This window comes from Aquiflexum gelatinilyticum (assembly GCF_024741135.1).
Classification (GTDB): Bacteria; Bacteroidota; Bacteroidia; order Cytophagales; family Cyclobacteriaceae; genus Cognataquiflexum; species Cognataquiflexum gelatinilyticum.
Genome location: NZ_JANSUY010000002.1, coordinates 115344 through 230686 on the forward strand (window position 1 = coordinate 115344; position 115343 = coordinate 230686).

Sequence of the window (115343 nt, forward strand, 5' to 3'; positions counted from 1 at the left end):
AGCACTCTCCGCTTTCGGCTATATTTTTGATCGCAGAGTTGACAGGTGGGTATGAACTTTTGATTCCGTTGATGCTTGTTTCCTCCATTTCTTTTGTCACTACCACCTACTTTGACAAGGATTCACTTTACAAAAAGCAACTGATCGCAAAAGGTACCTTTCTTCCTTCCACCAAGGATGAGGAGGTACTGGAACTCATGGACATTAAAAAAATAATGGAAAATGATCTGTTGCCTGTTTCGCCGGAAGCAAGTCTTGGTGACCTATGCGAATTGGTAAAACTTTCGAGAAGAAACATTTTTCCAGTAGTGAATGAGTACGGCGACCTGAATGGAATAGTGACTTTGGATGATATCAGGGAGCTTATGTTTGACTCAGAAAGTCAGAAAACGCTGAAGGTCAAGCAACTGATGCATTCTCCCCCTGAAGTGATAAACAGTAACGAAAATATGCAAAATGTAATGGATAAGTTCGAAAAATCAGGAGCCTGGAACCTCCCTGTTACAGACTCGGGCAAATACATCGGATTTATCTCCAAAGCAAGAATTTTTCATGCCTATAGAAAGAAATTGATCCGCCAAAATCAAGAATGATCGGGATTACTTTCGCTATTTTTTTACCTGATTATCAACCCCAAAAAAATACAATGATTTTGTAAATTTCTCATTTACAGTGAATTATCCACAAAATCATGTAAAAGTGAAAGGAGTTAATTCATTGATTTTCAATGGGTTATACTAGTTTTTTCGAGTATTGTGGAAAAGTATTCGAAAATGTGGATAAAAAAGCCTTGCATTTTCAGATATGTCTTTACATGCTGATTTCGAAGTTTTTGAAGATTTTACTGTAGAATTGGCGGTGACTTTTCCGATGAATCCGGCTATCCCAAAACTGAAATTATCAAAAAATATTGCCAACACTTGTCAACAAAAAAGTTATGACAAAATACTAAAAATTCATTTTGAAATTTTCTGTTTGGATAATCAAGAAATTTATAAAAAATATACAAATTTAACATGCTGAATACAATTCTTAATGTAGAATTGGAATGACATTCAAAGTAAAAATTTTTGCAGAAGGCAATAAACCAAAAAGGCAAAAAAATAGCTGCTCCTTTCGAAGCAGCTATTTCTTTTATACAGCTTTCGCTTTGTCCATTTGGTAAAGGATATCTTCGTAATCCAATTTATCCCAATTTTGGGAAATCAATGGGCTTGACATGACCTTGTCCATGATTTTTTCCTGTAGCTTCCCTTGAGCATATGCCTCTGAGTAGGGCATATTGGAAAAAGTCACCATGGTGTAGAGCGGAATCCAATCCTTAGGATACAGGCTATGCAGTTTGGCTTCGATTTTTTTTCTGATCAGGAATTTCGGATCAGACACCTCATTTCTCATTTCCTCGAAATTTTCCATCGCAAGCTGACAAATCGCATCAGTGTCCTTTTTTCTCTTTTTCTGGAATTTGGCAAATACCAACTCCCATGCATTGGTCCCGAACTTTTCCACCAACTCATCCAAAATGAAGCAATCCTCAAATCCACAATTCATCCCTTGACCATAAAAAGGAACCATGGCATGGGAAGCGTCCCCGATCAAAAGAGCGCTTTTGAGCATCCAAGGATAGCATTCAATGTTGATGAGGGCGGAAGTAGGGTTTTTGAAATATTCTTCTTTCAGATTAGGCATAATCTTATACGCATCATCAAAGTAGGTTTCAAAAATGCTTGTCACATCTTTTTCATCCCTGATATTTTCAAAACAGACACGCTCGCCGTCAAAAGGCAAAAATAGTGTACAGGTAAATGATTTATTGGGATTTGGAAGGGCTATCAGCATAAAACTGCCTCTAGGCCAAATATGGAGGGCGTTGGGATCCATCGCAAATTCACCATCCTCCGTGGGAGGAATGCTGAGTTCCTTGTAGCCGTGGGTGATATATTCTTGTTTGTAATTGAAGCGGACTTGCTTCAGCATAGCATTTCGGAGGGCCGAATATGCGCCATCTGAACCGATGATTACATTGGAAAAGATTTTTTCTTGACTTCCATTTGCATCAGTTATGGTCAATTCATTGGTCCTCAAATCCACATCCTCCACCTTATGTCCAAAAAACATATTGACTCCAAGTTTTTCGGCTTCGTCTACCAGCAATTGATTGAATCTGCCACGGGAAATAGAATAAATGGCTTGCCCCTCTTTTCCATAGGGAATGAAACTGGTTTTTCCGTGTTCATCATGGATCTTGCGTCCATACATGGGGATAGTCAAAGTCAACACCTTTTCCTTTAAGCCTGCTTTTTCAAGGGCATTCCATCCCCTGTCGCTCAGTGCCATATTGATGGATCTGCCTTCTTCTTGGTATTGACCTTTACGGTTGTCGGGTCTTTTCTCGTAAACGTTTACGTCAAGACCTCTTTTTTTCATATATATGCTCAACAATGATCCGATAAGTCCGGAACCAAGGATGCTGATTTCATTTTTTTTCATGGTTTGAGAGTAACTGATTGCCCGATCAGGCAAATTTGTGAAGGGATTGTTCCAGGATTTTTGCAAATTGATAAACATCCATGAAACTGTTATATAACGGTGTGGGTGCGATTCTGATTACGTTTGGATGTCTCCAGTCCCCTACTATTGCATTTTGGTAAAGCTCATCAAAGACAGCTTTTCCGCCTTTTTTGACTAGCAAAGATAATTGACAGCCTCTTTCGTTGGTATTTTTAGGGGTAATTATTTCAATAACGCCCCGTTCCCCGTTTATTTCTTGGAGTAAAAACTCCAAATAACCTGTCAAAAGTTCACTTTTTTGCCTCAGTCTATCCATGCCTGCTTCCTGAAAGATATCCAAGGATGCCTGATGTGCAGCCAAAGCGATTACATTAGAATTGGCCAATTGCCATCCGTCTGCACCAAACATCGGCTTAAAACCTTTTTCCATCTTAAACCGCTCTCCCTCATCATGTCCCCACCAACCAGCAAATCTCGGTAAGTCGGGACTTTCGGCATGGCGCTCATGTACAAAAATACCCGAGATGTTGCCGGGTCCTGAATTCATGTATTTGTAGCTGCACCAAGTAGCGAAATCCACTCCCCAATCATGCAATTGAAGAGGAACATTTCCAGCTGCATGGGCAAGGTCAAAACCCACTTTTGCTCCTGCTACATGTCCCGCGGCAGTGATCGCCTCCATGTCAAACACTTGCCCGGTATAATATTGCAAACCTCCCATCATGACCAAGGCAAGTTGGCTCTGATTTTCTGAAATGGTTTTAAGAATGTCTTCAGTCCTCAGCGTATATTCCCCCTCCCTTGGCTTCAATTCGATAATTGTCTGATCGGGATCCAAGTCATGAAACTTTACCTGAGTCTCGAGCATGTACATGTCTGAGGGGAAGGCACCTGCTTCAGTAATGATCTTAAAGCGATCTTTGGTGGGCTGGTAAAAGGACACCATCAAAAAATGAAGGTTAGAACTTAGGTTATTCATTGCCACCACCTCATGTTCATGGGCGCCGACTATTTCGGCCAAAGCCGGTTTGGATTTTTTGCGGACATGATACCATGCGTCTTCTCCATGAAAATGTCCGTCAACTGCCAGATTGGCCCAGTTATCCAACTCCTTTTGGATGTATTCTTTTGTAGTTTTGGGTTGTAGCCCAAGGGAATTGCCACAAAAATAAATCGCTTCCTTCCCATCTACCTTGGGAAAATAGAACCTTTCCCGGAATCCTTTCATAGGATCCTGTTCATCCATATTTCTGGCAAAATCTTCTGAAAATCGGTAGTCTGTATTTTTCATTTTTAGTAATGGAAAGAAGGGTGTTGGCAAAGACTAAACCACCATCAAGGCAATAGGTTTGTCTCCATCATCAAAATTACCATGTTTCTGTTTTGAAAAAAACCGATTTGATTTCGGCGGTTGTTTCTGAATCTGTATTTTGCACAAAAATAGATATCCCATGTCCAAAGAAATCATCTTCTCAAGTGATGCCCCTGCGCCTATCGGGCCCTATAGCCAAGCTGTTAAAACCGGAAATACGCTTTATCTGTCAGGTCAGATTGCCTTGGATCCTGTCACCGGTGAGTTGATCAATGAAAATATTACCGAAGAAACCCACGCCGTCATGAAAAATATGGATGCTGTGCTGAGAGCTGGAGGTTTTACCTTTGCCGATGTGGTCAAGTGTACCATCTTCATAAGGGATATGGGTCAGTTTGCGACAATCAATGAAGCATACGGGCAGTATTTCAAAACCAATCCGCCTGCAAGGGAAACCGTCGAAGTCAGCAAACTTCCGAAGAATGTCAATGTGGAAATTTCCTGTATTGCAGTAAAATAGAAAATCAGAGTTCTACAGGCATCAATCGGTACCTTACTTTAAAGCGGAGTCCGGCGCAATAACTTTTTTGGTAAGCTAGAGTTAAAATCCAATGAATCCATTTCCAAACCATAGCGAAGTGCTCGTATCTGCATTGTCCAAAAAGGAAGTGGAACAGCGGCTAGAAAAGGTAACCCTGGATGTCAACTTTTTGGATTATGAAGAAAGGCTTCAAAAAGGATTTCAATTCAACGGAAAAGTGGAAAAAGAATCATTCAGACTTTCCTTGGTAGTCAATAAGCCAGATAGTTTTTTACCATTGATTTTGGGCAAAATCGAGGCTACACCAAAAGGATGCATCTTGTTTCTCCAATACCGCCTTTTTCCGAGTTCAGCATTTTTTCTTGGATTTTGGACTGTGGTTACCTTGACATTGGCAGTGTTTTTTGGCTTTGTTACACAAAAACCAATCTATGCAGGATTGAGTATCCTGGCCTGTATAGGGAATTATTACTTTGCCTGGATTTATTTCAAAAGGAAAATCAAGCTCTCCAAGGGAATTTTCCATGAAATCCTCAATCTCAAAGTGATGGATTAATTCCCCTATCCTTATGTATTATTCGGATCAGGTAGTAATTTAGCGCATCAAAAGAATAACCAAATAACTCAAAATATGAGCATCAGGATAGAAAAAGATACCATGGGACCTGTTGAGGTTCCTGCTGACAAATATTGGGGAGCGCAGACCCAAAGGTCTATCAACAATTTTAAAATTGGCGGCGAAAAAAACAGGATGCCTATCGAAATCATCAGGGCATTTGCCATCCTCAAAAAATCGGCTGCCATCGCCAATGCCGAGCTCGGAGTATTGACTCAGGACAAAGCAGATATCATTGCCAAGGTCTGCGATGAGATATTGACAGGGCAGCATGATGATCAGTTTCCTCTTGTGATCTGGCAGACGGGATCTGGGACACAATCCAACATGAATGCCAACGAAGTCATTGCCTACAGGGCTCATGTACTTTTGGGAGGTTCATTGGAAGATGCCAAAAAGAAAATTCACCCCAACGATGATGTGAACAAATCACAGTCTTCGAACGATACTTTCCCCACCGCCATGCACATTGCGGCCTACAAGATGGTAGTGGAAACCACCATTCCTGGCGTGGAATTACTCAGAAATACACTGAAGTCCAAATCAGAGGAATTTATGGGTGTGGTAAAGATCGGAAGAACACACTTCATGGATGCCACGCCGCTTACTTTGGGACAGGAGTTTTCGGGCTATGTCGCCCAACTTGAACATGGCCTCAAAGCCTTGAGAAATACCTTGTCACACCTTTCAGAACTTGCCCTTGGTGGAACTGCAGTCGGTACCGGATTGAATACCCCTGCAGGGTATTCTGAATTGGTGGCTGCCAAAATCGCCCAATTCTCCGGTCAGCCTTTGGTCACTGCACCTAACAAATTTGAAGCGCTTGCAGCGCACGACGGTATTGTAGAATCCCACGGCGCCTTGAAGCAATTGGCAGTAAGTCTGATGAAAATCGCCAATGACATCCGGATGCTTTCTTCAGGACCAAGATCCGGTATCGGTGAAATCCTGATCCCTGAAAATGAACCGGGTTCTTCCATTATGCCCGGCAAGGTCAATCCTACCCAAGTGGAGGCCATGACGATGGTTGCCGCACAGGTTATGGGCAACGACGTTGCTATTTCCATCGGCGGATCAAACGGACATTTTGAATTGAATGTATTCAAACCGATGATGATTGCCAACTTCCTCCAATCAGCCCGTTTGATAGGAGATGCATGCGTTTCCTTCAATGACAACTGCGCCATTGGTATCGAGCCAAATACAGCATTTATCAAGAGACATCTGGAAAATTCCCTGATGTTGGTTACAGCATTAAATCCTTATATTGGCTATGAAAATGCTGCTGCTATTGCCAAGAAAGCGCACAAAGAAGGCACGAGCCTGCGAGAAGCTGCTTTGTCATTGGGTCTATTGACAAACGAACAGTTTGACGAATGGGTGAAGCCGGAAGACATGATCGGCAGTCTTAAATAAACACAACAATTTTACCCCATATGAAAAAATCGAACCTTTTGATGACTACAGCGGCCACCTTGCTCCTGTTTTCCACCACCCCTACATTTGCTGAAAACAAAAGCAAGAAAGAACCCAAAGTTTTGACTGCCGAAGAGCAAGTAAAACTCGAGGAAATCGAAGCCCGGGTTCTTGAAATCCGCGATATGGAATTATCCAATCTTGAAAAAGCTGAAAAAGCTGAAATCAAAGCGGAACTGAAAAGCTTGGAAAAAGAAGCCAGAGCCCTCCGAGGTACTGGTCTTTACATTTCCACAGGGGCTTTGATTATTATTATTATCCTTTTGATTATCCTTCTTTAAGACAATCAGCACTTCAGGTTCAAAGCAGAGAGATAATCAAAGCTTTTTTGGAGGGCATTTACATGGTCAGGAGTCAGGTCTTTTTCTAACAGAAAATGCTTGGCTCCTGATTTTTTTGCTTCGCAAAGAATACCGGACAAGTCCAAAACACCATCGCCTGCATCAGCCAGGTACGGGAACAATCCCATCCATTCACCCATATTCCCACCATCTCCAGTAAAAGTCTTTTTCTCACGCATGTCTTTGACATGGAGCAAAGGAAACCTTTTTGGATTTTCCTTGAGGTATTTGATGGGGTCAATGCCTGCCGCGGTAAACCAAAAAACATCCATCTGCATTTTGACCAAATCAGCATCTGTGTTGTCAAGTATCATCTGGAAAGGAACCACGCCATCTACGGCTTTGTGGCCATAGCCATGGTTATGATAGAAGAAAGTCAAGCCGTTTTTCTTGGCAGATTCACCGACCTGATTGAAGATCTCAGCGGTTTTTTTGTAGTCTTCGAGGCTTTTCCTCATGTCATCCGGAATCATGGCGATGCCCACATATTTGTGCCCGACCACGTGCGCTGCTTCAGCAACACCTTCCATGTTGTTTCTCAAAGTCGGTAAATCCACATGGATGCTTGGGGCAGAAAGTCCATACCTGTTTAAAATTTCCTTGACCTCTTTTGGCGTTTTTCCAAAATACCCGCTTCCGGAAAAACCCAAGGCATTGGCCGCCATTTTCCAACCTTGTTTGGTGGCTTCATCCGAAAATGTATACGGCCCAAAAAACTCCAATTCTTTGTATCCGATTTCGGAGATAACTTTAAGCGTTCCTTCAAAATCTGCGGAAAGGGCTTTGGGAACAGTAAACAAGGCAACGCCCAATGACTTGATTTTTTGGATGTCATCAGCAAGAGACAAATGAGGGATTACACTACCTGCAGCTACTGCCATGGCACTTTTTTGGATAAAATTTCTTCTGTTCATAGGTTTAAGGTTATTGAAATAAAGATTCGAAATCGAATTTCAGCAAAATATCGGGAATCAATTTTAACACCAACAATTTTGGGTTGGATATTCTTGATATTTGGCTTTTCATTATAATTAAAGCCAATCAACCACGGATTTAGCTATCGAGCGTTTGTATATATTTCTTCACCTTGACGGAACGGATAAATACAACAATCAGTAATACCATCCAGATGATTTGATTGAAACCGATTTGGAACACAGTTCTTTTGTTCCATCCCAAATCAGGGATAAAGGCAACCAAAACCCAAACCAGAAGTGCCAGATGTCCGATGATCCCGACCAAAATCAAATACTGCCAACTGATCGGATAAAAGGCACTCATAAAAATCAGAAATCCCAAGATCATCCCGAAAATCCCGAAGACGTTGGTATTGGAATCAGCGAGGTAATCTGGATTCATCGAAAGCCATTTCAAAAAGTCTTCTCCAAAATATCGGAAGAAAGTCGACCAAGCAAAGGTGTACATCCCTGTAAGCAATAACAGGCCGCGCAGGGGCATTGGAAAACTTGGTGTAATGCTGTTTTTGTCCATAATCTAAATTGCCTATATTCCTTGAAAATAACATTTACCCATACGAATAGGTTTTTTCCAAAACGTAAATCTACATGAACAGAATCATAAATAGGAACCAGATAGGTTTAATTGTCGGAGGAATAGTTCTTTTGTCCGCCGGATTTGTCGGCGGCAAAATGATGGCTGACATCACTTCCGAAAACATTGCCAACGCAGAGGTCCTGATCGGTTTGGAATTTTCACCGGCCGAGAGGGACAGCATGAACCGCAACCTGACCAATTACAGGACAAGTTATGAGACCATGCGCATGCAGCCCATCACAAATTCAGTTGCTCCAGCCATTGGTTTCAACCCCCTTCCCCATGGTTTTGTACCAAACCAGATTCAGGAAGAAAGTGATTGGGGATTACCTGTCAATGTCAGTCTACCCAAAAAAGAAGCTGACATCGCCTACCTTTCTGTTGCTGAACTTTCTTCTTTGATCAAAAGCAAAAAGCTGAGCTCGGAAAGGTTGACAAAAATCTACCTCGACAGGATCAAATTTTATTCAGATACCCTTCAGTGCCTTATTACCTTGATGGAAACTGAGGCCATGCAAAAAGCCAAAGCCATGGATACTGAGCTTGCAAAAGGAATCTACCGCGGTCCGTTGCATGGAATTCCTTATGGTATCAAGGATTTGTTGGCAGTAAAAGGTACCAAAACCACATGGGGCGCCATGCCTTACAAAGATCAAACGATCGATGAAACAGCCACAGTAGTAGAAAAACTCAATGAAGCAGGCGCAGTCTTGGTGGGAAAATTTACCTTGGGTGCATTGGCCATGGGAGATGTTTGGTACGGAGGGGTGACCAAAAATCCTTGGAACATGAAGCAAGGTTCCAGCGGTTCCTCGGCAGGTTCAGCATCCGCGGTGAGTGCGGGATTGGTTCCTTTTGCCATCGGAACAGAAACACTCGGAAGCATTGTCTCGCCATCCACAAGAAACGGCGTGACCGGATTGAGACCTACATATGGCCGGGTAAGCAAACATGGTGCGATGGCACTCAGCTGGAGCATGGACAAAATCGGCCCAATTTCCAGGTCGGCTTTGGATAACGGGATTGTCCTTTCTGTCATTAATGGATTTGACCCCAAAGACAAAAGCACTATCGCCGCTGCATTTCAATACAACTCCAAAAATTCCATCAAAGACCTCAAAATCGGATATTTTGCTCCTTTTTTCGAAGGGACAAGAGCCAACATAGACAAGGATAAAAAAGTATTGGAAGACCTGAGGACGATGGGATTGGAACTCCATCCTGTCGAACTCAAAACTTCTGTCGATCCAAGCAGTATGCTGATTTCCCTTTATGTGGAAGGTGCAGCGGCTTTTGATGATTTGACAAGATTGAATCTTGATGACCAAATGGTCGCCCAACACCGCAATGCTTGGCCAAATCTCTTCCGTGCAGCACGTTTCATCCCGGCAGTCGAATACATCCAAGCCAACCGGTATCGCAGCATTTTGATCGAAGAGATGCACGCCTTGTTTCAGGAATATGATGTGATAGTCACTCCTTCCTTTGCAGGAAACCAGCTTCAGATCACCAACCTGACTGGACATCCGGCCCTTTGTATGCCAAACGGTTTTGCTGAAAACGGGAGTCCGACTTCCATTACTTTTCTTGCCAATCTTTTTGACGAAGAAAAACTGATCATGCTGGGCAAAGCTTATCAGGAAAAAACCGATTGGCAGAAAAAGAGACCTGCCTTTTTTGATAAATAATATTCCATCCAACCCCAATGGAAAGAAATACTTACGATGTGGCGGTAATTGGTCTGGGAGCATTGGGTTCATCGACCCTGTGGCAACTTAGCAAATCAGGAAAAAAAATTCTTGGCATCGACCAATTCTCCCCTCCACATACCATGGGTTCTTCCCACGGGGAAACCAGGATTACCAGACTTGCGGTCGGCGAAGGAATGGATTTTGTGCCCATTGTCAAGAGGTCCCATGAAATCTGGAAAGAACTTGAGTCCCAAACAGGGTCTACCATCATGACGACAACAGGCGGTTTGCTTTTTGACTCTGGAATCCAAAGTTGGGCGAAGCATGGCTCGGAAGGGTTTTTCGAAAGGACAGTGAAATTCGCACAAGAGGGAAACATACCCTATGAGGTTTTTGATGCCCAAGAACTCGGAAACCGATATTCTGAATTCAATTTAGAAGAAAGCGGCAAAGTCTATTACGAGCCGAGTGCAGGATTTCTCCGGCCCGAGCTGGCGATTTCGACCCAACTCCAACTTGCGGGACAAAACGGCGCAGTCATCAAAACCCACACAAAAGTATTGAGTATTTCTCCTTTGCCAGGTGGGGGTGTGCGAATCCAAACCAACCAAGGGACATTCGAAGCGGCTCAGGCTGTGATCAGCGCCGGTCCTTGGGTCAAGGATTTCCTGCCTTCCTTTGTCAAGACTCAATTCAAAATCTGCAGACAGATCTTGCATTGGATTCCCAAAAAAGGAAAAGCATTTGAACTGGGAAAAACCCCCATTTTCATGTGGGGCTATGATTCGGGTCCGGAAGATTTTATCTATGGTTTTCCTTCTTTGGATGGCGCTACGATCAAAGTCGCCTCGGAATCCTTTGTAGAAAGAAACCATCCCGACACGATTTTGAGGGATGTTTCAGAAGCAGAATGTGAGGATTTTATCCAAAATAAAATCGCCAACCGATTTAACCACATCGAAAAAAAAGTAGTCCAATCCAAAGTCTGCATTTATACAGTCACCTCTGATTCCTATTTTGTGGTGGATGAATTGCCTGATTTCCCGGAAGTTTTGGTGGCTTCAGCCTGCAGCGGTCATGGGTTCAAACACTCCGCCGGACTTGGAGAAGGCATTGCTGATAAAATCCTTGGGAAAAAGCCTAGGTTTGATTTGGAGGTTTTTGGTTTCCGGGATTATTAACTTAGGAGCATATATTTGTATGCTAATCTGGTCTTATCCATCATTTCAATTGTAAACAGATATTAATTGATATTGGATATTGATTGATATTGTTTTGGTCACAAGCCCCTTCATTTGCTTTGAGCGCCATGGTTTCCCTAGTTTATTTTGATTGTTCTTCATCTCGCATTCTTCTTTATCCAGTTATCCAAAACTGACGTAACTGAATACTTGACTCCTTTAAATCGGTCCGGAGGTGCGGTGTCCAAAGCTTTTCGGACTTCGAGGATCGCAGGATAAAAATCCATACCCTGTCCCGCAAGTTGCCCGTCAACCACACGGAGTAACCTTTCAACCCCAAAATGATCAAAAGACCATTCCTGAAGGTTGTTTGAATCGGGTATTGCCGAACGGATATCAGCGGCCATCTGCAGGATACTGAGTCGGACCGGCTCGGTAAACAAAGCCGGATGGTCCACCATGTTGCCATCCAAAAAATCATAGGCATAATGGTAATTGTACTCAGACACCAGAATCCCGATCAATTCACTTTCCCAATCAGGCCTTGATTTGATTTTTTCAACTGCCGCCTCCCTGACTTCAGCTTCGTGAAACCTCCCAGTGAGCGGCAAAATCCCAAGGATACTTTGGGTAGAATCCAAACCTTCAATTTCCCTCATGTAAGTTTCATATTGTTCTTTGTCCTGTGTCTGGATTTGCGAAATTATTTCTTTTTGCTGCTTACTTTGGTAGACAAGCCAATCAACCAACAGACCAACCGTAAAGACAAGACTAAACAAAAATCCTATGGAGAAAAAGATCCTTACCGGTGCAAAAATTGGCTCTTTTCCCAAAAAAAGCACCAGAAACGATGGAATGAAAATCAACAAAGGAAACCAAATCAGGGAATTCATATTGGCCAGCCAAGGGGAAAAACTCACTGCCTCGGTGATATTGTCCCATTTTAGTGCGGCTGAAAAAAACACGGTAATTACAAATGCGATGCAAAGTATTACTGCCAAAAAATTTCTCCAAAATGGATCCGGAGTCAGCATACCAAAGACCCCAAGTCTGGACAAGTAGAAAAACAATCCAATGCTCCCTAAGGAAATCCCTAAACCGAAAAACGACAAACCCAATCCATATCCCATGGCATTGTCACCTCCCATATTCGGCTTTGGATAATTCAAATACAACAGGCATAGGTAGAATACCAAAGTCAGAACAAAAGAAAATTTACCCATAGTATTTTTGGTTTGAAGCTATTTTTTGAGAAGAAATTAAATTACATACAAAACAGGTTCAACATCAAGTGAGTAACGTCAGATGACAGATTTCATAATTACCTGAAAATGACATCTATCATGATTTAGTAAAATTTTAATCACCTGACTTTAGGCTATTTTTCGCTCAGAAATGAATAATTTAGGGTTGTGGAAATCAGGTAAAATTTAATCAAAAAATATAAAATTCTAAATAAAGAAAGAAATAGGCTTTTTGAATTGAGTGCCTGTATTTTTACAACAAAAAAAACTACGATTAACTTCTAAACCCAAATTTTAACTTTAAAAAAACAATCTGCTAAAATCAAGAAACTATGCTGACACAAATCAAAACTGAATTAAAGGACTGGGTGGATTCAATGACGGGCCACTTTGGTCCGGATCATGTCCATTGGTGTGATGGTTCCGAACAAGAGTATGATATACTTTGTCAAAAAATGGTGGATAAAGGAACCTTCATCAAACTCAATCCGGAGAAGAGACCGAATAGTTTTGCATGTTTTTCGGACCCAAGCGATGTGGCTAGGGTCGAAGACAAAACTTTTATCTGCAGCAGAAGAAAAGAAGATGCCGGACCGACCAACAATTGGATGAATCCGACTGAAATGAAGGAAATTTTGAACGGGCTTACTGCCGGAAGCATGAAAGGCAGGACAATGTATGTCATTCCTTTTTGCATGGGTCCTGTGGGTTCGCACCTTTCCAGATACGGTGTTCAGATTACAGACAGCGAATACGTGGTCGTCAACATGAGAATCATGACCAGAATGGGAGCACCTATCCTGAAGTACATTGACGAGCATTTTGTCAAATGTATCCATACGCTTGGTGCCCCTTTGGAGCCGGGTGCCAAGGACGTCAAGTGGCCCTGCAATCCTACTGTCAAATACATATCCCATTTTCCTGAAGAAAGACTCATCATTTCATATGGAAGCGGTTATGGCGGAAATGCCCTTTTGGGTAAGAAATGCTTTGCACTCAGAATCGCTTCCACCATGGGAAGAGAAGAAGGATGGCTCGCTGAGCACATGCTGATTCTTGGCGTGGAAAGTCCCCAAAAGGAAAAAAGCTATATCGCGGCCGCGTTTCCAAGTGCCTGCGGTAAGACCAACTTTGCCATGATGATCCCTCCAAAAGAAATGGAAGGGTGGCGCATCACCACCATCGGCGATGACATTGCATGGATTCACAAAGGAGAAAACGGAAGATTACACGCCATCAATCCCGAAGCAGGATACTTTGGCGTGGCTCCCGGCACCAACTACAAGACCAACCCCAATGCAATGGAAAGCATCCGGGCAAACACAATTTTTACCAATGTCGCCATCACTGCTGACGGGGATGTATGGTGGGAAGGCATGACCAAAGAGATGCCGGAAGGTCTCACTGACTGGCACGGCAAACCTTATGACAAAGCAAGCGGAAAACCTGCAGCACATCCCAATTCAAGATTTACCGCTCCTGCAAACCAAAATCCTGCAATAGATCCTGAATGGAACAATGCCGAAGGTGTGCCGATCACAGCATTCGTTTTTGGAGGAAGAAGAAGCACAACGGTGCCATTGGTATACCAAGCTTTCAACTGGAATTTTGGTGTCTATATGGCCGCGACAATGGGTTCAGAGACTACTGCGGCAGCTTTTGGAGAAGTAGGAAAAGTCAGGAGGGATCCATTTGCGATGTTGCCATTTATGGGTTACCACATGGGGGATTATTTCAACCATTGGCTTCAGTTTGGCAGGGACTTGCAAAACGCTCCAAGAATCTTTGGTGTCAACTGGTTTAGAAAAGACGAGGAAGGCAACTTCATCTGGCCAGGATTTGGTGACAACATGCGTGTGCTCAAGTGGATTATCGGCCGATGCAAAGGAAGGATTTCTGCTGTCGAATGTCCGATTGGCTGGAGACCAAGATATAAGGACATGGACTGGGAAGGCATGCATGATTTCAGCAAAGAGGAATTTGACAAGATCATGATGATCGAGCCGGAGCCTTGGAAGACTGAATTGCTTGGCCACAGTGAACTGTTCGAAAAAGCCTATGACAAAGTCCCGAAAGAGTTTTTCTTTATGAGGGAGTTGTTGCTTTCGGCCTTGTGGAGATCACCGGATAAAGTAGACCTAGCGTCTGAAAGAGGAGACCACTAGTTTCTTCCATATCCTAACCAAAGATCCCTGTAAGTTTAAACTTGCAGGGATTTTTTTTTCAAGGAAAAATTTCCACCAATTTGTTAAAAGGTTTCTATGCGTGGATGTTAAACCAATTGTCTATTTTCATAGCCACTTTTTTTCTTGACAAAAAAAGTTGCCAAAAAAGTCAAGACGGCGAAATCCTATCCGCGCACAAGGCCAAGGCCGGCCCGGTTCGCCGTCATTCCTCACCGCCTTTACAAATAACATTCAGTTTAAATTTTAAAGATTCGAAAAAAAATTGCTCTAAAAAAGTATTGGACTTAAGGAGCTACATAATCTTTAAAATAAGGAAAGAACATCCTCCTCCAATCCTTACTTCCCCCAAAAATACCTATTCCCATATTGGATAAATGTCGGCCAATTTGGGACGACAGTATGGCCGCCGCTGTGCTGTCTGAAGGCGATTTCTCCTTTTAGAAGACCTGTTTCCTGTGGAGGAAAAACATTCGTTCCTAGATCATTTTTTCCCAAAAGCCGATACACCGGTCCGGCATACACTCCCGCCAAAAACATTCCCTTTGCATCGATCCATTGTCCTTCGACTTCGGGCGAACCCACACTAATGAATACCGGCCTCGGCGCACAGAGCGCAATGAGTTGGTGGGCATCGACGGGAAGGTCATTAGGGCTGAGCGGTCCTGCATATTTGATAAAATTGGGTGCAAACCAATGGTATTCCGCAGAGGAAGCAAGGTTTTCTACCTGTTCTCCAAAAACGCGGCGAAGAATTTTAGCACCACCCGCACCTGAGGAACCGATAAAGCCGATTGCAAAACGCTCATCATAAGCCATGGCTACTATTGCTGCTTTGCCATACCGGGACAAGCCTTCGATTACGACACGCTTTTCATCTACTTTTTTGTCAGTTTCAAAATAGTCAATGGCCCGACTTGCTCCCCAAGCCCAAGCCCGAAGTGCACCCCAATCATCTGCTTTTCTAGGTTCGCCTTTGTTGACCAAGCCGATGATGCCGCCTCTCAGTCCGGCACCGTGGTCAGCCTGATAGCTAGTCGGTATGAGAATGGCATATCCCCAACCATTATCCAGAATCTGTTCTTGCCAAGGCTTACCGTCCTGAGGAGGTCGACGGAAATTGGCAGGAAAATTCCAACCGAATTCCAAAACCAAAGGAACCTTCCCATTCCCATTGGCAGGTGTGGTAATGGTCATTTCCAAGGTGACCTCTATCGAAGGATACGATGAATTGTCCACAATGCCGAGCAACTCACGGACTTTGACTGGTGTGTTGCCGATGAGGCTGTCCTTTTCAGATTTTACTTTCCATGTCACCGCAGGCACATTTTCGGGAATCCGACCGTAGATTTCTCTGTCAAAAGCTTCTTTGATTTCAAGCCTACGTGATTCCCACTGTTCCGGAGTATTGACTTTGGAACCATTATCGAAGACCAAAGGATCGGGAAGCGAGGTGTAGGCTGTCGCTTTAGATTCGTCAGCATTTGCGGCATTTGGCGCTTCCGGATTGCCGGATGGTCCGGGACGGAGGGACTTGATGCCAAGCATGTCCATCATCAACTGATGGTCCTCCCGACTCAGTTTGGCAATGCTGTCCCTTGCCTGTTGTGACATCTGCGAAAAAGAAGGAACTGAAATCAGGATCAAAAACAGAAAAAGAAGCGGAAGGGAATGTCTCATTTTTGGGTATTTATTATAAAATTTAAGCATGTCATCCTGCTTATTCAAGGGATGTTTGAAGAATGGTTGAATATGTTCCTTCGGGGGAGAGATGAATCAAAAATAAGCCTTTGCTGTAGATAGGACCTTGGTCATCTACCGCAAAGCAATATTCCATGCAATCACTCAGCGCTTCTAACTTGCCAACAGAATGATTGCACTTCCCAAAAAAATGGGTTAGTTTGGGTAATCAATTTGTCTATCAATCTTTTTCATATCCGGTTAAAGCTTTGTTTTCAAAGAAGAGACAACATTGATAGAATTACTCTTTTTCGAATTCTGTTAGGGCATTCGGAAAGCCTCCTATTAAAACCACAAAATTATTCCAGCTCATGTACAAAAAACTTTTATTCCTCTCGATGGCTTTGATTATGATTGTATCTCAATCTAAGTCCCAAAGCATTTCTCCCGAAAACAGCCCTCCCCAAACAATTATCAAACAACTAAAAAACGACAAAGGCGCACCCTACGAACTCGCAATAACACTTCCTTCAGCTTACCAACCTGAGAAAGAATACAAAATCCTCTATTACCTTGATGCTTATTGGCTTCAGGATATGGTCAGAGGATGCTATCGCCTTAAAGCCATGTCGAGCGAAATGGAGGAGGTGATTTTGGTGGGAATATTATCAGTAGGAAATGAAAAAGACTGGCACAAACAGCGGAATATGGATTACACGCCTTCCGTTTATGACTTAAGCTGGTTGAAATTAAAAATTGAGTTTGGCGGTATGTTCTTAGATGAAACCAACACAGGTGGTGCCGAGCATTTTATGCAGTTTCTGAAAAACCAAATTATCCCGACAATAGAAAAAGAATACAAAGTAGATGCTAAGACTAGGGGTATTTTGGGCCATTCATTCGGAGGCTTATTGGCTTTTTACTCTTTTGTGAATTACAATGATTTATTTGCCAATTACATCCTGCTTGCTCCAGCTATATGGTGGAATGATTCGGAAATATTTCAGGACAAAGCCTCCCTTCTGAGTCAAAAAGAAGCGAAGATGTTCATCGCAATGGGCACAGGAGAAATCAATATGTTGAAGATTCCTTTGGGAAAACTTACAGAAGAGTTGAAATCCAAAGACAACGAAAAATTAGTAATGACATACAAGCAATATGAAAACGCCACCCACAATTCTGTTCTTCCCCAAGGGATTTATGATGGTATCGAACTTTTGTACAGCAAATCCAAATGAATCGGAAAGGCACGATCTCCCACTCAAGTATCCGAATCAGACCATGTATTTAAATTTGAATAAAAATGCTTAAAAAGATATTTTTCCCATTGATGTCCATCTTCTTGGCTTATAATACCTATAAGCTTTTTATGGTATTCAGTTCCGTGTCCCAAGAAGAGTTTTCATTTTTGTTAAGCTTTATTTTGGCCATATTGCTCAACCTCTTCGTTACAGGAATCTTCGCATTTACAGGCTTTGCCTATCCAAGCAGCAGGTTGATGCCTGAATCCTACTACGTGGTCAAAAATCCAAAAGCGATCACCAAAGCCTATCGTTATTTGGGAGTCAAATACTTCAGGTCATTTTTAATGTTGATCCATTGGGGCAAAGAAAAGAACCGGAAAAAATACTTTAACGGCACCAAATCAGGCATCAAAGATTTTGACTTTCAGACCCGGCAATCGGAATTCGGACATTTAGCGGCATTTGTTGTGATTTCTCTTGCATGCATTTGGCTCCTGCCGATGGGTCATGTACGGATAGCTTGGCTGACAATGGCATTGAATATTCCTTTCAATCTTTATCCCGTCATTTTGCAGCGGATACATCGGGTGCAGATCCAAAGGTTGACAAAGTATATCAGCTACTGACCAAGGAATTTTTGAAACTTTTATAAACCGGTTTTTAACACAAATTTAAAAATCAGAATCCTGATGAATACTTTCCGTAGGCACTGAATTACTCTTTTTCCCCTGTGGAATGTACTGAGGAAACCAAAAATCTCGATAAAATCCCCCGATTCTAAAACCATACAGATGGCATAAGTCTATTTTCCTTTAAAACTTTTTTGGACAAAGGAAAATAACCGATTACCTAAACCTTTGCCTTTGTATAAAGGCTAAATGTGGGATATACATAACATGTTGTTTTATATCCGCAATGCTTACCGCTTCAATGATGGCCACCTTTAGGATTGCAATTATTCTTTTATTACGTAAACCACAATCATATGGAAAATTTAAAAAGCTGCATTGATGCTTGTTTGGCATGTCTGGTGACCTGCGAAAAATGCATCACCGACTGTATCAAAGAAAGCAATCTGGATTGCATTTCAATATGCCGAGACTGTGCTGACATCTGCGCATTGTGTGCAAGGTTTGATGCAAGGGGTTCTGCTTACGGATCTGGTCTCCACGCTTTGTGTGCAGAAATCTGCAGGGCCTGTGCTGCGGAATGTGAAAAACATGCCGCTCACCATGATAGTTGTAAAGTATGTGCAGAAGCCTGTAAAAAGTGTGCAGAGATCTGTGAACAAATGGACTCTGTGAAAGCCTGATTTCAATTAAGCCGGAAAAGGGAGGACTATTGATGCTCTCTTTTTTTTGGTTTGAAAACTTCGAAATAAGGAGGCCAACCATTCTCCTCAAGACAATTTTTTTGAGCAAATTACACAAAAAATGCCAATCCTAGCCTAACAGTTTGAGCTGGGGCGACACATCATCATCAAAGCTTTCTTTTAGGTCTACTGCCATTTTTAATTTCTCCAATTCAGTTTTTGTAATGGAGGTAGGCTTACGAGACAGATAAGGAAGAGATTCTTATCCGATTAATTTATAGACAAACCAACATGACTATTCAAACAACCAATCCTTTTACAAACAAGACAGTAAAGTCATTCAAAGAAATGACAGAGACGGCAGTGGAAGGAAAAGTAGCCAAAGCCCAAGAAGCTTTTACCCACTGGAAAGAAACCACTTACCAGCACCGGGCGGATTTGTTACACAAAGTTGCCACCCTCATGCGGGTCAAAAAATCAGAGCTTGCTCAAACCATCACCCTGGAAATGGGAAAAATCTTGTCACAGGCCGAAGGTGAAATCGACCTGAGTGCTGATATTTTTGATTATTACGCGAATCACGGGGAGAAATTTCTTGCAGATAAAGTTCTTGATCCCGAATATGGAACAGCCCTTATCCGCAATAGTCCTATCGGGGTTTTGTTAGGTGTAATGCCCTGGAATTTTCCTTTCTATCAGGTAGCCCGCTTTGTCGCTCCCAATATCATGGTCGGCAATACTATTCTACTCAAGCACGCCTCTATCGTACCACAATGTGCCGCTGCCCTGGAAGAACTTTTTGCAGAAGCAGAAGCCCCTGAGGGATTGTACACCAATCTCTTTATCTCAGGCAAACGTGCATCTGCACTTGTTTCTGACAAAAGAATCAAGGGAGTTTCCCTGACGGGAAGTGAAGAAGCCGGTGCAAGTATCGCCATAGAAGCAGGGAAATATTTGAAAAAGGTGGTCTTGGAGCTAGGTGGAAACGATGTTTTTATAATCCTGGAGGATGCCGATATGGATAAAACCGTTGAATGGGCAGTTGTCGGCAGGATGAACAACAACGGTCAATGTTGTGTCGCCTCCAAGCGTTTCATTGCGGTAGAAGCAATTGCTGACACATTTATCAAAAAATTTAAGGACGCGCTATCAAAAATGAAAGTAGGTGATCCGATGGATCCCGACACAGAATTGGGTCCTTTAAGCAGTGAAGAAGCGGCAGTGGAATTGGCGGATCAGGTAAAACGCTCCGTTGACCAAGGGGCTAAAGTTCTGTTGGGAGGAAAACGTGCAGACCGAGAAGGTGCCTTTATGGAACCGACCATACTCACCAACCTGAAACCGGGTATTGCTGCCTACCACGAAGAATTATTTGGCCCGGTGGCTTCCTTCTATGTGGTGAAAGACGAAGAGGCTGCCATCGCCCTTGCCAACGATTCTGATTTTGGTTTGGGGGCATCTGTATTTACCCAAGATATCGAGCGCGGGAAGCGGATCGCAGATCAGATTGATGCCGGAATGGTATTTATCAACCACCCTACCTGGACACAGGCTGACCTTCCTTTTGGCGGTACAAAACGTTCAGGATTTGGCCGTGAGCTTTCAGAATTGGGAATTCATGAATTTGTCAATAAGAAGCTCATCCGTGTAAGTGAGCTCAATGATCCATTTTAACATGAGGTTGCATCAAAACATAATTTCATTGAAACTAAAATTAATTATAAAATGGAAATGAAAGGAAAAGTCATCATAATAACAGGAGCCTCTAGTGGTATAGGCAAAGCAACAGCCTTAAAACTATCTAAAAAGGGTGCTAAAGTAGTACTTTCTTCACGTAGAAAAGATGAACTGGAAGCGCTGAAGAAGTCCATCGAAAAGGAAACTGGTGAGGCCTTGGTTGTCATTGCAGACGTTACCAAGAAGCCTGATATGGACAGGTTAGTTGCCAAAACACTCGAAGCTTATGGAACTGTAGACGCCTTAATTAACAATGCGGGGTTGATGCCTTTATCGTTTGTTGAGAAACTCAAAACCAACGAGTGGGAGAAAATGGTAGACGTAAATATAAAAGGCGTGTTGAATGGTGTCGCAGCTGTTCTTCCTACCCTTATAAAAAATAAAAGCGGTCATATTATCAATATTTCATCAACCGCAGCTTATAGTTATTTTCCGGGCGGTGCCGTTTATTGTGCCACAAAGGCCGCAGTGAAAATGTTTTCCGAAGGACTGCGACAGGAGTTAGCTCCAACGTATGGTATACGCGTGACCTCTATAGAACCGGGAGTTGTAGCTACAAACCTACTGGATACCATAACTGATGAAGATATTTTAGGTAACCTTTCAGAAATGCAGAAGATGACTGCACTTGAATCAGAGGATATAGCGGAAGCGATTTATTATGCCCTCAAGCAACCGCTTCGAGTGAATGTAAATGATGTGCATATCCTACCAACTGAGCAAAAGTAAGCTGCGCCAGCAGTTCTCATAGGTTGGGCACTTTGGTCGACTGGTGCATGGCAGTCATGGAGAATTTCTAAGAAATAAGCAGATAGGTAATCTAAAAATATTAAAACCAAAAAATATGAAAGCCTTACCAATAGTAAGAAAAAATGTATTAGTGGCAGGTGCCAACGGAACTACAGGGAGAATCATCATCGATTTATTAAGAAGATCAGAAGCCTATCAACCTATAGCGATGGTCAGAAAACAGGATCAAAAAGATTATTTTGAAAAGCAAGGCGTATCTACGGTACTTGCCGATTTAGAGCAAGACCTAAACCACATAATGGAAAATGCGGATAAAGTAATTTTTGCGGCTGGATCAAAAGGTAAAAATATAATAGGTGTGGATCAGGAGGGCGCAAAAAGGCTAACAGATGCTGCTAAGGAGGCAGGACTTGAGAAGTTTGTCATGTTGAGCACCATGGGAGCAGATAATCCATCTGTGAATGACAAACTTGAAGATTATTTGAGAGCAAAGCAAAATGCAGATGATCACCTGCGTTCGAGTGGTATGAATTATAGTATTGTAAGACCCGGTCATTTGACAGACGAGGACGGAACAGGCAAAATTCAACTCAATGAGAAACTGAAAATTCAGGGGAAGATTTCAAGAGCGGATGTGGCTAAAACATTGGTGGAAACCTTGGAAGATGGCGTTAAACAGAACCAGGTTTTCGAAATTATAAGTGGAGAAGTTCCAATAGAGAAAGCCGTTCACCAAAATTAAAAATCATGAACAAGATTATCCTTTTGAACAAACGTCCTCATGGAAAACCAACGCTTCATGATTTTAAGATCAGTAGTGAAGAAATGCCGGCACCAAAAGATAGTGAGGTGCTATTAAAAACAGTGTATGTCTCGGTCGATCCCTATTTGCGAGGCAGAATGAATGACGCGAAATCTTATATCCCCCTGCATTTGAATTAAATAAACCCATTCAATCGGGAATTATCGCCGAGGTAATTGAAAGTAAACATGCCGATTTCAAAAAGGGTGATTTTGTTTCGAATAATTTGGATTGGAAGGAATATCAGATTTCTGATGGTAAAGACTTAGTCAAGGTGAATAAAACTGACGCCAAATTATCAAGCTATTTGGGAATATTAGGAATGACAGGGCTTACGGCTTATTTAGGCTTGATGGAAATAGGGTTACCTAAGAAAGGCGAAACTCTTGTCGTTTCCGGAGCAGGAGGGGCAGTTGGGACAGTAGTGGGTCAAATTGGTAAATTGCACGGTTGCCGGGTAGTTGGCATTACCGGTTCGGATGAAAAAGTATCTCTACTTACATCAAAGTTTAATTTCGATCATGCCATCAATTATAAAACAGCAAAAAATTTAAAAGAGGCTATCAAAATTGCCTGCCCGAATGGGGTAGATATCTACTTTGATAATGTCGGTGGAGAGATTTCCGACGCTGTTTTAGCAAACATAAATAAGTACGCCCGACTGCCTGTTTGTGGTGCTATATCGCTCTACAATGAAACTGAGATTCAGTTGGGCCCCCGATTGCAACCCATCATCCTCACCAAAAGTGCTACCATGAGAGGATTTATTATTGGGGATTTAAAGGAAAAATTTCCGGCTGCCATCAAACAATTATCAGCGTGGCTAAAAGACGACAAAATCACGTTCAGCGAAACCCTTGTGAAAGGCTTCGATAATATTCCCCAGGCATTTATTGATTTGTTTGATGGAAAAAACAAAGGAAAAATGATTGTGGAAATATGAAAAAACTGGAAAACAGAACAGTGTTTATCACGGGAGGTAACTCAGGTTCTGTCGAGGGTGAACTGTCGTCCGTGGACAAGTATCCGAATAAGATAAAGTCACCTCCAGCCCAAAGTGCAACATAACGAATACTCATAAAAAACTAAACACTAAAACTATGAAAACACTACAAAAATTTGTTGGGCTTCTTGCCCTCACCGCGCTGTTTGCTTCATGTCAGTCTCCGAAGCAGGTTCTTTCAGAATCAGATTCCAGGATGGAGATTATGAACGACATAGCCAGCGACCATGATATGTCAAAAGAAATGATGCAGGCCATCATGTCCGGAGACCACGGCAAAATGCTGATGCATGAAAGGATGAATGTCATGATGGAGGACAAAAGTATGATGAAGAAAATGATGAAAGAAAATCCTGAAATGTCAAAACGCATGATGTCAGTAATGATGGAAACCGCCAAAGAAGACACCACCATGATGACGGACATGTGCAAGTCCATGATGAAAAACCCTGAAATGATGGAAATGATGAAAAAGATGAAAGAAAAGGAATCCAATCAATAAAACTGACAATCCAGTTGCCGCACATAGGTTTTAAGCAACTGGAAGTGAAAAAACATTGATTTTAATTTAAGCAATTTGAGATGAAAAAATTAGAGAACAAGGTTGCGATCATTACCGGTGGTGCAGGAAGTATCGGCATGACCACAGCCAAGCTATTTTTGGAAGAAGGCGCAAAGGTCCTGTTGGTAGATTTGGAGGAAGAGCCTCTCAAAAAAGCGGTGAAAGAATTGGGAGGAAAAGCCGTGCAGTATTGTGTGGCGGATGTGACTAAATCTACGGATGTCCAAAGGTACGTGGACACAGCAGTAAAAGCCTTTGGGAAAATCGATGTGTTTTTTAACAATGCAGGAATTGAGGGAACGGTAAAACCGATCATTGACTACCCGGAAGAAATGTTTGACAAAGTCATTGCCGTCAATGTGCGGGGTGTTTGGTTGGGAAATAAATACGTCTTGCCCCACATGAATGACGGCGGCAGTATCATCATCACCTCCTCGGTGGCAGGCTTGCTCGGCAGTCCCAATGTCAGTGCTTATATCATCAGCAAACATGCCGGCGTAGGCATTATGCGGGCGACAGCGGTGGAAGCTGCTCCAAGAAAAATCCGCGTCAACAGTGTGCATCCTTCCCCGGTCGACAACCGCATGATGCGCTCGCTCGAAGAAGGATTTTCTCCGGGTCAGGGCGATGCGGTTAAGAAGCAACTCGAGCTGACCATCCCCCTTGGCCGGTATGCCAAACCCATCGAGATTGCAAAACTCGTCTTGTTTTTGGCAAGCGACGACAGTCAGTTTATCACAGGTACGACTCAGGTAATTGATGGCGGTATCAATGTCCAGTAGAAATTTATAGCGTTTTACCCTTTTTTGATTCAAAGGCTATTTTTTAATATCCCTGAGTACTAAGGGAAATATGTTGTCTACCTTCCGAAGTATGACGCGGACCTTCGGAAGGTACTCGAGTACTCTCCGAAGCTAGTCAGGAATTCAAATTTACTACATTTTGAATCTTTTTTACTTCACAGGTATTTAATTTTAATTCATAGAAATTCTTTTTCATTACTCGTCTATTGATTTTGAATACAGATCGATTCTTTTTTAAAACCTGCGAACTCAATTTTAATTCAGCTGAACTCTTTTTTATTTCATGAGTATTCAATTTCAAAACAGCGGAAGTCTTTTTGATTCAAAATGTTTTCTTTTAGAATACCTGAGTATTCTAAATCATCAGACAGGTATTCTTATTTGTTAGCTGTGTATTCTTTGGAAATACATGAGTACTCTCGGAAATATGACGAGTACCTTCTGAGGGTACTGAAGTATGCTTTTTAGATACTGCGGTATGTAATGAAGTCTCCTCTATTACTTATGAATTTTATTTTAAAACTTCAAATCAATGATTGACCTGATGAGTGGATTGATTTTTTAAGTAAAAGGGAGTAAGTTTAGGTAATTGAAAAGTGAAAACAATATTTTGATACAAGTCAGATTTGAGGAAGGAAAAACAAAATTATTAATATGCTATTGTTATTGCTCATTGTAAAACGACAAAAAACAAAGAATGAAATTCGGTAAGACAATAAAAATATTCCTTATTGACGGCGATCCAAATGGAAGAATGAGTTGTGAACTTTCTAATTGGTCGGGTAAAGCCTACAAAATTCCAAGAATAAAAGTGAAAGATTGTTCAGACCGTGACGACTTGACAAGTACAGGGGTTTATCTTCTTTTTGGAAAGGATGATGAAGGAAAAGATCAAGTTTACATTGGAGAAGCAGAATCAATTTTAAAAAGACTAAACCAACAATTGACTTCTAAGGATTTTTGGAATGAAACGATAGTTTTTATAAGTAAAGACGAAAATCTTAACAAAGCCCATATAAAATATTTAGAAAACAGACTGCACGAAATTGCCAAATCTGCAAATCGCTATAAGGTTGATAACTCAATTATCCCTACTCAATCTTCAATTTCTGAATCCGACAGAGCAGAGATGGAAGAATTTATAGAGTATATAAAAATGCTTGTAAATACATTAGGGCATAAAGTATTTGACGAGAAACGAGAGTTTAAACCAAAACAAAAACAAGAAACATTTTTTATCAAAGCAGCCAGAGGAGCCGATGGACAAGGGGAACCTACTTCAGATGGGTTTGTTGTTTTCAAAAACTCAAAAGCAGCAGCTTCAATTGTTAATTCCATGACCTCTAACTATATCGCCTTTCGACAAAAACTTATTTCACAAGGTATTTTAGTGGACAAAGGAGAATATTTTGAATTTTCTGACGATTACATTTTCAGTAGTCCTTCAACTGCAGCAGTAATGGTAATGGGAAGAAATGCAAACGGACTTACTGAATGGAAAAACAAAAACGGCAAAACTCTTAAAGATTTTGAAACAAATGACAAAATCACCCTGTAGGAATTCTTCGATTTTACTGTTTTAAGGAGATTCAGGTTCTAAAACCTACAGATCTTTTTTTTACCCGACCCCCTTCTCCCCATCCCCCCTCACCGCCAAATAAACCTTCTCCGCTTTGTCTTTGCCAACGACTTCGGCAAGGGCATTGATATCGGCTTCCTGTATTTTTTTGAAGGAGCGGAAGTGCTTCAGGAGTTTGTTGGCAGTGTTTTCGCCAATGCCTTCGATGTCGGTCAGCTTGGTGTTGAAGGCATTCTTGCTCCGGACCTGACGGTGAAAGGTGATCGCAAAGCGGTGTGCCTCATCCCGGATCTTTTGGATCAGCCGCAGGGATTCGGATTTTTTGTCGATATGCAGCGGGTAGTTGTCTTCGGGAAAGTAGATTTCCTCCAGCCTTTTGGCGATACCGATGATCGGCACCTGACCATAGATGCCAAGTTCCTTCAGTGCCTCCACAGCGGAAGAAAGCTGTCCCTTTCCCCCATCGACTACGATCAGGTTGGGAAGTGGTTTTGCATCTTCCAGGATCCTGTGATACCTTCTGCCTACGATTTCCTTCATACTCGCAAAGTCATTGGGTCCGGTGACGGTCTTGATATGGAAGTGGCGGTATTCCTTGTTGGCAGGCTTTCCGTTGATAAAGGAGACCATGCTCGCCACGGGATTGGTGCCTTGGATATTGGAGTTGTCAAAGCACTCGATGTGCATTGGAAGTTCCTTGAGAGAAAGGTCAGATTGCAGCTGCCGGAGCACGCGGTTCTTTTTATCCTGCACTTCACCGGAGGCGAGGAGTTTTTCCTTTTTGTAGTACTTGGCGTTTTTGAGGGAGAGTTCGACGAGTTTCTTTTTGTCACCGATTTTGGGGACTGCAAAGTTCAGGCCTTCAAATTCCTCTTCGAGAGGAATATTGGCGATGATTTCCAGAGACTCGGAGTTGAATTGATCCCGTAGGCGGATGATGGCCGTCAGAAGCAGTTCCCCGTCCGTTTCATCCAGTTTCTTTTTGAGTTCGACGGTTTTGGTGAGGATGACGGCGCCGTTTTTGATTTTGAGGAAGTTGACATAGGCAGATTTCTCGTCCGACTCTATCCCAAAGACGTCGAGGTCGTGGATGGCCGGATTGGCTACCATGGATTTGGCTTGGTATTTTTCGAGAAGTTCGAGTTTGTTTTTGAAATAGTGCGCCCTTTCAAAAGCCAGGCTTTCGGCAGCCTCCTGCATTTTCTTTTTGAAGTGGATCTTGGGAACTCCCAGATTTCCTTTGAGGATATGCTTGGCCTGTTCGATCTCCTTCATGTAATCGGATTCCACTTGAAGTCCTTCACAGGGCCCGAGGCAATTGCCGATATGGTACTCGAGGCAGACTTTGTACTTCTTTTCTTTGATCTTGGGTGGACTCAGGTCGAGGCGGCAGGTACGGATGGTAAAGATGCTGCGGATAAGTTCGAGGACATTGTTCATCCCCTTGACACTGGCAAAAGGTCCGAAGTACGTTCCCCTTCCGGTGATCATTCTCCGGGTGGGAAATAAGCGGGGAAAAGGCTCATTGGTGAGCAAGAGGTAAGGATAGGTCTTGTCATCCTTGAGCATGATGTTGTACTTGGGCTGGATCTTTTTGATCAGGTTATTTTCCAGCAGCAGGGCATCAAACTCTGTGTCGACGATGGTGATTTCGATCTTTCGGATCTCCTTGACCATCCTTTTGGTTTTGTAATTGATGCCGAGGGTTTTGACAAAATAGCTAGCCACTCTTTTCTTCAGGCTCTTGGCTTTACCAACATAGATGAGTTCATTTTCGGCATTGAAATACTTGTACACTCCCGGCAGATCCGGAAGGGAATGGTAGTCTTCGACGCTGTAAGAGGATGCCTGCATGGGTGCAAATATAAAAAAAACAGCCCTGTGAAAGGCTGTCTTGAGGTCTTGGTTTTGGTTTTCTTTACAGTTTTAATTGTCCATAGTCCACGGTCGACAGTCCAAAGCCACTGCAAAGGATTTTCAATCCCTATTTTTTTCCAATTCAATGCTTATGTATTTCCAAAATACAAAGCTCAATATTTCAACCCCTTTTGGGTTTGTATGTTTATAAACATCCGTTTGTCTATAAATATGCGACTCCTTCGGAGTCGAACATTTTTAAACCAAACAATTTAAAGAGAACATGCATAAACCGCTTTTCCATTGGTTATATGCTTGAAGTTCATTTAAGCCTGCTATGGACTGTCGACTGTGGACTGTCGACTTTCAGCTATGGACTGTGGTCTGTCGACTTTTTTAAAAATCATTCTTCTTCTGGTCGTAATCAAAATCTGTAAACCGGCTGTTTTCCAATTCGTATTTGTCACAATCGATCTCGATGCTAAGTGGTCTTTCAGGTCTTGGGAAGGGGCCTTTGGTATAGCCCAAAGACTGGTCTGCATAGACTTTTGCCATGAACTTGACCCAAATCGGTCTCGCTGTCTGACCACCTTGGCCGCTGACCCAACTTCTGAAGTGGATCGCCCTGTCGTCACCACCGACCCAAGCACCGGACACAAGGTCCTTGCTCATGCCTATGTACCAACCGTCAGAAGCGTTTTGTGTTGTCCCGGTCTTGCCGGCAAGTTCATTGCCATCTCCTCTGATTGTCCAAGAAACACCCTGAGACGTTCCTCTTGATTCCTCAAAACCTCCACGGAGCATGTATACCATCAAGTAAGCGTGTTCTTCGCTCATGGCAGGTTTTTTCTTAGGGGTAAATTGCTGTAAAAGGTTACCGTTTTTATCCTCAATCCTGTCAATGTAAAAAGGTGTAATATGCTCTCCCTTGTTTACAAAAGTGCCCATGGCGCCTACCATTTCATATACCGACACATCGGATGTGCCTAAGGAAAGTGCAGGGACTTCTTCAAGGTCTGATGTGATACCAAGGCGGTGGGCGGTTTCGACGACGACTTTTGGCCCCAGTTTCTTCATCATAAATGCCGTAACCGAGTTGATAGACTGCGCCATCGCAAGACGGATTGTCATCTTTTCGTAGGAGAATTTTCCATCAGCGTTGTTTGGACTCCATGTAGGTTGCCCCGGGGTGTTGATTTCCACAGGCTGATCTACTACAGTGTAGCAGGGACTGTAGCCGTTTTCGATAGCTGCAGCATAGACAAAAGCCTTGAAGGTTGATCCCGGCTGTCTTTTGCTTTGCTTCACATGGTCAAATTTGAAATATTTGTGGTTGATGCCGCCCACCCAAGCCTTGATATGCCCGGTATGCGGATCCATGGATACAAATCCGGTCTGAAGGTGTTTCTTGTAATGACTCATTGAATCCATGGTACTCATCAGGGTATCGATTTCTCCCTTTTCCCATGAGAAAACCTTCATTTTCTTTTTCTCATTCAGTTTGATGTCAATGGAGTCGGCTCCGGCGCCATATCTTTTGACAAGATTGCGGTAAGCATCAGTCCGCTTGACGGCAGTTTCCAAAAAGTCCGGAATTACCCTTCCATCACTGTCAATCCAAGGAGCCCGGGTACCCATTTCCTTCTCAAACTTTTTCTGCAACTCACGCATGTGTTCGTCGACAGCTTCTTCTGCATACTGTTGCATGCGGCTGTCAATGGTGGTGTAGATTCTTAAGCCATCCCCAAACAAATCATAAGGAGTGCCATCAGATTTGAGGTTTTCTTTTGACCATTTGATCAGGTCTGCTTTGATTACTTCTCTGAAGTAGGTCGCCAAACCTTGGTTTTGGTTGCCGACTCGATAATCCAATTCGATAGGGAGTTTAGATAGGGAATCATATTCCGTCTCTGTCAGGTACTCGTACTTTTCCATCTGTCCCAAAACAGTATTCCTTCTTCTCAAGGAATTATCAGGATTAAAGACAGGGCTATAATAGGAAGGTGCTTTGAACAGGCCGACTAAAGTGGCTGATTCCTGGATATTGAGGTCGATTGGCTCTTTGTTGAAGAAGGTTTTTGCGGCGGTTTTTATCCCGTAGGCATTGCTGCCAAATTCAGAAGTATTGAGATACAAAGTCAGAATTTCTTCTTTGGTATAGGACTTTTCCAGCTTGGCTGCTACGATCCATTCTTTGGTTTTGATGATCAGCATCCTCAATCCGGGGATCCTGCTCAATATTCCCTGAGATTCAAGGTTTCTTGTTTTGAAAAGGTTTTTGGCAGTCTGCTGACTGAGTGTACTTCCTCCTCCTGCTCCCTGTTGCAGGATGATGGACTTAAATAATACCCGGCCCATGCTGAGAAAATCAATGCCCGAATGGTCATTAAAACGGATATCCTCTGTTGCAATCAAGGCATTGACCAAATTTGGGGAAAGGTCTGTGTAGGCAACAGGACTTCTGTTTTCCCTAAAATAATTTCCCAATAATACCCCGTCCGAAGAATACAATTCTGAGGCAAGTTCACTTTGGGGATTTTCCAGTTCTTTGAAATCGGGCAACTCGCCGAAAAGTCCGAGGAAATTTCCGCTTACTGCCCAGACAAACAAAACGAAACCCAAGAGTCCCGCTGCAAAAACCATCCAGATATATTTAATTATTTTTTGGGTCATCTATGATTTGGTATTGAATCAGTGATAGATTAATAATAGGTATTGTTGTAGAAACTTCTGTATTCGTCGAGGTTCTTTCTTTTGTTCAGTTCTTGGAAGTTTTCAATCGAAATCAGAAAACAATTGGCTTTGTCCTCATCCGTCATAGAGGCATTGTCGAATCCCTCTAGGAATTTCTCCCTATACTCAATTCCTTTTTGGGCAGAGATAAATGGACTTACAATGAATATCGTATTTTCCCTGCTTAAGTTCATGTTTCCTGTTCGCAGCCTTGAACCCTGGAAGTTCTCATTATGGAATTTTTCAAGGTCAGCAAGGAGATTTTTGGACTCCCCTGATTTATCTGCATCCAAAACGATTACAAATATATGTGTTTGGTTAGGATTATTTTTGTAAGGTGACTCGGGTTCCGCTTCGGCTTCTTCTGCCACGCCTTCTTCGGCAATGGTTTCTTCCTCAGTTTGGGTTTCTGTTTCTTCAGATACTTCAGCTTCAGCTTGCTCTTCATCTACTTTAAAAGTACCAAGCATTTTTCTTGCCATTTCTGCAAGACCCTCATCTTCGGTAGTCTGTATATAATTTTCCAGCCTTTCCTGAAATCTCGATATTTCTTCAGTCTTGCCGGTGATCATGATGTCCAAAAGCAGCAGTCTGTCGGTGTTGGCTGTCAGGGGATGCGCTTCGAGTGTGGACCTTACGAGTGCCTTGGCGTCTGCATATTGACCGTTGTAGTATAACTCGTAGGCTTGCTTATAGCTGCGTGAAGACTCCAAGAAAGCCACATTGCCTGATGCCTGATCAGGATTATTAACCGACATAGTAAAGGGTGAATCAGGAAATTCCCTGTTGAGCCGCTGGGCAAAAATGTCAGTATTGCCTCCTGTTTCTTTGTTTGCTAGGTAAAGGATGTAATATGCCTCCGGTTTTTTGATGGTATTCGGATATTTGGTGATCAGGCTCTCGAGGTTTTCGATACTGATAGGTGGGTTTTTCAAATCAAAAAACAGGATTTTACCTAACTCAAAGTAGGAGCGCTCCAATTCCAGTTTCATTTCTTTGATTTGATCCGGATTGCTTGGGATTTTGGACAATAACTCTTCCTTTGAAGGTATCTGGGACAAGATTGGGTTTTCTTCCGTATTGACCGAATCAGATGGCGTAGCAGTCACCTCTACGGGTCTGGTGGATGAGGTTTGAAAATTTTGGCTAGTTCTTCTCCAATTATCCTGCAAAGGTCTATTCCCCCAATTCCTGTTGAAGTCGATGGATCCTTGCTGGATGGCAAGAGAATTATCAAAATAAAAAGATTCTCCACTGCCTCCTCTGCCACCAAATGCCAACAGGTTATCAAAAATGCCAGTAGCTTTTTTATCCTCTAGGGCTGCTGCCTCACTCAGCAAGCGCTCTTCTTCTTGTTTGATGAAATTTTCTGCTATCAGTGTCTGTGCTTCAAGACTCAAGTCAGCAAGTAACAGCAGGCTGTCATTTTTGGTGACGATATCATAATGGAACACATATTTGTCCAGGATCTCTTTTCTGTCTGTGATGTCATCAAAAAGTGGATCCGTGGGACGGAAATTTGCCAAAGCACTGTCGAGGTAAAACTTTGCCGCCCTGAAATCATTTTTTTTGTCAAAATTGATCATGGCAAGTTTTTCATAGATGTAGCCTTTTTGGATGGGATTTTGGCTTTCTTCTTTGGCCGCTCTGATCAAAAGTTTCTCGGCGGCTTCAACTTCTCCCTGCTTCAACTCAAAATTTGCTTTTTCAAAAAGGATGACATCTTTCAGGTCCTTGTTTTTGCTGTCTTTGTAGAGCCCATCAAAATAATTCCTGACTTTGTCTATATCCTTGGTTTGATTCAGTTCTGCTACTTGCTGGGCATAAAGCTGTGCAAAGAATGCCCTTTCATAAGGGGGATTACCCTTGCCGGATTTCAAGTAATAATCATAGGCCAAAGCATCGATACCTTCTCTTTGGTAGAGTTGGCCAAGAATGAAATTGATCCGGGATTTTTCTTTTTTATCCTTGGTATAAATGAGGGATTTATCCAAGGCTCCGATTTTTCCATTCAGTTCCCCTCTTTTGTGATAGTAATAAGCGAGGGTTTTGTAGAGTTGGAATTTATTTTCAGCACTGATCCCGGATTCTTTGGATAGAAAATCGATCACATAGGCGGCATCGTCAAAATTATCCAAGTCAGTAAACAGCCTCATCAGCTGGATCAGACTTTTATGGCGGATGTCTTTTTTCTTGCCGTTGACATTGAGGTATTTGAAGGTATTGGAAGCATCGTCGAATTTGGCTTCATAATAATCGGCCATTCCGATCAAAAAATAGCTTGGACCTACCCATTTTGAAATTCTGTGCCAATCGACTGCTTTGGAGGAAAAGGACCTCACCTCCTCAAGCAATTCTTCATTTGAATCAATAAATGCACTGTCAATCGTATAAAATACAGGAAGTACCTGACTGAAATCTTCCCTGTGGTTATTGGCAATACCGGTTTCAAGCTCCCGGATTTTGGCATCAGCATAATAATAGGCGTTGTATTTGGCCGTTGTATTATGAAACAACCTGTTGGTGAATGTATTCTTTTCAGAAGAACATGACAGTAGTCCCAAAGAAAAAAGAAACAAAATAAAGAAAATGAATTTATTCATGTTGCGCCAAAGGCTTAGAACGTCGAAATTACTTGAATTGGTGTAAATTAATAAACGCTTCGGAATAATATTATATTTTTACGGCTTTCATACAAAAGATAGAAGATTGAGCTTAAGAGCTAAAATAAGAAACTGGCTGACAGAGAAGTATCTCATTGTCATTCGAAAAAAGCAGGATTTTTCTGTTTTGGGATCTTTCAATGTTTCATTTTCAAGGATTATTATCATGGGCGTTCTTTCCCTTTCCGTGATTTTTTTTATTTCCTTGGTATTGACTAGGACTATATTGAGGCAGTGGTTTGATCCCGTATACATGGAAACCGAAAACACCGCCAAAATCCTGATGTTATCGGATATTGTCGATTCTCTATCTGTGGCCGTCAGTCAGAAAGATGCCTACCTTGCCAATATCCAAGGGATCATCAGTGGGAATGGGGTGCTTGGCAAAGAGTCTTTGGCAGATTCTATAGCCAACAAACCCGATTCTGGCAGTTCCAAGCCGGCTGCTTTCAAGCCTAGTGAAGCAACACTGAGTATTCTTGATGAATTTAACAGCGCCCCTGTAGAATACTCCAATCCAATGGATATTTCGGGAAGTTCATTTGCCGAGGCATTTTTCTTTTCTCCTATCAAAGGTGTGTTGACGGCTGTTTTTGCACCTCAGGAAGACCATTTTGGAGTGGATATTGTGGCAAAAGAAAATGAACCAGTCAAAGCCATTGCAGACGGAACCGTCATTTTGGCCTCGTGGACATTGGATACAGGATACATCCTAAGTATCCAACATTCAAATGAATTGATTTCTATATATAAACATAATTCGGTAATATTGAAAAAAGTAGGGGAAATTGTCCGTGCCGGAGAAATCATCTCGATCATCGGAAATACCGGAGAACTTACCACCGGGCAGCACCTTCATTTCGAATTATGGTATAAAGGTTCACCCCTCAATCCTCAGGAATTTATTACTTTTGATTAGCTATGTTCAACAACAAGACAGAAGAAAAAAAATCGGTAGCCGACATGGTCAGTTCTACAAACGTTATTTCCAGGGAAACAAAAATCACCGGAGATATCTCTGCAGCAGGTAATATTAGGATTGAAGGTCAGCTTGAAGGCTTGGTTGAGTCCAAGACCAAAATAGTGGTAGGTGACTCTGCTTTGATCAAAGGAAACATCACTGCCCCTGAGGCTGAAATTTCGGGAAAAATAGACGGTGAAGTGTTTATCTCAGGTACCCTTTACCTTACCAAGACAGCAATTATCAACGGCAATATCACCACGCAGAAACTCATTGTGGAAAATGGCGCTGTTTTCAATGGAAAATGCCAAATGGTAGCCAAAGGGATGGTCGTATCCAAAAACACAGATGCCGAAGATAAACCCCAAAAACAGTTACAGTCCATCTGATCCGCCTACCTATCTGAAATATATAGGCCTTTCTTTTCAACTTTTTGCAATTATTGGTGCGGGGACATGGTTTGGCTGGTATCTGCAGCAAAAAAGTGCCATAAAATTTCCTGTTTGGATATTGCTGTTTTGCCTGGTATCGGTGGTTATTTCTTTTTACCACCTATACGTGAACCTCAAAAACGATGATAAATCCGAAGGAAACCGTAAAAATAATTAGCTTTGCGGGCTCAAATCGGTTTCTATGAAGGCCATCAAAATTCTAACAGTAAAGCTGCTCCTTTTTTCACTTCTAATTGGGGGTATATTTTACGTCTTGCAGGAGTATATCAAACCCGAGTGGGTACATGAAAGCCTTTGGACGATTCTATCGTTTTTCGTTTTATTGACTTGGCTGACCGGAATGTTTACCCATTATCTGTTAGAGATCAGCAAAGAAAATTCTGTCAATATCTTGTTGGGAGCAATAGGTATTCGGTTTTTGGCAAGTGCCGGTTTCGTTGCGATCATGCTGTTCCTCAGAGTTGAGAATTTAATTCTGTTTGTGGTCAATTTCTTTATCATTTATTTCTTTTACTTATTGTTTGATATCTACACGCTTCTAGCTAATTTGCGCCCAAATTCGAAGTAGGTACTAAAAAATCATTTGATGGTCCGTAAATTTCTTTGCCTAAGTATTTTATTGTCAATATTTTGGCTAGGTTTTTCAAATTCTGTACAAGCAGCCGGGGACGGTGAAAGTAAGACAGGATTTATCCTTCCGCATGTTATGGACAATTATGAGTGGCACTTTGCCACTATCGGCCATACCCATGTCACCCTTCCGCTGCCGGTAATCATTTATTCCCCGGATCAGGGTTTGGAATTCTTTTTATCATCGAATTTTCAGAACCATGAAACCCATAAATTCGGAAAAGATTATGGTGTAAACGGTTATTATATTGACGAAAATTACAAGCTGCATGCAGCAGATGAGTCTAGGACCTTCTATGATTTTTCGATCACAAAAAATGTAATGATGATGTTCATTGTCATTGCTGTTTTACTTTTTCTAATGCTCAATTCCGCAAAATTTTATAAAAGAAATCCTGGAACTGCACCAAAAGGTATCGCTTCTTTTATAGAGCCTATTGTCATATTTGTTAGAGACGAAATCGCACTTCCGAATATCGGCCACAAAAAATACCTGAAATTCACCCCATACCTATTGACGTTGTTTTTCTTCATTTGGGTTGGAAACATCCTCGGCCTCTTCCCTGAAGCAGCCAATTTCACAGGAAACATCGCTTTGACATTTACGCTTGCCATATTCACATTTATCATTACCAATGTCAATGGAAATAAGGACTATTGGAAGCACGTATTTGCTACTCCGGGGGTACCTGTTCCATTATTGTTGATCATCGTTCCGGTCGAAATCATCGGTCTGTTCACCAAGCCTTTTGCCTTGATGGTCCGATTGTTTGTGGCGATTACAGCAGGTCACATTGTAATCCTGAGTTTCATCGCTTTGATATTTGTATTCGAATCAATGGCAGTAGGCGTGGCAAGTACTATCATGGTTGTATTTATCAACTTTATTGAAATCTTGGTAGCAACCATTCAGGCTTATGTATTTACCCTCTTCTCAGCCATGTACATTGGCTTGGCGGTGGCAGAACATGACCATCATTAATCAGTAATTACTTTGTTCAATTTATAAATCAAACACGTATGTTAACTTCAATCTTATTAACTGCCGGATTTGCACTTATGGGTGCTGGTATCGGTGCTGGAATTGTTGCAATTGGCGCAGGTCTAGGTATCGGTAGAATCGGTGGACAAGCCATGGAGGGCATTGCCCGTCAGCCTGAAGCAGCTGGAAAAATCCAGACTGCCATGTTGATCATCGCGGCTCTTATTGAGGTGGTTTCCTTGTTTGCGGTAGTAGTTTGTCTACTTATTGCTTTGGGAGAATACACTTTCTAAAAAAGTTTGGGGATTGGCGCTAGGCCAATCCCTTCCTTTTGATTAATTGAACAAGTTTTGTTATTCATATAAATTAACATCATATGGGACTTATTACACCTGGATTGGGATTGATATTCTGGTCAGCACTTGGATTTTTGATCGTATTATTTCTTCTCACAAAATATGCATGGAAGCCCATACTCGCTGCATTGGACGAAAGGGAAAAAAGCATTGATGATGCACTTAAGTCAGCTGAAATAGCCAGAAACGAAATGGCTAACCTAAAGGCTGAAAACGAGAGAATCATCCATGAAGCCAAAATTGAGAGAGACACCATGCTCCACAAAGCATCGGAGGCAGCCAAGCAAATGATTGATGAGGCCAAAGAAAAAGCACATCTTGAAGGAGCAAAAATGATCGAGAATGCTAAGGCAACTATAGAAACCGAAAAGCAGGCAGCTATCGAAGATATCAAAGTACAGGTAGGAATCCTCTCCTTGGCAGTGGCGGAAAAATTATTGAAGAAAAATTTCTCCGAAGATGCTGCCCAACAAAAGTTGGTTGAAGAATTGGTAAAAGACATCAAGCTAAACTAATATGTCAAACATAAAAGTTGCCTCCCGATATGCAAGTTCTCTTCTCGACCTTTCGGTGGAGAAGAATGCGCTTGAGGCAGTTATCGGAGACATGAAAATGCTGCTTTCAATTGCAGAGCAGAATAGAGACCTTGGACTTACATTAAAAAGTCCAATCGTCACCTATGACAAGAAATTCAATATCCTTAAGGCATTGTTTGGCAAAACTGCCAATGAAATCACAATGAGCTTTTTTGATCTCGTTACACGCAAAAACAGGTCAAATGTATTGATTCCCACTGCACAGGAATTTCTCAGGCAATATAATGAATACAAAGGCATACAGGTAGCTGAGGTTACTGTGACTCTGCCTTTGACAGAAAAACTGAAAAAAGAAATCATTGAAATTGTAAAAGAGATCTCTGGACTTCAAAAAGTTGAGCTTGTTGAGAAAATCGACAAAAGCCTTATCGGAGGATTTGTTCTCAAAGTCAATGATAAGTTATGGGATGATTCTATCAGCGGAAAACTGAGAAAAGCAAGGATGAAATTTGCCCAAAGGTATTTCGTGAAACTATTTTAAAATCAAAGAAAACATTTAATAAAAATATAATGGCACAAATAAGACCTGATGAAGTTTCGGCTATTTTGAGAGAGCAACTCTCAAACGCCAAGACTGATACTGAACTTGAAGAAGTGGGAACCGTCCTCCAAGTAGGTGATGGGGTAGCCCGGATTTATGGACTAACCAAAGCTCAGGCCGGTGAATTATTGGAATTTGACAACGGTCTTAAGGCAATGGTCCTCAACCTAGAGGAAGACAATGTCGGTGCTGTACTTTTCGGTGATTCCAAACTTGTCAAAGAAGGTGACAATGTAAAAAGAACCAAAAAGATCGCCTCAATTAAAGTTGGCGATGGCATGTTGGGCCGTGTAGTAGATACTTTGGGTAATCCTATCGATGGCAAAGGTCCATTGACAGGGGAACTTTATGAAATGCCTTTGGAGCGTAAAGCGCCGGGTGTAATCTACCGTCAGCCAGTAAACGAACCGCTTCAGACAGGTATCAAGGCTATTGACTCCATGATTCCAATCGGAAGAGGTCAGCGTGAATTGATCATCGGTGACCGTCAGACAGGAAAGACCGCTGTGGCTATCGATACAATTCTAAACCAAAAAGAATATTACGAAAAAGGAGAACCTGTATATTGTATCTATGTGGCGATCGGACAGAAAGCCTCTACTGTAGCAGGTATTGTTTCAGCTCTGGAAAAAGGCGGAGCACTTCCATATTCAGTGGTGGTATCTGCCGCAGCTTCTGATCCTGCTCCGATGCAGTTCTTTGCTCCATTTACAGGTGCATGTATCGGTGAGTTTATCAGAGATACCGGGCGTCCTGCATTGATTATTTATGATGATTTGTCTAAGCAGGCTGTAGCTTACAGGGAAGTATCTTTGCTTCTTAGAAGACCTCCGGGACGTGAAGCATATCCAGGTGATGTATTCTACCTTCACTCCAGACTTCTTGAGAGAGCTGCCAAAATCAACAACTCTGATCAGATTGCACGTCAGATGAACGACCTTCCCGAATCCATCAAGCATTTGGTGAAAGGTGGCGGTTCATTGACAGCACTTCCGATCATCGAAACACAGGCAGGTGACGTGTCTGCTTATATCCCTACCAACGTGATCTCGATCACGGATGGACAGATTTTCTTGGAATCCAACCTATTCAACTCCGGTATCCGTCCTGCGATCAACGTAGGTATCTCGGTATCAAGGGTGGGTGGTAACGCACAGATCAAATCCATGAAAAAAGTTGCAGGTACATTGAAGCTCGACCAAGCTCAATTCCGTGAATTGGAAGCCTTCTCTAAATTTGGATCCGACCTTGATGCAAGTACCAAAAGAACCATCGAGAGGGGTAGAAGAAACCAGGAAATCCTGAAGCAACCACAATATGCACCGGTTCCTGTTGAACTTCAGGTAGCAATCATTTATGTGTCTACCAAAGGATTTATGGATTCTATCGCTCCTGAAAATGCAAGACAGTTTGAAAGAGAATTCTACAACCTGTTGAAGAGCAGCCATCCTGAAGCATTGGAACTCATCCTGAAAAATGACATTGATGCTGCAGGTAAAATCCTTGAGCGTGCAGCAAAAGATTTGTCTGCAAAATTTGCAAAATTATAATTGATTAAATAAGGGCAGGAAGTAATCACGTTGTTTACTTCCTGCTTTCAAACTTTCTTTTTTCACAGAAGAATAATATGGCCAATCTTAAGGAAGTAAAGCAAAGGATCACCTCAGTCAGCTCCACACAGCAGATCACCAAGGCCATGAAAATGGTCGCTGCAGCCAAGCTTAGAAGGGCTCAGGATAGGATCATCAAAATGCGTCCCTACTCCCAAAAATTAACCTCCATTTTGAATGAAGTAGTTTCGGCAATGGGTGGAGAATTGGAAATTGCATATGCAGAGCAAAGACAAGTGCAGAATGTCCTGATCGTACCGATGACTTCTGATAAGGGTTTGTGCGGCGCCTTTAACTCCAATATCATGAAGGCTACCGTTAGCCTAATCGACAAAGAATACAAATCAAAAAATGTCACCATTCTTCCTTTGGGAAAGAAAGCCTTTGAATATTTTACCAGAAGATCTTATACCACCAAAACCGATTTCTACGAAATTTTTGCTGATGTCAAATATGACGAAGTAAGGGTCATAGCAGAATATGCGATGAATGGTTTTCTATCAAAACAATTTGATAAAGTTGTTTTGGTGTACAACCATTTTAGAAACGTAGCCACCCAAGATATTCAGGTGGAACAGTTTCTTCCAATGGGAGGGGTGAAAGATTTGACTACCAAAGATAAACCAACTTCAACGGATTATATTTTGGAGCCTTCAAAAGAATATGTCATTAGGGATTTGGTTCCTACGGCATTGAAAACACAGTTTTACAAGGCTGTCTTAGATAGCAATGCCTCTGAACATGGTGCAAGGATGACTTCTATGGACAAAGCAACCGAAAACGCCAATGAGTTATTAAAGGAATTGAAGTTGATGTACAATAGAAACCGTCAGGCAGCCATTACAAATGAAATCCTTGAAATCGTAGCAGGTGCAAACGCGCTTGAAGGAAGTTAAAATAGCTAACAATAATACCCATATTGAAGCCACCAAATAGGTGGCTTTTTTTATTTCTATACTTTCTTCTTTTTTAAGGGAATCAATGCTGAGACCTCATCTTGATATCGCTTGTACTTTGATCCATAGATTTCAATAAGTTTCTTTTCTTCAAAGTAAATCCCAAAGGGCAGGTACATGACCAACATGCCAAAATGAACTGCCGAACTCAGTGTTGGCTCAAAAAAGAAAAAACCCAAGAAGATGAGCAAAGTGCCGGAGTAAATCGGATGTCTGACATAAGAATGGATCCCAGAGGAGACAAATTCTTCAATTTGGACCAAATCATCGTGCGGATTTATTCCAATAAACTCTGATTTACTGAAAGCCTTAAAAGACTTCACCACGATGATGGTACCAAAACTCGCAAGCATATAGCCAATATAAGTTAGGGCAGAGGTTTTGACAAGAAGGTCAGTTTGGTCAAAGGAAGTACCAAAAGCCAGGATACCAAAAATAAATACTGTAGAAAAAACAGAATACAGCAATCGGTACCATATGTAAAGCCTTCCCATCCATCCTTTGATTTTTCTTTTTATATTCAGGCTTGCAAGCAGAGAATGAAGATAATAAAACAAAACCCAAAGGATAACCAAAATCAGATAAGGCATGACATCAACTTTTTTTACGAATATCCCATTTCTATTGACAAAAAGAAACATCTTCCCGGCAGGGTATAAAGAATTGTATGAATCAAAACATCAATTTCATATTTGTCAAAACAAATAACCATTGGGCAATAAAATCCTGATTTCATGAAGATAGGTTTAATCAAAGAGGGAAAAGTGCCAACTGACAGAAGGGTCCCTTTTACCCCAAAACAGCTGTCATATTTATCCGAATTATACAGAGATTCACTTTCATTTTATGTCGAGTCCAGTCCGTTGAGGTGCTTTTCTGATGATGAATATATTCAGGAAGGAATTGAAGTGGTAGATGATATTTCATTTTGCGATTTACTGATGGGGGTCAAAGAAGTGCCTGTTTCACAATTGATTCCCAATAAATCGTATATCTTCTTTTCCCATACCATTAAAGAACAACCCCATAACAGAAAACTACTTCAGTCAATCCTGGAAAAAAACATCACCTTAATGGACTACGAAGTCCTAAAAGATGAAAATGGAAACCGAACAGTTGCTTTTGGACATTGGGCAGGAATCGTAGGAGCATACAATGGCTTGTGGACATACGGCAAAAAATCAGGGCTCTTTGATTTAAAAAGGGCTTTGGACTGCTTTGATAAGGAAGAACTGGAACAAGAATTGGTCAAAGTGGTATTGCCCCCCATAAAAATAGTAGTGACAGGAACAGGGAGAGTTGGAAAAGGAGTAGTAGAGGTCTTGGAACACATAGGAATAAAGGAGGTCGGGACCAAGGAATTGTTATTGCAATATTTTGACGAACCGGTATTTACTGTGCTTTCCACAGAGGAATATTATAGGAGAAAGACTGATGGAGGGTATGAGAGGCAAGAGTTTTATTCCCATCCTGAAAAATACGAAAGCCATTTTTTGAAATATACCGAAGTGAGCGACATCCTGATGGCTGCTGCATATTGGGATCCAAAGGCGCCAAAGCTATTTAAAATGGAGGATATCAGCTCAGAGGAATTCAGTATCTCGGTAATTGCAGACATTACCTGTGACATTGATGGATCTATCCCGACCACTATAAAAACAAGCAGCATCCTAAATCCAATCTATGATATCGACAGGGAAAGCTTTGAAGTGTTGCCGGCGTTTGGAAAACAGACTAGCATCTCGGTCATGGCCATCGACAATTTACCTACTGAACTCCCAAGAAATGCTTCCGAGGATTTTGGAAGCCAACTTATCCAACACTTGATTCCAGAATTATTGAAGGAAGAATCAAAGACCTTGGACAAAGCCACTATTGCTAAGGAAGGAGACCTGACAATTGAATTTATTTTTTTGAATGATTATGTAAATGCACCAGAAGATTGAGCAAATGAGCAACATTAAGATTGAAAAATATATAGAACAAACTGTTTTAAAAGCCCAAACAGTGGATGCTGACATAGAAAACATTGTCAAAGAAGCCAAGGAATTTGGGTTTGTAGGCGTATGTGTACCTCCTTTTTGGGTAAAAAAGGCAAAAAGGGAAATTGGTGATGCTGACATCCAATTGGTCTCTGTTGTGGGTTTTCCTCTCGGGTATAACCTTACCGAAACAAAAATAATTGAAACCGAGCAGCTCATAAAAATGGGGGCAGATGAAATCGATGTAGTTTGGTCTCTCACAGCCTTCAAAGCAGGAATGAACTGGCCAAAGATAGAACTTGCAAAACTCTCACAACTATGTCATGAACAAGAAAGGATATTGAAAGTAATCTTGGAAACAGCTTATCTCAGCGATTCGGAGATCATTCAAGCCTGTGAAATATGTGCAGATGCCGGCGTAGATTATGTAAAAACCTCCACAGGATTCGCACCGGAAGGAGCCAAAGAAAACCATATCAAGCTAATGCGGGAAAATCTTCCCAGTACAGTTGGAATAAAAGCTAGCGGGGGCATCAAAACCTTAGAGCAGGCTTTGGGTTTGATCCGGGCAGGTGCTGACAGAATAGGAACTAGCTCCGGGGTTCAGATCGTCAAATCAGCAATGGAATAATTTTTTATTGTCCAGCTTCAGATGAGATTTCTGTTTGGGGTGGCAGACTTGAGTTTTGATCATGACTTGCCTTACCCTCATCCTTATTCAGGTAAATCAAAATAAAGGGAATGATGAAAAAAGTAAGCAGGATATAAGCAAATCCAACAAATTTCCTTTTGACGGACTGATCTCCCAGAAAAGTCGCCAGTTTCACAGGAATGTTCCTAAGCCCTGGAAAAGGTAAAAACACCAGCGCTCCAAAAAAATTGAACAGAATGTGGACAATAGCTATGCTGATCGCTGCCTCAGTCTTATAAAGCGAGGCAATGACAGCTGTAATAGTAGTGCCAAGGTTCGCCCCAATAATAAAAGGAAAAACCTTTGATAAAGATACTTTCCTGTTTGCCACTGCAGGAACAATCAATGAAGTGGTAACAGTGCTTGATTGGACTGCTGCGGTAAAAAACAAACCATACAAGAACGACACATATGGAAATTTGAACATCTGTCGGCTCACTTTTTCAAAATTGGTTGAAATAAAAGTCCTAAATACAGTGTCTGAAAGGAATTTTATAGAAAAAAATACCAGAATTATCGACAAGATCAAACCCATAATCGGACTGTTGAGGAAGTCTACCAGCCATGAAGTCAATGGTCTGGTAAACAACACATTGTAAGTATACTCGCCTACAAATTCAGTATTGGCATCAAAAAAAGTATTGGTGATAAACGCTGCCGATCTGCTCAAAAACCCAAGGTAAATTTCCAAAGGGAATAAAATCATTACGGTGAGGATATTAAAAATATCATGCACGACACCCGCTGTCAGTGCTCTCTTGAATTCACCCTTCTTCATGATGTATGAGAAAGCCACGAGGGTACTTGTCAAAGTGGTTCCGATATTGGCTCCCATCACCATAGGAACCGCCTGCATCAAAGTCAGGTTGCCCGAGGCGACCACGGCTACAATCATGGATGTCACCATTGAACTGCTTTGAACCAATGCTGTAATCAGCAATCCTACAAAAAGTCCTACAAATGGATTATTGGTCGCCTGAAAAAGTTCTTCAGCCAAGTTATTGTTTAACTTGACCATAGACATGGTCAGCAAATCAATAGAAAACATGAAAAGAACAAATGCCAACAGCATTTGAAAAATTATCAATCCCTTGTTGGACTTCTGACTAGCTTCCTTGAGTTCGGCCATTTATATAAAACCCCTCATTAAGGGGTTAATTCCCTTTAATTTAGGTGCAAAATAAAAGTAAAGCAAATTAATAAAGCGGGATTTAGGATGAATATTTTGTTAACATTAAATTTTTGAGAATCAAACCTTAGCCATTGGAAAAAAACACAGCTCATTTTGTTCTTTTGTCCTAAATAGGGTAATTTGAGTCTGAAATATGGCCCATTTTAAAAATTTAAAGGTGATATTCGATTTTTAAGTGAAGTTTGCCTTAACAATTTGTTAATATTGACTGCCAATAAACTTCTTTAAATTTGCACCGGAAAAAAATCTTTCACCCATATCCAACATGGCCAAGCTTAAAGACCAAAATATAAATCAGGATGCCCTATCCAAAGCAGCCTATTCACTTTTTGATTTTACTAAGAAAGAAAGAACATTTTTAGTCACGATCTGCATTTTGGTTTCAATAGCAGGTATTATTTCTCCTTATACTTATTGGGCAATGTGGTTTGGTTTTATCTTGGCGGCCTATTCTGCGATAGCCAACGACAGTATTCAGACCATCGGTACATTTATTGCGTCCAACCAAAATCGAAAATGGTATTGGCTTTGGCTATTTATGGGATTGATTTTTTTAGGAACAGTTACCTTCAGTTGGTTTACCTACAATGGAGATGTAAGTTACCAGCGATTAATGGTACCGGGATTGGAAAAAGCCCCGGAAAGTTTTGTCTTCCTCCAACTCGCAGCACCGATCGTACTTTTGGTAATGACCAGGTTGAGGATGCCCGTTTCCACTACTTTCTTGTTATTAAATGTTTTTACCTATAAGGCTGGCACAATCGTAGATGTGATGAAAAAATCCTTTATTGGATATATTCTTGCATTTACTTTGGCAATTATAGTGTGGTTTATACTTGAAAAATTTGTAGAAACCTACCTGAAAGGAAAACCTAAGCCATATTGGGATGTCTTACAATGGATTACCTCAGGTATACTTTGGGGAGTTTGGATCATGCAAGATGCTGCCAACATTGCTGTTTTTCTTCCAAGGAGTCTGAATGTTTGGGAATTCGTAGCTTTTGCTGGTTTTATTTTCATAGGACTGGGATTCTTGTTTTACATGAAGGGTGACAGGATTCAATCTGTAGTCAATGAAAAAACCAGGGTTACTGATGTAAGGGCAGCCACCTTAGTGGACCTAGTGTATGCTATTATCTTATTCTATTTTAAAATGGCCAACAATATCCCGATGAGTACAACCTGGGTTTTCATTGGATTATTGGGAGGTAGAGAAATTGCCATTGCTTTGGCAAAATCCAAAAAACTCGAAAAAAGGAAATTGAATATCGTGCAGGCCTTGTACCTGACCAGAAAAGACCTTACCAAAGCAACCATAGGCCTGATTGTTTCATTGGTCATGGCATTGATCATCAATGAGGGTGTAAGAAATGAGGTGTTTGATTACTTCAGGTAAATAAATCATATCCTAAAGAATGGCGTAGGTTTTGAAAAAAATCTACGCCATTTTTATTTTTGAACAAAACTTTAAAATGGAATTATACACGGACGCATACTTTATGAATGAAGCAATGAAACTCGCCCAGATTGCTTTTGAGGATGGTGAGATTCCTGTCGGGGCTATCATTGTGTGCAGGAATAAAATTATTGCCAAAGCTTATAACCAAACCGAAAAACTCACGGATGTGACTGCCCATGCAGAAATCCTGGCCATTACTTCTGCAGCAAATGCCTTAGGCGCAAAATACCTGACAGAATGCCAAATGTATGTAACCCTCGAGCCTTGTGCGATGTGTGCAGGAGCCTCATTTTGGGCTCAATTAGGTGAAATTCACTACGGAGCTTCTGATCCAAAAAGAGGATTTTCAAGGTTAACAGAAAACCTCCTCCATCCCAAAACAAAAGTTACAAGTGGTTTGATGGCCGAAGAATCCAAAGCGCTTTTGGATAAATTCTTCAAAAAATTAAGAAATTGATTGATTTTAGGGCTTTTTAGAACCTTTTTAAATTCAATTTGGTTGAACTTAGGTACGAGACAATAGAATTTCATTATTTATGTTTAACCATAAACCTTTATAAAAATGGCTTTTGAACTTCCAAAACTTCCTTATGATTTCAATGCGCTTGAGCCGCATATCGACACCAAAACCATGGAAATCCACCATGGCAAGCACCACAATGCTTATGTTACAAACCTTAACAATGCCATTGCAGGAACTGACCTGGAAAACAAGAGCATCGAAGAATTGATGAAAGTAGCGGGTAGCAACGCTGCTGTAAGAAACAACGGTGGCGGACATTACAACCACAGCTTATTTTGGACAATCATGAAACCAAACGGCGGTGGAAATCCAACAGGCGAAATCGGTGCTGCCATTGATGCAAAATTCGGTTCTTTTGAAAAATTCAAGGAGGAGTTTGCAAAAGCAGCGGCTACTCGTTTTGGATCGGGATGGGCTTGGCTTTGTGTAGATACCAAAAAGGAACTTTGTGTATGTTCATCTCCAAATCAGGACAACCCATTGATGGATGTTTCTGAGTGTCCGGGAACTCCAATCCTAGGTCTTGATGTATGGGAACATGCTTACTACCTGAATTACCAAAACAGAAGACCTGATTATGTGTCTGCTTTCTGGAATGTGATCAACTGGGAAGAAGTGGCAAAAAGATATGCAGCTGCGAAGTAATTGATACTTTAAACAACAATATAAAAGCCTTGGAACTAAGTCTCCAAGGCTTTTTTTGTACTCCTATCGAACGTTCTTTGTGTTCGGTAATGTACAGACATTAAAATCCCATTTACATTTAATCAGTTGTTTTTCAGCTGTTTATAAATTTTTTATTTATTGGCATTCATTTTTCAATAGGGATGGTACAGCATTAGAAAACTAAACCAACCTATTACCATGAAAATTTCAATTCAGATTTTTACAGTCCTCTTTTTCTTCTTTTTAGGATTAAGCAACCTCGCGGCAAAAGATGTCGCTTTGATAACCGGACAGGTAAAAGACCAAAAAGGAGAGTCACTGCCATTTGTCAATGTTGCACTTGTAGAAGCTCAGACAGGAACCTTGATCACAGGAGCTGTCACAAGCGACTCAGGTGAATTTCTGATCGAAACTGCCAGATCCGGAAAAGTCCATCTTGTGGTATCTTCCATAGGTTTTGAAACATTCAAATCAGAAGAGTTTGAAATCAAGGTGGGATCCAACAAAGAATTTGGAGCAATCTCACTCAAGGAAGAAGCAGGAAACCTTGAAGAAGTAACAGTAAGGTCTACAAGACCGGATATCATCGTCGAAGCAGACAAAACCACCATCAATGTCGAAGGCACTGTCATGGCAGATGGAAATACAGCCTTGGATGTGATCGGAAGATCTCCAGGTGTGTATGTCGACGAAAATGATAACATCAACCTCAACGGACGTCCTGGAGTGACTGTCATGATCAATGACCGACAGACCTATATGTCGGCCAATGACCTTGCCAACTTTCTCCGATCCATGCCAGCGGACAACATCAAAAGCATAGAAATCATCAACAACCCTACTTCAAAATTTGATGCGGAAGGAACTGCAGGTGTGATCAATATCAGGTTAAAGAAAAATAACCTAGACGGCATGTTTGGAAATATTCAGACCGGGGGCATGTACAATGGCATTTTCGGACCAAATGCAGGGATCGCATTGAATGTCAAAAAAGGAAAATGGACCAATACCGCCAACTTAAATTACAATGAATTCAATTTCTTGAACGATATCAATATCAACAGAAACTTCCAGTTGGAAGAAGGTGTATCAAACTTTGACCAAAGCAGCAAGATCACTACAATCAACAAAAGCTTGTTTTTTACCGGTGGGACAGATTATGAAATCAATGACAAACACAGCGTAGGAATCAATATCCAGGCTTCTGATTACAATGGTGAAAATGACGGCAAGTCATTTACCGAAATCAACAATCCGGGAACTGATGACCTCTTCTTTCTAAGATCAAACAATGACGGCGAAAGCAATAACAAAAGAATTTTTGGAAACTTCCATTATGTAGGACTTTTGGATACACTCGGGACAAAATTCACTACTGACGTGGATTATACCAAAATGAAATCAAATTCCCAGTCATTGCTTTCAAACAATAGATGGATCAATGACAATGAGCCAACTGCTGCCAGAGACTATATCTTGACGCTCAATGACATGGATTATACCATTTTCACTGCCAAAGTCGACTTTACCAAACCACTTGGAAAAGGTAGGGTTTTGGAAACAGGGCTTAAAGGAAGCTGGGTAAAATCAGACAACAACCTAGACCTCAGTAAAGCCATCGAAGAGGAGCCTTTTGAGCAGGACCCAAATTCTAACAAGTTTATCTATGAAGAAAATGTCCTTGCCGCTTACGCTACTTACAAAAGCAAATTTTCGGATAAAGTGAGCTATCAGGCAGGTTTGAGAACAGAATATTCGGACATCACCGGAAACTCCGTTACTCTTGATCAAGTAAACAAACAAAACTACATCAACCTGTTCCCAAGTTTCTTTGTGCAGCAGGAAGTCAGCAAAAACTATCAAATCATCTACAATGCCAATAGAAGGATCAATAGACCAAATTATCGCTTGCTGAACCCTTTTATTTTCTACATTGATCCATTGACTACAGAGCAGGGAAATCCTTACCTCAAGCCACAATATTCCAACAACCTAGAGATGAATCATGTCATCAAAGGTCAGTATCAGTTTACTTTGGGATATTCGTTGACCACCGATGTGTTTCAGCAAATATTCACTCAGGATGAGGAAACCAGAACCACAACAACCTACACAGCCAATTTGGATAAATCCCAAAACTGGAATTTCAGGGCAATGATTCCTGTGGAAATAAGAAAATGGTGGAATACCAGCAATATGGTCCAAGTCAACAATGCCCGTTGGAAATCCATGATCGGTGACGCTTTGTTGGATGTGTCTCAGACTTCACTGACTCTCAGAACCCAACACACCTTCAACCTGCCTGCGGGATTCAGGGGTGAATTGATGGCGATGTACATTGGCCCCTCCCAATATGGTCAAGCTGCCATCAAGGGATTTGGTTGGGTAGATGCCGGAATCTCAAAAAACCTGATGAAAGACAAGCTGAGCATCACGGTAAATGGAACTGACCTTTTCAGAAGTCAAATCATCAAGGCAGCAGTGGTATTTGACAATATAGACACAAGCTTCCAGCAATATAGAAGCAATCAGGGTGTAAGGTTCACCTTGAGGTACAAGTTTGCCAAAGGAGAAAATTTCAAAATCTCCAACAGAAGCGGAAGTACAGAAGAAAGAAACAGGTTGGACAATTAAATATGCCTAAACCCTATACCGATTTTGGTATAGGGTTTTTGGGCAAAAGTAAATTTCTTACTGTAATTTAAGGTCTTAACCAATTTTATTTAAAAACATCAATCCTCATGGCAAAATTATTTTCAACCCTGATCGCAATCTTTTTTTTCCACAGCCTGATTGCACAAAACTTCGAAAAAGCCAAACTCGACCAATATTTTGAGACTTTGGCTGAAAATCAGAAATTAATGGGCTCTGTCACCCTCTCCCATGAGGGGAAGGTTATCTACCAAAATGCCTTTGGTTATGCGGATATCGAAGCCAATATTCCTGCTTCTTCTGCCACGAAATACAGGGTAGGATCGATCACAAAAATGTTTACTTCTGCCCTTATTCTGAAGGCGGTGGAAGAAGGAAAAATCAGCCTTGACCAAAAAATCGACAGGTTCTTTCCGGAAATAGAAAATGCCTCTGACATCAGCATCAGCCAATTGATGAACCACAGAAGTGGAATCCACAGCTTCACCTCAAATCCTGATTATCTCCAGTGGAACACCCAAAATAAGTCGAGAAAAGGACTTTATGACATCATCAAGGAAGGCGGCAGCGATTTTGAACCAGACTCCAAAGCGGATTATAGCAATTCCAATTATGTATTGCTCACATGGATCCTCGAAGATGTTTACATGCAGTCCTATCCAATGTTATTGAAAAAACACATCACCGATCCATTGAAATTAGCCAATACCTATGTGGGACAGAAAACAACCACTGCCTCCAAGGAATCCTATTCTTACAAATTTGTAGGGAAATGGGAAAAAGAAACAGAAACGGACATGTCCATTCCCTTGGGAGCGGGAGCAATTGTCTCCACTACCGAGGACCTAACCAAATTTATCGAAGGACTTTTTGCCGGGAAAATCATATCCCCTGCCAGTCTTGCATTAATGAAGGAGATGAGGGATAATTATGGTAGAGGCATGTTTGCCATTCCCTTTTATGACAAAGTATCTTATGGCCACACAGGAGGTATAGACGAATTCAAGTCCATGTTGGGATATTTTCAGGACGAAAAACTTGCTTTCGCCATGGCAGTCAACGGATCCAACATAGACCCAAACCAAGCTGCCATTGCGGTATTGAGTGCGTATTTTGGAAAAGAATATACTATTCCCACCTTTTCGGCAAATCCCCTCAAGACTGAAGATCTGGATGTGTATCTCGGTGTGTATGGAAGTACATCTTTCCCATTGGAAGTGACTATCACCAAAGAAAATACCACATTGATCGGTCAGGCTACCGGACAACCCAAATTTTCCCTAGAATACAAAGAGGAACATGTTTTCATATTTACCCCGGCAGGATTGACATTGGAATTCAATCCCGAAACCAAGGAAATGACCCTGAAGCAGGGAGCAGGAAATTTCGTCCTTAGCAAAAAATAAAGAATCTAAAAGTGAAACGGTTTGCAACTTGAAAGGAGGCTTTAATAAAAGCCTCTTTTTACTTTAAGATATAAGTAAGTCCAATATTGAGGACGAGATTTCCCCTGTCGAGACCCGGCACAAAGTATATATCAGGCTGGTTTTCCAAATACCATTTATAATTCCAGGTATTGACATATTGAAAATTTCCTTGCGCCAAGAGATTACCAAATCTCCACTCTGTGACAAGGGAAGGCACCAAGTCCACATATTTGGTGCGCCAATCCTTGGAAGCCTCAAACCTGAAATTGTAAAAGTCATTGTTATAGACTATCCTTTCCATATGAAAGGCGATTTTGCTGAAATCCCTTACCCATCCCAATTCTACCCAATTGACATTGGCAGCAGGCCCATATCCAATCCCCAACACCTGTCCCTGATGGGTATAACCATGCCTGACATGGTTATGAATGTACCAAGTGTCCAGATTTCGGATGCTTTCCCTGATCGTCTGACCTGACTGGGTCATTTCCGAACTGATCTGGATAAACTGCCTGTCTCTTTTCAATGGGATCAAAGTTGAGAATCCAAGTGTAAACGCCCTGTTTCTCTCTGGAGTAATGAGAAAATCGGCAGTCCTTATACTGTTGCCGTTGGTTCCGTATTCTCCGTAAAACTCAAAATGACCTTCTGAACTCAACCATCTAAAAAACCCTGAACTGAACTGCTGTCTGCGGTCTCTTGTAGGATTGTGGACTGCATAGAATCCTTTTTCTCCATTGAACACAGGAAGATAATCAGCAAAAGTCTCCATGTCTGCCCTGTACATATGGTTTACAGAACCATAACCCAGTGACAAACCTGGCAACCACTTAGGCTGATAGGTAAAAATCAAGCCGGAGATATACCTGTCACCATTTTCCCTTTTTGGAACCAAAACAGGATTTTGTTGGAAAACATAATCTGAATGAGGAGAGGGGTAATTGGTGCTTTTTAGAAAACCTGAAATTAACTGCCCTTCAAAATGTCCGATTTTGGTTTTTATCGGCTTCTGGGTGTTGAGGGTAAAGTGTAAAAAGCCGGGAGCATTGTTGCTCATTAGCAATGAACTCCTTTTGCCGGGTCCCCACCACAGGTTTTCAGTCGAAATACCGAGGGACATTCCTTTGTGGTTGAACCTGAGACTGGATTGTCCGAGGTTAAGGCTATTGAGGGGTTCGGTCCCAAACCGCTCCGGCATGTCAATCCTATTCATATATTCAAAGTAATAAAGAATAGTAGACTGGTGCTCTATAGGAAATCCTAGGTAATCTTTGTTTTGGGCTAGGAAAAATTCCGGCTGAAGCTGAAGGCTGAATTTTCCATATTCAAGATACGCCCCGATGCTGAAAATATTCTGCATGCCCCGATTAGGAATCATGGCACCATCATTCAGGCCAAATGCATAATTCGAAGCATATTGAAACCTGTTGGTGACAGGCATTATGAAGAATTTCAGCTTTTTTTCCTCATCCAAAAATCCATAGTATGGAGAGGTATCTATATCAATAAAAGTACTGTCAAGGTCAAAACCCACTTCCCGGTCAAAAGCATGGACAGGAAGGATTGGCCTGATCATAAAACTGCTCAGGTCATTTAATTTACCCTCAAGCTGCATCCTGCGCATGTAGTCCTCCAGGACAGGCGTGCCAACCGCCACTGATTGGGACAAAGAAACCTCCACAAAAAGGAGCAACTGAAGAATAACCAAACCTAACCTGAGAGATGTTTTCATCGCTGTTTTCATATGATCACATCACAAATAAGGTTGACACTTCTATTTTGCCCAAAGACCAGCTTTCGTCACACTTGGGATTTGGGCTATTTGTCTGCAGCAGCTGATCCCCCAAAGTAACCTTTACTTTTTGATCTGTATGCTTGACCAATTTTGAAATCCTATAAACAGTGGTGTTGTTGGGCTGATTGGCGAGATGACAAAGTCCCGGAATATTGGTACGGATTGCTCCTTCTTTTGGAAAATTCTGTCTGAAATAATCGGCCGGGTAAGATTGTCTTGGGCAAAAAGTCGATTCACAGGGTGTATTAGAAAAAGTCGTACGCATCACTTCTTCTCCTTCCACTTTCATGTACCAAAAATCAGGGCCGCCAATGGCATTATCCGGATTGCCGTCCCATGAATCATGGATCCAAATCTCTACAGTCACTTTGACAATGTTATGCTTCGGCAATTGCTGCAGTGTCAGGGAAACTTCCTCATTGTTGTAATTTCCTAAAAGGGTATCCCTTTGGAAAACCAAAAGTCTTCCATTTTCAAAATTGGTCAAATCAGATTTTGAAAAATCATTGGAATAAACCTCATCCACACCCTCACAGTCACAAACCGTATCCTGCTGACATGAACCGAGTCCAAGCGAAATAATCAAAAGCGTGAAAAAAAAGGGTAAAGACAGGTTAATCTTGGGAAGCATACAATTGAAGAGTATTTTTTGCAAAACCACTGTATAGTGGAACTTACAGGTGACAATCGGATTACAAATAAATGAATTTTTGATGGAATAAGAACCTTTTGAAAGGGTAAAATCAGCGAATTATAAATGATTGAAAAAGTAATTAAAACTCAACCAAAAGCTGAGCCAACTCATCTGGCATAGAAAAAAAAGGAGAATGCCCAGATTTCAATTTTACTGTTTTCTCACATTTGACTCTAGTAGGCAACAATGATTTGTCCAAATCCTTACTTTCTGTACACAGAATAAAATATTTTGGAATGTTACCAAAAACTTCTTCAGTCACCTTTACAGGAGTTCCCAATGGAGCAAATGATTGGCGACTTAAATGTTTATGGGCATAATCTTTATCTGATTGGGTGCAGTCATGATAAAACAGAATATCTGCTATTTCCGGTTTGAAAGTGGAGGTCTTTCCATTTTTACTTACAATCAAGCCATTTCCTATTGTCATCCTTGAACTGTCCTTTGGTAAGCTAGCTTCAATTAATCCGGCCAAGGAACTTACTGATTCCCCGTTTTGGGGCAAGAACGCATCGATATAGATAAGTTTGGCTACTTTGACTTTTCCAAGGATTTCTGCCGCTTGCGAAATGACAGTTCCTCCCATTGAATGGCCGACCAAAATCACTTCACCTTCTATATTATTGGCAGTTTTTGTAACCTTTTCTACGTAATCTGAAAAAATTACCGAATCAGCATAATTGGTGTCATTACCATGGCTTGGGAGGTCTATCGCCATCACTTTGTAACCCTTACCTTCCATCAAAGGGATTATCTTGTACCAACACCAAGCCCCATGCCAGGCTCCGTGGACCAAAACATAGGTTTTGTCTTTGGATTGACCTTGAACAGAAGTAATACCCAAGAACAACATGAGGATAAAAAAAACCGGTTTTTTCATTTTTTTCCTAAGTCAAAAGATTGAGGTAACTTCTATTCTAAATACAGGAATTAATCAGCAATTCGCAAAGTTAGTGTTTCAAAATTTTTATTTTGAAAATAAAATTTGGACAAAAAATGAAACTTACTTATTAGAAATTGATAAGGATAAACAGGCCTAATTGGAAATTGTCCTAGATTAGTGACTCAGAAAAAATATCCTCCGCATCTCCGCATCGTTGAATGCCAACTCAATTTGACCAAACAATGAATCCTCTTGACCTCCACTCCAAAATCGGAAGAACCGTCGTCCAAGATGGCAGGGAGTTTTTGTTTTTTAGCGGTACGGCCTATCTGGGTATGGGAGGGGTGGAAGCATTCGAAAAACTGGTCATCGAAGGAATCTCCAAATACGGAATCAGCCACGGCCTCAGCCGGGTCAATAATGTCCGATTGTCTGTCTACGAGCAGTTTGAGGTGTTTTTTGCAGAAAAGGCAAAGGCTGAAAAATCCCTGGTTTGGAGCAGCGGTTTTTTGGCCGGAACTGCCGCCATCTCGTATTTAAAGAAAGATGCCCATCAGATTTTTATTGCCCCTGATACACATCCGGCTGTTTTGGCTGAGGGACTTCACCCTTTCCCAAACCCAAGTTTTGGTTATTGGATCGACTATGTCAAAGAAACCTGCGAGAATCTTCCCACCTCCAAGATCCTGTTTTTGGCCAATGCCGTTGATCCGCTGAAGCCTGCTGTCCATGATTTTGATTGGATCAGGGAATTGCCATCACGGCACCATTATACTTTACTCATCGACGACAGCCATGCTTTTGGGATTTTGGGTGAGGATATCTTTGGAACGTATAGCCAATGGAAAAATCTTCCTGTCAATTTGGTCATTTCTGGTTCCTTGGGAAAAGGACTTTCGCTACCAGCCGGAATCATTTTGGCAGATGAAAAAACCATTTCAGGAATCTCCCAAATGTCTATTTTCCGTACTTCCTCGCCACCGACGCCGGGATTTTTGCAGGCATTTCTTCAGGGACAGCATCTTTTTGAAGCGCAGCGCACAAAATCCAAATCCAACCTCAGCCTCTTCAAAAGTTTATTGGGAGAACAATCCGAATTCCTTCAATCCAGCGATTTCCCTGTTTTCTCCTTTCCCGATCAAAGTTGGGTTACCGAGCTTGAAGAGTCAGGTATCATCGTTTCCTCTTTTCCCTATCCAAAGCCCACCGATCCCTTTGCAAACAGGATCGTGATTTCGGGCTGTCACGAAGAGTCGGATATCCTGATCCTCTACAAGGCCATTACAAGCCTTATCTGAAGATTTTTGAACCTGTTGTTTGGGTAAAAAAATGAATATGGCTTACTTGAAGTCAAATAGCAAAATTTGATGCGCATGTTACAAAAACCTGTTTTCCTTTTCCTGATTGGAATTCTGCTGATTTCCTGTTCCCAAAAAGAGCCTGTTCCATTTGCGGATATTCCGGAAAGCTATCCTGTTCTCTGGCAGGTTTTCGAGCATCCCGAGACCTACAAAACTCAGATTCTGTACACACAGATCGACAGGGATTCCTTGGGAAATCCTGTTTTCAGGGATTTCAATGTGGGTCTCGATGATCAGGTTTATTTTTATCCTGCCAGCACGGTCAAGCTTCCTGTTGCGATTTTGGCTTTGGAATGGTTGGCTGAGCAAAATCTACCCGGACTTACTGCAAATACCATCATGCTTACCGATTCGGTCAGGCCTTCTCAGCTTCCCGCTTTGGTTGACAGTTCGGCAGAAAATAACCTGCCGAGCATCGCCCAATACATCAAAAAAATCCTCCTTGTCAGCGACAATGATGCGTATAACAGGTTGTACGAACTCTTGGGACAAGATTATATCAATACAAAGCTTAAGGAAAAGGGGCTGAACAATACAATGATCAACCACCGGCTTAGCATGCCGATTAGCGAGGCCGAAAACAGACATTTCAATCCAATTCGTTTTGTGGACAGCGTTGGGAATATTTTGATGGAAATCCCGGCAAGGGAAACATCAGAAATCTACGCCAACACGGACCATCCAAACATCGGAAAGGCTTACTACAGTAATGGCGAACTGGTAAATACGCCGATGGATTTTACGTTCAAGAATAAGTTTGCGCTTTCGGACCTTCACGGTGTCGTCCAAAGGATAATTTTCCCTGAAAATTTTTCTCCTGAGCAAAGATTCCAGATCAGCGAAAAAGACAGGGAATTTGTCCTGAAATATATGTCCATGTTGCCGCTAGAAAGTGACTATCCCAAATACGAATTGCCGGAATTTTACGACAGCTACTCGAAATTTTTCAAATTCGGAACCGATAAAAACCCCATTCCTGAGCGCTTCAGGATTTTCAACAAAACAGGGAATGCTTACGGTCACTTATTGGACGGTACTTATTTTGTGGATTATGAGACGGGAACAGAGTTTTTTGTATCTGCGGTGATTTATACCAATGCCGACGAAACCCTCAATGACGATGTCTATGAGTACGATTCCATTGGCTTTCCGTTTTTTGCGGAATTGGGGGAATATTTATACCAACTGGAATTGAAAAGAAAAAAGGAAAGGAAGCCCGATCTTTCAGAATTCCGGTTTACTTATAAATAAATCTTCTCCCGCAGATATCGCTGACCTTCGCAGAAGGAAGGTTCAAAACATTTGATTTTTCACCCATGGCTTGTTTTCACTGCCATAAAAAACATTTTTGAATCAGAAAGTCGTGAGGACACTGACTTTGGTACTTCAACATAAAAAAAGCCAACATATTGTTGGCTAGGGCAATGCAAACATTTGGTTCGTCTTATGTATTCTCGGACATGAACTTGTCTAGGTCTTTGAGGGTAATCAGGCCTTCGTAATATGCCCTCCCAAAAACTGCAGCAGTCACTCCCATGTCTTTGAGCTTCTTGAAGTCATCAATATTTCGGACACCCCCACTGGCTGCAAGATGGACTTTTGGAAATTTCTCTAATATTCTTTTATACAATTCAAAATTAGGCCCTTCCATCACCCCATCTCTGGTGACATCTGAAACCTTCAGGTATTTTAAGCCCCTATCGTAGAAATTTTCTATATGGTCAAAAAGGTCAATCTCAGTTTTCTTCAACCATCCCCTTGTTTTGATTTTCATATGTTCAGGATTGGTATCGGCTGCCAAAATGATTTTTTCACGACCATATGTTACCAACCACTGCGCAAACCTTTCCGGGTAAGATGCGGCCACGGATGCCGCCGTGATGGTTTTTGCGCCATATTCAAAGCACTTCAACAAATCCCCATCTGTTGAAATCCCTCCTGTAAAATCTACAATCAGGTTGGTATAGCCTGCTATGGCCTCAAGTATATGGTAATTTTTAGGTTCTCCCCTGCGTGCACCATCCAAGTCCACCAAGTGCAGCCACTTGATGCCATGGTCTTCAAAAGCTTGGGCAATCTCCAATGGGTTATTGGAAATTACTTCCTCCGTGGCAAAATCCCCTCTTTTGAGGCGGACGCATTTGCCATTGATGATCCAAATTGAGGGGATGATGTCAAAATCAGTCATAGCTCCAATAGGTTTGAATTGGGAAATTGTTGAAAACCCTGTCAGGCAAAGTCCAAAACTTAATACCTTATCAGGATTTTAAAGATAATACAAGAAAGCAGAATTTGACAATAGCCTCAAAAACTTTACCTATTTTTAAACCATGGAAAAGAAGGGCAGACAAGTCTCTCAGTAGACTAGCCTAGCTATTTTTCCTTTGGCCCCTGAAGCCCAAATGGAAGTGGTGGTATGGTCAATTTTGACAGCATGAAATCCCTCTTCTGAAAATCTCTCCCAATCATCTCCCCGGTTGGTGGAAAAATCCGACCCATTTGGCCCTACTGTAATCAGCCATCCAAATCTGGCATAAAATTCAACTCCTGATCTATAGCCACTTGGAAGTTTTCCGGAAATCAGATTCCATGTTTTTCCTTTGTCCAAAGAGACCATGCAATTGTTATAGCTCGAATCCGCTTGGGTGTAATCTCCACCCACAGCTACAATACCATCTGGGTCAATCCTGACCATGGAGAAAATCCCTTGGGAATCCTCCTCCTGTAAAATAGGCGTATTGTACTTGTCCCAATGAAATCCATTGTCAGCGGAATGGTAGATTTTACTGTCCTTACCCGCACTTGCAAACCAGATATTGTCTTCGTCTGCCAAAATCCCCGAACCACTTGCCGCAAAGGATCCGCCTCCTACAGGTCCGGGTGGAGAAAGTTCCATCCATTGCCAGGTCTCGCCAAGGTCTTTGGTCTCGAGGACCATCCATTTTTCCTCCACGACATCCCCGATGGCATATCCAGTATTTTTATAAAAAACCATCCCATCCAAAAAGGCCTCTTCGGGACCCTGGTATTTTTTCACCCAAGTCATACCTCCATCTATGGTTTTGTAAATGACGGCAGGCTGACCTGAGGCCATGGCTACGGCAGTATTGGCATCAATGCCCTCAATATCCCGGAAATCTACTGAATCCAAGCCATCGATGATTCCCGATTCCCAAGTTTGGCCGCCATCTAAAGTTCTCAGCCAAGTACCTCCCGAGCCACTTGCCCATACAATCTGCTCTGTAATCGGGGACAGACCACGCAAAGAAGCTGTTGATTGGGTTTCCATTATTTTCCAACCCAAGGGTTTTTCAGGAATGACGATTCGCTTGGCCTTGCCACAGCTTACAAGCAGCAGGAAGAGCAAAAAAAAGGAGATGTGTATTTTCATAGTCGTGGTTATATTTTTAGTAATATCTCGCAAAAAATGTTTGTAAATAGGTTTTTTGTCGGATCAGAGGTACAACAGAATTTTCCTCTATTTGATTTCATTTCTACAAACTGATGCCTTTGGCCATTAGACCTGCCAAAATCGGAATGATGAATAAAAGCAGCAGTTCAAACCTGACCATCCAGAATATTGATTTGGGAATGTGGATCAATTCCTCAGGATCTCCTTTTCTGTTTTTGATAAAAAAAATTGTAGGATAGGCGGAAAGCAAACCAATGAGGACGAAAAAGCCTAGCTTGATATTGAAAATGGGATTTTTGCTGTAAAATTCAGTAGGCTTGCCATATCCTCCCAGCCATAGCATCATTCCCGCAGCCAAAAGTACCAATACCCCTAGACCGTAAATTCCGTCAATTTTAGAAAGACGGTCGATTTCTGATCGCGTCAGGGATTTTTTGAGCAGTAAATGCTCTGAAACTAGTGTGCCCACAATGGTGAAAATACTGATAAAGTGAACGTAGCGGAGGAGGATTTCTGTGGACATATGAAATGGGTATCAGGATAAGGCTTTTCTTAAATCTCCCAACAATTCAGGGACTTTGGTCATGGCATTATAGGGAACATTTGGATCGGGATCGGGAAGGGTTTCGATCGGAACATACCCACGGTAATTGGAATTCCGGATGATGGCCACGAGCTTGTTTATGTCGATCTTTCCTCCCTTTCGGTCACTTAGTAATTCCTTCACCTGCCAATTGACCGCATAAGGAATTACCCGTGCGATATCTGCATAAGGGTCAGGAGTCAGAAAAAACCCGGTGTCTACGATTGTCCCGAGCCAATCCGAATCCACCATATCCAGGATTTTGATGCCTTCATCAGCGCTTTTGAGCATGTCACCATGGTTTTGGACACCGATCATCACACCAAACTGCTTCCCGTATTCGGCACATTCGGCCAAAGCCTCTGCCATCCAAACAGACGTTTCATCCCAGGTATGTTCCTTGGGCTGCACACCGGCAAAAACCCGTAACACCGGCGCTCCCATCTCTGCAGCAACCTCAATCCAAACTTTGGCCAAGGCGACATCAGCACTTCTTTTGACTTTATCCGCAGTTGCAAAATCATTGCGGATGCCTGTTCCGCTGATTCCAAGACCGAGTTGGAAAGCACGTTGCTTGAATTCATTGATAAATTTTCTTTCAGGTCTGTTGGGATATCCGGGAAAAAAATATCCTGTAGGATCTACCGCATCAAATTCCAATCGGGCACATTCTTCCAGCATGTCAAAGAGACTCATGCCTCCGGCTTCTCCTTTTTGGTATTTGTAGAGCTGCACATAGTAGGACCATGCATTCAGGCCTACTTTGATTTTGGAGGAAGGAGATTTATCGAAATTCTGGCTTGGGGCACCAAAAACATCCTGAAGCGGCAAAACTCCCAAACCCAATCCAAGGGGAAGTGCTAATTTGAGAAAATTGCGGCGATCGGTCATAATTCAATGGTCTGGAAAGTAAATCAAGGTACTTATAAAATTGCTAAAATTCCATGAACCAGATAAACCTTGAAAAGATACTCATTGACATTGAATTAAAGGGTTGATTTTTTTTTACTGAATAGCCCAAATTAACAAATCCAAGGTATCACAGTCTTTTTTATCCTTTTCGGTTTTTTGACCGGTATTCTGCATGATGTCTATGATTTTATATTTTTGTTTGGATTCCTGAATGTCTATGTACAAATCTTCGATACAATCTGAATATTTTTTTAATTTATCAAAGTATTTACTGTTAAGATTTCTTTTAATTACCTCGTCTTCATTATTCATATTTCTATTCAAAACAGTTGAATTAAATATCATAGCATATGTATCAGGAAATGTTTTCAAAGTTTCAAAAACGAGAAGCAAATTCAGTTTACTATATGGAGCAGTATTAAAGAATAAATCTTGGTGAGTATTATTCATTTCTTCCGAGTAACTGTTTATTTGGCTTTCATAAATTGATTTTAAAGTGAAAATCATTTTAAAATCATCTTTATCAATTTCTTGTAGTATCGTTTTTTTCAAACCAAAATATTTAGGAATAATTCGATTATTTAGATCTGCATAAAACTCTATTCTCATTTCCACATCCAATTTGAAAATCGAATCAATGTTCGGAGTATGGTGCTTTTCATCCAAAACGAAACTTTCACTTTCACATTCTTGGGAAAAAGCATTCAATCCCTTTAATAGCAAGAGAATAATAAGAAGTATTTTTTTCATGTTTGTATTCATTTTCAACTAAACTAAAGCCAATTACCTAAACTTCCAATTTTTTCTTTTGATCAAAAATTCACTCAACAATACCCTACATAAATCTGCTCTATCTGTTTGAGTCGATTATCCATAATGTTGCCTTCCAAGTAAAATCCTTAAAACTCTTTCCCCCTTTTCCTGATAAATCCCTATATTTTACCCTTCTAAATAAACCTATTGTAATGGCCAATTTTAATATCGATGCAAAAAAGGAGATGACCTACGATGCGATTGTCATCGGATCGGGAATCAGCGGGGGATGGGCTGCCAAGGAACTCTGCGAAAAGGGACTGAAGACCCTTGTCCTGGAGCGGGGCAGGATCGTCGAACATGTCGTGGATTACCCCACCATGACCTTGGATCCTTGGGATACCGAACTCCGCGGAGGACTCACTCCCGAGCAGCGGGATATTCATCCCAAAGGAAACAGGTCAGGATTTATCGGCGAGATGAACCATCATTTCCATGCCAACGACCTCGAAAACCCCTATACCGAAGTCAAACCATTTCTTTGGATCCGCGCCCATCAGATGGGCGGAAGGTCCCTGCTTTGGGGAAAACAGACTTACCGATGGTCTGACCTGGACTTCGAAGCCAATATGAAAGATGGTCATGGGGTAGATTGGCCGATCCGATACAAGGATATTGAATCTTGGTACACTTATGTAGAAAAGTTTGCCGGTATCAGTGGGGAAGCACTTGGATTGCCACAATTGCCTGACAGTCATTTTCTGCCTCCGATGGAGCTTAACTGTGTTGAAAAACACGTAAGAGAAAGAATAGAAAAGGAATTTTCAGGAAGAAATATGATTATCGGAAGGGTGGCCCACCTGACCGAACCGCTTAACGGACGTGGCAAATGCCAGTTCAGAAACCGATGCGATCGTGGATGTCCGTACGGCGCTTATTTCAGCAGCAATGCCGTGACTTTGCCTGCTGCAAATGCCACAGGAAACTTGACCATTAGGCCGTTTTCCATTGTACAGGAATTGATCTATGACAAGGAAAAAGGAAGGGCCACCGGTGTCAGGATCATCGATTCCGAAACAAGCGAAGTCATTGAATACAATGCCAAAATCATTTTCAGTAATGCCTCCACGCTGAGCAGCACACAGATATTGTTGAATTCTGTTTCTGACCGTTTCCCTAATGGACTCGGCAATGACAGCGGGGAATTGGGACACAACCTCATGGACCATACCTACAGGGTTGGCGCAATGGGTAATGTGGAGGGTTTTGACGACCAATACTACAAAGGCCGCAGACCAAACGGCATCTATATCCCACGCTATGTCAATCTGGATGAAAAAACCAAAACCGACAAATTCGTTAGGGGATTTGGTTATCAAGGAGGAGGAGGCAGAGGCAACTGGGGAGCAGGTGCCAATGTGGAGGACTTTGGTGCAGACTTCAAAGACAGCATGATGAAACCCGGACCTTGGGAATTCTTCATTACGGGTTTTGCAGAATGTCTTCCTTACCATGAAAACAAAGTGTACCTCAACAAAGACGTCCTCGACAAATGGGGTCAGCCGACCTTGTCGATAGATGCAGAATGGGGTGCAAATGAACTTGCCATCAATGCCCAAATGAGGATAGATGCCAAGGATATGCTCGAGCGCGCAGGATTGACCAACATCACCGACTTTGACAACAAACATGAAATGGGATACGGCATCCACGAGATGGGTACCGCACGCATGGGACACGATCCAAAGACTTCGGTCCTTAATGGAAATAACCAAGTACATGATTGCAAAAACGTGTTTGTGACCGATGGCGCCTGCATGACTTCCTCCTCATGCGTCAATCCATCTCTTACCTATATGGCACTCACTGCCCGGGCAGCAAACTTTGCCGTCGATGAACTCAAAAAAAATAACCTCTAATGCCATGAACAGACGAGACGCACTTAGAAAAACAGCACTTTTGGCGGGATCAGCCGCCGCAGCGCCGACACTCCTTTCCCTGCTTCAGTCCTGCGCAAAGCAGGACAGACTCACTTGGCAACCGGTCTTTTTGAATGAAGATCAGGCGAGGTTTATCTCCGCATTTGTGGATACTATCCTGCCAAAAACCGAAACACCCGGCGCTTTGGATGTAAAGACCGATGTTTTTATGGATTTGGTTTGGGCAAAGACCTACAACAAAGAAGCCCAAGACAAAGTCGTGGAGGATATTGAAAAATTCAATGCTGACTGCAAGTCCACCTATGGCGATGTCTTTGCCAACCTGAGTCCGGAAGACAAAACCGCCTGCCTCAAAGCCGCAGAAGCAAGTTCCCCGAAGTTCAATCCAAAAGTATGGGGAACGGCCGTCGGGAATCAGGAACCGGTAGGTTTCTACCGCTCGCTAAAGTCCATGGCCATGTGGGGATACTTCTCTTCAGAGGAAATCGGCAAAAACGTACTCAGCTACGATCCCATCCCGGGTGAATTCCTTGGATGTATTCCCCTCTCCGATGTCGGAAATACCTGGAGTCTATAAAAAGAAAAACCGTCGAAAGGCGGTTTTTTTTGCTTCAGAAAGATTGATCGAAATCGGAGTTATTTTTCCCATTCAGTTATTCCATCCACCTTCCTGACTAAATTTATCTCGAAACCTTTTATTATTCCATGCTCTATGGGAGTTCCCATTAAGCTGATTTCAACCTTTTTGTTTTCACTCAAGAGATCATTACGGTTATAATCCTGTATAAGTTGATAGTCTTTTTCATCAAGAAAAACCCTTAAAATTTTTGAATCTAATTTTAAATAGAAGTTTGGTTTATCTATTAATTCCTCACGTTTTAATAGCTCCACAAATTCAATAAGCCTTTTTTCATTATCCGGAATGATAGCTTTTGATTTCATTTTTTTAATCATTGCTTCAAAATTCTGAATGGATGAATCCGGAACATTGTAATACCCTCGAATGTCAACCACCTTAAAAAACAAATCCCCTGTATAGGTTTTCAATTCTTCATTCTCATATTTTTCTGAGAAAAGTTTGTAGTCACAAGAAGAAAAAATAAAAATCAATAAAACGAAAATTGGAAGCGAATTTTTCATTTCTATTTTGTTTGTGGTAAAAAAATTTTGCCTTGAATAGTGAAATTAGTTTAAAATAATGAAGGTTCCTAAAATGCAGCTTTTGATAGGGGAAATTTTTCCAACCAAGAAAAGAAATGATGTGCTTCAGAATGTGGGGAATACCTCAAGTAGATAAAAAAGAAAACTGTCGAGGTGGTTTTTTGTGGGGAGTGTTTTTAGGCAAAGGGACTTTAAATTTGTGAGGAATTGGCTTTAAATTAAGATTTCATGGCTACGCCCCCTGGTCTATCAGAATTGTTCTGATTTGAAACCATTGGGAAATTCATCAAAAGGGAAGATGAATAGCAGGGCTTCCGATTTTTTCAAGGGAGTAGCCCTGCCATCTTCGTAGAACAAATTTTTGAAGGAAAACAACCTAGGGCGTAGCCCTGATATCTTATTTCTTTCGTTTTTCGTACATTTAATTTTCCATAATATGACCATATAATTCTGCCACCATCAAGCCATTTTTCAGATGCAATTTTTCACCGGTTTCGTTTTGTAACTCTAAATTTTCAATTTTTACCCATACAACCATGCGCTTTTGGTTGTCTTCTTTGATGATTTCTTCAGTTTTCAATATTTCTATTTTTTGATTAGAAGCTGAATTGAAATAATAAATGCCGTCTTTTCGTATATAAAACTGAAATTGATTGTCGGAATGACCTAGTTGTTTTTGACCTTTACTCAAAACACTTTTAACCTCATTTGGGTCGGAAGTATCCATTTTCGGAAGAGTGAACGAAAACTTATTTGAAGTATCATCACTTGAAAGTTCAAAATTTAAAATTCTCAAAGGTTCTTTAGTGCCGCTAACCCCATTTGCATTGCAATATCCTATTATCATTTGATACTCCTGAAATCCATATCTCCAATTTATAGATTGGGAATTTAAGTTTGCGCTTAAGCTTGGAGTACTATTGGCTAAAGATAGCGTGTAATTTGGTTCTCTATCCTCCATTTCATTTTCGGTGCAGCCCATTAGTGAAATTGTGAGTATTAAAATTATAAGCTGTTTCATAGTGTCCTGTTTTAGGATTAAATAATTGGAATACCTTGTCGTAAAAGGATAAAGATCGAATATCAAATTTTAAATTGTTTAATTTTTCCTATCAGCTTATGAAGTCAACTTTTTAAGTAGAGATAATTCGCCAAGGCTTGGTTTTGAGTAACTCTTCTACTTGGAATTTGAAACGTCAAAAAAAGCTCTATAGTTAATGATGTTTTTCAATTCTTTAAACATAGTATCTTTTAGTTAAATATCCAATCCTACAATATGGGTAATTTTTGGATTTGAAATCTGCTCTAAAACTTGGGTTTCTCCTGGAGTCTAAATAGAAGAAAAACCGTCGAAAGGCGGTTTTAATTAGTGAAGCTACCGAACGTTAATCAATCACACTTTTTGATATCCTTTCAAATCGGTCATGTATCAATAAATTTTGGGGTATTTTGCACCTACCTAAACCTAATCTCTTTTAGTTAAATAACAGTATCACTTATTTTTTCTCTTTTTTGGATCAGGATTGTAAAAAAAAATTGAAAGCTTGTAAGGTTGCAGGTGTTTTTTACATCTTATAATAAAATTAAAGGCAAATGTCCAAGTCTGTCAGTTTTGAGAAGGCCTATCAAGAATGCTATCCTTCAATCCGTAGATTATGCAGAAGTTATGCTGCTGACCCCGAGGAAGCTGAAGACCTTATACAGGAAACTTTTATCAGTGCTTGGGAAAATTGGCACAGATTCAGGCAAGAATCGCGCGTAAGTACATGGATCTATCGAATCGCTGTCAACGTCTGCTTGACTTATTTACGTAAATCCCGTAAAAAGCCGGTTTCCCGTTTGGAAAACAGTCCTGAATCTGAAGTAATATCCAATCCTGAAGATGGGACCGAGGAGCAAATTCAGCATCTATATCACTGCATCGGTCAACTGCGTCCCGCGGACAGAATCCTTATCACATTGGTATTGGAAGAGTTACCTTATCTCGAAATATCGGCGATTACGGGGATTAAAGAGAACACGATTGCAGTCAGAATTCATAGAATCAAAAAAGAATTAACAGAAATATATCAACGTCATGAAAGAATTTAACACCCTTGCTGCCATCTGGAAACTGCAGCCTGTTCAAAAAGAACCGAAAGAATTCAAAAAAATCCGATCTGTTCGGTCATTGCTCAAAAAAAGAGCATTCTGGAGTTGTGCCGGCCTGATTTCCTTAATCATTTGGATTGGCTGGATCGGATTGGTTTCTCCAAAAAATCAAGTAACAGGATTTTCATTGGCTTCCATTGTTTTGATAATGTTGATCTTGTTGATTCAGGCCGCCTTCAGTGCCTTCAGTTACTTTCAACTTGCCCAAATGCATGAAGATGGAAAACCTTCTGAAGAGCTGCAAAAATGGAATGCTTATTATAAACATCGGACTTCATATCTCAAGAATGTTTCGCCCCTGTTTTTTTTCCTTCTAAATGGTGCATTTTTGCTCTATCTACCGGAAGTTTTGAAAAGCTATCCGAATGACTATTATAAAGTCGGATTTTCGTTAATTTATTTACTCTGCATGGGTCTGGCTTGGTTTGGTCCGGCAAAAGTCTACCTAAAAAAAGAATTGGATAATTTGGAAGAGATTTCCTCGAATTTGAAGACCATTTTTCAACAGTGGTATTCACTTCTTGAGGGTACTTCATCAGTGGACGACTCGAATTTCTGATACCGGGAAAATGGCTTTCAGGGAATAGCAAAAACCACAAGTATAAAGAGGGAAATAATGTGGGAAGGTTTATATGTTTAACATAACGTACTAGCCGATTGGAAGCTTGTTCCTTTTTCTCAAAGGATTTATGATTAATTCTTTGTAAAAAAAACCTCTGGCATACCCCAACATTTTTTTTGAATTATAAAAACCCAAATCTTTTCAGCTATTTAATATACCCCTAAGGAGGTTCCCAAATTTATATCGAATCTCTGTTTGACAATTTAAAATTGTGGGATTATCTCCCCCAAAAATTTGATTTCCAATTTTAGGACACATTTTCGGTGAAGCTAAGACGCTAAACAAAACCCTCCCAAAATCTCCAAAGGGTCATCAGGATCATACAATACCTACACCTTGGACCCTCCCTTCATCGCATGACTATACAAGACAAGAAGCTTCTCGGTAATCCATTCTTTCTTTTCAATCAAAAACCTGACGACAAGGAAATAATGACCCTTACCTCTGTAAATTACACTTGATTCTTTGACATTCTGGAAGAGTATACCTTTAGCTTTTTGCCATTCGAAAGAAGGTAATCGTTTTTTTGCCAAAAGTAAACCCCCAAAATAATTAGCACTGCCGAAACTGCCGAGAGGATAATTTCTGTTACCTTATATTTTATGTTTAGTCCAGTTTTTAAAATGTAAAGTCCCTTGCATCTTTCCCCAAAACACCTTTTTCCTTGAAGGCATTACAGGTTCCGATATTTTTTTAAGGTTTCAGACCATTTTATTTCCAATTCTTGCTCCGATAATTTTGTAATAAGGCAAATGGTTATGACCAGATTTTTATATTCCATTGTATCTGCCATCAACAATTGCAGTAAACCCTGATCTCCACTATGGCCATGGACAAGTTCACAAATCGCAGCACCGGCAGGATATGCTGTTTGGTATCCATTGTACCTTTCGGATTGGGATATCACAGACTTGAAATTTATTGTTTCTGAATGCTCTTCCAGATCAACGGCCAATTTGTTCATAAGGCTTTCATATTCTTCCTTATTCTCTTTCGTTCCGAGGAACTGTGCAAGCCCCTCCTCAACCACAAAATTCCTTTTGGGATTCGAAGGCAGCAGTTTGTGAATAAACTCATGAGGGTAAAATTCATTCCCCTTTGCAGTCAGAATCATTCCTTCTCTGGCTTTTCCGGAGGTTATTCCGACGAAATAATAATCAAAGTTCTCAAGCAATCCCATGTCATCCATACTGCTTGTGATGTAATACTTAAATTCCCCATCATAACCGGGATTAAATCTTCGGATAATCTCCTCGCAAAAACTTTTTGCCCGATCGGCTTCCTGTATATCAAATTCATGTGTAGGAGGAAATATATAGTCAATGCAACCAAGTTTTTTGGAGCTCCAGCCTTTTGATAATTCGACAATCAGGTTTTCCAAAACCCAGGATTCACCTTCTTTAACGGCATTCAGTTTTTGAATACACCAAACTTTGGATCCTGCATACTTGGGGTCGGTCGTTGCTGAAGAAAATAAAACCCTGATCTGATATTTATCCCCAATCGGTTCTACTGACAGTACAAAAGGTGAAAAATATTGGAATAAGGTATTGGCATCCATTCCCCCCTGAAAAATACTTATTCTGCTAAAGTCAAAGTCTTTGTAAAGGGCCTTTTCCTTTTTGTTCCAATAAGGATTGTCGTAAACCGAGTCCGGTTTGGACCTATAATAGTTCTCATAGAGCTTGATTATTGCGTTTATTTCTTCGGATGTCTTGTCCACCCTGGAACTTATCAATAGGCTTATTGGATCAGTATTGTCTTGCGCAAAAAGGGGGTAGAATCCGCTAAGAAAAATAATTGTCAGTAGGATGTTTTTCATTGGTCGATAAAATAAATGTAATGTCCTCCCCTGCTAAGATAACCCCAAAATTCAATTCCATTGAACGCCGGCATTGCCATGGGTATTTGCAGGTTGTCTTTCATACCATAAAAATTTGGAGTTGAAGGTACCCGTATTAGATGGGGATTTGGAATAATGTTTTTAAGATTGGCAAACCAAGCAATTTATTAACACTAACCAATCTGATAATAATGAAACTGATAGAGGCACAAGCTTCAATTAACCAATGAACTTGTTATTTTCACATCCACTATTTTAGCGCTTTTGACTTTGATTTTCAGGGTCTTCTCCTTTTGAAAATATGTTTTTGTCCCACTTTCGGAATTCATAATATCGACTTTTCGGTTCCCCTGTCCAACCATTGATTCCTTTTTTCTTTGGTAAATAATAACCGTGAACATATAACAATGGAATAATAAAGAGTGATAGCAATGTCATTGATACTGTCCTTCCAAAGTAAGCTGAAACTCCACATACAATAATAAGGGTCATCAGGTATTTTCCAACTCTACGAATTTTAGGTGTCTGTTCTTCAAAATGACCCATAAGTATATTACCCAAGGCATAAATTATACTTACAATTGCAATTTCAAACCAAAGTGATTCCATTTTCAACATATTAGTGAGACTTTATTTGTGTTGAATTTTTTAAATGGTTGTCAGTATTCCAAAGCCCCATGTTTTCTTTGGTGCCGAAATGAGGCCCTTCTTTAGTCTACAATTCCGCTTATTTGTTGAAAAACAAATTCAGTTGTCAGGCTGTCTTGTTTGATTTCAAACTTTAAATCTTCAAGTTCAGCACCACTATAACCTCTTCCTTTATTTTTTATAATTCCTTCAATTCCTTTATCCATGCCCTTTAAAGTAATGATGATTTTGGCGCAAAGACCGTCACCTTGGATGTGGGCATGAATGTATTGAGAATTATTTTTTTCTTGATAAGAATCCATCCAATATGTCAGTTTAGACTTGTCGACTTTTGCCAATTGATTAACTATTTCATCTTTATATTCCTTAGCGTCAGGTGAATAATTCTCGAAAATGGTGTTTGTATTTTTACATTCAGTTTTATCACAAGAAGCAACTACAGTTAAAAACCCAAAAGCGATAAGGGTTTGGAAAACAATTTTTGTCATAATAAAAATTTTTAAAATAATGACTGATGGTACATCAAGATTTCTTGTTCACAAATATCCAAATCATTCTATACTTAACAATACTTCTCTCTTTCTCCAACCTTTAAACTTAGTTTTTTTTAGTTAATTATCCAATCCTCCTTTCAGACTAATTGTTGATTTGGAAATTACTGTCCCAATCCTGCAGGAATTCTATAAATCCGAACAATTCAAAAAAATAACCCCCCCGATGGCTCAGGAGGGTCTTTTCATTGATTAGCTGTGTGTATTGGAATAATTAATTGTCTTCATCAAAATCCTCGTCCCCGGGTGTCCCCATGTCAAACATCGAGCTGAACAGGTCCTTGAACTGCATCCCGGTGTCGAGCATTTTTTTGCTGAGTTGGCTGTATTCTGCCAATCCATGAAGTGCAAATTCCATGAAGAATTCCTTTTCTCTTTCGGGTAATGCTTTAACCTGTTTAGTCACGATGCTTTCGAGACCCGGAACCTGATGCAGGAGTGTCTTGTATTCTTTGTCGCTTTGCGAAGCCAATAAATCAAGGGTATTTCCTTCTCCAAACCATGATAGCGGCAGGGTGTATAAGTTGTTTGCCTTTTCTTTTTTCTTCAGTTCAGGAGATGGGAAGAAGTCTGTAAAGAGTGTGCGGATGGCTTTGCCGATCAGGGTATATGCTACCAGACCAGCGCCCTCTTGTTCTCCTTCATAGACGAGTTCCACCTTTCCTGTGATGGCCGGAATGACGCCAATCAGGTCCGAAATTCGGACAACCGTATTTTCCTCATTATTCATATAAATCCTTCTTTCGGCAGCGGAAATGAGGTTTTCATAAGCCGAGATAGTCAGTCGGGCTGATACACCGCTTTTCTCATCCACATATTCACTCTTTCTCGCCTCCACGGCAATCTGCTCGATGAGGTCTTTCATCAGCACCGGCACATGGATTTTGTCCAAGGGCTTTCCGTCCAGTTTTGCTTCCTGGGCTGTGATTCTTTTGCCGATTTCAATGCTCTTGGGATAATGCGTGATGATCTGACTTTCGATCCTATCCTTCAGCGGCGTGACGATAGAACCTCGGTTGGTGTAGTCCTCCGGATTGGCGGTAAATACAAACTGAATATCCAGCGGCAATCTCAATTTGAAACCACGGATTTGGATATCGCCTTCTTGGAGGATGTTGAAAAGCGCCACCTGTATCCTTGCCTGAAGATCCGGAAGTTCGTTGATGACGAAGATAGAACGGTGGGAGCGGGGTACTAATCCGTAATGGATGACGCGCTCGTCGTTGTAAGAAAGCTTCATCGTTGCGGCTTTGATAGGATCGACATCCCCGATAAGGTCAGCTACCGATACGTCAGGCGTTGCAAGCTTTTCGGTGTATCGGTCATCCCTATGCCACCATGTGATGGGTGTATGGTCGCCTTTGTGCTGTATGAGTTCTTTTGAAAAAGTCGTCAGCGGAGCAAAGGGATCATCATTGAGTTCGGAGCCTTCCACCACAGGAATGTACTCGTCCAACAAGTGCGTCATCTGTCTCGCAATCCTGGTTTTGGCTTGACCGCGGAGACCGAGGAGGTTGATATTGTGACGGGAAAGGATGGCCCGCTCGATGTCAGGAATGACTGTATCTTCATATCCCCAAATGCCTTCGAATACGTTCTCCTTGTTTTTGATCTTGTGGATCAGGTTTTGGCGGAGTTCTTCTTTGATGGATTTGGATTGGTATCCGGCGGCTTTGAGTTCGCCTAGGGTTTTTATCTTCAAAAGGTCTTTTCCTGCTAGTTTGCTGTAATCCATGTGTTAAAATTTTTTGGTTCGGTTTCTTTTATAATCTTCAAAAATCAGGTCTCCAAGACCTTTGAGGCTACTGTAATAGGCATTTCCGTTGTTGACTTTGGTAAATTCCTTGACAAATTCCTTCAGGTAAGGATCCGAAGCAATCATAAATGTGGTGACAGGAATCTTCAGTTTGCGGCATTGTGCGGCAAGCTTGAGCGTTTCATTGAGGATCTTGCTGTCGATGCCAAAGGCATTTTTATAGTATTTGATCCCGACTTTGAGACAGGTGGGTTTACCGTCGGTAATCATGAAAATCTGCTTGTTCGGATTTTTCCTCTTTCTCAATAAATCCATCGCCAACTCCAGTCCTGCGACGGTATTGGTGTGGTAGGGCCCGACCTGAAGGTAAGGCAAATCCTTGATTTCAATCTGCCAGGCATCATTTCCAAATACTATGATATCTAGGGTATCTTTTGGATATCGGGTTTTAATGAGTTCGGCAAGTGCCATGGCGACTTTTTTAGCCGGCGTGATTCTGTCCTCACCATACAAAATCATCGAATGCGAGATGTCAATCATCAGCACAGTGGAAGTCTGGGAGCGGAATTCATTCTCGACAACTTCCAAATCATCTTCGGTCAAAAGATAATCCCCTCCAAAACCGTGGTTTACCTGTGCATTTCTGATTGAATCTGTCAGCGCAATCTGATCAAGGTTGTCCCCAAAAGTGTAAGGCCTGCGGTCAGTTCCTTTCTCTTCACCCTGACCTGAGTGAGTGGTGCGGTGTTGGCCGCTTTTGCCGCGCTTGAGTTTGCCGAAGATTTCTTCCAACGCACTTTTCCGTATAGTCTGCTCGGCTTTGGAAGTGATCTGGAATTCTCCTTTTTGATTTTCCTCAGTGAGGTAGCCTTTGGTTTTGAGGTCTTCTATAAAATCACCGATGCCGTAACCGGGATTGGTCATGTTGTAGCGCTTGTCGAGGTTGGTCAACCAAGACAATGCCTCTGCCACATCTCCACCGGTCATGGTCACGAGTTGGAGGAAAATATTGAGCAGGTTTTCGAAGGTATTTTTCTCCGGATCGTTGGGCGGTACGTACTGTGTAAATCGAAATCCTTTCATAGCAAAGTCATAACACAATCAAGGCAAAGCTGGTTTGGATTCGGGAAAAAATAATTGGGTGGGGATTATTTGGTTTTTGGTGAGAGGTTAAAGGTTATTTGGTTATTGAAGTCTGAAATGGTTTTGACCTATAAAAATTTGGCAAAGATGGAATTTTATCCAAATTTTATTTCTAAATAATGCCATTCCATTGCCAAAGGACACTTACCTTAGACTCTGAAACCCAAACATTCAGCAACTTGTATGGAAAAGAACTTGCCCGAATCCAACCAAAAAATCAAGATCAACCCTGTTGTCTATCATTCTCTGCAATTGCTTGCGCTAGGTCTGATATTGGTTTGGTGTTTTTCATCCTTGAGCCATTTATCACACCTTTGGTTTGGGCAGCTGTTTTGGCGACGACATTTTACCCTCTTCATGTCAGGCTTTCACGCAGGTTGAAGGGAAAAAATGCACTTTCTGCCACCATCATTGCGCTCACGCTGCTGTTGCTAATCATCGGGCCGGGAGTGTGGTTGCTGATCGCGACTGCGGATGAGTTCAAGGAGTTAGTCAATGCCTACCGAAGCAATGACCTGCATATACCTCCTCCGGCCGACAAGGTGGCAGAATGGCCGATAATCGGGAAAAAGATCTATGGTCTGTGGGCTGAGGCTTCGGCAAGTCTTTCGCAAACCCTGACCAATCACCAAGAAGAAATCAAACCCTATTTGCTGAAGTTTTTGGATCTCTTGAAGAGCAGTGCAAAGGGATTGTTGCTGTTTTCATTGTCCATTGGCATCAGTGGGGTGATGCTCGCCTATGCCAAGGAGGGCACGCAAATGCTCAAAACGATTTTCACCAAACTTGCAGGAAAAATGGGTGAGGATATGGCAGAAATTGCGGAAGTGACAATTCGGAACGTAGTCAAAGGAATATTGGGAGTGGCGCTGATACAGGCAATCTTTGCAGGAGTAGGTCTCGTGGTTGCAGGAATTCCATTTGCAGGAGTTTGGATTTTGATATGTCTCATTTTATCGATTGTGCAAATAGGCATTCTTCCGGTTTCGATCGGGACCATTATCTATATCTGGGGGACAGCGGACAGCCTGACAGCAACCCTATTTACCGTTTGGATGATCGCAGCAGGATTGTTGGACAATTTTCTCAAGCCGATCTTATTGGGCAAAGGCGCACCTGCACCGATGGCCATTGTATTTATGGGTGCCATCGGGGGATTTATATTTTCGGGATTTATCGGTCTTTTTACGGGAGCCATCATATTGACACTTGGATACAAGCTTGCGGTGGGTTGGCTTGCAGGCGAAAGTGAATAAGTCCGGTCCTGAATATCACAAGGATTACAGACCTATTCCATCCCCAATCCCACAATGATCGGCTTTCTGATTTGGATTGGAAGCAGATGCAACAATCGGTTTTGATTTTTTGTTATCAGGATATAAAACATTGATAGCCATGAAAAACTACCTCTTTCCTGTTTATTTGGTGACCGCGGTTTTGATCGTCTATGTGACAGCCATTCAGGTCAACCTTGCCACTTCTTTGATACTGTTTGTATTTTCTTTTTCGCCGGCCTTGGTTCTTTGGATGGTGTATAGGGTACTTACCGCAGATGTGGAAGTAACCTCTACTTTCGAAGAAAAATGGTATGAAGATCAATAAGCAAATCAAAGTTTCAGGCCGGGTTCAGGGCGTTTTCTTTCGGAAAAGTACCCAACAAAAAGCCTTGGAGCTGGGGATTAAAGGTTGGGTGAAAAATGAGCCGGATGGGTCCGTCCTGGTAGAAATGGAAGGTAATCTTTCTGCTATGATGGAAATGGAAGAATGGCTGAGAAATGGACCTCTCTTGGCCAAAGTTGAGTTTCTTGAAATATCAGATGGTGAAGTTTTCAACCATGCTGATTTTTTGATTCTAAGGTGAGTTTCTTTTAAATTACTTTTTTCATTTTTGCCAGATTATATTGCCGGAGGTTGATAAATAAAAGTAATAATCGATCTATCAAACCTTCTCCGTAAATCTTAAAATCCGGAGGGAAAAAGCATAAAAAAAACCTTCCGGTGAACCTTAACTTATTGTGTTGGTCGTTAGGAACCCGGAAGGAAAAAAAAGAAACTTCAGTTGCAGGCGCCTTGGGTATACGAAAGAACACCGGCGTTAATAGCGACGCAGCTATTCCCATAAGTTTTTTTGTCGCAGCCACAAACAGGATCATATAGCATGATGCAGGCGGCGGAAGTATTTATCTTGGAAGTATCGATGCATCCATCGATAATTCTCTCTGCCGGACTGACTTCCTCGCATTGAAAGGAGAAAAGCATGATGGCTGAAAATGTGAGGATTAAAGGGAAAATCTTTTTCATAGCATATTGATTAGAATAAACCCAAGACGTTCCTACCAAGGAAAACGCGACTTGTAATTGGAAAACTATCTTTGGTTTTTTTTAGAAAAATTTTTGGATTAAAAAGAGATTTTTTTTGATTTTTATTTCTATTTTTCAATCCCAAATTATTTTATAATCCGTATATCACCCACTATACGCCCAATTTATTCTTTATGGTTATACTAGGCCTGAATTATTATTTTCATGATTCTACTGCATGCATTGTAGTAGACGGAAAGCTTGTCGCTGCTATCGAGGAGGAGCGACTCAACCGTGACAAACATACCAAACTTTTTCCTGAATTGGCTATTGCACGTTGTCTGGAGATTGCAAAACTGAAGTACAAAGACATTGACCACATTGCCGTATCTATCAAGCCTAGCCATAATCTTGGCAAAAAGCTGTTGTATGGCGTCACCCATGTCAAGACTATCCGACATTTTATCAGTCATGAGTTTGTGCATTCATACCGAAAACAAAAAGGATTTTGGAAATGGTACAAAGGTATCTTTGGGTCAAAAAACTTAGGCCCGAGAGTGCACTTCATTCCCCATCACTTTTCACATGCTCCGGGTTCATTCTTTGTTTCTCCTTATGAGTCTGCCGCCCTTTTGGGAATAGACGGGTCCGGCGAATGGGCCACCACATGGTTGGGCAAAGGAGAAGGCAACAAAGTCGAAGGCTTTGGAGAAAGTTTCTTCCCACATTCATTGGGTTCTTTTTATGAGGCGGTGACGCAGTTTTGTGGCTTCAAGACCAATTATGATGAAGGCAAAACCATGGGACTTGCTCCGATGGGTGATCCTGAAGTTTTCAAAAAGGAAGTTGAAAAGATTGTTTCTATCGACAAAGAAGGCAGGGTAAAACTTGATTTGAGTTACTTCAATTTCCAAAATATGCAGTATAATCCTTTGAAATTCTCTCATCTGTCACCAAAATTTTCAGAGGTTTTTGGAAGTCCGAGGAGACCGGGAGAGGACTTCAAAAAACACCACATGGACGTGGCGGCTGCTTTTCAAAGGGTTTTGGAAGACCGTGTTTTAGAAATTTGTGAAATCCTCCACGAAAAAACCAAAGCCAATTATCTTGTCATTTCGGGAGGTGTTTCCCTTAACAGTGTCATGAACGGACGGATCGTTCGCGAAAGCAAATTCAAAGATGTCTACGTCATGCCGGCTGCAGGAGATAACGGTACCGCGATCGGTGCGGCTTATTACCTATACAATGGCATTTTGAAAAACCCAAGGAACTTTGTCCACCTCAACCCATATGTAGGGACAAGCTATTCCAATGAAGAAATTGAGAAAATCCTTAAAGGCTGTAAACTTAACTATTCACAGCATGAGGACATCTGTGAAGTAGCAGCAAGATTGCTGGAAAGCGGAAAAATCATAGGCTGGTTTCAAGGTCCTATGGAAATCGGTCCACGGGCATTGGGTAGCAGGAGTATCCTTGCCAATCCGGCATTCCCTGATATGAAAGCCAAAATCAATTCGGAAATCAAATTCAGAGAAGCTTACAGGCCCTTTGCACCTTCGGCCATCGTGGAAGCTAAAGACATGTTTTTTGACCTAGAGGTAGAGGCGCCGTTTATGCTCAAAGTATGTAATGTACTCAAAGACAAACAAAGTGTTATCCCTTCTGTGACCCACGTGGATGGAAGTGCGAGGTTGCAGACTGTCAGAAAAGAACTTCATCCGAGATATTATGACGTCATCAAAAAACTCGGAGAAAAAACCGGCGTACCGGTCGTGCTGAATACAAGCTTTAATATACAGGGTGAGCCTGTAGTAGAATCCCCGAAAGATGCCATCAGGTGTTTTTATTCCACAGGACTTGATGCATTGGTGATCGGCAACTTTATTCTCCATAAGAAAACTGTAAACCTTCCTGATTCTTCTATCAAAAAAGAAATGAGCTTCGCTTATAAATGACAAGTGATTGGCTCAAATTAAACAAATCCGTAGGAGAGCATTTTCCTACGGATTTGTTTTTTATTTTTAGGGCATGGGAGAAAAAAAATGCCCCACCTGCGGCAAGTGGTCTTCTTGGACTAACAATATCCACGAATCATGCGATCACTGCGGTGCATCTCTAGGGGGAAAAGACTTGGAATATCACCTCATCCGGGAAAAAGAAGCCAAGGCAAACCATGAAAAATGGATTTTCTTTATCAAAGAAACAGACAGTCCTTTTGTCAAAAACTCTAAAATTGTCGGAAACTTTTTTTACACCATCTATATGGCTATCATCACTTTTATTGTTTGGCTGATCGCCATGATGCCGGGCTGATGGCTATTTTCAAAAACCCTTTTTTCATCATTCCCTGTATTGTTTTTTGGATCAATCAATACCTGGAAAAAAAACAAAACCTTTTCATTCCTTATGTCCATGCTTATTTGGACGACCTGATGGCGATGCCTGTCGTACTTGGGATTACGCTACAGGTTTTTAGATGGATCCATCCGATGAAACAATCATTTGTATTTACCAAATTCCAAGTCTTTATTGGATGGGCTTATTTCTCCTTATTGTTTGAATTTGTACTTCCAATCTGTTCAGACATTTATAAAGCAGATATCTTTGATGTCGTTTTTTATGGGATTGGTGCTGTGGTTTTTTTTAATTTTATAAATGTAAGCAAAGAGAAAATATGACAACGCTACAAGGGCTTTTTAAGGATTATGTTGCAAGACTACAAGAGCTCTATCCCAAACAGGAAGCCGAGAGCCTCGTTTTTTGGCTATTTGAAGCCTATCTGGGAAAAAAAAGAATGGATCTTTTGAAGAATGAAGGATTGGATAAGGAGCCTCAGGAACTGTCTCAAGCACTTGAAAACCTGTTGCAAGGCATGCCCATCCAATACATTCTTGGCAAAGCGCCATTTTATGGAAGGGAATTTTTTGTTTCTCCTGCCGTATTGATTCCGAGAAATGAGACAGAGGAACTCGTCCATTTGATCATCAAAGAAAACCCAAATGAAGGACTGTATATCTTGGATATCGGAACAGGATCGGGATGTATCCCGATTACCCTTGATCTCGAAATGAAAACGCCAACAGTCTTAGGCCTTGACATCAGTGAGGAAGCTTTGGATATAGCCAAAAAGAATGCTAACCTATTGCAGTCCAAAGTTGATTTCTTTCAAATAGACGTATTAAATGAAGAACTTCCATTTAAAGATTTTGACATCATTGTCAGTAATCCACCCTATGTCCGACATTCAGAAAAAGACCTGATGCATACCAATGTTTTGGCCTATGAACCGCATTTGGCGTTGTTTGTATATGATGAGGATCCCCTACTGTTCTACAGAACCATTTCTCAAAAAGCCCTGAAAACCCTCAAATCAGGAGGAAAAATCTATTTCGAAATCAATGAGGCTTTTGGAAAGGAGACCAAAGAACTGATGGAAAATTTGGGATTTGAGCAAGTCAAAATTTTCGAAGACTTAAATGGAAGGCAAAGAATGATCCGGGGTATCAGGTATTCATAAATTCTCCGATCCAAAAAATCCCGTTTCCTTTGATGATGGTCGTTCCTTCTTCTACTTCGATAAAGGTGGCATGTTTGACCTGAACCATTTCATTTCCCTCAGGGGTTTGCACTTCCAATATTGTCCCTTCGGGAGCGTGGAGTTGTAGTGAAGTTGCTGGTAACCATTTTTTGAACTGTCCATTTTTGATTGGAAAATAACGGATCGGACCATCCCAAACCACAATATCCAAAAACTCCAACATCGGCTCAAGTTCAAAGACTTTCAGGTGATCAAGGCCAATGATATTCACCGCCCCATGTTTGGAAGCAATCAGGTACTGAAGTCCCTCTTCAAGGAAATTTTCTTCCTGCACACCCAAAAACTTCACAGGATATTGTTCTTCAAGTAGGTGGTAATGGGATTTTTGAAAATCCATTTCTGCCAAAATCAAGTCAATCTTGACGCCCCAAGAAATGACAACAGGCACTTCATCCTGTACCACCAAGATGGTGGGGACCCATTCCAACAAGGGCGCTATCTGCTCAAAACTGATTCCGGCAGTATTCAATATCAGCAAAGCCGGCTCTTGTTGTTCTTTGACAAAATGGTGGGAGGACATAAGGGATTGGAAAATTGAAAGATTGAAAGATTGGAAAATTACAAAATTATTTACCAAATTGATTTATCCACAATCCTATCATTTAAACCGGACTACCTTTCCATAGGCTTTGGACGTCATGTGTTGAGGAATAGCTGCCGAGATTTCATGGTATAGCAATTCCACCAGTTTCTTTTTCAAAAAACTCCTAGTCAGCACGATACTTACCTCCCTCACGGGCGTCTCATCACTGAATGACCTCAGGCGGGATTTTTCTTCTTCATTTAGGGAAGCTGTGGCCAATTCCGGCAACAGCGTGATACCGGTATATTGGTTGACCATGTTCTTCAGCCCTTCGAGGGAACCGCTTTCATAATGGAAATTCATTCTTTCGAATTTGGTCTGACTGCAGAGATTCAATACTTGGTCTCTAAAACAATGGCCCTGCTGTAGCATCCACATGTCATCTGTTTCAAGGTCTTTGACCAATAGTTTTTCCTTGGATAGCAAAGGATGGCCCTTTGACAGGTATGCAAAAAACTTTTCGTAAAACATCGGCTTTTCCACAATCCCGCTTTCATCCAAAGGAGTGGCCACAATCCCGAGATCGAGTTCATCATTTTTCAATTTTCTGATGATTTCCTCCGTTATCGTTTCTTCTACCTGAAGCTTTACATGGGGATATTTTTCAAGAAATGACCTGATAAATCGGTGGAGTAGGTACGGTGCCAAAGTGGGAATTATCCCCAATTTGATCACACCGCTGATGTCGCCTTTGAGTTGGGAAACAAGCTCAAAGATCCCTTTACTTTCGGAAACGACCCTTTTGGCCTGTTCAATGATCTGTGTTCCGATTTCCGTAGGAATCACCGGCATTTTGGAACGGTCAAATAATATTACTTCAAGTTCCTTCTCCAACTTACTTACTTGCGCACTCAAGGTAGGCTGTGTCACGAAGCAGGACTCCGCCGCATGTCCAAAATGCCTGTGTTTGTCCACAGCAATGATATATTCAAGTTGTTGTATAGTCATATAGGGAGTTATATGGAGATAATATGTGAATCCAAAAAAGCACTTTCTGGTTCGGAATTAAAGTGAAATTCTTTTTCTTTTGATTTTAATTGAAAAATGAAAGAATTAAAAAGGAATTTCCCATCATAGGAAATTTAAACTCCCGAATAGACAATCAGCCCCAACCCAATCACAAACAACAAAAACATTCCTGCAATCAGGTTGCCCGTACCTTTGGGTGCTTTTTTGAATTCCTTCCAAATAAATACTCCCCAAAAAGCGGCGACCATCGTAGCCCCCTGACCCAAACCGTAGGAAATGGCAGGACCTGCTTTTTCTGCTGCGATGATGCTAAATGACATTCCCACACACCAAATTATCCCACCCATGATTCCAAAAAGGTGCACGGGAAGCTTGCCGGCAAAATAATTCGGTGCTTTTAATGCGGGTCCTTCGATGGGTTTTTTCATCAGGAAAGTATTGAACATAAAATTGCTCAGCAGGATCCCTATCGAAAAGACAAATACTGCACCATAGGGGGTAAATTTCCCGCCTTCAGGAGTGGAGAAGTCAAGCGACATGGATTGTGCCACAAAGAAGTAAAAGAAAGACATCAAAAATCCACCTACCAAAGCCAAAACCAATCCTACTTTGGGGTTTTTTTGGTTGGTCGAGGCGAGCTTCCGGTAGGCCATCGCATCCAATACTATGGCCACTACCACCAAAGCCACCCCTGAAAAGAGCATGACAGGATCTCCCTGCTGGTTGGAAACATAATTGACGATGACGCCCAAAACCAAGGCGAGTCCGATGCCGACAGGAAATGCCACCGACATACCGGCATAGGCAATTGCGGCCACGATGAGGATGTTGGCGAGATTGAAGATCACCCCGCCGATAAAGGCAAGCGAATAACTCCTGCTGCTAGCCTGAAACAAATCTTCGGTAAATCCCCTTCCTGCCTCTCCGCTGCTTCCCAAGGTATAGCCAAAAACCAAAGAGAGGATAACAATCCCGATGACATAATCCCAATAAAACAATTCAAACCGCCATGAAGAACCGGCCAATTTTTGGGTATTGGCCCAAGAACCCCAACAAAACATGGTGATGATACAAAAGACAACCGCTAGGGAATAAGATTCTATGATGTACATGGGAAGGATTATTTTGGATTGACGATTTGGTAATCGATAAAGGATTGGTAAAAATCATCCATGACAGCATCACGGTCAAAATTCTCCCAAAGGACTATTTTCCTAGAGTTTTCGGGCCTTTCTACCCATTGGTTTTCAATCAGGATCGGGCATGAAATCTCTCTTTTTTCTCCCCAAACAGGATTTTTCAAAATCGCTGCCGCGACCATGTCAAATAAAGCACGCGAAGGTGGATCGCCATGGTATTCGATATGCTCAAACAAGTTGACCGCATAGTCCCCAAAATTGTGAAACTCTCCCCCATGCCGGCCAACAATCGGAGTTTCTATCTGTGGTCCCAAACCGGGCATGCGGCTGTTGATTTCAGCTTGGGTGACCTTGACCGCATCTGTTCCTGAAGGTTCACCATAACGGACAGTGACCATTTCAAAGGGAACCTGCGTATTCAACACATAATTCATAGACACGGTATCGTTGTCCTGATTGTATTCGCCGGGTTGTGGATAATTGGATCCCAACCAAACCACCCTCATTTTGGAGGCAATGGATGGGTCTTTTTCCAAAGCCAAAGCGACATTGGTCAACTTCCCAACAGCAAGTAGGATGAGTTCTTCCGGATTGTCGTCATTTGCCTGTTCGATGATGAAATCCACCGCCTCCTGACCATCAAAATTCCCGCTTGCGACGGTACCCTGGATCTCGGCAAAAGATCCATTGGCCCCTTTGAATAAAGGAATCTTTTCATAACTGAGACCAAGTTGCATGATCCTTTTTGCCTCCTCATAATGTCCGTTGATATCCCCGCCGCTTTTGGTCGCATTGACAGTGACGCCTTCAAGATCAAAAGTCTCCCCGTTGAGCAAAAGGTAAATCAGGGCAAACTGGTCATCCAACTCATTGTTTGCATCTGTGTCATAAATGAGCCGCACTTTATTTTCAACAGGTAAAACTTCCTCTTCGGTTGTATCTTCTACTTTTCCGGTACAGGAAAAAAGCAGAACCATCAGATAAAGGAAAATGGGGAAAGTCTTTTTCATAATTTTGGGTTTAATAGTTTTTATTGCCCGGATCAACAGAGGAATAGTGGATGGCCTCGTTGACATTGACACGGTATCCACTAGGGATGTCGAGGGCTACAAGTCTGACAGCATGGTCTCCTTCCTTCAGGTCATAATTCCAAAAAATCTCATGCTTCCTGCTTTGGAAGCTTGTGGACATTTTGACCTTTTCCATCAGCAAGTTATCCACATAGACCTCCAACTCCAAGACTGCGTCAGGAAGTGAGGCATCTTTGACCGCCTCTCCGGTCAGTACAAATCCATTTCCTGTGGTTGCAAATTCAACAATGGAGTTTTGTTGGTTCAGAGGCTTAAAGATGGAAGCCCTTTTGGTGGGATAAATTCCTTCAAAACCAATTTCCAGAGGTTTGGTAACGGGCTTTTGGTATTTGATGGTAATGCCGTCGGCAGTTTCTTCGCCTCCGTTTCTTTTGACCATTTGGATCGCATGATCCATACCGACCTCATATACTTTGTTGAGAGACATGGTGGTATACTTGAAATTCATGTTTTCCACTTTGTCGATTCCCTGTTTCCAATAATCGGGAATATTGCTGTATCCGATCATGGTTCCCAAAATCCCTCCTGCATTGGCCGGATTACAGTCTGAATCATAGCCACAGCGGGTGCTGATGTCAATGGTTTTGCCATAATCACCATCACCATATAAAAGCCCGATGACAATGTAGGCGGCATTGATTTTGGCATCAATGTTAAAAGCTTTGAAAACCCCATCAGGACAGCCTTTTTCTTTGGTCCATTTCTTTTGGGCTTCAAACCAAGTCTGCTTCCAATCCTCAGGATATTGCTTGTGCCAACGGATAATGTCAGCAATACATTGGTGAAATTCACTTTCCGCCGGAATGGTCTTCAGGGCTTCCTCCACCACAAATTCCATATCATCGTGGACAAAGGCTAAGGCATACATCGAAGCCACATAAATCCCGCCATAGACACCGTCCCCATAATTCATGATATGGCCTATCCGGTCACCGACGTTTGCGGCAGCATTGACCATTCCCGGCGCCATCAATCCGGCGAAATCTGCTTCGATCTGAAAATCGATGTCATCGGAATGTGGGTTGTTTTTCCAATACCCGGAAGCCGGAGGCATCATGCCGTTGAGGATATTGTAGCGGGCGGCTTGGTTGGCATGCCAAAGCTGGTATTCCGCATTGGCAAAGGCAAAGGCGTGTAGGGAATCTGCAGCGTCCAAACCGTGTTTTTCAAAGATATCCACAAAAGTCAGGTCCATGTAAACATCGTCATATAGGCCTGGAGAGTTTTCGTACCACCACAGCATCTGGTTTTCATCCCAAGGAATGGGAACATGGTCGCCTATCATGGTGCCGTTGAACCGGAATTCTGTTGGTCCGCCATAAGTACAGCCGATCACCTGACCTGCCCATCCTCCTTTGATTTTATCCTGAAGTTTTTCTTTACTGATGGCAATGGTAGCGCCTTCTTCATAAGTAGCAGGAGCTTCCACTTCGGTTACAGTTTCCTTTTGACAAGAAAAAAAGACCAATCCAAAAAGGACAGGGGCAAAAGTTATCCACAATTTGGTTTTCATAGGGTTAGGGGGGTTGGAAGGGTTGTCAGATTTGCGTTGTCGGGTTGTAGGGTTGTAATGGTTATAATGGTTGTAGTTGTTGTAATGGTTGTAATGGTTGTCGGGTTATCTGCTGCGCGTTGTCGGGTTGAGGATTTCGTCATTCTGAACCGAAGCCTGCGAAGGTGAAGAATCTCCCTTAGCTGAGACTCTTCACTACGTTCAGAGTGACGTCCGATTTCTCGTCTCTCGCTTCTCGTTTCTCAAAGTTCTTCCAAATACGGTATCGACGTCTGCGCACCAAATCTCTGCACGGAGAGTGTGGCGGCCTTCAAAGCAAATACAACTGCATCTTGGATGTTTTTCCCGGTTCCCAAGGCTACAGCCAATGCGCCACAAAAAGTATCCCCGGCTGCAGTGGTGTCGATTGCCTCCACTGTTGTAGTCGGTATAATTCCCTGAAAGCTATCGGTAAACAAAAAAGCTCCAAGAGCACCCATCGTAATGATGATTCTTTGGACTCCCATGTTGCGCAATCTGGAGGCCGCCTGATAAGCAGAGGCTTCGCCGATGACTTTGATCCCTGTCAAGAACTCGGCTTCGGTTTCATTTGGAACTATAAGGTATAGAAAGCGAAACAAGCTTTCAGGCAAATCCATTGCAGGCGCTGGGTTGAGGATTACCCTTTTACCCAAGCCATAGGCTTTTTGGCATGCTTCCACCACAACAGGTAATTTGATTTCTAGCTGAACAAGAATGATATCTGCCTGCTGAAAAGCTTTGGACGCACTTGAAATTTCGGCTTCCGAAAGTGTATGATTTGCTCCTGGAGCGACGATAATGGTGTTTTCGCCAGAGTTATCCACAGTAATCAATGCCACACCGGAAGGTTGATCGGGATTTTGTGTTATGAGTGAGGTATCTATTCCCTCTCTTTTGAAGTTCTCTAAATTCCGGTCTCCAAAAAGATCTTTTCCCAATTGGGTAATGAAGCAGACATCACCTCCAAGTCTTGCAGCAGCCACTGCTTGGTTGGCACCTTTTCCACCGGGAATCAATGAAAATTCTCCTCCCATTATAGTTTCACCGGGAACAGGAAAATGATCGGTTCGGATCACCATGTCCATATTGGCTGATCCGATGACGAGTATTTTGGGTTTTTTTTTGTCCATCACCTTACAAATAAGAAAACATGGCTTTCATCAAACTAACCTATTCCAAGACTGAATTATAGTAGTTTAAACTTTTATGAAAGCCCGATTTAAAGTAATATTATATTGTGCTTATCTAAAAATAGCAATTTACCCTGAGATAATCCAAATTTACCTTGAAGGGGTATTTATTAACAATAAACCCAAAAGAAAATGAAAAAAAACTTTCCCCAAATTTCCAGGAGGAAATTTTTAGGAGCCTCACTTCTGAGCGCTGCAGGCCTTTCTTTTTTGCCAGGAATCAGCATTGCCTCTAATCAAATCCAATCCGGCGACATCCATCAGATTCGATTGGGATTTATTGGCGTCGGGCGTCAGTCTATGGGAATACTGAATGGCATGATGCGCATTCCCGGGGTGGAAATAATGGCTTGTGCGGATGTATATGAAATCAAAAGAGAAAGATTCAAACTCAGGGTCAATAAGATCAGCGGGGAATTAGGCAAAACGCCTCCCCAAATTGATGTATACTCTAATTATAAAGACTTATTGGCTAGAAGCGATATCGATGCTGTTGTCATTGCCTCCCCTGATCATTGGCATGCCCTCATGGCGATTGATGCCTGCAAAGCCGGAAAAGATATTTACCTCGAAAAACCGCTTACCCTCACCATTCATGAAGGTCAGGAATTGGTCAAAGCAGTTAGGTCCAATGGTACTGTTCTAGCCGTCGGGAGTCAACAGCGCTCGGATGTCAACTTCCAACATGCTGCCCGTATGGTATTGAAAGGAAGAATCGGAAAGGTGAAACAGGTGCTCGTCCATGTCGGCCAACCGGAACACCCTGTTCCCTATGACCTTGAAAAACAAGAAATACCTGCAGGTTTGGATTGGAAAACATGGCTGGGTCCTTTGCCTGAACTCCATTACAATGAAAAGCTCAATCCACCCATTTCACTCGAACCTGAACAAAATGAAAAGCTTTGGGGCGCGTGGCGATCTTACAAAGAAACCGGCGGAGGGTATATGACCGATTGGGGCGCGCATATGTTTGACATTGCTCAATGGGGCTTGGGTATGGACAGAAGCGGTCCTGTCAAAGTCGTTCCGGCCAAAGACGGAAAACCATTGACTTACCATTATGCCAACGGAGTAGAAATGGTCGTCGGGCCTTTTGACGGCAACAGGCAAGGCGTTCAGTTTATTGGCGAGGAGGGTTGGATCAAGGTTTCAAGGGGCAATTTTGATTCCTCTGACAAAAGTCTCAAGCCCACCATGGAGTTGCCCAAATTGGGTTATCCACCGCATTATTGGGATTTTATAGATTCAGTCATCAAGAGAAAAGATCCGATCGTCCCTGTAGAAGTCGGCCACAGCACCTGTGTCGTCTGTACGATCGGCAACATTGCTGCCGAATTGGGTCGTCCCTTGGATTGGGATCCAAAAAGCCAGACTTTTCCACATGATCCTGAAGCCAACGACAAAATGCATTACAATTACGAAAACGGATATAAACTTTAAACCCATCATATCATGAATAAAAGAAGAGATTTCTTAAAAATATCAGGCGCGTTGGCATTGGGAAGTATCCTTGCCCCCAAGGATTTATTTGCTGCACCGTTTGCCAAAAAGCCAATAGGACTGCAGTTATATTCTGTACGAAAGGCCATGACCGATGATCCTCAGGGCACTTTACGCCTTGTATCTTCTATTGGATACAGACACCTTGAAAATGCGAGTTACAAAGATGGATTGATTTACGGAATGGAACCGCTGTTTTACAGAAAGTACATTGAAGATTTGGGAATGAAACTGCAAAGTGCCCATGTTGGCGGACCGCAATATGATCCTGCCAAGAAGCAGGAAGCTTTGGATTGGTGGAAAAAAGCTGCCGATGACCATAAAAAGATGGGCGCCAAATACCTCATCAAACCTTCTATGCCTATCCCGAAGACTTTGGCAGAATTGGACGTGTGGTGTGACTATTACAACGCTATAGGGGACGTGGCCAAAAGATCAGGGATGATGTTTGGTTTTCATAACCACTCCCGAGAATTTGAAAAAATAGAAGGAACCATCATGATGGATCACATGATCAAAAATACCGATCCAAAGCTTGTCTGCTTTGAACTTGATGTGTATTGGTCCCAAAAAGGTGGCTATCCGGCTGTGGATTACCTCAATAAATATGCGGGAAGGTTTCCTCTTCTCCATATCAAAGATGAAGAAGAAATCGGGGCAAGCGGAACCATGGATTTCAAACCCATCTTTGAGGCTGCCTATGCCCAAGGAATGAAGGATTTCTATGTTGAGGTTGAAAAGTACAATTATGAGCCTATCGAAAGTGTCCAAAAAAGCTTTGAATACCTCAACAAGGCGGCATATGTAAAATAAGCTAGTCAAAAGGCCTGCCCATTCTTCGATTGGAGAGGCCTTTTTTTAAATCCCAAACCTATGAAAAAACATCACTTATCCACATTTCTGATTGTTCTGAGCATGGCTTTTTTAGGAGCTTGCGGTAAACAGGAATCCTCAGAAGAAAAAGAGACATCACAGGATTCCACCACGGTATTCACTCCCAATCCACAGGAGATGACGGAACAGCCTGTTGGAAAATTGGCAATCGGAGATCAAGCCCCCTTTTTCAATCTGCCTGATGTAGAAGGTAAAATGGTCTCGATCGATAACTTCAAAGATGCCGATGTATTGGTCATCAACTTCACCTGCAACCACTGCCCGACAGCACAGGCCTATGAGGACAGGTTTATCAACATGGTTAATGAATACAATGGGAAAAGCGTTGCTTTCGTGGCTATTTCCCCAAACAGTCCCATTGGAATTTTACCGGAAGAATTGGGCTATACCGACCTAAGTGACGATTACAAAAGCATGCAGATCCGGTATGTGGATAAAAAGTATAATTTCCCTTACCTATACGATGGCGATACCCATCAATATTCCTTGGCTTATGGCCCGACAGCTACCCCACAGGTTTTTGTATTTGACAAAGAAAGAAAACTCAGCTACTCAGGCAGGATAGATGCTTCCGAAAAACCCGGCACGGCCAATGGAGAAGACCTCCGAAATGCCATCGAAAAAACTTTGGCCGGAGAACCGCTGCCTGTGGATAAGTCTATCACGCCGGCCTTTGGATGCTCCACCAAATGGGCTTGGAAAAATGAATACACCATCAAAACCAATGAGGAATGGAAGAAAAAGCCGGTGGAAGTCCAAAAGATATCCACAACCGAATTGGCTGACCTGCTCAAAAACGACACTGACAAATTATTGCTGATCAATTTTTGGGCGACTTGGTGTGGTCCCTGTGTGATCGAATATCCCGAGTTTATTGAAATCCAAAGGATGTACATGGGCAGGGATTTTCAGTTTGTCTCTTTGAGTATGGACAACCCCAATCAGGAAGATAAGGTCTTGAAGTTTCTCCAAAGCAAATATTCCGCTGTCCCCAATTATCTCATAGACACAGAAGACAAATATGCCGTCATCGATGTGGTCAAAAACGGTTGGGACGGAAGTCTCCCTATCACCTTATTGATCGAACCGGGAGGAAAAATGGCTTACACAAGAATGGGTGAAATCAATGCCTTGGAACTGAAAAGGGCAATTGTCGACCATCCTATGATTGGGAGGTATTATTGATTGGTTAATGGGTTAATAGTTATTGGGTTAATTGGTTAATGGTTAGTTGTATCATAAGCCCTTCTGAATTCGGAAGGGCTTTTTTTTCTTTACCACCAAAGTCCAATAAATAACATAAAAGCCTTCAGACTTGGTGGAAGAATTTCCAATTTGAAATTAATTTCCTTTGTGTCTTCGTGGCTTTGTGGGATTAATTTTTGTTCATAAATAATATTTCCATAAATTGAATTGTGAACAATATATCTTGTCTATATGCCAAATTTACCAAACCTTCAAAATGACCTCGGATTTGACTTTTATGTAGCTTCTAGGTTGGTTTCACAAGCTTACAGAGAACCGCTACAGGAATTAGGATTAACTTATCCACAGTATTTGGTGATGCTGGTACTGTGGGAGGAAGATGGGCAGATGGTTTCACAAATCGGAGAAAAGCTTCAATTGGACTCAGGGACACTCACACCTTTGCTCAAAAGATTGGAATCTGCCAACCTTATCCACCGCAACAGGAGCGAAAGTGACGAGCGAAAAGTGGTGATAGAACTTACCTATCCCGGAAAAGCCCTTCAAGCCAAAGCAAAAGATATTCCTGAAAAAATAGGCACATCTCTCAACAGTTGGGAAGAAAATGAGTTAACCAATTTGTCAACACTGACCAAAAAACTGATCAAAGACTTTACCCAAACGAACTCATGGAAAAAATAAACATCAGCTACACAGCCACAGCCATCAACACAGGTGGAAGAAGAGGTCATGTCCGGACAGATGACGGCATGTTGGATTTTGATGTGGCCATGCCAAAGGAAATCGGCGGTCCCGGGGGCAAAACCAATCCTGAACAGCTTTTTGCTGCAGGATATGCGACCTGCTTTGGCGGAACTTTGGCTGCTATAGCACAGGGAGTGAGTCTCATGGATTCAGAAATCACTGTGAAAGTTCATACCGGAGAATCAGACAAAGGTGGCTATGCTTTGGCAGTAGACATCGCTGTCAGCATTCCAAAGGCTTCCTCCAAGTCAGAAGCACAGGAATTGGTCGAGGCTGCCCATGCGCAATGCATGTATTCCAAGGCTGTTAAGGGAAATATCGAAGTAAGGGTGAAAGCGGTTTAAACCAGGAATTTCTCTTTCAAAAAAATAAGGTGAAAAATCCCAGAAAAATTCCCATAAAAATACGGTTCCGTACTTTTACTTGGTTGAGATGAGATTTTCCACCTGAACTGTAGCTGTGGCCGGCAAGACGTGGGAATTTAGAACATTCTTTCGAATATTTCAAAACTTCGATAGGAATAATAGTTTTTTGATTTAAAAAGCCGAAAAAACAAAATCCAAGCTATAGATTTTCGACATGATTGAATTTTCTATACAAGGAAGACCAATAATATTCCGCTGATTTGTGATCGCCAATTCAATCTTGAATGGTTATTCATTGCTTATTGCTGCATGTATTTTTTTAGCAGAGATTGGGATTGGCTTTTGATTTTGTTTTGGACTATTGGTGACCAACCCAACAACGTGCCTTTGATTCCCAAGGCCATTCTTGACCATTTCCACAAGTCAAAGCTGTCTTTATGTTTGATGATTTTTCCGTCCTTGAATTCAAATTCGGCTGTGATTTTGTTGTGGACCATTCTTTTGTACGGACCAAATGGATAAACTGCCTCCCAATGCGCTTCGCCTGAATTCCTAACCACTTTGATATCTGAGAAAGATACCTTCAGGTTGCCTTTGCTTCGTTCGATGAGCATTTTCCACATACTTTTGACCTGTTCGCCCCTAAGCTTTCCAAAAACAGGATCTTCAAAGACTATATCCTGATGGTAATAAGAAACCATTTCATCTGCTTTTCCTTTGGCAAATGCTTTGTAAAAATTGTGGATAACTTTTTCATTGTCCATATAGTATGAAGTTAAGTTGTATCAAAAGTTAATCAATAAAGTGCTATTTACCGCAATGGCCGCGAAGGTTTCGCCATGGACGGAATGGGGTTTCTCCGCGACTTTGAGGGAGATATTTTTACCGCAATGGACGCTATAGTTAAGCAAAGGATCGCAATGGCTTTTCACCAAGATGGGGCCAATTTATTTTACCAAAATAGAAACAAAGAAACTAATGAGGGTTGTTCTACCGGCATTCTGAACCGCCTCCTGCGAAGGTTTAAAATCTCTCTTATTTCATTTTTCTTTGCGATTTTGCGCCTTTGCGGGGAACTTAATTCCTTACTTGAATTTCTTTTCCTTCGTGTCTTTGCGACTTTGTGGGAACCATTTTCTACCGCAATGAACGCAAGGTTTTCGCCATGGACGCAATGGGCTTTTCTTTGTGTCTTTGCGACTTTGCGGGATTGAAAAATGATAGTCTGACGGCTTGAAGCCATCCGACTGATTTGCGGCTTTGCGACTTGGTGTGAGATAATAAGTTATCCAGCTTCTGGAGAAGCAGGACAATGGGAAACACTATTTCTTTGCGTCTTTGCGCCTTCGCGGGACTTATTGCCTTTGTGTCTCAGTGTCTTTGTGGGATTATGTTTTTCGAGCTTGCGAGCTTATTTATCCATGAACATGTCCCTCATCTCATCCAAGGGCAATTCCTCCAAGACCTCCCTTTTGGAGATTCCGTCTTCCTCTGCCCACCGGACAAGCCTTACAAATCCGTCAGCGATCTCAATCCCCGAAATACTATTGTCGCTGTAGCAGCAGCAGCCGGAGTTGAAGTAAGTGGGCTTGTATTTCGGCAAATCGGCCACTCCAAGCGTACATTGGCTTGGGTGTCTTTTGATCTTTTCTTCCAATTCAGCTACTTTATCCACATCCCCGTTTTTCTGTGCCTCTTCCAATTGCGCACGAAGCTGTTGGATGTGGCTGTAAGAGTGAAAAATGGGCTGATGGGTATGTCCGGTTACCAAGACCACATTTTCCTGTTGCTGACTCCATTCGTACATGAGTTTGTTGTGGAGGGTTTTTTCCTTTTGGCTGAGGGCAGGTGTGTTGATGTTGATATCCAAAAATGACTGCAAAGGCCCCCAAATATAAGCCACAAACCAAATCGAAAACTTATTGCCATCACTCCTTTTGTCCCCCTGATGGCCATGTGTACAAAACATGTCAACATGCCTCCCGTCAAGATATTTTACCCTGACCACAATGCCCCCATAGATATTGATGGCTTTGTCATAAATCTCCCTGAGGTACATTTTGGAAAATGGATCAATCTTCCAAAAAAGGTCATGGTTGCCGTAGATTTTGAAAAAGGCATTCCGCTCCACAAACTTCCTTTCTGCCTCAAAAGTCTTTTTGTTGTGCTGCATGATGGAGAAAATGTTGAACTTCCAAAACTCCTCACTGTCGCCCAAATTGATGTAAAAAGACCCCTTTTCATTATAGTGTTCCAAAGCAGTAAGGTAATTGTTCTCCGCATGACGGAACTCGTCCCTGCCTTTCCTATTCCCTTTGTGCACATCGCTGAAGATGATAAAGCTGTTGTTGCGCATGTCGAGATTGTAGAGTGCACCTTCTTCCGGTTCGGAGTTTTGGGTGATATCCCAGTATATTTCTGTCAGACGCTTGAAAACAGATTCCCTATCCGGCGAGGAAGAAATCTTCTTGGAAAACCATATAGTCGGCTTGCGCAATACAAAAACAATCGGGGCTTTGAGGATTTGAAAGAATCGTTGGAACATGGGGCTAAAAATAGGGAAAAATTTAGAGTGGTTGTAGTTATTGTCTGCTTCGCGTTGTCGGGTTCTCGGGTTGGAATTGTTGTAGTGGTTGTAGTGGTTGTAATTGTTGTAACTGTTGTAACTGTTGTGAACTTACCTGCTGCGCGTTGTCAGGACTGCAAACTGAAAACTGAGACTGCATACTGGAATTGTTGTCAGCTTCGCGTTGTCGGGTTGTCAAGTTGTCGGGTTGTCTGAGGCGCGTGGTTAGGTCTGCAAACTGAAAACTGAGACTGCATACTGAAATTGTTGTCTGCTGCGCGTTGTCGGGTTGTCGGGTTGTAGGGTTGTCGGGTTGTGGAAAACCCCGAAGGGGTGGTAGGATTATAGAAAAATGGATTTGATAGTAGGGTAGGCAAAACCCCGAAGGGGTGACATATTTATAGATCAGAATCAGCCGGGAAGTCAGGTCTGGTTTTGGCTAATTTGATGACCAAATTTGAACATGGCTTTCCGCCAAAACAAGGAAGGGATTGAATGCGTGCTGGGTAAAAAGACTATTGCTGATGGTCTTGGAAAAGTACAAGCAATTAAATTGTCGGAATAATTATATGGTTTCTTGGAAATTGGTCAAAAGGTAACGAATGGGTAAGGAGGGTGTAACGGGTGGGTAGGAGAAGGGTAAGGGAAGGGTAGCGGAAAGTGGGGGGAAAATGCTGATTTTTGGAAATATTATTGAATTATTTCTTTTAGAATTGATTTATTTTAAGTTGGGGTGAATTGTTTTATTTTGGGAAATGGCTTGGAAATACGGCTAGATCTTCTTCTTGTCCGGTAGAAAAGTTAAAGATTTTTTTTCATTTGGAACCATAATAACCTGTCGTTGGAAAATGACTAATTGGATTCATCATTAATGCTGTTGATTTAGAAAATGTAAATTACAAAATGTTAATCGGGTATCAATTTTCATTTGACGAGGGGGTAAGCTCGCAAATCCTTCGGTTTTATAATGGAAAGTTTGAAATCGATTAAAGTATTAAATAATATTTTTCTCTTTAGGAATCAATCCATCACCTATAGGGTTGAGGTTACCAACCTTTTACTCTTCATTTTTTCCCCCAGACACAAAAAAATAACCCAAGGTACCGGTAACAAATGCCTCAAAGAAAGTTTGAATGTAATTTGACTTATTGGTAATAAGGTGGATTGTTTCCAAAGAAGAATTGGTTTGGGTTTTTAGAATGAAAATAATAATTAAAAGAAAATATGAACTTGATACCCCTAAAGTGATGTAGTAATAAAATTTTTGAATGTAAATTTTATTTTGATTATGTGGGCTTTTAATAGCGAACATAGCGGTAATAATCAGGGTATTGAAGGGAAGCGTGGACCTTGTATACCAAGACCATATTGCCTCATTGTTTTCAATGATCACTTCCGAACTAAACGAAAATAAAAGTAAGCCAATGACGATAGTTAAACTTATCCACAATATTGTCAATTGTTTTTGTGCTTTAAACTTTTCAACCATGTTTGCTTTATTTAAATAACAATTTGAAGTAATCAATTTTGGTGTTTAAAACTAACTTGGGCACTCGACCCGGATAAGTTTCATATTCATAAGCAAGTAATGATACTGTATATCCACGTGCGGAAATAGGATTATTGTAAATATCCCGAACATAGCTATTATCAAGATTAATATATCCACGATTGATATACTTCATAATATCATTGTATTCCTTAATATCATTGGTTGTCCTTAGCCCCTTTCCATTATTTACCACAAAAGCAAAAAACACATATCTACCGCTCGGTTTCCCGTAAAGGCAATGTAAAATATTTAAAATGCTACATCCTCCCTTTTCAATTTCTATTGGGAGAGACAGCCTGGTTCCAGAATCATTGATTCTTTCTAAATTAGAAAAAACTACAAAACCATCTTCTGGAACATACATAACCCTGTTAAACTGATTTCCCTTTTTTTGTAAATGTTTCCTAATTTTGCCGTAGACAGCTTCTAAGGAATCATCAATTCCAATAAACTGATCTGTAATGTCTTCAATGTATGTGGGAGTGGGAATAGGCCAAAACTGGTCTGACCTATTGGGATCTCTTGGATTTAATGCCTCCATAAGCTCCTCAACGGGACAACCATTAGTGCTAGCAGGTCCTGGTACGAATGGACATTTATCCAAATGGTCAGCAATTCCATCTCCATCGCTGTCTAACATTCTGCCTTGACTATCCACTCTAGCCCCAATTGGTGTATTAGGTTCCAGATCCAAATAATCAGGCACCCCGTCTCCATCACTATCTTTCAACATCTCTGTTAACTGGCCACGCAATTGAGCGATCTCTGAATTCATTTCTTGTTTTAGGTTTATTAAATCCTTTTTTGTGGCACATGAAAACAATACTGACCAAATGATTAAAAACAAAAAAATCTCCAAGCATTTTTTAAAATGAGAATCCTTCATATTTATAAGCTTTGTTAACTAAAAGAATTTTAGAAAAATGTTTTATCTAATGAATATCTAAAAAAAAGAATAATTTGTCAGTAAGCAAAGGATAAATCCTGATTCAAGAAAAAATGCTCATTTCAAAATAATATTCTTCAAAATCCTAGAAATAATTCTTCGATAAAAGAACTTTTAATTTATGCTACTGGAGAATATTTTAGCTAGAGAAGCACTGTTTGGAAAAATTGACACCACAACTAGTATCATTTTTGACCAAAAATCACAATACCTATCAGGATTTGGTTTTCCCTAAATAAACGGCAATAGCCCTTCAGTTTCTTTTACTTTGGAGTTGGTTAGGTATTATTCTAGCAGGTCCATGAAAGGACTTTTAGAGCCGCTTATTAGGAATTATTTAAAGATAAATTTTCTTTTCAGGGATTACTTCCCTAACGCCACCAATCGGATTATCCACATCTCCAGCATATCGGGGAATAAGGTGAATATGAACATGGTCAACAGTCTGTCCTGCCGATTTGCCGATATTTATCCCTATATTAAATCCATCGGGATCATTCTTTTTTTGGACAATTTCTTTTACATAATTAAGCATAAAAAAACAGGCAGATTGTTCCCGAAAGCTCAAATCAAAATAGTTATCCACATGTCTTTTTGGAATAATTAAAGCGTGTCCATTTGAAACAGGAAATTTGTCATAAATGGAAAACGCTGTCGCTGATTCGGCTAAAAGTATACTATCTGAAGATGGATTACAAAATGGGCAAGAATCCTCTAATTGGTCTATTAACCTTATATTAAACGGCTTATACTCATAAATTTCGCAGTTTTCATTTCTGAAGATGGAGAAAAAAGGAAGGATCACGTTGCATTGATAGGTTGGTTTTTGATGGATTTTATGTGTTCTGAAACCTTCAAAAGTGATGTCCCTTCTAACAGCAAAATAGGCTTTTCCGGTAGGTTTTAACAGTTGTGAAATTTCCATCAGTACTCTTGTTTGTTCTTCCTGCATCAGGACATTGAGTACATAAAGACAGATAATGGTATCGAATTGCTTTTGTGGATAACTTGGAAAATAATGCCTGTCATATCCGACAATATCAATCCCCTCTTCCTTCAAAACCTCCACATCCTTCCCAAAACCACATCCAAAGTCCAAGACCTCTCCCATTAACAATCCCTTGTTCAAAACATGCCTTGCAGGAAAAGAAATTGAATCCCGTTCTTTGGCGGTGAGGTGGTTATAGGAGTTTAATTTTTTGGATTCCATTCTTCAAAACCTCTTGTTGAAATTAAATATTGGCAAGTCTCCTTAAGTTTTTCTATCGCCGGTTTCTGCCAATTATCAAAAGTAGAGTTTCCCAAAAGAGTAATTCTCATTTCTTTTTCAAATCTCTCTGGCAAACTTTTTTGAATCAATTCCCAATAATGAAGAATTAAATCTCTCCTATCTTCAATCAATTGAGTTGAAGGAATCTTATCTCTTTTTGAATTATTGATTTTTTGACTTGAAGGAAGGAGATTCCATAAATCGTTGTTTTTCCATACTGAAAAGGGAATTAAATGGTCGATATCATATGAATCAATAGAATGGCCAGTCCAAACGCATTGGACTTTACCATCTTTATTCAATATAGATTGATATATTTTTTTTGATTCCCTGATATCTCTTTCTGTAATTGGGCTTATTAATACATCATGAAGAACCTTTTCAAAAGGTAAAATATTCTTGGAAGCATTAACTGAAAATTCTGCCCATTTAAACAGAATAGAATCTTGTCCACTTAGAAAGCTTCCTAAAATCTGAAATGCGTCATGATACTCAATAGGGATGGAAAATTCCCCAAAATTTGAAATCAAATAGGATAAATCGATTTTAATAGGATTTTGAATCCTTAAACCAGGATGATATTGGAAAATGGAATAATAATCAGGGTTAATTGAACGACCAATATATTTCATCGGATTTGAGGTAATTGTATCCTTTAACTTCTTAAGAAGTTTTAAGAAATTCTCATGTTGATCCCTAGGAATTCCATTTTTCCTAAGGTCATTGTAAAATACCGAAAAACCTCCTTTGTCATTGTAATCAGCAATAATCTCTTTGAAAAGGGTTTCAAAAGCTAGTTTTGTTTCCCCATGAATTTGGGGGATGAATGATTTGGATGCTAAAATTGGATAATAAAAAAGCAGCCATTTTTCGATCAACAGACCTAGAGGAATATAAATCCTTGATTCTTTTTGAACGATAAATGGAGAGTTTTCAAGAATAACATCTATTGTACCTCTTAACAAGGCGAACTTATAAGTTGAGACTTTACTGTCTCTCTCAATAATTTTATTGATGTTTGAAAATATTTCACTTCTCACATATAATGATTTAAAAGTTTAAGTGAAAAATAGTAAAATCTTTTTTCTAATGGAAAAATTATTAAAGTAATTAACTAAAACAAGTCTCACTCCTCCAAACACCCAATCCCCTCCTTACTATACTTTCCAAAAGGAGGAAGGATGCGGTAGGCTTCGATGCGTTGTTGGATGGGGGCGTCTTCCATTTGGTAATTTGGGGTGTAGCGGAGTTGGTCCCAATAAGTGGACTTTGGGTCGGTGGCCCTGAGGTCGCCGGTTTCGGTCATCCAAGACAATAGTTGGGTTTTCAGCTGTTCTTTGGCTGCCTGAAATTCAGGTTGGGCAGCGAGGTTGTTTAATTGATAAGGATCATTTACTACATCATACAGTTCCTCTTCAGGCCTTAGTCCAAAGGACAGGGCAAAGTAATCCGGTTGGCTGGATTTGGCTTTTCCTTCCTGATTCATGATCAGAAACTTCGTGATGGAATGGTCCACATCTCCATATTGGCCGACAGATTGGTGGACGGTCGGGTCTCCGGCAGGATTGCGCTCGGGAATGGGGTTCCAGATATAGAGGTATTGGTGGTTTCTGACTGCCCGCATGGGATAACTGAGGTTTCCTTTGCGGACATTGGCATGCCGCTCGCGCTCGAGGAATACCTGATCCCGGTTTTGTTTTTTGCCTTCCAATAGGGCCCAAAGAGACTGTCCACTCATGTCAGGGACCTCCTGACCTGCCGCCTCGATAAAGCTCGGGGCAAAGTCCACAAAATTTACAAAATCGTCAATGACAGTTCCGCCTTTGGCTTTTTCAGGCCAACGGATGGCCAAAGGCATACGGGTTCCAAGGTCATAGAGGTTGGCTTTGGCCCGTGGAAAAGGCATGCCGTTGTCACTTGTCATCACGATGATGGTATTGTCGAGTTCGCCGATTTCCTCCAGCTGTCGGATGAGTTGTCCACATTCCCTGTCAAATCGCTCTATCTCAAAATAATAGTCAAGGATATCATTCCGTACACAGTCGTTGTCAGGAAAAAATCCGGGGACGATGACATCAGACAGCTTCATGCCGCTTTGAATTCCGGTGTTGGGTTCATACTCCCGGTGCGGATCGCTGCTGCCAAACCAAAAGGTAAAAGGTTGGTCTTTGGGTCTTTGGTCCAAAAAGGTCTTGAAATCTTCGAATTGCTTTCCGGCAGGATTGTGGGCAAGTCCTGAGACTGCAAACTCTCCCGGTCCCCAACCTTTGCGCGTGGAACCTGTGAAGTAACCGGCTTGTTCGAGGATGCTGACATAGGTGGGATACTGGGCGGGAAATTCTGACCATAGATTTCCCCCGGCTTCGTTTTGGTGTGGATATCTTCCAAGCAAAATCGAGGCGCGCGAAGGTGAACAGGATGGGGAGGCGGTATAGGCATTGGTAAACAAAGCGCCTTCTTTGGCAAGTCTATCGAAATTCGGAGTCTGGACCACCCGATCACCATAGACGCCGGCATGTGGATAAGACCAATCATCCGCTATCAAAAAGAGGATGTTTGGAGGCTTTGGAGAGGCCTTTTCCAATTCTTTCTTTCCACACGAAAAAAGGAGGATCAAGGAGAAAAAGAGGAGTTGGAAAGATTTCATATATGAGGCTTTTGGTTTTTCCTTAACAGTGTCAGGTACCTAATTTAAATGTAAATCATGATTGTAATAAATCACTTTTTTGCCAAAGGCTGAAAGGGCTTCTTCTGAAAGCTATAGATGAGGTAAAACAAAGAAGGAAGGATAAAAACACTTCCTACAAGGAGGGCAATGCCTAGGCTGTTCATGGTGGCAGGACCTGCGGCAGCGTCTTTCAGGATCAGAACACTGTTTTTGAAAACCATAAATGCAGGATGAATACTGTAAAACAGGGCAAAGAGGATCATACTAACCTGAAAACCTACCAGGATCCTTGCCCTCATGTGAAAATTTTCCCTCAAATACTTCCATGTCAATGGAAGGGAAATACTAGCCAAGACCAATGCTAAAATCGTGATGGGATGATCCAACATGCCTGCCAACAATGGAATGCCCTCCAAGGTGGCAGCCAAAAAAACCAAAGCCCCGGCAACCACTGTCAGGACATTCATTCTGATGGCTTTTTTTCTGAACAGCATTTGGTCTTCGTGAGTTTGGGCTTCACCAATCAAAAAGACAGCAGCCAAATACCCGCAAATAGCCACAGTAAACAAGCCTACACTGATCGGGAAAAAGGCCAACCATGGAAACAAGTAGGCCTCAGGGAAAGAAGCTGCCTCTAAGTCTATTCTTCCCGAGATGATCGTCCCTGCCAGGATGCCTAGAAAGAGCGGACTGAGGAAAGAAGAATAAACAAAAATAAGGTTATACAAGGGCTGAAATTTTCCCTGATCCGGATCATAATGCCTGAAAATAAAGGCTGTTCCCCGGGCAATTATGCCGAGCAACAGCAAGGAAACAGGGATATGGAGGAAAATGGAAACAGTCGAGTAAACTTTTGGAAAGCCCACAAAAAGGATGACGATGGTGATGATGAGCCACATGTGGTTTGCTTCCCAAATGGGACCGATCGCCTGATAAGTAAGCAGCCTTGTGCGGTCTTTTTTGGCATCTGAGGTAAAAAACTCGATGATGCCTGCACCAAAATCCGCCCCTCCGAAAAGCAGGTACATCAATAATGACAGGTACAAAAAAGCAATGATGATATCTACCATGGGATCAGGACGTTTTGGGTGAAAGTTGCTCCGTTTCCTTATCCAAAGCCTTTACCTGCTTTGCCAGCAACGCGCCTACGATCAGGGATAATGACAAGTACACTGCCACATAAAGCCAGAATGAATACACGATTCCCGGCATTGGGGTCACCGCATCAGCTGTCCGCATGATACCATACAGGATCCAGGGCTGCCTGCCTACCTCAGTCACTACCCAACCTGCCTCCACGGCAATAAACCCCAAAGGGCTCAATAGGGCTAGCAAAGCTAAAAACCAGGGGGCATGTAAATAGGGGGCTTTTTTCCACAGCCCAAACAACCAAATCAATCCAACCAGCATCAGCAACATGCCGATGCCTACCATGATCTGAAATCCATAGTGGGTGATAGCCACCGGTGGATGTTCATCTTGGGGGATATCCTCAAGCCCCTTGACCTCTGTGACAAAGTCACCATGGATCAGGTAACTCAACCCACCCGGGATTTTGATGGCATAATTTACGGTTTGGGTAGCTTCGTCCGGAATTCCTCCGATGATCAAAGCCGCTCTTTCTTCGGTGTGAAAATGCGCTTCCATTGCCGCAAGCTTTGCCGGCTGCCGATGGGCTACATCTTTGGCAGCATGGTGCCCGCTCAGCGGCATCAGAATGGCGGCTACAGCGCCGATAGTCAGGGAAATCCTGAGGGCAGGGATGTGGATATCTTTGGATTTTCCCTTCCTGATCATCCAGGCATGGATCCCACCTACGGCAAAGCCTGTTGCGACAAATGCTGCCAGCGTCATGTGCAAAGCCTGACTGAACCAGGCTTCATTAAACATCGCGGCGATCGGGTCAATATTGGTATAAACCCCATCGATGATATCAAATCCTGTAGGTGCATTCATCCAGGCATTGGCTGCAACGACCAATATGCCTGAGGCCAAGCCGCTGACCCCTACTACTACTCCGGTAAACCAATGGAACCAAGGGTGGAATTTTCCCCAACCATAAAGGAAAAAGCCCAATGCTATGGCTTCGATAAAAAAGGCCGTTCCTTCCAAGGAAAATGGCATTCCAAAAATCGGTCCTGCCTCTTCCATGAATTTGGGCCAAAGCAGACCAAGTTCAAAAGAGAGCATCGTTCCTGAAACTGCACCTGTAACAAAAAAGATTGCCACGCCTTTGCTCCATGCGACGGTCAGTTTCTTGTAGGCTTCCTTTCCGGTTTTGAGATAGATGTAATGGGAAATAGCCATAAAAAACGGCATGATCATTCCAATACAGGCAAAAATGATGTGAAAGCCCAGAGATAAGGCCATCTGAGACCTTGCAGCTAAAAGATCATCCATTTGGGAGGAGGTTTTGGTAAACAGGATGGCTAAGTAATTTACATTAGCAGTTTAAAAGTAGGGTATTTTTTTGAATGAAACCAGGTGGGGAGTGGGTAAAAGGTTGGAAGTTTGAGGTCGGGAAGGATGGAAGAATGATGTTTGGGAGTTGGGGTGAGTAGGAAGCTCTGGGATGCCGGTCAATGAACGGAAAGCAATAGCATAAACAGTAATTTTGGGATGGCATTATTCCCTTTCTCTTTGATCCATTCTGTCAATCTCTTTCTGTACTTCGGCGATTAATTGTTGCTCTGTGCGGAGGTATAATTGGTATTTGATAAGTAATGATGGTGCGCTCAAAATCTTTCTCGCAATTAGCAGCTACCTGTCTTTAAATTCATCCTATTCAAAAATTGAGGCTTTGATAGTCAGATTCCAAGGGAAAAATCCGAAATTGATGTTTGCATTTATTTACAACCCAAAAGACCATGAAATATTCCATCGTATTTTCGTTTTTTATTTTGATTGCCATTTCCTGCACCCAACCCAAAAACACCATGAAAGCAAACAGTTCGATAGAAATTCTAGATGAGGCAGCGTTGAGTTTGATAAATCCTGATGCACAGATCGAAGTCATTTCTCAGGGCTATGCCTGGACTGAAGGGCCACTTTGGCTGGAAAAAGAACAGAAGTTGTTGTTTTCGGATATTCCCAACAACTCCATATTTCAGATTGATGCAAAGGGTGAAACAAGTCTTTATCTGAAACCTTCGGGCTATACAGGAGATGCTGCCCGTGGCGGAGAGACAGGTTCCAATGCCCTGATTTTGGATCCGCAGGGGAATTTGGTGCTCTGCCAACATGGAGACCGCAGGATGGCAAAGATGAATGCGCCTTTGGATCAGCCCAAAGCAGATTTTGTCAGCATTGTGGATAACTATCAAGGAAAGCGCCTCAACAGCCCCAACGATGCCATCTATGACAAGGCGGGAAATTTGTATTTCACCGACCCACCTTATGGCTTGGAGTTCAATGTGGATGACCCGGCGAAGGAATTGGATTTTCAGGGAATCTATTGCCTCAAGACTGATGGGGAACTATTGCTTGTGGATTCCATCTCTAGACCCAACGGCATCACTTTTTCCCCTGACCAAAGCAAATTGATTGTCGCCAACTCCGATCCTGAACATGCGGTGTGGTACCAATATGACATTGTGACCCCGGGTGTGGTGGAAAATAAAAAGTTGTTTTTTGAGGCAACATCATATGTAGGAAAAGAAGGCTACAACGGACTTCCTGACGGGATGAAAATGCACAGTTCCGGAAATCTGTTTGCAACAGGACCGGGAGGTGTTTGGCTTTTTGATGAAAACGGGAAGGCTTTGGCTAGGATTGCGACTGGGGAAGCTACCTCTAATTGTGCTTTCTCTTCGGATGAAAAGACGCTTTATATTACGGCGGATAATTATGTGTTGAAAATGGGGTTGAAGTGATTCTTTTCCCACAAAGACACTAAGGCACGGAGGGATCATAAATACCAATCACCCAGAGACGCAAGGCGCAAAATAAGAGAGAATGTGTCCCGCGAAGGCGCAAAGAAAAATGTTTGAGGTGACTTAAAAGGTCAAGAAAATTTAAAGGCTCAAGAACTAGACCATCTACTTAATTAAGATAGGCTTAAACCTTCGACCGAAAAAAGACGTCTTTAAGTGATCTGTTTAAAGCCATGAAAAGAATCTCTCAGCTTTTATTGTTCTTAATAGTTTCTTTACTATTTGTTTCCTGTTTTACGCCTAGAGCAAGCTACTCTAAAAAAGTTAGTGAACCTTCCAAGCCGATTAGCAATTTTCTAATCCTGTATTCTGTTCTTCATGATGATTTATTGGACTTGGGAGAACAAAATTATAATACCTATCTCAATGGAAAATTCAACAATTTAGAAGATAAGGGTTTCCGTGACAATTTGGTAAATAAGTTTTTAGAATTAGGAAGGGGAACTGATTATCGGGAAATTTTCGAGGATTTCCGTGCATATGATTTTTCGGAATTCAACATTCGATTACAAAATAAAGGGGTCGAGTTCATATTGCTTGTTACACAAAAAAGTTACGTGCATAATGAGGAACTTTCCGATGTCATCAAATATCAGGTTTACTTTTTTGAGTTGGGGAAGGAAGAACCTATTTGGGTTTCTTATGGCTTCACTAATGTTTTTGCAGGAAAATTAGCCAAAGGAATTCTAGTTAAATTAAAAGAGGACAAGTTGCTTTGACCAATTTTTTTGTCCAAATAACAATACAAAAAAAAGCCCCCTTTCGGAGGCTAATTTTTCAATATTCTCGTCACTTGTATCTAAATAAGGGTAAAACCTTCGAGGTCAAAAAAGACCTCAAAGGTTATTTGACATACTTTTCGAGCCATGTATTCATTTCCCAAAGGGTATGCAAAATGGATTCTTTGCCTGCATAGCCATGGCTTTCGTGAGGTAGGAAAACCAATCTGGTTGTTGCGCCGTGACCTTTGAGTGCATTATAATACCGTTCGGACTGGATGGGGAAAGTACCGGAATTGTTGTCCGCCTCTCCGTGGATCAATAAGATCGGGGTTTTTACCTTGTCGGCATTCATAAATGGCGACATCACATTGTACACCTCAGGTGCTTCCCAATAGCTGCGTTGCTCATATTGGAATCCAAAAGGTGTCAAAGTCCTGTTGTAAGCGCCACTTCGTGCGATTCCTGCTGCAAACAAGTTGGAGTGAGAAAGTAAGTTTGCTGTCATGAAAGCCCCATAAGAATGTCCGCCTACAGCGATTTTTTCGCGGTCTCCGATGCCCTGACCCACGATGTAATCTATCGCTGCTTCCGCATTGGCCACAAGTTGCACCACAAAAGTGTCATTTGGTTCATCGTCCCCTTCCCCGACTATCGGCATTTCTGTTTGGTCCATGATCGCATATCCCTGCGTCACCCAATAGATAGGAGAGCCCCAACTCAATCTGGTAAACTGGTATTTGGAACCGCGAACCTGTGCAGCGGTGGCTGCGGATTTGTATTCCCTAGGATAGGCCCACATCAATACAGGAAGTCTTCCGTCTTTGGCAGGGTCATAACCTTCAGGGGTATAGACCACGGCAGATAAGTTGAGTCCGTCATTTCTTTTGTAGGTGACGAGCTGCTTGTTGATGCCCTTGATGGATTCATAAGGATGGGCAAAGTTGGTAATCTGCATCGGGGCGATGCGCTTTCTAGTATTGACCAACCAATAATTGGGTTGGATATCGGTGCTTTCTTTAATGGTGATAAATTCTGTGGCGTCGGCATTGAGGACTTTGGCTACCCTTTCGTAATAGGGGGCTTGGCTCCTCCAAATGATTTTTTCAGTTTTGGTTTTGGTATTGAAAGCTGAAAGATAAGGCATACTGCCCTCGGGACTGCCCCCTTCGGAGGTCATAAATACATCGTCTCCTTTTCTCAGAATCACATTTTTGCCAAATGCATTGGTTGTAAATACAGGATTTCCCGGATCGTTGTAGATATCATCTGAGTTGCGCTCGATGATGACAGCGCCTTTTTCCCCCGGTTTGGAGGGATTGATGACAGAAACCCTTTCCTGTCTGCTGGCAAACCATCTTTCGTTCAAAAGGGCAAAATTGTCGTCTGACCAAGAAATGCCTCCAAATCTATAGCCAATGCTAGCCAACTTTGTTGGTGTGGCGGTAAAAGGAGCGTCCAAAGTATAGATGATTTCTCTTTCCTCCATTTTGACTTTGGGGTCACCGCCGTCCTGTGCTTCGGTCCAATAAAGGAAAGCTCCTTTATCTGCCCTCCAATTGATGGCTCTTGGTCCTGTAACCGTGGCATCAAAGCCTGTTGGCCTGACTTCATCCAAAGGAATTTGGGCCAAGGTTTTGACTTTATTGCCTTTGCTGTCCCAAATCTCCACATCATAGGGAAAACGGGAAGCGGGAACAAGGTAGGAGAAAGGTCTTTTGATCAGTTCCACAAGGATATAATTTCCATCAGGAGAAAGGTCAACAGAAGAAATCAAGCCTGAGGGACCTACCGCTTGTTTGCCTCCACTTAGGTCCACCAACATCAACTGCGAATCCATGAAGTAAGCAAACAATGCCTCATCATAAGAGTTGGTCAAGAGATCCTGATAGGTACGTGAAGGAGCAGCATTTCCTGAAGTTTCCTGAATGATAGGTCCTGCAGGGGCAAGTGGGGCTTTGGGCATGTTGCCTCGGCTTGGGTTGACTGCTTTGAGAAGTATTTTATTATCCGGTGTCCAGGTGATGGCATTTCCATAAACGCCGTTGACAATTTCGTCAGTTAGTTTTTTGGCTTCCAAATTGCTCAAATCCACTACCCAAAGGCTGATGCCGGTGTTGGAGGTATGGGTCATTGCCACAAATTTTTCATCCTTGGAAAGGGAGAAATTTCCCAATCTCGGGGAAGCAGGAAGGCCTTTGATGTCCTGTTCCATACCGGAACGGGTGTTTTTTAATTTTACATTTTCCACATATCCTCCACGGCTAGGGCCGTTGGTGGCGGGATTGATACGGATCCCTGCAATCCTCAGTTCGGGCTGTGCAAGTTCTTCGATGGATGGGTTTCCGGCCCGCTCGAGCAACAACATAAATTCTCCCGATCTGCTAAAACTCGCCTGTGGCGTAATCGGTGCATTGACCAAATCAGCGATGGCTTTGGGAGGCGTCTGATAAGTTAAAGCATTCTGTGCATGGGAGGATATGACCTCTCCAAAACCACAGAGGGTCAAAACCAGAATAAATCGGTATATTTTTTTCATAATATGAAAGTTGATTTTGGTCTAAAATAAGGCAAATCCATGTAACAAAAACTGCTTTTGGGCTTTTTGGTTTGAATTTGGGCTGAATGGGGAAAAAATTCAGAATGATAAATTAAGAATTAGGAAATGAGGAGGGTTATAAAAATGATTTTTCAGTAAAAAAAGGACATAAAAAAAAGGTGTCTTTAGGACACCTTTTTTGTTCTGTTAAACACAAACGATACATTATTTTCCTTCAGCACCGATAGAAATCATGGCACATCTGAATCCAATATGGTTGGTAGCAGAGTCCTGATGGATAAATCTTCTAGTACCCGGAGCAAGCCAATAAGCCATATCTCTCCAAGAACCTCCTTTGTAGACTCTATAGTTATCATCGATCAAGGTAGTACCATAAGTTTCAGATTCGTCAAAAATTCCGTCTTTTCTCAATGGGTTGAGGTCATCAAAATCCTGATAAGAAAGTGGTCTGTAAACGTCCTGAACCCACTCGTTGACATTTCCTGCCATGTTGTACAATCCAAAATCATTTGGTGGGAAATCATATACGTTGGTTGGGATGATTTCACCGTCATTGGTGCGGCTACCTGCAATACCTGCATAGTCACCTCTTCCACGCTTGAAGTTGGCTAAGAAGTCACCTTGCTTACCCTGTCTTTTAACATTATATGGGTTTCTGACACCTCTGCCATCCCAAGGATAGATTCTTCCAAATTCCTGATTTTCGTCCATATACTGTACGCCGATCATAGCCTTGGCTGCATATTCCCATTCTGCCTCACTTGGCAATCTGTATTCTGCAAAGGCTACCCCTCTTTCAATCAGTTGGTTTTTTGTAAGTGAACTGTCCAATTCATTTCTTTCTCTCACCAAGTTGGATACAAATTCTGTCCTCCACTTGGCATAGGTATTTGCCTGAACCCAAGATACGCCTGCTACAGGGTAGAAGTTGAAACCGGGAAATCTGAAATAGTAAGTATCATACACATCATTATAGGACAATACCCCACCCCAAACTCCTTCAGCAGGTTCCAATTTTTTGATGGAATCGGCAGAAACTTTCTTTTTCATGTCGAAAAGGAATTCCCTGTAGTCATTGTTTGAGATTTCTGTTTCGTCCATGAAGAATGATGCAATGGTCACAGTCCTTTCGGCGTTATCCCTGAAAGCCATGACATCCTGTTCCTGAGAACCCAAAACAGCACGACCGCCTTGGATAAATTTCAAGTTTGGACCTATTTCCTGCTTTGCAAGTCTGGTGACGACAAAATTAGAACTGTCATTAGCATCGAAGCTATATTCCGCACCCGTTGTCGGGCTGGCCTTACCCGGTTTGGCAGCTGTTCTTCTGCCGTATCCCGGAGTTTTGTTACAAGACGATAGCAGCGCTCCTGCTACAAGCAACGCTGAAGCCAAAATTAAACCTGCTTTATTTTTCGCAAAAACCATAATATTTAACTGTTTTTAACCCTCAAATAGAACGCTAATATATAATCAATAATATCTTTATCACAATAATTTTTTTGACAAGTCCCTGATGGTGAAATAGGTTTTATGCAAGATTGTTAGAAATAATGCAAATTATTTTTCAGGAAAAGCAAAAATGATCTTGTTAAAAATTTTCAAAATTTATGCATTTTTCATCTCTTCAAGCCATTTTTTTGCTTTTTCAATGCTTTTCACTTCACTGATGATCAAAATAAGTCTGTTTTTAGCCTCTTTGATCTTACAAAGTTTGCCGTGCTTTTGGATGTAAGCAAGGATCTTACCAAATGTATCTGATTTGAAATACTTTTCCTTTTCTGAAGGAAGGAAATAGCATTTCATAATCTCTCCTTTGAGTACGAGTTTTTCAAATCCCAAGTTTTCCGCAATCCATCTCAGTCGGACAGTTTCAAACAAATCCTCTACAGGGGATGGGATCGGACCAAACCTGTCCCTGACAGATTGGATAAAGGTCTGAAGCTCCTCTTCTTTTTTGATGTTGTCCAACTTGGCATAAAGACTCAGCCTTTCAGATATATTGCTGACATAAGATTCCGGAATCAACAATTCCAAATCTGTCTCTATCACGCAGTCCTGCACCAAAACTTCCACCTTTTCTTTCAGGTCTACTTCAAAGAGGTAGGCAAACTCATTTTCCTTCAATTCCTGTACAGCCTCATCCAATATCTTATGGTACATCTCAAATCCCAAATCGGTGATGAAACCGCTTTGTTCGGCCCCAAGGAGGTTTCCTGCACCACGGATATCGAGGTCCCGCATCGCGACTTTGAAACCATCACCCAAATCCGAGAATTCTTCCAATGTCTGTAATCTCTTCCTTGCCTCTGCCGTCAATCCCGAAGTCGGAGTGGTCAAAAGGTAACAGAAAGCTTTTTTGTTACTTCTCCCCACACGTCCCCGCATCTGATGGAGGTCACTCAATCCAAACATATGAGCACGGTTGATAATGATGGTATTGGCATTTGGAATATCGAGTCCGGATTCGATGATGTTGGTGGACACCAAGACATCATATTCTCCCTCGATAAATTTCACCATGATGTCTTCGAGCTTTTTTCCATCCATCTGTCCATGTGCTGCAGCTACACGCGCATCCGGCACTAACCTCAAAATAAGGTTAGCGATGGAATCAATCTCCCCGACACGGTTGTGAACAAAGAATACCTGTCCACCTCTTTTCAACTCAAATGATATGGCATCGCGGATGACTTCTTCTCTGAAGGTATGGATTTCAGTAGTGACCGGCTGTCTGTTTGGTGGCGGGGTGGCAATGACTGACAAATCCCTTGCACCCATTAAAGAGAAATGGAGTGTCCTTGGAATCGGCGTGGCGGTTAAGGTCAATACATCCACATTGACTTTCATTTCTTTGAGTTGGTCTTTGACTTTTACTCCGAATTTTTGTTCTTCGTCAATAACCAAAAGTCCAAGGTTTTTGAATTTGATGTCTTTGTTGACAATCCTGTGCGTGCCGATCAAGATGTCTATTTCTCCTGTAGCCACTTGGGCAATGATATCCTTGATTTCTTTGGCTGACCTGAATCGGTTGATGTATTCCACCTTGACAGGAAAATTGGTCAGCCTTTCTGTAAAAGTATGGAAATGTTGCATGGCCAAAATGGTGGTAGGAACGAGCACTGCTACCTGCTTTCTGTCATTCAAAGCTTTGAATGCTGCACGGATGGCCACTTCTGTTTTACCAAAACCTACATCCCCACAGACAAGTCTGTCCATCGGATAAGGTTTTTCCATATCGGATTTGACATCGATGGTGGCGGATGCCTGATCCGGGGTATCTTCAAATACGAAGGAACTTTCCAATTCCACCTGCATGACCGAATCTGGAGAAAACCTGAAACCGTTGGCCCCTTTCCTTTTGGCATACAGCGCAATCAAATCCTTGGCAATGTCTTTGACCTTGCCTTTGACCTTCCTCTTTTTATTTTCCCATTCGGGACTGCCGAGTTTTGACATGGCAGGCATTGTCCCTTCCTGTCCGGAGTATTTGGAGATCTTATGGAGTGAATGGATGTTGACAAAAAGCAGGTCGTCATCCCTAAACACCAAGCGTACTGCTTCCTGGGATTTGCCATGGACATCGACTTTTTCCAATCCCGCAAACCTTCCTACACCATAATCTATATGGACAATAAAATCTCCGGGGTGCAAAGTCCTCAATTCCCGAAGTGTTAGGGCTTTGGATTTACTTGATTTGGCTTTGGTCTTATACCGGTGAAAACGCTCAAAAATCTGATGGTCTGTATAGCAAGCAATGGAAAGGGACCGGTCCACAAATCCTTCGCGTAGACCGATTTTCAGGTATTGGACTTTTAATGTGGGGTCAAGTTCATGGAAAATGTTCTCCAATCTTTGGATCTGCTTGTCACTTTCGGAACAGACAATGTTGAGCATCCCTGTTTTTTCATTTTCGACCAGATTTTGGACAATCAGGTCAAAATTCTTATTGAATGAAGGTTGGGGCTGAGCGTCAAACTTGGCCGAGACAGCATTTTTCAGGTAAAATTTATTTCCAAATTCAACTTTCCCAAATTTCGAAACCTGGGTAATGAATGCTTCTTCTCCATCAAATAAGTCCTCAGGTTTGAGCAGCAACTTTTGATTGGAAGTACGGCTGACAATCTGGTCAAACTGGTTTTTGGCTTTTAGGAAATTTTCTTCAATTACATCAAGGGTATATTGATAATCCTTGAACCAAAGCATGCTTTCATTTGGAAGAAAATCTAAAAAAGACTGTCTCTGTTCCTGAAGCAATTTGGTCTGCACATTGGGAATCAAGCTGATGTGGTCCAAAGACTCCAGGGAAAGTTGGGTTTCGGGGTCAAAAGTCCTGATGCTTTCTATTTCTTTGCCAAAGAGTTCAAGCCGGTATGGAAGGTCATGTGCATAAGAAAACACATCCAAAATTCCCCCTCTAATGGCAAACTGACCGGGTTCAAAAACAAAGTCAGTTTTCTCAAAATCATAGGTACTGAGCAATTCGGCTATAAACGCTAGATCCACTTTTTCGCCCACAGCTGCTTTGAAGGTGTTTTCTGTCAGAGATCTTTTGTTGATCACCCTTTCGTAAAGCGCCTCTGCGTAGGTGATGATGATCGGGTTTTGAACTTCCCGAGCGAGAAGCTTATTTAATATTTCAGCCCGTTGCAAGACATTGGCGTTTTCCACCTCATCATACTGGTAGGGTCTTTTGTAACTGGAAGGGAAAAAGAAAATTGTTCCTTCTCCTAAGAGTTCCTGAAGGTCATTGTTGATATAGGCTGCCTCTTCTTTGTCATGGGCAATAATGAGGTGACTTCCGCCAAGGGATTTGAAAAGGACTGAAAAAAGTAAACTGTCCAAACTTCCCGACAAACCTTTGATCTGATGGTTGCCTGATTTGTCTTTGAGTATGTTCTGGGCAATGGTCTGTACAAAAGGATCCTTTTCGTAAAGAGCAACAAATGCGTTTTTTTCCAATTCTGTGGGTTTGGCTAATGATGGACAAAGTTAGGAATTTGATTTAGAAACCTATTCCTACTTCTGTTTATGAAATTGTAGTCTATTTGGATGAACCTATGGCTTATTTAAATGTTTACTGAAATATAACTTCATGACACATGGAAAAAACAAAGGAAAGCTGGCTACAAAGGGTCGAAAAAATGCATCCCTATCAGACCATGATGTATTTGGGAATGTTTGGCAGTGGGTTGATTTTCCTTTTTTTGACAGTAGCCTTTTTGGCTTCGGGCACCGGATATTTTGAGCAATATGGCCACAAGATTCCTAAAGCTTTCATTTTGAGTACTTTTGTTATTCTATTTAGTGGTTACACTGTTTCCAAGCTATTAATTTATTTCAATGAAGAAAATCTGGAAAAGCTCAAATCCAACCTCGTATTGACAGCCATACTTGGGGTGATTTTTACTGTCTTACAGTTTTTTGGCTGGCGGGAACTGACAATGATGGGAGTGGATTTCAAGGGTTTGCCAAGCGGGAGTTTTCTATATATTTTGAGTGGTATCCATATTTTCCACCTTTTGGGGGTGATGATTTTTTCGATAATCATGCTGGTTCAATATAATCAAAACGGAAAAAGCGAAATACAGCAGATCCTGATGTTGACCAACCCATTTGAAAAGATGAGGATCAGACTTTTTACCACCTATTGGCACTTTATGGATTTGATCTGGCTGGTACTCTTCCTGGTTTTTGTACTAACTTTCTAAAAATTTGTGGTATTTTCGGCTAAATCGACGTTAAAGAAAGCATCATGAATGAAAACAAGTATGAAATAAATATTGACCCGGACTGGATAAAAAAGTATGCAGGCAAAATAATCGGTGGGTTTTTATTAGTGGTTGCCATTTTTACAAGCACCAAAACAGTCGGGCCTGAAGAGGAAGGTGTCGTGGTTTTGCTGGGCCAATATAATAGGACTGTACAGCCTGGTCTGAATTTTATACTGCCCTTTGGCATAGAAAGCATGTATAAAATCCCCGTTCAAAGGCAACTTAAGCAGGAATTTGGATTCAGGACAGTCAAAGCAGATCAGCGTACAGAATATGAAAAAGGGACTTTTGGAGACGAAAGCATGATGCTAACGGGTGACCTCAACCTCACCGATGTAGAATGGGTCGTCCAATATAGGATTGTGGATTCGTACAATTACCTGTTTAGAGTGAGAAATGCTGAAAAGACACTCAGGGACATGTCCGAAGCAGCGATGAGAAAAATTGTAGGTGACAGGACAGTCAATGAAGTATTGACTGTGGGCAGACAAGAAGTCGCCACAAGTGTAGAAGTACTGCTTCAGGAAATGTGTGACGAGTACCAAAACGGAATCCGAATCGATCAGGTAGTTCTTCAGGACGTCAATCCACCGGAACCTGTGAAACCTTCCTTCAATGCTGTCAACGAAGCACAACAGGAAAGAGAAACATTAACCAACCAAGCAGAAGCAGAATACAACAGGGTAATCCCCCGGGCCAAAGGAGAAGCCGAAGAAACCATACAGCTAGCCGAAGCCTATGCATTGAACCGGGTCAACCGGGCCAAAGGTGAGGCTGACAGGTTCAACAGTCTTTTTGATGCGTACATCAAATCTCCTGAGGTAACCAAGCAGCGGATCTATCTGGAAACAATGGAAAAAGTACTTCCCAAAATCGGGAACAAAATAATCGTGGATGATAAGGGAAACAATATCCTTCCACTGCTCAACCTTGACAAAGCTAAAAAAATCAACCCATGAGAAATAGACAAACCCTCACCTTGGTATTTTTGGCTATCCTTATTTATACCTTATATAGCAGCATTTTCATTTTGGATGAAACCAAGCAGGCCATCGTCACACTTTTTGGCAAGCCTGTGGGTGAACCACGGACAGAAGCGGGTCTGAATTTTAAAATCCCCTACTTCCACAAAGTACAGTATTTTGACAAAAGGTACCTGGAATGGGACGGAGCGCGTAATCAGGTTCCTACCAAAGACAAAAAATTTATTTTTGTCGATACTTATGCCCGTTGGGAAATCACTAATCCCCTTCAGTTTTTTATCAGGCTGAGAGACGAACGGTCTGCACAGTCTAGGCTGGACGATATTTTGGATGGTGAAACCCGAAATGCCGTGGCAAGCCATGACTTATTGGATTTGGTGAGGTCTTCCAACAGGGATCCCGAAATCACGGAGGAGTTTATGGAACAGATAGAAATCCTGGAAGACATCAATGTAGGCCGTGCTAAAATAGAAAAAATTGTGTTGGAAAAGGCCAATGAAAGGACAGCTGACCTTGGAGTCCGGGTTTTGGACTTCAGGTTCAAAAGGATGAATTATGTAGATGAGGTAAGGGACAGGGTTTATGACCGGATGATCAGTGAAAGGAACAGGATAGCAGACCAATTCCGGTCTGAAGGACAAGGAGAGGCTAGAAAAATCGAAGGAAACAAAGAAAAAGACCTTGCAGAAATCCAATCAGAGGCATTCAAAAAAGCAGAGGAAATAAAAGGCCGGGCAGATGCAGAAGCTACCAAAATCTATGCTGCTGCTTATAACCGAAGCCGGCAATCCGTAGATTTTTATAAATTCATCCGGTCTATGGAAAGTTTTGAAAAATCCCTTGATGAAAATACCACCATCATTCTTTCATCGGATTCCGAGTTTTTCAGGTATCTAAAAAAAGTGGATTAAGGGATTTTTAAGCGCAGTACAAAACAAATGAACACATTTTGGACTTAGGTCTAGGCATGAAAATCAATATTGAAACTGCTGTCGGACAAAACTACCTTCAAGTCAAAGAAGGTTTTGATGAATCCCTGTTTACCAAGCTTAGTCCACCTTTCCCTCCTGTAAAGCTCCTGCGCTTTGATGGATCAAAAAAAGGCGATGAGGTAACATTAGAACTGGATTTCATCGTATTCAAACAAAAATGGACAAGCCTGATCACTGAAGACCGTACTGATGAGAATGAATTCTATTTTGTGGATCAGGGAACTGAATTGCCGTTTTTTTTGAAAGAATGGAAGCATAAACACAGGATTATAAAAAACGGGTCAGGATCCATCATCAGAGATGAAATCACTTTTAGTGCAAAACCGGGATTTTTGGGAATACTTCTTTACCCGGCGATGTACCTTCAATTTTTATACAGGAAACCCATTTACAAAAAATACTTCAAGACCAAGTCTTAAGCCAAAGACAGGTTATCACAGTTTTGGATCTGGCAGTCTCCATACAAAACCAAAGAGTGACTGGTAATACCTGACTGAAATTCTTTTCCCATGGCATCTTTGATGGAATTGATCCTTTCGTCAGAAAATTCCCTGATTTTGCGGCATTGATTGCAGACATGATGGTCATGATGCTTGTAAGTCAAGGCTTGCTCATAAAGTGCGACTTTATCCTTAAACTGGTGCTTTACTGCGAGTCCGCATTCTACCAAAAGGTCCAAAGTATTGTATATCGTGGCCCTACTGATGGTATAGCCTTTGTTCCTCATCAATAAAAAGAGACCTTCAACGTCAATATGTTCGTCTTGAGGCAATGCATAAAGTTCATCCAAAACAGAATACCTCTCAGGGGTTTTTCTGCTTCCCTGCCTTAACAGGAAGTTTTCAAAAATTTTTTTTGCTTTTTCTACAACTGATAATTCTGCCATATTGAATTGTACCAAAAAATAAAGATGGAGTATTTTTTAGATTTTATCAATTATACTAAGCCATGATTGATTTTACAAAGCCTTATTTAATTTCAGTCCTGATAAAAATTTAAAGAATAGAG

At 41.7% G+C, this 115343-nt stretch carries 105 protein-coding genes and 1 pseudogene (1 of these 106 only partly in view); 60 read left to right on the plus strand and 46 right to left on the minus strand.

The genetic code is table 11. From position 1 onward, the window contains the following. Positions 1-593, plus strand: the final stretch of a protein-coding gene (locus tag NU887_RS04375) for a chloride channel protein (protein ID WP_258422142.1). It extends 1186 nt beyond the left edge of the window; only the last 593 of its 1779 coding nucleotides appear in the window; its start codon lies beyond the left edge, outside the window; the stop codon is at positions 591-593. 541 nt (positions 594-1134) lie between these two features. Here the strand turns inward: NU887_RS04375 and NU887_RS04380 are convergent. Next, positions 1135-2490 carry an FAD-dependent oxidoreductase gene (locus NU887_RS04380; RefSeq protein WP_258422143.1) on the minus strand — a complete coding sequence of 452 codons (1356 nt, stop codon included), beginning with the start codon at positions 2488-2490 and terminating at the stop codon, positions 1135-1137. Positions 2491-2515: 25 nt separating this feature from the next. Continuing rightward, positions 2516-3802: a kynureninase gene (kynU, locus tag NU887_RS04385; protein WP_258422144.1), complete on the minus strand. Its 1287-nt coding sequence runs from the start codon at positions 3800-3802 to the stop codon at positions 2516-2518. Between the two features lie 160 nt (positions 3803-3962). Here kynU and NU887_RS04390 point away from each other — a divergent pair, with 160 nt between their 5' ends. The 4 genes from NU887_RS04390 (at position 3963) to NU887_RS04405 (ending at position 6737) form a co-directional block, all read left to right on the plus strand. Next, positions 3963-4343: a RidA family protein gene (locus NU887_RS04390; protein WP_113923586.1), complete on the plus strand. Its 381-nt coding sequence runs from the start codon at positions 3963-3965 to the stop codon at positions 4341-4343. Positions 4344-4434: 91 nt separating this feature from the next. Continuing rightward, complete coding sequence (locus NU887_RS04395; RefSeq protein WP_258422145.1) at positions 4435-4920, plus strand: hypothetical protein; 486 nt, start codon at positions 4435-4437, stop codon at positions 4918-4920. A 75-nt stretch (positions 4921-4995) separates the two neighbouring features. Continuing rightward, on the plus strand, positions 4996-6396 hold the full coding sequence (gene fumC, locus NU887_RS04400) for a class II fumarate hydratase (protein WP_258422146.1): 1401 nt from the start codon (positions 4996-4998) through the stop codon (positions 6394-6396). Between the two features lie 20 nt (positions 6397-6416). Next, on the plus strand, positions 6417-6737 hold the full coding sequence (locus NU887_RS04405) for a hypothetical protein (protein ID WP_258422147.1): 321 nt from the start codon (positions 6417-6419) through the stop codon (positions 6735-6737). 5 nt (positions 6738-6742) lie between these two features. Here the strand turns inward: NU887_RS04405 and NU887_RS04410 are convergent, their stop codons facing one another. Next, positions 6743-7711: a sugar phosphate isomerase/epimerase family protein gene (locus tag NU887_RS04410; protein WP_258422148.1), complete on the minus strand. Its 969-nt coding sequence runs from the start codon at positions 7709-7711 to the stop codon at positions 6743-6745. A 139-nt stretch (positions 7712-7850) separates the two neighbouring features. Beyond that, complete coding sequence (locus tag NU887_RS04415; protein WP_258422149.1) at positions 7851-8288, minus strand: hypothetical protein; 438 nt, start codon at positions 8286-8288, stop codon at positions 7851-7853. 74 nt (positions 8289-8362) lie between these two features. Here NU887_RS04415 and NU887_RS04420 point away from each other — a divergent pair, with 74 nt between their 5' ends. After that, positions 8363-10039 (plus strand): amidase, encoded by a 1677-nt coding sequence (locus tag NU887_RS04420; RefSeq protein ID WP_258422150.1) that lies wholly within the window; start codon positions 8363-8365, stop codon positions 10037-10039. A gap of 17 nt (positions 10040-10056) precedes the next feature. Further along, complete coding sequence (solA, locus tag NU887_RS04425; RefSeq protein WP_258422151.1) at positions 10057-11223, plus strand: N-methyl-L-tryptophan oxidase; 1167 nt, start codon at positions 10057-10059, stop codon at positions 11221-11223. A 158-nt stretch (positions 11224-11381) separates the two neighbouring features. On the opposite strand, the gene NU887_RS04430 is transcribed toward solA, so the two are convergent. Beyond that, on the minus strand, positions 11382-12446 hold the full coding sequence (locus tag NU887_RS04430; RefSeq protein ID WP_258422152.1) for a hypothetical protein: 1065 nt from the start codon (positions 12444-12446) through the stop codon (positions 11382-11384). 353 nt (positions 12447-12799) lie between these two features. Here NU887_RS04430 and NU887_RS04435 point away from each other — a divergent pair, with 353 nt between their 5' ends. Beyond that, positions 12800-14632 carry a phosphoenolpyruvate carboxykinase (GTP) gene (locus NU887_RS04435; protein ID WP_258422153.1) on the plus strand — a complete coding sequence of 611 codons (1833 nt, stop codon included), beginning with the start codon at positions 12800-12802 and terminating at the stop codon, positions 14630-14632. Positions 14633-14989: 357 nt separating this feature from the next. Here the strand turns inward: NU887_RS04435 and NU887_RS04440 are convergent, their stop codons facing one another. Then, positions 14990-16330 (minus strand): glucuronyl esterase domain-containing protein, encoded by a 1341-nt coding sequence (locus NU887_RS04440; RefSeq protein ID WP_258422154.1) that lies wholly within the window; start codon positions 16328-16330, stop codon positions 14990-14992. A 371-nt stretch (positions 16331-16701) separates the two neighbouring features. On the opposite strand from NU887_RS04440, the gene NU887_RS04445 reads away from it, so the two are divergent. From NU887_RS04445 to NU887_RS04490, 11 genes are all read left to right on the plus strand, one after another. Continuing rightward, a complete protein-coding gene (locus tag NU887_RS04445) occupies positions 16702-17568 on the plus strand; it encodes an alpha/beta hydrolase (RefSeq protein ID WP_258422155.1) in 867 nt (288 codons plus the stop codon). A gap of 65 nt (positions 17569-17633) precedes the next feature. Further along, positions 17634-18200, plus strand: coding sequence for a glycosyl-4,4'-diaponeurosporenoate acyltransferase CrtO family protein (locus NU887_RS04450; protein ID WP_258422156.1), 567 nt, complete (start codon positions 17634-17636; stop codon positions 18198-18200). A gap of 359 nt (positions 18201-18559) precedes the next feature. Beyond that, positions 18560-18886: a four-helix bundle copper-binding protein gene (locus NU887_RS04455; RefSeq protein ID WP_258422157.1), complete on the plus strand. Its 327-nt coding sequence runs from the start codon at positions 18560-18562 to the stop codon at positions 18884-18886. A 291-nt stretch (positions 18887-19177) separates the two neighbouring features. Beyond that, complete coding sequence (locus NU887_RS04460; protein ID WP_258422158.1) at positions 19178-20560, plus strand: NAD-dependent succinate-semialdehyde dehydrogenase; 1383 nt, start codon at positions 19178-19180, stop codon at positions 20558-20560. 51 nt (positions 20561-20611) lie between these two features. Continuing rightward, the gene (locus NU887_RS04465; RefSeq protein ID WP_258422159.1) at positions 20612-21352 is read left to right on the plus strand and encodes an SDR family oxidoreductase; all 741 of its coding nucleotides are present in this window, start codon (positions 20612-20614) and stop codon (positions 21350-21352) included. Positions 21353-21467: 115 nt separating this feature from the next. After that, the gene (locus NU887_RS04470; protein ID WP_258422160.1) at positions 21468-22115 is read left to right on the plus strand and encodes an SDR family oxidoreductase; all 648 of its coding nucleotides are present in this window, start codon (positions 21468-21470) and stop codon (positions 22113-22115) included. A gap of 5 nt (positions 22116-22120) precedes the next feature. After that, the gene (locus tag NU887_RS21195) at positions 22121-22315 is read left to right on the plus strand and encodes a hypothetical protein (RefSeq protein ID WP_338080966.1); all 195 of its coding nucleotides are present in this window, start codon (positions 22121-22123) and stop codon (positions 22313-22315) included. Positions 22316-22401: 86 nt separating this feature from the next. Next, a complete protein-coding gene (locus tag NU887_RS04475; protein ID WP_338080967.1) occupies positions 22402-23118 on the plus strand; it encodes an NADP-dependent oxidoreductase in 717 nt (238 codons plus the stop codon). 157 nt (positions 23119-23275) lie between these two features. Further along, positions 23276-23680 carry a hypothetical protein gene (locus NU887_RS04480; protein WP_258422161.1) on the plus strand — a complete coding sequence of 135 codons (405 nt, stop codon included), beginning with the start codon at positions 23276-23278 and terminating at the stop codon, positions 23678-23680. 80 nt (positions 23681-23760) lie between these two features. Continuing rightward, positions 23761-24522: an SDR family NAD(P)-dependent oxidoreductase gene (locus tag NU887_RS04485; protein WP_258422162.1), complete on the plus strand. Its 762-nt coding sequence runs from the start codon at positions 23761-23763 to the stop codon at positions 24520-24522. Positions 24523-25240: 718 nt separating this feature from the next. Then, complete coding sequence (locus tag NU887_RS04490; protein ID WP_258422163.1) at positions 25241-26101, plus strand: GIY-YIG nuclease family protein; 861 nt, start codon at positions 25241-25243, stop codon at positions 26099-26101. Between the two features lie 60 nt (positions 26102-26161). Here the strand turns inward: NU887_RS04490 and uvrC are convergent, their stop codons facing one another. The 3 genes from uvrC to porW all read right to left on the minus strand — a co-directional run bounded on the left by uvrC (position 26162) and on the right by porW (position 33315). After that, entirely contained in the window at positions 26162-27976 is a 1815-nt protein-coding gene (gene uvrC / locus NU887_RS04495) for an excinuclease ABC subunit UvrC (RefSeq protein WP_258422164.1), read from the minus strand. 399 nt (positions 27977-28375) lie between these two features. Continuing rightward, complete coding sequence (locus NU887_RS04500; RefSeq protein ID WP_258422165.1) at positions 28376-30652, minus strand: penicillin-binding protein 1A; 2277 nt, start codon at positions 30650-30652, stop codon at positions 28376-28378. A 29-nt stretch (positions 30653-30681) separates the two neighbouring features. Next, positions 30682-33315: a type IX secretion system periplasmic lipoprotein PorW/SprE gene (porW, locus tag NU887_RS04505; RefSeq protein WP_258422166.1), complete on the minus strand. Its 2634-nt coding sequence runs from the start codon at positions 33313-33315 to the stop codon at positions 30682-30684. A 106-nt stretch (positions 33316-33421) separates the two neighbouring features. Between porW and NU887_RS04510 the strand changes: the two genes are divergently transcribed. From NU887_RS04510 to atpG, 10 genes are all read left to right on the plus strand, one after another. Next, a complete protein-coding gene (locus NU887_RS04510) occupies positions 33422-34294 on the plus strand; it encodes a M23 family metallopeptidase (RefSeq protein WP_258422167.1) in 873 nt (290 codons plus the stop codon). A 2-nt stretch (positions 34295-34296) separates the two neighbouring features. Further along, the gene (locus tag NU887_RS04515; RefSeq protein WP_258422168.1) at positions 34297-34725 is read left to right on the plus strand and encodes a bactofilin family protein; all 429 of its coding nucleotides are present in this window, start codon (positions 34297-34299) and stop codon (positions 34723-34725) included. Further along, a complete protein-coding gene (locus tag NU887_RS04520; RefSeq protein WP_258422169.1) occupies positions 34685-34945 on the plus strand; it encodes an AtpZ/AtpI family protein in 261 nt (86 codons plus the stop codon). The genes NU887_RS04515 and NU887_RS04520 overlap by 41 nt, the downstream gene beginning before the upstream one ends. 24 nt (positions 34946-34969) lie before the next feature. Then, positions 34970-35356 (plus strand): hypothetical protein, encoded by a 387-nt coding sequence (locus tag NU887_RS04525; protein ID WP_258422170.1) that lies wholly within the window; start codon positions 34970-34972, stop codon positions 35354-35356. An 18-nt stretch (positions 35357-35374) separates the two neighbouring features. Beyond that, complete coding sequence (atpB, locus tag NU887_RS04530; RefSeq protein ID WP_258422171.1) at positions 35375-36400, plus strand: F0F1 ATP synthase subunit A; 1026 nt, start codon at positions 35375-35377, stop codon at positions 36398-36400. A 38-nt stretch (positions 36401-36438) separates the two neighbouring features. Beyond that, the gene (gene atpE / locus NU887_RS04535) at positions 36439-36693 is read left to right on the plus strand and encodes an ATP synthase F0 subunit C (RefSeq protein ID WP_241124829.1); all 255 of its coding nucleotides are present in this window, start codon (positions 36439-36441) and stop codon (positions 36691-36693) included. Positions 36694-36776: 83 nt separating this feature from the next. Then, complete coding sequence (locus NU887_RS04540) at positions 36777-37271, plus strand: F0F1 ATP synthase subunit B (protein ID WP_258422172.1); 495 nt, start codon at positions 36777-36779, stop codon at positions 37269-37271. 1 nt (position 37272) lies between these two features. Continuing rightward, positions 37273-37833, plus strand: a complete 561-nt coding sequence (gene atpH, locus NU887_RS04545; RefSeq protein WP_258422173.1) for an ATP synthase F1 subunit delta — start codon at positions 37273-37275, stop codon at positions 37831-37833. A 29-nt stretch (positions 37834-37862) separates the two neighbouring features. Beyond that, a complete protein-coding gene (atpA, locus tag NU887_RS04550) occupies positions 37863-39443 on the plus strand; it encodes a F0F1 ATP synthase subunit alpha (protein ID WP_258422174.1) in 1581 nt (526 codons plus the stop codon). Positions 39444-39520: 77 nt separating this feature from the next. Then, positions 39521-40399: an ATP synthase F1 subunit gamma gene (atpG, locus tag NU887_RS04555; RefSeq protein ID WP_258422175.1), complete on the plus strand. Its 879-nt coding sequence runs from the start codon at positions 39521-39523 to the stop codon at positions 40397-40399. Between the two features lie 56 nt (positions 40400-40455). On the opposite strand, the gene NU887_RS04560 is transcribed toward atpG, so the two are convergent. Further along, positions 40456-41049 carry a methyltransferase family protein gene (locus NU887_RS04560; RefSeq protein WP_258422176.1) on the minus strand — a complete coding sequence of 198 codons (594 nt, stop codon included), beginning with the start codon at positions 41047-41049 and terminating at the stop codon, positions 40456-40458. A 144-nt stretch (positions 41050-41193) separates the two neighbouring features. Here NU887_RS04560 and NU887_RS04565 point away from each other — a divergent pair, with 144 nt between their 5' ends. Then, the gene (locus NU887_RS04565; protein WP_258422177.1) at positions 41194-42405 is read left to right on the plus strand and encodes an NAD(P)-dependent oxidoreductase; all 1212 of its coding nucleotides are present in this window, start codon (positions 41194-41196) and stop codon (positions 42403-42405) included. A gap of 4 nt (positions 42406-42409) precedes the next feature. Further along, positions 42410-43072 (plus strand): deoxyribose-phosphate aldolase, encoded by a 663-nt coding sequence (deoC, locus tag NU887_RS04570; protein ID WP_258422178.1) that lies wholly within the window; start codon positions 42410-42412, stop codon positions 43070-43072. Between the two features lie 4 nt (positions 43073-43076). Here the strand turns inward: deoC and NU887_RS04575 are convergent, their stop codons facing one another. After that, positions 43077-44261, minus strand: coding sequence for a Na/Pi symporter (locus NU887_RS04575; RefSeq protein ID WP_258422179.1), 1185 nt, complete (start codon positions 44259-44261; stop codon positions 43077-43079). A 328-nt stretch (positions 44262-44589) separates the two neighbouring features. Between NU887_RS04575 and NU887_RS04580 the strand changes: the two genes are divergently transcribed. The 5 genes from NU887_RS04580 to NU887_RS04600 all read left to right on the plus strand — a co-directional run bounded on the left by NU887_RS04580 (position 44590) and on the right by NU887_RS04600 (position 51030). Beyond that, entirely contained in the window at positions 44590-45720 is a 1131-nt protein-coding gene (locus tag NU887_RS04580) for a hypothetical protein (RefSeq protein WP_258422180.1), read from the plus strand. 76 nt (positions 45721-45796) lie between these two features. Continuing rightward, positions 45797-46240: a nucleoside deaminase gene (locus NU887_RS04585; RefSeq protein WP_258422181.1), complete on the plus strand. Its 444-nt coding sequence runs from the start codon at positions 45797-45799 to the stop codon at positions 46238-46240. Between the two features lie 105 nt (positions 46241-46345). Continuing rightward, complete coding sequence (locus NU887_RS04590; RefSeq protein ID WP_258422182.1) at positions 46346-46951, plus strand: superoxide dismutase; 606 nt, start codon at positions 46346-46348, stop codon at positions 46949-46951. 219 nt (positions 46952-47170) lie between these two features. Then, positions 47171-49606 (plus strand): TonB-dependent receptor, encoded by a 2436-nt coding sequence (locus tag NU887_RS04595; RefSeq protein ID WP_258422183.1) that lies wholly within the window; start codon positions 47171-47173, stop codon positions 49604-49606. 107 nt (positions 49607-49713) lie between these two features. Next, positions 49714-51030, plus strand: coding sequence for a serine hydrolase domain-containing protein (locus NU887_RS04600; RefSeq protein WP_258422184.1), 1317 nt, complete (start codon positions 49714-49716; stop codon positions 51028-51030). 58 nt (positions 51031-51088) lie between these two features. Here the strand turns inward: NU887_RS04600 and NU887_RS04605 are convergent, their stop codons facing one another. From NU887_RS04605 to NU887_RS04615, 3 genes are all read right to left on the minus strand, one after another. Continuing rightward, positions 51089-52783 (minus strand): capsule assembly Wzi family protein, encoded by a 1695-nt coding sequence (locus NU887_RS04605; RefSeq protein ID WP_258422185.1) that lies wholly within the window; start codon positions 52781-52783, stop codon positions 51089-51091. Positions 52784-52799: 16 nt separating this feature from the next. Then, a complete protein-coding gene (locus tag NU887_RS04610) occupies positions 52800-53477 on the minus strand; it encodes a hypothetical protein (protein WP_258422186.1) in 678 nt (225 codons plus the stop codon). A 142-nt stretch (positions 53478-53619) separates the two neighbouring features. Then, on the minus strand, positions 53620-54420 hold the full coding sequence (locus NU887_RS04615) for an alpha/beta fold hydrolase (RefSeq protein WP_258422187.1): 801 nt from the start codon (positions 54418-54420) through the stop codon (positions 53620-53622). Positions 54421-54665: 245 nt separating this feature from the next. On the opposite strand from NU887_RS04615, the gene NU887_RS04620 reads away from it, so the two are divergent. Next, complete coding sequence (locus tag NU887_RS04620) at positions 54666-55721, plus strand: aminotransferase class I/II-fold pyridoxal phosphate-dependent enzyme (RefSeq protein WP_258422188.1); 1056 nt, start codon at positions 54666-54668, stop codon at positions 55719-55721. Positions 55722-55796: 75 nt separating this feature from the next. Then, positions 55797-57035, plus strand: coding sequence for a class A beta-lactamase-related serine hydrolase (locus NU887_RS04625; protein ID WP_258422189.1), 1239 nt, complete (start codon positions 55797-55799; stop codon positions 57033-57035). A gap of 193 nt (positions 57036-57228) precedes the next feature. Here NU887_RS04625 and NU887_RS04630 read toward each other — a convergent pair whose 3' ends face one another. The 5 genes from NU887_RS04630 to NU887_RS04650 form a co-directional block, all read right to left on the minus strand. Beyond that, complete coding sequence (locus NU887_RS04630) at positions 57229-57972, minus strand: 1-(5-phosphoribosyl)-5-[(5-phosphoribosylamino)methylideneamino]imidazole-4-carboxamide isomerase (RefSeq protein ID WP_258422190.1); 744 nt, start codon at positions 57970-57972, stop codon at positions 57229-57231. A 168-nt stretch (positions 57973-58140) separates the two neighbouring features. After that, entirely contained in the window at positions 58141-59175 is a 1035-nt protein-coding gene (locus NU887_RS04635; protein ID WP_258422191.1) for a WD40/YVTN/BNR-like repeat-containing protein, read from the minus strand. Positions 59176-59278: 103 nt separating this feature from the next. Next, a complete protein-coding gene (locus NU887_RS04640; protein WP_258422192.1) occupies positions 59279-59719 on the minus strand; it encodes a DUF2214 family protein in 441 nt (146 codons plus the stop codon). Between the two features lie 12 nt (positions 59720-59731). Next, on the minus strand, positions 59732-60670 hold the full coding sequence (locus tag NU887_RS04645; protein ID WP_258422193.1) for a sugar phosphate isomerase/epimerase family protein: 939 nt from the start codon (positions 60668-60670) through the stop codon (positions 59732-59734). A gap of 114 nt (positions 60671-60784) precedes the next feature. Beyond that, positions 60785-61441: a hypothetical protein gene (locus NU887_RS04650; protein ID WP_258422194.1), complete on the minus strand. Its 657-nt coding sequence runs from the start codon at positions 61439-61441 to the stop codon at positions 60785-60787. 215 nt (positions 61442-61656) lie between these two features. Here NU887_RS04650 and NU887_RS04655 point away from each other — a divergent pair, with 215 nt between their 5' ends. Continuing rightward, positions 61657-63363 (plus strand): GMC oxidoreductase, encoded by a 1707-nt coding sequence (locus NU887_RS04655; RefSeq protein ID WP_258422195.1) that lies wholly within the window; start codon positions 61657-61659, stop codon positions 63361-63363. A gap of 4 nt (positions 63364-63367) precedes the next feature. Further along, complete coding sequence (locus NU887_RS04660; protein ID WP_258422196.1) at positions 63368-63961, plus strand: gluconate 2-dehydrogenase subunit 3 family protein; 594 nt, start codon at positions 63368-63370, stop codon at positions 63959-63961. Between the two features lie 59 nt (positions 63962-64020). On the opposite strand, the gene NU887_RS04665 is transcribed toward NU887_RS04660, so the two are convergent. Then, the gene (locus NU887_RS04665) at positions 64021-64524 is read right to left on the minus strand and encodes a hypothetical protein (RefSeq protein WP_258422197.1); all 504 of its coding nucleotides are present in this window, start codon (positions 64522-64524) and stop codon (positions 64021-64023) included. Between the two features lie 442 nt (positions 64525-64966). After that, complete coding sequence (locus NU887_RS04670) at positions 64967-65566, minus strand: hypothetical protein (RefSeq protein ID WP_258422198.1); 600 nt, start codon at positions 65564-65566, stop codon at positions 64967-64969. A 572-nt stretch (positions 65567-66138) separates the two neighbouring features. Here NU887_RS04670 and NU887_RS04675 point away from each other — a divergent pair. Together NU887_RS04675 and NU887_RS04680 are read left to right on the plus strand one after the other, a co-directional pair. Next, the gene (locus NU887_RS04675) at positions 66139-66636 is read left to right on the plus strand and encodes an RNA polymerase sigma factor (protein ID WP_258422199.1); all 498 of its coding nucleotides are present in this window, start codon (positions 66139-66141) and stop codon (positions 66634-66636) included. Then, a complete protein-coding gene (locus NU887_RS04680) occupies positions 66623-67255 on the plus strand; it encodes a hypothetical protein (RefSeq protein ID WP_258422200.1) in 633 nt (210 codons plus the stop codon). The genes NU887_RS04675 and NU887_RS04680 overlap by 14 nt, the downstream gene beginning before the upstream one ends. Positions 67256-67991: 736 nt before the next feature. Here NU887_RS04680 and NU887_RS04685 read toward each other — a convergent pair. From NU887_RS04685 to NU887_RS04705, 5 genes are all read right to left on the minus strand, one after another. Further along, positions 67992-69140, minus strand: a complete 1149-nt coding sequence (locus NU887_RS04685) for a hypothetical protein (RefSeq protein ID WP_258422201.1) — start codon at positions 69138-69140, stop codon at positions 67992-67994. Between the two features lie 276 nt (positions 69141-69416). Next, positions 69417-69770, minus strand: a complete 354-nt coding sequence (locus NU887_RS04690; RefSeq protein ID WP_258422202.1) for a hypothetical protein — start codon at positions 69768-69770, stop codon at positions 69417-69419. A gap of 101 nt (positions 69771-69871) precedes the next feature. Beyond that, positions 69872-70297, minus strand: a complete 426-nt coding sequence (locus tag NU887_RS04695; RefSeq protein ID WP_258422203.1) for a hypothetical protein — start codon at positions 70295-70297, stop codon at positions 69872-69874. 277 nt (positions 70298-70574) lie between these two features. Continuing rightward, positions 70575-72095, minus strand: a complete 1521-nt coding sequence (locus NU887_RS04700) for a P-loop NTPase family protein (protein WP_258422204.1) — start codon at positions 72093-72095, stop codon at positions 70575-70577. A gap of 3 nt (positions 72096-72098) precedes the next feature. Then, positions 72099-73199, minus strand: coding sequence for a vWA domain-containing protein (locus NU887_RS04705; RefSeq protein ID WP_258422205.1), 1101 nt, complete (start codon positions 73197-73199; stop codon positions 72099-72101). A gap of 179 nt (positions 73200-73378) precedes the next feature. Here NU887_RS04705 and NU887_RS04710 point away from each other — a divergent pair, with 179 nt between their 5' ends. The 3 genes from NU887_RS04710 to NU887_RS04720 all read left to right on the plus strand — a co-directional run bounded on the left by NU887_RS04710 (position 73379) and on the right by NU887_RS04720 (position 75120). Further along, complete coding sequence (locus tag NU887_RS04710) at positions 73379-74515, plus strand: AI-2E family transporter (protein ID WP_258422206.1); 1137 nt, start codon at positions 73379-73381, stop codon at positions 74513-74515. Between the two features lie 139 nt (positions 74516-74654). Then, complete coding sequence (locus tag NU887_RS04715) at positions 74655-74861, plus strand: hypothetical protein (RefSeq protein WP_113923717.1); 207 nt, start codon at positions 74655-74657, stop codon at positions 74859-74861. Next, entirely contained in the window at positions 74848-75120 is a 273-nt protein-coding gene (locus NU887_RS04720; protein WP_258422207.1) for an acylphosphatase, read from the plus strand. The genes NU887_RS04715 and NU887_RS04720 overlap by 14 nt, the downstream gene beginning before the upstream one ends. 194 nt (positions 75121-75314) lie before the next feature. Here NU887_RS04720 and NU887_RS04725 read toward each other — a convergent pair whose 3' ends face one another. Further along, positions 75315-75560, minus strand: coding sequence for a Kazal-type serine protease inhibitor family protein (locus tag NU887_RS04725; RefSeq protein WP_258422208.1), 246 nt, complete (start codon positions 75558-75560; stop codon positions 75315-75317). A 194-nt stretch (positions 75561-75754) separates the two neighbouring features. Here NU887_RS04725 and NU887_RS04730 point away from each other — a divergent pair, with 194 nt between their 5' ends. The 4 genes from NU887_RS04730 to prmC all read left to right on the plus strand — a co-directional run bounded on the left by NU887_RS04730 (position 75755) and on the right by prmC (position 79077). Beyond that, on the plus strand, positions 75755-77515 hold the full coding sequence (locus NU887_RS04730) for a carbamoyltransferase family protein (RefSeq protein ID WP_258422209.1): 1761 nt from the start codon (positions 75755-75757) through the stop codon (positions 77513-77515). Positions 77516-77588: 73 nt separating this feature from the next. Next, positions 77589-77873, plus strand: coding sequence for a hypothetical protein (locus NU887_RS04735; protein WP_258422210.1), 285 nt, complete (start codon positions 77589-77591; stop codon positions 77871-77873). Continuing rightward, positions 77846-78238, plus strand: a complete 393-nt coding sequence (locus NU887_RS04740; protein ID WP_258422211.1) for a magnesium citrate secondary transporter — start codon at positions 77846-77848, stop codon at positions 78236-78238. The genes NU887_RS04735 and NU887_RS04740 overlap by 28 nt, the downstream gene beginning before the upstream one ends. After that, positions 78235-79077 (plus strand): peptide chain release factor N(5)-glutamine methyltransferase, encoded by an 843-nt coding sequence (prmC, locus tag NU887_RS04745; RefSeq protein WP_258422212.1) that lies wholly within the window; start codon positions 78235-78237, stop codon positions 79075-79077. Before NU887_RS04740 ends, prmC begins: the two co-directional genes overlap by 4 nt. Here prmC and NU887_RS04750 read toward each other — a convergent pair. From NU887_RS04750 to rbsK, 6 genes are all read right to left on the minus strand, one after another. Continuing rightward, positions 79064-79678, minus strand: a complete 615-nt coding sequence (locus tag NU887_RS04750) for a thiamine pyrophosphokinase (protein ID WP_258422213.1) — start codon at positions 79676-79678, stop codon at positions 79064-79066. The two genes, prmC and NU887_RS04750, sit on opposite strands and share 14 nt — an antisense overlap. 78 nt (positions 79679-79756) lie before the next feature. Continuing rightward, a complete protein-coding gene (locus NU887_RS04755) occupies positions 79757-80689 on the minus strand; it encodes a hydrogen peroxide-inducible genes activator (RefSeq protein WP_258422214.1) in 933 nt (310 codons plus the stop codon). A gap of 134 nt (positions 80690-80823) precedes the next feature. Continuing rightward, positions 80824-81822, minus strand: a complete 999-nt coding sequence (locus tag NU887_RS04760) for a GRP family sugar transporter (protein WP_258422215.1) — start codon at positions 81820-81822, stop codon at positions 80824-80826. Between the two features lie 8 nt (positions 81823-81830). Further along, entirely contained in the window at positions 81831-82859 is a 1029-nt protein-coding gene (locus NU887_RS04765) for a nucleoside hydrolase (RefSeq protein ID WP_258422216.1), read from the minus strand. A gap of 10 nt (positions 82860-82869) precedes the next feature. Beyond that, positions 82870-84453: an ADP-ribosylglycohydrolase family protein gene (locus NU887_RS04770; RefSeq protein ID WP_258422217.1), complete on the minus strand. Its 1584-nt coding sequence runs from the start codon at positions 84451-84453 to the stop codon at positions 82870-82872. Between the two features lie 242 nt (positions 84454-84695). Continuing rightward, positions 84696-85604 carry a ribokinase gene (gene rbsK, locus NU887_RS04775; RefSeq protein ID WP_258422218.1) on the minus strand — a complete coding sequence of 303 codons (909 nt, stop codon included), beginning with the start codon at positions 85602-85604 and terminating at the stop codon, positions 84696-84698. Positions 85605-85796: 192 nt separating this feature from the next. Here rbsK and NU887_RS04780 point away from each other — a divergent pair, with 192 nt between their 5' ends. The 5 genes from NU887_RS04780 to NU887_RS04800 all read left to right on the plus strand — a co-directional run bounded on the left by NU887_RS04780 (position 85797) and on the right by NU887_RS04800 (position 90352). Further along, a complete protein-coding gene (locus NU887_RS04780; protein ID WP_258422219.1) occupies positions 85797-87104 on the plus strand; it encodes a Gfo/Idh/MocA family protein in 1308 nt (435 codons plus the stop codon). Positions 87105-87116: 12 nt separating this feature from the next. Then, on the plus strand, positions 87117-87977 hold the full coding sequence (locus tag NU887_RS04785) for a sugar phosphate isomerase/epimerase family protein (protein WP_258422220.1): 861 nt from the start codon (positions 87117-87119) through the stop codon (positions 87975-87977). A 60-nt stretch (positions 87978-88037) separates the two neighbouring features. Next, a complete protein-coding gene (locus NU887_RS04790) occupies positions 88038-89243 on the plus strand; it encodes a redoxin domain-containing protein (protein ID WP_258422221.1) in 1206 nt (401 codons plus the stop codon). A 252-nt stretch (positions 89244-89495) separates the two neighbouring features. Beyond that, positions 89496-89945, plus strand: coding sequence for a MarR family winged helix-turn-helix transcriptional regulator (locus tag NU887_RS04795; RefSeq protein ID WP_258422222.1), 450 nt, complete (start codon positions 89496-89498; stop codon positions 89943-89945). Beyond that, complete coding sequence (locus NU887_RS04800; RefSeq protein WP_258422223.1) at positions 89933-90352, plus strand: organic hydroperoxide resistance protein; 420 nt, start codon at positions 89933-89935, stop codon at positions 90350-90352. The genes NU887_RS04795 and NU887_RS04800 overlap by 13 nt, the downstream gene beginning before the upstream one ends. A gap of 320 nt (positions 90353-90672) precedes the next feature. Here NU887_RS04800 and NU887_RS04805 read toward each other — a convergent pair whose 3' ends face one another. The 9 genes and pseudogenes from NU887_RS04805 to NU887_RS04845 all read right to left on the minus strand — a co-directional run bounded on the left by NU887_RS04805 (position 90673) and on the right by NU887_RS04845 (position 101775). After that, positions 90673-91137, minus strand: a complete 465-nt coding sequence (locus NU887_RS04805) for a nuclear transport factor 2 family protein (RefSeq protein WP_258422224.1) — start codon at positions 91135-91137, stop codon at positions 90673-90675. Between the two features lie 647 nt (positions 91138-91784). Then, positions 91785-92918 (minus strand): metallophosphoesterase, encoded by a 1134-nt coding sequence (locus NU887_RS04810; protein ID WP_258422225.1) that lies wholly within the window; start codon positions 92916-92918, stop codon positions 91785-91787. Between the two features lie 1078 nt (positions 92919-93996). Next, positions 93997-94428 carry a hypothetical protein gene (locus NU887_RS04815; RefSeq protein WP_258422226.1) on the minus strand — a complete coding sequence of 144 codons (432 nt, stop codon included), beginning with the start codon at positions 94426-94428 and terminating at the stop codon, positions 93997-93999. A gap of 598 nt (positions 94429-95026) precedes the next feature. After that, a pseudogene (locus NU887_RS04820) lies at positions 95027-95230 on the minus strand (thrombospondin type 3 repeat-containing protein); the annotation flags it as partial. Between the two features lie 544 nt (positions 95231-95774). Beyond that, a complete protein-coding gene (locus NU887_RS04825) occupies positions 95775-96647 on the minus strand; it encodes a bifunctional class I SAM-dependent methyltransferase/HIT family protein (RefSeq protein ID WP_258422227.1) in 873 nt (290 codons plus the stop codon). Then, positions 96629-97747, minus strand: coding sequence for an HNH endonuclease domain-containing protein (locus NU887_RS21200; RefSeq protein WP_258422228.1), 1119 nt, complete (start codon positions 97745-97747; stop codon positions 96629-96631). Before NU887_RS21200 ends, NU887_RS04825 begins: the two co-directional genes overlap by 19 nt. 86 nt (positions 97748-97833) lie before the next feature. After that, positions 97834-99354: a sulfatase family protein gene (locus NU887_RS04835; protein ID WP_258422229.1), complete on the minus strand. Its 1521-nt coding sequence runs from the start codon at positions 99352-99354 to the stop codon at positions 97834-97836. Between the two features lie 71 nt (positions 99355-99425). Continuing rightward, positions 99426-100445: a cytochrome d ubiquinol oxidase subunit II gene (locus NU887_RS04840; protein ID WP_258422230.1), complete on the minus strand. Its 1020-nt coding sequence runs from the start codon at positions 100443-100445 to the stop codon at positions 99426-99428. A gap of 4 nt (positions 100446-100449) precedes the next feature. After that, on the minus strand, positions 100450-101775 hold the full coding sequence (locus tag NU887_RS04845; RefSeq protein ID WP_258422231.1) for a cytochrome ubiquinol oxidase subunit I: 1326 nt from the start codon (positions 101773-101775) through the stop codon (positions 100450-100452). 467 nt (positions 101776-102242) lie between these two features. Between NU887_RS04845 and NU887_RS04850 the strand changes: the two genes are divergently transcribed. Both NU887_RS04850 and NU887_RS04855 read left to right on the plus strand, forming a co-directional pair. Next, positions 102243-103247 (plus strand): SMP-30/gluconolactonase/LRE family protein, encoded by a 1005-nt coding sequence (locus tag NU887_RS04850; RefSeq protein ID WP_258422232.1) that lies wholly within the window; start codon positions 102243-102245, stop codon positions 103245-103247. Between the two features lie 233 nt (positions 103248-103480). Further along, on the plus strand, positions 103481-104026 hold the full coding sequence (locus tag NU887_RS04855; RefSeq protein WP_258422233.1) for a hypothetical protein: 546 nt from the start codon (positions 103481-103483) through the stop codon (positions 104024-104026). A 124-nt stretch (positions 104027-104150) separates the two neighbouring features. Here NU887_RS04855 and NU887_RS04860 read toward each other — a convergent pair whose 3' ends face one another. From NU887_RS04860 to mfd, 3 genes are all read right to left on the minus strand, one after another. Further along, positions 104151-106565, minus strand: coding sequence for an alpha/beta hydrolase family protein (locus tag NU887_RS04860; RefSeq protein WP_258422234.1), 2415 nt, complete (start codon positions 106563-106565; stop codon positions 104151-104153). A 225-nt stretch (positions 106566-106790) separates the two neighbouring features. Beyond that, a complete protein-coding gene (gldJ, locus tag NU887_RS04865) occupies positions 106791-108014 on the minus strand; it encodes a gliding motility lipoprotein GldJ (protein WP_258422235.1) in 1224 nt (407 codons plus the stop codon). 180 nt (positions 108015-108194) lie between these two features. Next, positions 108195-111548 (minus strand): transcription-repair coupling factor, encoded by a 3354-nt coding sequence (mfd, locus tag NU887_RS04870; protein WP_258422236.1) that lies wholly within the window; start codon positions 111546-111548, stop codon positions 108195-108197. A gap of 140 nt (positions 111549-111688) precedes the next feature. On the opposite strand from mfd, the gene NU887_RS04875 reads away from it, so the two are divergent. Genes NU887_RS04875 through NU887_RS04890 form a run of 4 tightly spaced genes read left to right on the plus strand, consistent with a single transcriptional unit; the run spans position 111689 to position 114754 of the window. Further along, entirely contained in the window at positions 111689-112297 is a 609-nt protein-coding gene (locus tag NU887_RS04875; protein ID WP_258422237.1) for a cytochrome c oxidase subunit 3, read from the plus strand. A 44-nt stretch (positions 112298-112341) separates the two neighbouring features. Next, positions 112342-113319: an FtsH protease activity modulator HflK gene (hflK, locus tag NU887_RS04880; RefSeq protein WP_258422238.1), complete on the plus strand. Its 978-nt coding sequence runs from the start codon at positions 112342-112344 to the stop codon at positions 113317-113319. Next, on the plus strand, positions 113316-114254 hold the full coding sequence (hflC, locus tag NU887_RS04885) for a protease modulator HflC (RefSeq protein ID WP_258422239.1): 939 nt from the start codon (positions 113316-113318) through the stop codon (positions 114252-114254). The genes hflK and hflC overlap by 4 nt, the downstream gene beginning before the upstream one ends. A gap of 56 nt (positions 114255-114310) precedes the next feature. Beyond that, positions 114311-114754 (plus strand): SRPBCC family protein, encoded by a 444-nt coding sequence (locus NU887_RS04890; protein ID WP_258422240.1) that lies wholly within the window; start codon positions 114311-114313, stop codon positions 114752-114754. Here the strand turns inward: NU887_RS04890 and NU887_RS04895 are convergent. Further along, the gene (locus NU887_RS04895; RefSeq protein ID WP_258422241.1) at positions 114751-115221 is read right to left on the minus strand and encodes a Fur family transcriptional regulator; all 471 of its coding nucleotides are present in this window, start codon (positions 115219-115221) and stop codon (positions 114751-114753) included. The genes NU887_RS04890 and NU887_RS04895 overlap by 4 nt on opposite strands. Positions 115222-115343 lie beyond the last annotated feature (122 nt).

Coding starts and splice junctions, on each gene's coding strand:
- NU887_RS04480 (WP_258422161.1), top strand. CDS start 23,276: ATGAAAACACTACAAAAATTTGTTGGGCTTCTTGCCCTCACCGCGCTG.
- NU887_RS04430 (WP_258422152.1), bottom strand. CDS start 12,446: ATGGGTAAATTTTCTTTTGTTCTGACTTTGGTATTCTACCTATGCCTG.
- NU887_RS04515 (WP_258422168.1), top strand. CDS start 34,297: ATGTTCAACAACAAGACAGAAGAAAAAAAATCGGTAGCCGACATGGTC.
- NU887_RS04785 (WP_258422220.1), top strand. CDS start 87,117: ATGAATAAAAGAAGAGATTTCTTAAAAATATCAGGCGCGTTGGCATTG.
- NU887_RS04800 (WP_258422223.1), top strand. CDS start 89,933: ATGGAAAAAATAAACATCAGCTACACAGCCACAGCCATCAACACAGGT.
- NU887_RS04855 (WP_258422233.1), top strand. CDS start 103,481: ATGAAAAGAATCTCTCAGCTTTTATTGTTCTTAATAGTTTCTTTACTA.
- hflC (WP_258422239.1), top strand. CDS start 113,316: ATGAGAAATAGACAAACCCTCACCTTGGTATTTTTGGCTATCCTTATT.
- NU887_RS04825 (WP_258422227.1), bottom strand. CDS start 96,647: ATGGAATCCAAAAAATTAAACTCCTATAACCACCTCACCGCCAAAGAA.
- NU887_RS04540 (WP_258422172.1), top strand. CDS start 36,777: ATGGGACTTATTACACCTGGATTGGGATTGATATTCTGGTCAGCACTT.
- NU887_RS04815 (WP_258422226.1), bottom strand. CDS start 94,428: ATGGTTGAAAAGTTTAAAGCACAAAAACAATTGACAATATTGTGGATA.
- NU887_RS04755 (WP_258422214.1), bottom strand. CDS start 80,689: ATGACTATACAACAACTTGAATATATCATTGCTGTGGACAAACACAGG.
- NU887_RS04645 (WP_258422193.1), bottom strand. CDS start 60,670: ATGACCGATCGCCGCAATTTTCTCAAATTAGCACTTCCCCTTGGATTG.
- NU887_RS04380 (WP_258422143.1), bottom strand. CDS start 2,490: ATGAAAAAAAATGAAATCAGCATCCTTGGTTCCGGACTTATCGGATCA.
- gldJ (WP_258422235.1), bottom strand. CDS start 108,014: ATGGTTTTTGCGAAAAATAAAGCAGGTTTAATTTTGGCTTCAGCGTTG.
- NU887_RS04850 (WP_258422232.1), top strand. CDS start 102,243: ATGAAATATTCCATCGTATTTTCGTTTTTTATTTTGATTGCCATTTCC.
- NU887_RS04770 (WP_258422217.1), bottom strand. CDS start 84,453: ATGAAAACCAAATTGTGGATAACTTTTGCCCCTGTCCTTTTTGGATTG.
- NU887_RS04525 (WP_258422170.1), top strand. CDS start 34,970: ATGAAGGCCATCAAAATTCTAACAGTAAAGCTGCTCCTTTTTTCACTT.
- NU887_RS04665 (WP_258422197.1), bottom strand. CDS start 64,524: ATGAAAAATTCGCTTCCAATTTTCGTTTTATTGATTTTTATTTTTTCT.
- solA (WP_258422151.1), top strand. CDS start 10,057: ATGGAAAGAAATACTTACGATGTGGCGGTAATTGGTCTGGGAGCATTG.
- fumC (WP_258422146.1), top strand. CDS start 4,996: ATGAGCATCAGGATAGAAAAAGATACCATGGGACCTGTTGAGGTTCCT.
- NU887_RS04615 (WP_258422187.1), bottom strand. CDS start 54,420: ATGAAAAAACCGGTTTTTTTTATCCTCATGTTGTTCTTGGGTATTACT.
- kynU (WP_258422144.1), bottom strand. CDS start 3,802: ATGAAAAATACAGACTACCGATTTTCAGAAGATTTTGCCAGAAATATG.
- NU887_RS04450 (WP_258422156.1), top strand. CDS start 17,634: ATGCTTAAAAAGATATTTTTCCCATTGATGTCCATCTTCTTGGCTTAT.
- NU887_RS04790 (WP_258422221.1), top strand. CDS start 88,038: ATGAAAAAACATCACTTATCCACATTTCTGATTGTTCTGAGCATGGCT.
- NU887_RS04765 (WP_258422216.1), bottom strand. CDS start 82,859: ATGAAAAAGACTTTCCCCATTTTCCTTTATCTGATGGTTCTGCTTTTT.
- NU887_RS04845 (WP_258422231.1), bottom strand. CDS start 101,775: ATGGATGATCTTTTAGCTGCAAGGTCTCAGATGGCCTTATCTCTGGGC.
- NU887_RS04390 (WP_113923586.1), top strand. CDS start 3,963: ATGTCCAAAGAAATCATCTTCTCAAGTGATGCCCCTGCGCCTATCGGG.
- NU887_RS04695 (WP_258422203.1), bottom strand. CDS start 70,297: ATGACAAAAATTGTTTTCCAAACCCTTATCGCTTTTGGGTTTTTAACT.
- NU887_RS04470 (WP_258422160.1), top strand. CDS start 21,468: ATGAAAGCCTTACCAATAGTAAGAAAAAATGTATTAGTGGCAGGTGCC.
- NU887_RS04780 (WP_258422219.1), top strand. CDS start 85,797: ATGAAAAAAAACTTTCCCCAAATTTCCAGGAGGAAATTTTTAGGAGCC.
- NU887_RS04605 (WP_258422185.1), bottom strand. CDS start 52,783: ATGAAAACATCTCTCAGGTTAGGTTTGGTTATTCTTCAGTTGCTCCTT.
- NU887_RS04635 (WP_258422191.1), bottom strand. CDS start 59,175: ATGAAAATACACATCTCCTTTTTTTTGCTCTTCCTGCTGCTTGTAAGC.
- NU887_RS04490 (WP_258422163.1), top strand. CDS start 25,241: ATGAAATTCGGTAAGACAATAAAAATATTCCTTATTGACGGCGATCCA.
- NU887_RS04890 (WP_258422240.1), top strand. CDS start 114,311: ATGAAAATCAATATTGAAACTGCTGTCGGACAAAACTACCTTCAAGTC.
- NU887_RS04460 (WP_258422158.1), top strand. CDS start 19,178: ATGACTATTCAAACAACCAATCCTTTTACAAACAAGACAGTAAAGTCA.
- prmC (WP_258422212.1), top strand. CDS start 78,235: ATGACAACGCTACAAGGGCTTTTTAAGGATTATGTTGCAAGACTACAA.
- NU887_RS04575 (WP_258422179.1), bottom strand. CDS start 44,261: ATGGCCGAACTCAAGGAAGCTAGTCAGAAGTCCAACAAGGGATTGATA.
- NU887_RS04440 (WP_258422154.1), bottom strand. CDS start 16,330: ATGAGACATTCCCTTCCGCTTCTTTTTCTGTTTTTGATCCTGATTTCA.
- atpA (WP_258422174.1), top strand. CDS start 37,863: ATGGCACAAATAAGACCTGATGAAGTTTCGGCTATTTTGAGAGAGCAA.
- NU887_RS04840 (WP_258422230.1), bottom strand. CDS start 100,445: ATGGTAGATATCATCATTGCTTTTTTGTACCTGTCATTATTGATGTAC.
- NU887_RS04620 (WP_258422188.1), top strand. CDS start 54,666: ATGAATCCTCTTGACCTCCACTCCAAAATCGGAAGAACCGTCGTCCAA.
- NU887_RS04565 (WP_258422177.1), top strand. CDS start 41,194: ATGAAGATAGGTTTAATCAAAGAGGGAAAAGTGCCAACTGACAGAAGG.
- atpB (WP_258422171.1), top strand. CDS start 35,375: ATGGTCCGTAAATTTCTTTGCCTAAGTATTTTATTGTCAATATTTTGG.
- NU887_RS04875 (WP_258422237.1), top strand. CDS start 111,689: ATGGAAAAAACAAAGGAAAGCTGGCTACAAAGGGTCGAAAAAATGCAT.
- NU887_RS04625 (WP_258422189.1), top strand. CDS start 55,797: ATGTTACAAAAACCTGTTTTCCTTTTCCTGATTGGAATTCTGCTGATT.
- NU887_RS04435 (WP_258422153.1), top strand. CDS start 12,800: ATGCTGACACAAATCAAAACTGAATTAAAGGACTGGGTGGATTCAATG.
- NU887_RS04810 (WP_258422225.1), bottom strand. CDS start 92,918: ATGTTCCAACGATTCTTTCAAATCCTCAAAGCCCCGATTGTTTTTGTA.
- NU887_RS04725 (WP_258422208.1), bottom strand. CDS start 75,560: ATGAAAAAGATTTTCCCTTTAATCCTCACATTTTCAGCCATCATGCTT.
- NU887_RS04595 (WP_258422183.1), top strand. CDS start 47,171: ATGAAAATTTCAATTCAGATTTTTACAGTCCTCTTTTTCTTCTTTTTA.
- NU887_RS04445 (WP_258422155.1), top strand. CDS start 16,702: ATGTACAAAAAACTTTTATTCCTCTCGATGGCTTTGATTATGATTGTA.
- NU887_RS04395 (WP_258422145.1), top strand. CDS start 4,435: ATGAATCCATTTCCAAACCATAGCGAAGTGCTCGTATCTGCATTGTCC.
- NU887_RS04610 (WP_258422186.1), bottom strand. CDS start 53,477: ATGCTTCCCAAGATTAACCTGTCTTTACCCTTTTTTTTCACGCTTTTG.
- NU887_RS04860 (WP_258422234.1), bottom strand. CDS start 106,565: ATGAAAAAAATATACCGATTTATTCTGGTTTTGACCCTCTGTGGTTTT.
- NU887_RS04710 (WP_258422206.1), top strand. CDS start 73,379: ATGCCATTCCATTGCCAAAGGACACTTACCTTAGACTCTGAAACCCAA.
- deoC (WP_258422178.1), top strand. CDS start 42,410: ATGAGCAACATTAAGATTGAAAAATATATAGAACAAACTGTTTTAAAA.
- NU887_RS04750 (WP_258422213.1), bottom strand. CDS start 79,678: ATGTCCTCCCACCATTTTGTCAAAGAACAACAAGAGCCGGCTTTGCTG.
- NU887_RS04685 (WP_258422201.1), bottom strand. CDS start 69,140: ATGAAAAACATCCTACTGACAATTATTTTTCTTAGCGGATTCTACCCC.
- NU887_RS04690 (WP_258422202.1), bottom strand. CDS start 69,770: ATGGAATCACTTTGGTTTGAAATTGCAATTGTAAGTATAATTTATGCC.
- NU887_RS04660 (WP_258422196.1), top strand. CDS start 63,368: ATGAACAGACGAGACGCACTTAGAAAAACAGCACTTTTGGCGGGATCA.
- NU887_RS04405 (WP_258422147.1), top strand. CDS start 6,417: ATGAAAAAATCGAACCTTTTGATGACTACAGCGGCCACCTTGCTCCTG.
- uvrC (WP_258422164.1), bottom strand. CDS start 27,976: ATGCAGGCATCCTCTTACAGCGTCGAAGACTACCATTCCCTTCCGGAT.
- NU887_RS04720 (WP_258422207.1), top strand. CDS start 74,848: ATGAAGATCAATAAGCAAATCAAAGTTTCAGGCCGGGTTCAGGGCGTT.
- NU887_RS04760 (WP_258422215.1), bottom strand. CDS start 81,822: ATGTACATCATAGAATCTTATTCCCTAGCGGTTGTCTTTTGTATCATC.
- hflK (WP_258422238.1), top strand. CDS start 112,342: ATGAATGAAAACAAGTATGAAATAAATATTGACCCGGACTGGATAAAA.
- porW (WP_258422166.1), bottom strand. CDS start 33,315: ATGAATAAATTCATTTTCTTTATTTTGTTTCTTTTTTCTTTGGGACTA.
- NU887_RS04670 (WP_258422198.1), bottom strand. CDS start 65,566: ATGAAACAGCTTATAATTTTAATACTCACAATTTCACTAATGGGCTGC.
- NU887_RS04630 (WP_258422190.1), bottom strand. CDS start 57,972: ATGACTGATTTTGACATCATCCCCTCAATTTGGATCATCAATGGCAAA.
- NU887_RS04580 (WP_258422180.1), top strand. CDS start 44,590: ATGGCCAAGCTTAAAGACCAAAATATAAATCAGGATGCCCTATCCAAA.
- NU887_RS04655 (WP_258422195.1), top strand. CDS start 61,657: ATGGCCAATTTTAATATCGATGCAAAAAAGGAGATGACCTACGATGCG.
- NU887_RS04455 (WP_258422157.1), top strand. CDS start 18,560: ATGGAAAATTTAAAAAGCTGCATTGATGCTTGTTTGGCATGTCTGGTG.
- NU887_RS04415 (WP_258422149.1), bottom strand. CDS start 8,288: ATGGACAAAAACAGCATTACACCAAGTTTTCCAATGCCCCTGCGCGGC.
- NU887_RS04715 (WP_113923717.1), top strand. CDS start 74,655: ATGAAAAACTACCTCTTTCCTGTTTATTTGGTGACCGCGGTTTTGATC.
- NU887_RS04590 (WP_258422182.1), top strand. CDS start 46,346: ATGGCTTTTGAACTTCCAAAACTTCCTTATGATTTCAATGCGCTTGAG.
- NU887_RS21195 (WP_338080966.1), top strand. CDS start 22,121: ATGAACAAGATTATCCTTTTGAACAAACGTCCTCATGGAAAACCAACG.
- NU887_RS04500 (WP_258422165.1), bottom strand. CDS start 30,652: ATGACCCAAAAAATAATTAAATATATCTGGATGGTTTTTGCAGCGGGA.
- NU887_RS04680 (WP_258422200.1), top strand. CDS start 66,623: ATGAAAGAATTTAACACCCTTGCTGCCATCTGGAAACTGCAGCCTGTT.
- NU887_RS04585 (WP_258422181.1), top strand. CDS start 45,797: ATGGAATTATACACGGACGCATACTTTATGAATGAAGCAATGAAACTC.
- NU887_RS04465 (WP_258422159.1), top strand. CDS start 20,612: ATGGAAATGAAAGGAAAAGTCATCATAATAACAGGAGCCTCTAGTGGT.
- atpG (WP_258422175.1), top strand. CDS start 39,521: ATGGCCAATCTTAAGGAAGTAAAGCAAAGGATCACCTCAGTCAGCTCC.
- NU887_RS04795 (WP_258422222.1), top strand. CDS start 89,496: ATGCCAAATTTACCAAACCTTCAAAATGACCTCGGATTTGACTTTTAT.
- NU887_RS04600 (WP_258422184.1), top strand. CDS start 49,714: ATGGCAAAATTATTTTCAACCCTGATCGCAATCTTTTTTTTCCACAGC.
- atpH (WP_258422173.1), top strand. CDS start 37,273: ATGTCAAACATAAAAGTTGCCTCCCGATATGCAAGTTCTCTTCTCGAC.
- NU887_RS04485 (WP_258422162.1), top strand. CDS start 23,761: ATGAAAAAATTAGAGAACAAGGTTGCGATCATTACCGGTGGTGCAGGA.
- NU887_RS04835 (WP_258422229.1), bottom strand. CDS start 99,354: ATGAAATCTTTCCAACTCCTCTTTTTCTCCTTGATCCTCCTTTTTTCG.
- NU887_RS04410 (WP_258422148.1), bottom strand. CDS start 7,711: ATGAACAGAAGAAATTTTATCCAAAAAAGTGCCATGGCAGTAGCTGCA.
- NU887_RS04805 (WP_258422224.1), bottom strand. CDS start 91,137: ATGGACAATGAAAAAGTTATCCACAATTTTTACAAAGCATTTGCCAAA.
- atpE (WP_241124829.1), top strand. CDS start 36,439: ATGTTAACTTCAATCTTATTAACTGCCGGATTTGCACTTATGGGTGCT.
- NU887_RS04560 (WP_258422176.1), bottom strand. CDS start 41,049: ATGCCTTATCTGATTTTGGTTATCCTTTGGGTTTTGTTTTATTATCTT.
- NU887_RS04895 (WP_258422241.1), bottom strand. CDS start 115,221: ATGGCAGAATTATCAGTTGTAGAAAAAGCAAAAAAAATTTTTGAAAAC.
- NU887_RS04675 (WP_258422199.1), top strand. CDS start 66,139: ATGTCCAAGTCTGTCAGTTTTGAGAAGGCCTATCAAGAATGCTATCCT.
- rbsK (WP_258422218.1), bottom strand. CDS start 85,604: ATGGACAAAAAAAAACCCAAAATACTCGTCATCGGATCAGCCAATATG.
- NU887_RS04705 (WP_258422205.1), bottom strand. CDS start 73,199: ATGAAAGGATTTCGATTTACACAGTACGTACCGCCCAACGATCCGGAG.
- NU887_RS04520 (WP_258422169.1), top strand. CDS start 34,685: ATGCCGAAGATAAACCCCAAAAACAGTTACAGTCCATCTGATCCGCCT.
- NU887_RS04735 (WP_258422210.1), top strand. CDS start 77,589: ATGGGAGAAAAAAAATGCCCCACCTGCGGCAAGTGGTCTTCTTGGACT.
- NU887_RS04730 (WP_258422209.1), top strand. CDS start 75,755: ATGGTTATACTAGGCCTGAATTATTATTTTCATGATTCTACTGCATGC.
- NU887_RS04700 (WP_258422204.1), bottom strand. CDS start 72,095: ATGGATTACAGCAAACTAGCAGGAAAAGACCTTTTGAAGATAAAAACC.
- NU887_RS04650 (WP_258422194.1), bottom strand. CDS start 61,441: ATGAAAAAAATACTTCTTATTATTCTCTTGCTATTAAAGGGATTGAAT.
- NU887_RS04420 (WP_258422150.1), top strand. CDS start 8,363: ATGAACAGAATCATAAATAGGAACCAGATAGGTTTAATTGTCGGAGGA.
- NU887_RS04640 (WP_258422192.1), bottom strand. CDS start 59,719: ATGTCCACAGAAATCCTCCTCCGCTACGTTCACTTTATCAGTATTTTC.